The organism is Cellulophaga tyrosinoxydans, assembly GCF_900176415.1.
GTDB classification, from domain to species: domain Bacteria; phylum Bacteroidota; class Bacteroidia; order Flavobacteriales; family Flavobacteriaceae; genus Cellulophaga; species Cellulophaga tyrosinoxydans.
Genome location: NZ_FWXO01000001.1, coordinates 338,771 through 454,113, shown reverse-complemented (window position 1 = coordinate 454,113; position 115,343 = coordinate 338,771). Strand labels below are relative to the sequence as shown.

Below are 115,343 nucleotides of genomic sequence, written 5' to 3'. Positions count from 1 at the left end.
TAAAACCCAGATACAAGAACTACAATGAATATGTGGAATGTAAAGATTCACAATTTGCATGGCACCATCATTAAATTCTGTTAGTTTTTCAACTATAGATTCAGATGCCAAAAAATCATATTTACCTTCTACTATTTTTGGAGTAGCACCAGCAGCAGATTGTATATCATAATAATACGATAAGTTATTCGTGGAAAAAATTTCATATACTGTTTTGCAGCCATTACAACAAAAGCTTTTGTCATCAAAATCTATTGGTGTATTGGCACAATCTTCACCACAATGATAGCAGTTAGTTGTACTCATAAACATTTGCTTTATACCTGATGCAAAGTTGTAAATACAGTAATTCTTAAAATATGATTTTTGTCATGTTTAAAAATTTTTGCAACTCCTAGTTTTGTATAGTCTTAAATTAAATACCAATGGATGATTATCAAGAAACAAGATGTGAACAATGTGTGATTCGTCAATTTAATTCTTTGCGTGCCATGAGTAAGGAAGAATTAAAAAAGGTTTCTGATACTAAAACAACTCAGTATTTTAAAAAAGGAGATGCAATTTTTACTGAAGGCGAAAAGCTTAATGGTGTTTTTTGTGTTCGCGATGGTATTTCTAAACTTTCTAAATTGAGTTCAAATGGTAAAGACCAAATTGTAAAATTAGCCACCAAAGGTCATTTACTAGGGCAGCGTTCTGTAATTTCAAATGAACCTGCTAATTTGAGTGCTATTGCCGTTAATGATATGCAGGTGTGTTTTATACCTAAAGAAGGTATTTTAAATACATTAAATTCAAATTCCAACTTTGCCGTTGAGGTTTTAAGGCATATGGCGCATGATTTAAAGGAGGCAGATGATGTAATAGTAAATATGTCGCAACAAACTGTAAAACAGCGGGTAGCAGAAGCATTTTTATATATGAAAAATAATTTTGGGGAGGATGATAAAGGATTTTTAAACTTAACCCTATCCCGTGAAGAAATTTCAAATGTGGTTGGTACAGCAACAGAGTCTTGTATTCGAATAATTTCAGAATTTAAAAAGGAAAATTGGATAAAAGCTTCAGGAAAAAAGCTCGCAATAATAAATGAAAAGGCACTAATAGATTTAGTGAATAGTTAAAGAAATAGTCAAATAATTCATTAATAAGCAGAATTCAAAACCTGACATTTATCATAGTAATTATAAAACGTTTCTTCTAGTTTTACTTTAAGTTTTAATACAAACCAATGAAAAATATTTTACTACCTACTGATTTTTCAAAAAATGCATGGAATGCTATAACCTACGCCATAGAGTTATATAAAAATGAACCATGCACGTTTTATTTGTTGAACACGTATACACCAAATATTGCTGCCAGTAGGTTCATGGCTACAGCAGTAACCTCAGAGAGCTTGGCGGTAGAAAGTTATTCTAAAGAAGGATTAAATGCAGTTTTAAATAACATTCAGAGCAAGTACAATAATAAATTACATAGTTTTAAAACAATTTCTTCCTTTAGCTTACTAGCCGATGAAGTGCGCGAATTGGTAAACGAATATAACATAGACATGGTTATAATGGGTACTAAAGGAGCATCAGGGGTGTCAGAAGTTTTTATGGGCAGCAATGCGGTACGCGTTATCAAGGCCGTTAAGAATTGTCCTGTTTTAGCTATTCCAGAAGATTTTACATTTGAAACACCAACGGAAATAGCTTTTGCAACCGATTTTAATAGATTCTATACGCAGTCCGAATTGCAGCCAATTATTAATTTAGTGAAAACATTCAATTCTGTTTTGCGAATAGTACATGTGCAGGATAAAATTAAGGCACTGACTGAATTGCAGCAGTTTAATCTAAACATGCTACGAAAGTATTTCTCCACTATTGAGCATTATATTCATACCGTTTCAGAGTTAAACTCAGTTTCTAAAACCTTGGAAGTTTTTGCAGATGAATTAGATATTCATTTGTTGGCCATGCTGAACTACCAACATAGCTATATGGAAAAAGTTACGCGTGAGCCAATTGTAAAACGACTCGTTTTTCACACACAAATACCACTACTCGTAATTCCGGAATTAGGGATGAGTAAATCATCAAAATCTAAAAAAGGTAATGTGGTAAATGATGCGTGTTTAGGATAAGCTTACTGTACCCAAAAACGGTCCGATACGGGCATATTTTTATTCTTTCCTATGGTAAATGGATTAAAATTTTGTTTTGCAAATAAATACCACACCGTAGATGATATTGCCGGTGTTACATCCGCATGATCCCAAAGCATTCCAGAACCAAAACTAGTCGCGTAGTTTGATGCATATGGTACGCCATTACTATTGCCATGTAAACTGCTGTTAATAAATGTTTTCTCAATTTGTGTAATGAGTTTTTGTGCTTGTGTAGCGCTTCCTGCAGATTTATAGGCCATTGCCATTTGAGCAGTACCTTCAAGCCAAACCACATCTTTATCCTCATCAAAACAATATCCTGTAATTTCTTCTGTGGTAACGGTTGCAATTTGTGTGTTTAAATAGCGAGAGGTATTGTCTAATATATCCTCGTCATAAGCTTCCAAAATTCCGTAGGCGAGGGAATGTAAATCTAAAGCATAAGTATACGTAGGGTTTTCGGGCCAAGCAACTAAAACATTTTCAGTTGCTTCCCAACGTTCGTTTTTTAAATATCTAAGTATGTTTTTATGAAAATCATCATAACCCTCAACGGCGTTAAATGCAGTAAGTATGCCTTCGGTAACTTTATGAATTGGTGTTCCATCTGCGTTTTTTCCACCCCATAAACCGCCATCGATGTCTTGTAATGAACGAATCCAATTGGTTAAATGATTTGCCATGGCTTGATACTTGTTGTTTTTTGCATAAAAATGATAATTATTTATAGCAATTAACAACCATGCATTATCTCCCAACCAGGTTCTATTGCCGTTTTCTCCTTCTTTATTTCTAAACTGATAATATCCTCCAGAACCGTTCAAAAGTTCAGTTTCCATTTTAGCATTAAAATAATCCAATGTCTTCTCAGCCTTGGTAAATTCACCCTCCGATGTAAAAAATAAAATGGATAACGCATTGTCATATAATGAAACAAAGTTAGATCGTTCTGTACTTTCTAATAACCCATTCTCTAATTGCATGGCGCCAATCCAATTTTGAGCGCCAAGGTTAATGTCGTTGTTTGTATCTGTTTCTGTTTCTGAGCTTGAATTAGAGTTCTGCTCAGTTTCAGGATCTAGAATGCTATTTGGATGGTTTATTTCGGCAATGGTTTCTATGGTATCAGTTTCACAACTGTACGTTAATATGGAAAGGATTAAGAAGCTACTTAGTTTTCTTAATTGCATAAAAATTTGGTTAGTTTGATGTTGCGAAAATAGGTTTTTATAATTTTTGAGTCTACTATAACTAGTTTAGGCGATGCTTTATATCGTTGAAGTAGGTGTGTTAGGTATTTTAACCTTTTTATTCGCCATTAATCTTAAAGCTGAAATTTATGAAATTACGCTACATAAGTATTTTAGTCATTGCAAAAGACTAAAAAAGCAAACATTTTCTATTTTATAGAAAAGCTTTTCTATATTTGCAATGTTGTGTTGTACTTCGAAAGAAGTGCAAGTTGTGGTGAAACATTTTTTATAAAAAATGTATAAACCGATGAAAGGCTTTCCTATTTTGGGAGGCTTTTTTTGTTTTCAGGCCTCATGAAAACTACAGGTTACTATACCATTAAGTTTATATTTTATCTATAATGTTCTTGTTCGCTAATAGGATGATCTTCGTAGAAATCTTTAAACGTTTTTGTGGTGGTATATTTGTCTTTTAGCACTTTATAAACCATAAATACCACTAAACCTTGACCTATAATTGTGACATAAAATACCCAGTTAAATGGAAAATTCATAGTAGCCATTATAGTAACAGATATAAGTACTAAGGTGGTTAAACCAACATAGAAATAAACAACATCTTTCATAATCTTTTTATTTAAAAGATAAGAAATATTCAGAATAATTCAAAACCACTAGCATAAGTGCTTTTGCAGCAAATCATTTTATAGTTCTATTGCAGGTTAAATGCACCTTTTTTGTTATAAAATAATTGTAATTTTATAGAGATTAATTATAGCAATTTTACCATGCCACTTTATCATAAATTAGGAAAAATACCTCAAAAACGTCATACTATATTTAAAAAGGAAGATGGAACATTACATTATGAGCAGCTTTTCGGAACTATAGGTTTTGATGGTATGTCTTCTTTAATGTATCATCTACATAGGCCTACACAAATTAAAAAAGTAGGGGAGTCTCTAGATTTGACGCCTAAAGCTGCCGTAGAACATAATATAAAATCCCGATTATTGAAAGGTTTTCAAGTAAAACCAGTTGATGATTTTTTGGAGAGTAGAGTTACAGTACTTTTTAATAATGATGTTCATATGGGTTTGGCAGCACCTAAAAAATCAATGACATCTTATTTTTATAAAAATACCGATGCTGATGAATTGTTGTTTATTCACAAAGGCACAGGAACCTTAAAAACCATGTTGGGAGAGATTCCGTTTGAGTATGGAGATTATTTGGTGATTCCGCGTGGAATGATTTATCAAATACATTTTGATACCGAAGTAAACCGACTTTTAATTACCGAAAGCTATCATCCAATATACACCCCAAAAAGATACCGCAATTGGTTTGGGCAACATTTAGAGCACTCACCATTTTGTGAGCGCGATTTTAAACTGCCAGAAAACTTACAAACTCATGATGAAAAAGGGGAGTTTTTAATGAAGCTTAAAAAGCAAGGACAATTACATCATTTAACTTATGCTACACACCCATTTGATATTGTAGGTTGGGATGGATATAATTTCCCTTACGGATTTTCTATTCATAATTTCGAGCCCATAACAGGGAGAGTGCATCAACCGCCACCAGTACACCAAACTTTTGAAACTAGTGCTTTTGTAGTATGTTCTTTTGTGCCGCGATTATATGATTACCATCCGCAATCCATTCCTGCACCTTATAACCATTCGAATATAGATTCTGATGAGGTGTTGTATTACGTAGATGGCGATTTTATGAGTAGAAAAAATGTAGAAGAAGGTTTTATTTCTTTACATCCAGCAGGTATTCCGCATGGGCCACACCCAGGAACTTATGAAGCAAGTATCGGAAAATCTAAAACCGAAGAATTAGCGGTTATGATTGATACGTTTAAACCACTAAAACTAACACAAGCAGCGTTAGATATTGACGATGGTAAATATTATAAATCTTGGTTAGAGTAGAGTTAAACCATATGCATTACAAAATGCACTAATGATGCAGCTAATTTAGCAGTTTGCCCATCAATATCATAGGTTGGATTCATTTCAGCAAGGTCTAGGCTAATTAGTTTTTTACTGTCGATGATCACTTTTAAACACTCTAAAACAATGTTGGGCGAAAAACCCATAGGTGATGGCGCGCTTACACCTGGGGCGTAGGCAGATGAAAATCCATCTAAATCTATAGTAGTATAAATGTAATCTACATCTTCAATAAACTGCATTAGTATTAGCTGAACATGTTCAAGGTAATGCATATTAAAATGCTCCGTTTCTAGGTATTTTACATTTAACGAATCTGCTGTTTCAAAAAGTACCTTGTCGTTGGCATCGTTCCGAATGCCTAAACATAAATAATTAAACGCTGCGTTTTCGGTTTCGCAATCTTGTGCTATTTGGTTGAAAGGAGTTCCAGAGTTATTACCCGAAGTATTCTGTCGTAAATCAAAATGAGCATCAAAATTAATAATGCCTATTTTCTTATTACCAAGATGCTTTTTAATGCCCTTAAAATGTCCGTAGGCAATATCATGACCACCTCCAATTACAATCGGAAAGGTATTTTGAGAGAGTAATAATTCAATGGTATTGGTTAGGTTTGTTTGCGTGGATTCTAAATCTGCATTGAGACATGTGATCGTTCCGCAGTCTAAAAATTGGGTGTCATTGGCTAAATGATTTGGGAATTTACCCAACGATTTTCGTATTGCATCTGGGCCATGTTCTGCGCCAATTCTACCTTGATTTCTTTTAACACCTTCGTCGCAAGCATACCCTAAAAGGGCAATAATTTTTAAATCTTTATTAAATTCGAATTCAACCAAAGAAACACACTGTACTTTTTCATGTAAATAAAGTTCCTGATCAGATTTTCTGCCTGTCCATAGGTCTTTTGCAGTAATTTTATAGTCCAACATCATCACTAAATAAGTTCACTAACATTTTATCATCAACTAAGTTAGGCAAAGTTATTTTTAATTCAGGATTTCTATCCATTTCTCGTTGAATAGCAAAAATCGCTTCTTTATTTCTAGCCCAACTTCTTCTTGATATGCCATTATTTACATCGTAAAAAAGCATGCTTTTGAGTCGTTTTGAAGCTTCTTTTGTACCGTCTAAGACCATTCCAAAACCGCCATTAATTACTTCTCCCCAACCTACACCACCACCATTATGGATAGAAACCCAAGTGGCGCCTCTAAAACTGTCTCCAATGACATTGTGGATGGCCATATCAGCAGTGAATTTACTACCATCATAGATGTTACTAGTTTCTCTAAACGGAGAATCAGTACCACTTACATCATGGTGATCTCTACCTAAAACCACTGGAGCAGAAATTTCTCCATTGGAAATTGCGGTATTAAATGCATCCGCAATTTTGGCTCTCCCTTCAGCATCGGCATATAAAATTCGAGCTTGAGACCCAACTACCAATTTGTTTTTCTCAGCCTCTTTTATCCAAGTAATGTTGTCTTGCATCTGCTGCTGAATTTCAGCCGGTGCGGTGCTCTTTATTTCTTCTAAAACACGTTGTGCTATGGCATCTGTTTTGTGTAAATCGGAGGGGTTGCCAGAAGTACAAACCCATCTAAACGGACCAAAACCATAATCAAAACACATAGGGCCAAGAATATCTTGAACATATGATGGATACCTAAAGTCGATACCATTTTTAGCCATTACCGCAGCTCCAGCTCTTGAAGCTTCCAATAAAAAAGCATTTCCATAGTCAAAAAAGTAAGTGCCTTTTTGGGTATGTTTGTTAATTGCAGCGATTTGTCTTCGTAAAGAAATCTGGACTTTCTCCTTAAATAATTCAGGATTAGCAACCATTAGTTCATTTGCCTCTTCAAACGATAAATCAACAGGATAATAACCGCCTGCCCAAGGGTTGTGTAATGATGTTTGGTCAGAACCCAGATGAATAAATAGGTCTTCATCGTAAAAACGCTCCCAAACATCAACAATATTACCAATAAAAGCGATGGATACGACTTCTTTTTCCGCTTGTGCTTTTTTAGTTCTAGTAACTAAATCATTTAAATTAGTTACCAATACATCTACCCAACCTTGTTCATGTCTTTTTATTGCAGCAGCAGCATTTACTTCGGCGCAAATGGTAATACAACCTGCAATATTTCCAGCTTTTGGTTGTGCACCACTCATACCACCTAATCCGGCAGTTAAGAATATTTTTCCTGATGGATTTTCGTCAGGTTTTAATACTTTTCTAAAGGCATTCTTTACCGTAATCGTGGTGCCATGAACAATGCCTTGTGGTCCAATATACATATAAGAGCCGGCAGTCATTTGTCCGTATTGTGTTACGCCTAAAGCGTTGTATTTTTCCCAATCATCAGGTTTGGAGTAATTCGGAATCATCATTCCGTTCGTCACTACAACTCGAGGCGCTTCAATGGATGACGGAAATAAGCCCATAGGATGACCAGAATACACATGAAGCGTTTGTTCATTATTCATGGTTGCCAAATACTGCATGGTTAAAAGATACTGTGCCCAATTCTGGAAAACAGCGCCATTACCACCATAGGTAATTAATTCCTCTGGATGTTGCGCAACTGCGGGATCTAAATTGTTCTGAATCATTAGCATGATACCTGCGGCCTGGATTGTTTGGTATGGATACTCATGTATGGGTCGCGCATACATTTGGTAATCAGGCTTAAATCGGTGCATGTATATTCTACCATAGGTAGTTAGTTCAAAAGCAAATTCTTGCGATAACTCAGCATGCCAATCTTTAGGGAAATAACGCAAAGCATTTTTAATGGCTAGTTTTTTTTCTTTTAAAGACAGAAGGTTTTTTCGTTTAGGAGCATGACTAATCGTGGTGGAATATTCTTTTTGAGAAGGCAATTTAGTTGGAATGCCTTGAAGTATTTGTTCTTTGAATGTCATGCTAATTTGTTTGATGTTTGTCGTATACTAGTGCGCCATTTTTAAAAACCATACAAGGTTTAAAAGCACCTTGATGGTATAGAATTTCGTTATAATTGTCGGTATGAAATAAGGCAAAATCAGCTAAAAGTCCTTCTTTTAATTGGCCTCTATCATTTAAATTTAAAGCGGCTGCAGCACGAAAGGTTATACCTGCCAGAACTTCGGCATTGGATAGCTTTTCAAAAGTTTGCAAAATAGCAGCCTGAGTAAGTAAATCGCCCATTGGCGCGGAACCCGGATTATGATCGCTAGCAATGGCTAAGGCACAACCTGCATCCAATAATTTACGAGCTGGAGTAAAATTGCAGCCCAACCCTAAGGATGCCCCGGGAAGCGCAGTTGCAATGACATTACTTTTAGCTAGTAATTCAATTTCATTTTTGGTTGATGCTTCCAAATGATCAGCACTTATAGCTTCAAATTCTACAGCTATAGCACTACCATCTGTTGAAAACTGATCTGCATGAACGGTAATATCAAAACCTATTTCTTTGGCTTTCTTAAAATAAGGTCTGATATCTTCTTTCGAAAAAGCACTTTCTTCAATAAAAGCATCCATGCGGTTAGTAAGTTTTTCTTCTTTTAAAATGGGAAAAAGAGTAGTGCTAATTTCGTTCAGATATTCAGCATTACTACCTGAAAAATCCTTAGGTTTCATATGCGCGGCTAAACAAGTCGGAATTAAATCTAAAGGAGTTTGAGAATTTGCATTTTTAATAGCACGAAGCATTTTTAATTCCTCTTCTACAGATAGCCCATAACCACTTTTTACTTCAATTGTGGTGACACCATTTTTAAGATGTTGCTTTGTTCTTTTAAGCGTTTTTTTTATTAATTCTTCCGAAGCAGCTTTTCGTGTTTGTGTTACGGTATCCCAAATACCACCACCAGCTTTTGCAATTTCTAAATAAGTTTTTCCAGCATTGCGCATGGCATAATCTTTAGCTCTTGTGCCACCAAAACATATATGTGTGTGCGAATCTATAAAGCCAGGTAAACAAACATGATTGCCTTGAAGTGCTATGACTTCAATTTCAGTTTGTTTAGCTTCAGAGAGCATCACAGTAAATAAGCCAATTTCTTTTATTTGTTCATTTTCTATAAGTATGCCTGCGTCTTCGATAATGGTTAATTGGTCGTCAGTAAGTGCGCCTTTTAATGGCAAATTTGCCATGGTAACTAATTGTTTAAACGGACCTATAAGTTTTAATGCTTTCATGTTCTTAATATACTTCAAATTCATCAGAAAATTTTGTCTTTAAGGAAACGCCTTCAGTTTGACTCACTTTTTCAATTACCTTAATGATGGTCTGATCTTTTATCATTTCAATGCCTTTTTCAATATCGTCGGCAAATACCCGGTCTTTAGCTGCAAAAGCAACTTTTTCACGAATAGCTTTATGAATCTCTTCTAAAAATATTCCAGATTTCATGGGCTTTCTAAACTCAAAGGCTTGTGCAGCAGTTAATAATTCTATGGCTAGAATTTTCTCTACATTTTCTATTACTTGCAATGCTTTTCTTCCACCAATAGAACCCATACTCACATGATCTTCTTGTCCTAATGATGTAGGTATACTATCTGCGCTCGATGGGAAACAAAGTCCCTTATTTTCACTAGCCAAAGCTGCTGTTGTATATTGAAGAATCATGTAGCCTGAGTTAATTCCTGTTTCTTTCATTAATAATTTAGGTACGCCAGGGCTATTACCTTCTAAGGCAAGGTAAATTCTCCGGTCCGAAATATTTCCAATTTCCGATGCCGCTAAACAGGCATAATCCAATGCCATAGCTAAAGGTTGTCCGTGAAAATTACCACCACTTATAGTTAATTCTTCATCGATTATTATGGGGTTATCGGTAACAGAATTCAATTCAATTTCTACCAACTCTTTTAAATGCAACCATGCGTTCCGAGATGCACCATGAACTTGTGGCATACAACGCAGTGAGTACGGATCTTGAACTCGATCACAATCTATATGATCTTCCATAATTTCTGAACCTTTTAGCAGTCTTTTAATGCGTTTGGCCACATGAATATTCCCTTTAAAGGGTCTAAGCGCATGGAGTTCATTAAAAAATGGCTTTACAGAACCTTGTAATCCTTCTACCATCATAGCGCCAATAATATCAGCTTGTGATAAACAACTATGAAGTTTCTCTATTACTTTTACGGCATGTGCAGCAATAAATTGTGTGCCATTAATCAATGCTAAACCCTCTTTTGGCCCAAGTTCAACACTTGTGAGTCCTGTTTGTCTAAAAAGTTCCTTGGTTTCAATATCATTGCTTTTGTAATGCACTTTTCCTAATCCGATTAAAGGAAGAAATAAATGTGAAAGAGGTGCTAAATCTCCAGAAGCACCAACCGAGCCTTGTGAGGGTACAACAGGAATTGCATCATTTTCTATATGCCACAAAATACGGTTTAAGGTAGATTCAGATATACCAGAATAGCCTTTTGCTAAGGATTGCAATTTTAAAATCAACATCAATTTAGCAATTTCGGTATCAATTGGTTTTCCTACGCCAACACTATGACTTTTAAGAATATTGGTTTGTAAAATTTTAGTTTCTTCTTTCGATATTTTAGTAGTACAAAGTGGCCCAAAACCGGTATTAATTCCATAGACCGCTTTACCTTTTTCAACAATGTTGGCGACAATTTTAGCACTGTCATTTACCTTTTTTCTTGTCGCAATAGATAATTCTGCTTTTGTTTTTCCTTTTGCTATAGAAAGCGTAATGCTAGCAGTAAGCCAATCTTCACCGAATTTGAAAGATTTTAAAGTTGAACCCATTTCTGTTTTTTTAGAATACTAAAGTTATTCATTAACTTTGATAATTACCAATATCAATTTTATCAATATATAATAACTGTGAGTTATCAACTGGAATTGCGACATTTTCATTATTTCTTGGCTGTGGCCGATGAACTTCATTACCGAAAAGCCGCTGAAAAGCTATTTATTTCTCAGCCTGGTTTAAGCAGACAAATAAAACAAATGGAGGAAATTTTAGAAACACCTTTGTTTATTAGAAATAAGAAAAAGGTAGCATTAACCCCTGCTGGGGCATTTTTAAAGTCAGAAGTAGAATTTATTATCAATCATTTAGAGGTAACCAAAAAACAGCTGAAACTGGTCGCAGATGGTGATTTTGGTGAAATACGGATTGGTTTTTTAGGTTCCGCCATGCAAACCGTTGTTCCTAATTTATTGTTGAAATTACGAGATAAATATCCGCAAATAAAAACATCGTTAGACGAACTTTCTAATAATGCCCAAGTAAATGCAATTCTTAAAGATAAGTTAGATATTGGCTTTGTTCGTTTAGCAAGGGTTCCAGAAGAGTTAGGAATTAAAACCGTTTTCAAGGATACATTTTCATTAGTCTTGCCAAAAGACCATACCATTACCAATGATAATTTTGAAAATATAAGTCAATTAGCTGGAGAAGATTTTATTTTATTCTCTCAAGATTATAGTCCCTTGTATTTTGATACTGTTATGAGTATTTGCGAAGATGCGGGATTTACACCTAAAGTTTCCCATAAATCGGTTCATGCACAGACCATTTTTAAACTGGTAGAAAATAAATTAGGTATTGCTATTGTTCCAACGTCACTTCAATATGGATTTAAAATGGGCGTAAAATTTATTAAGCTACAGAATATTAAACAACGCGCGGAGTTGTCTGTTATATGGAAAAAAGACAATAGAAATCCAACAATAAAACATTGTCTAAATTTAGTGTTAACAAGTGCAAGCGTTTAATTTAAGACACTTAACTTTACCTTTCTATAAAAATACTACGTATGATTTTTGATGTAATAAGAAATAGACGTTCGGTTTTTCCAGTGCAATATAATGGTAAATCAATTGCAAAAACGGATATTGAAAAAGTGTTGGAAGCGGCAAATTGGGCGCCAACACATAAAAAAACCGAGCCTTGGCGGTTTAGAGTGATGCAAGGCGAAATTCAGGAAAAATTAGGGTTATTCTTATCTTTAAAGTACTTAGAAACCGATCCTAGCCCTAAGGAGTTTAAAGCAAAAAAGCTTATTGAAAATCCGAAGTTAGCAGGTGCTGTTATTGCAATTTGCATGCAACGAGACCCTATGAAAAGTGTTCCTGAATGGGAAGAAATTGCTGCCGTAGCCATGGCTGTACAGAATATGTGGCTTGCTTGTACAGAATTAGGAATTGGAGCGTATTGGAGTTCCCCAGGTTTAATAAAACACATGGGCGAATTTTTCGACATGAACGAAAACGAAGCTTGTTTAGGATTTTTCTATATGGGACATTATGATGGTGAAATTCCAGATTCAGCAAGAACGCCAATTGAAAATAAAACGGTTTGGTTGTAGACTTTTAAAAACTAAAAAGTGCAGATTTATATTCCCAAGTTTTGGCTATAAACAGGCCTAAATAAATAATGGTGACCATAAATTTTAAAAAGGTGCCAGTTAAAAAACCAAGGAAAGAACCAAAAGCCGCTTTTAAAGCGGTTTTTTTATCTGCCTTATTTAATATTTCGCCAATAAAAGCACCAACAAAAGGCCAGATTATAATACCAAATATTCCTAGTATTGGAAAAATTAGCGCTACTAGAAGTCCAAGCGTAGTACCTATCATTCCAGCTTTGCTACCACCAAATTTTTTAGTTCCCATGGCAGGAATAATGTAGTCCATAGCTAAAACTATTAGCGCAATGACTAGTGTAGTGCCTAGAAACCACCAATCCATTGGAATTACACTTGTTATAAAAAGCAATAATAGTCCAATCCAGCTAATAGGAGGCCCTGGCAATACGGGCAAAAAACTACCAAGTATACCAATAAGCATAAATATAAAGCCTAAAATTACTAACGCTATATCCATTTAAAAATGTTTTGTAATAGGACGAAGATAGTATGATTTTGTTACAACTATTTTAAATGTTTTTGTCAGGATAAGAATTTATTCAACTAAAAAATTAGTTTAAACTAAATATTTAGTTATATTTGAACTAAAGAGTTAGTTGAAAGTTGTTGAAATATGAATCATTTAGATTTTCTACAACAAGGAAATGAAATGAAAATATAATTATTTATGAAGCAGTTGACAAAAGCAGAAGAAGAGGTCATGCAAGTGTTATGGCAATTAGAGAAATGTAATGTTGCGTCGATAATTGAGGAATTACCTGAGCCAAAACCAGCATACAATACAGTTTCTACAATTGTTCGCATATTAGAAAGCAAAGGTTTTGTGGATCACGAACAAGAAGGGAAAGGCTACTTGTACTTTCCAATACTTAAAAAAGCAGATTACAGCAATCAGTCCATAAATAAACTGGTAGATGGTTATTTTCAAGGCTCGTTTAAAAGTATGGTATCGTTTTTTATGAAAAAGAACGATATGAATCTTTCGGAGTTAGAAGCTATTTTAAAAGAAATTAAAAAAGAAGAAAAATGATACAATATGCCTTAGAATGTATTGGGTTTCAGTTACTGTTTTTAATCATTTATGATTTTTTCTTAAAACGAGAAACCTTTTTTCAGTGGAATCGCGTGTATTTAATTGGCACTTATATTTTATCGATGGTATTGCCGTGGATTAAGATTGAAGCGTTGAAAACAAATGTTCCCAAAGCGGTTGTTGTTTATCCGGAATATTTGTGGAATACCAATGCTACTGAGGTTGTGCTTACAGCCCCAGTGGCGGAAAGTTTTGAGTTGCCATGGAAATCAGTTGTGCTATTCGGAGGTATGGCATTGGCTTTAATGATTTTTTTATATAAACTCTATCAAATTCAACAATTAAAACAGAAAGGAGAAGTGCGTTATTTACCGCATTTCACTAGGGTAATCATTCAAAATAGTGAAGTAGCATTTTCATTTTTTAAATCTATTTTCTTAGGCGATAAAGTTATTTCAAAAGAGCATGAAAGCATCATTCAGCATGAGTTGGTACATATTAAACAAGGTCATTCTTATGATTTAGTATTTTTTGAATTGCTCCGAATTGCAAACTGGTTTAATCCGTTGGTTTACATTTATCAAAACCGAATTTCTGAATTGCACGAGTTTATAGCAGATGCCCAAGTGGCAAAAACGCATAAAAAAGAGCAATACCAATTATTGCTATCGCAAGTATTTCAAACACAACACATCTCCTTCATCAATCCATTTTTTAAAACTTCATTAATCAAAAAACGAATCGTCATGTTACAAAAATCAAAATCAAAAAAAATATTTCAATTAAAGTATTTGGTCTTAGTGCCATTAGTGCTTGGAATGTTAATTTACACCTCTGCGGCGCCCGAGAGTTCTCTTGATGCCATCGATATCGTACAAGATGAAGATGATGCAGCCTTGATTAAGAAAATACAAGCAGAAATAGATCAAGAGGTTTTTGAATTTGGGTCTGTAATTACAGCCTATACGAATTATTATATGATGACTAAAAAAAGTGAGTTAGACTCCATAATGACTAAGGAGCACTTTTTTAAGTCGGAATTATACTCAAAAATATATTACGATTCATTGATAGAAAAAATGAAAGAAGCAGGTGAGAAAGTTGAAAATTTGATTGTAAAAACCATTGCCCCATCTACTCAAAGATATAATGAGTATATAAAATATAGACAAGCTTTCTTAATTCTCGATGACAATTTAAAAATCTCTATTTCAGCGTATAGTCACGATGTTATTTTAATGGAATCAGAAAACGATTATCCTGAAAAGTATACCCTTGTAAAAGTAAAAGATGTAAAAGACCTTACAGGTGATGAAATTCGCGAATTTAATGGCATCATAGATGATATTTCAAAAAATCATAAGCTTGAAAGTATAGTACTTACAGATGGAGTTTATTCTTTCAATATTTATCAAAAAAAGTTTGTTAGGGTTGAAGAATACGAAGTTAAAGAAGTACAAGAAACCATTACTAGAAATGGAAATACTATTACTTATCGTGTGGTAGATGTACAAAATATGACAACTGAAGAAAAATCTAAACAGCAGGAGTTGCTAGATGAAATACTAAATTCTGACACCTATGATACTCTAGTTATAACCGATGGTAAAATGAAAACTATTATTGGTGGTAAAACGGTGCCCAATGATGAAGTAGTGGTTTCCGAAATTGAGGGAATGATAGATGTTCCATTTTCCGTAATTGATGAAGTTCCAGTATTTCCGGGTTGTGAAAATGCTAGTGATAAGCGAGCCTGTTTTCAAGAAAGTATTTACAAACACATTAGTAAAAACTTTAGATATCCGCAAGAGGCTCAAGATAAGGGTATTCAAGGGAAAGTAAATTTAATGTTTGTAATAGATGAAAGGGGTAACATTGGAAATTTAAAAATGCGAGGTCCTAGTGAAATATTAGAAAAAGAGGCGGCCAGAATTATTTCTCTGTTACCAAAAATGACAGCAGGAAAACAACGAGGCAAAAATGTTCGTGTGCCATTTTCAATTCCCATTACTTTTAAAATGGAGAGCAAATTGCAGGTAATTGATGAAAAAATAGTGTTGGATGATAAATTGGGGATTCCTTTTTCCACAGTAGAAGAAGCACCCATTTACCCTGGCTGCGAAAATGCAAGTGACAAACGAGCCTGCTTCCAAGAAAGTATATATAAGCACATTAGTAAAAACTTTAGGTATCCGCAAGAAGCCCAAGATTTGGGTATACAGGGGAAAGTAAATACCATGTTTGTTATTGGTAAGGATGGCGTTATAAATGATATTAGATTAAGAGGGCCAAGTAAATTGTTAGAGGAAGAAACGAAACGTATTCTTTTGTTATTGCCAAACATGAAACCGGGAATACAAAGGGGAAAAGAAGTAAATGTGCCTTTTTCAGTGCCTGTAACGTTTAAATTACAAAGTGAAAAGGAACTTGATTTGATCCCTGAAAGTTTAATAAGCAACTACCCAAATGAAAGCATAGCCATCGATAAATTAAATACTTTATTGAAAGAACGAGGGCGTTTGTTGAAAACATCAAAACCTTCAAACTCAATAATTCAGAACTTGGATAACGAGATTAATGCACTAAGAACAGTAATAGGAAACAGCATAGCTGAATCTAAAAATTAGTAGGTCTTTGAAAAATCTAATGCTATTATTTTTTTATTTAGTCGTGCTAAAAGCCGAAGCTCAGACTTCGGCTTTGGCTATGGCTGACAGCCTTTATACCGTTGGAGACTATACCAAAGCAATTAATGAGTATGCTAAAGTAAATACACCAAATGCTAAATTGCAGATTGCCAGAACTTATAATGCTATACGTAATTATGATAAAGCAATTTTACAATATGAGGCCCTTATAAAGCAAGATCCTAAAGGTCAAATTCCCAAATTTGAATTGGGGAAATTATATGATAAAACAAAGAAGGCGGAAAAATCTAAACGTATTTTTGAAGATCTGAGTGCGGAAAACCCCAGCAACCCTGAATACTTTTATTATTTGGGTAATGCATTCAATGATTTAGATTCCATTTCTAAAAGTATTACATGGTTTAAAAAAGCCATTGCGGTAGATAGTACGCATCTGCGCAGTATTTATCAAGTAGCAAAATATTATGTTGCTGAACAAGAACGAGATTCTGTGGTGAAATATGCAGATTTAGGTTTAAGCTTTTATGAGAATGATGTGTCCATTATTAATTTAAAAGCATTGGCATTGTATAACAACGATGAATTTAAAGCAGCAATTCCTTTATTTGAAAAGATGGTTGCATTAGGAGAAACTACTAAATTTTACATTTTTGAACGCTTAGGTAATGCGTATTTTAGTACAAATCAATATGCAAAAGGAATAGAAAACTACAATAGATCACTTGTTATTGATGAAGAAAATCCACGTGTTTTATTCAGTATAGGCAAGGTTTTTTGGGAAGATAAACAACTAGATAGTGCCAAAGTTTATATTAATAAATCTATTGACGTACAACAAGTAGTTCTTGATAAAGAATACCAAGCTTTAGGGCGGATTGCTAGTGAGCAAAAGGACTTTAGAACAGCTATAAAGTATTATAAATTAGCACATGAAGAAGACACTTCTAATGTAATTTATTATTACCAAATTTGTTTTATTGCGGATCAGTATTACGAAGATCCTAAGGTAAAACTAAGTTACTACGAGCAGCTTGTAGATAATTATGGAGGTAAAAGAGATTACTTTACGGATTATGCTAAACGTAGAATATCAGAACTCAAAGAGGAAATACACTTTGCGAGTAATTAAATACCTCAAAAAATCGTAATTTTCCGCAAAGATTTAAACGCACATGCGTACACTATTCCTTTTTTGCGGATTTTTTTTAGTGGTTTCCTGCGATTTGTTTACTTCAAAAGAAGTGAAAACGCAAGAATTGGTCACACGCGAAATGCAGCATATTAATTTTAACGATGTGGATCAGTTTCCACTTTTTGAAAATTGTGACGAAACCAATTCTAAGGAAGAAAATAGGAAGTGTTTCGAAGATACCTTACTGAGTCATTTTTCAGAATCATTACAGGGCTTCGAATTTATTTTAAAAGAAGAATTTGTAGATACCCTTTACGTAGATTTTTTAATGGATAAGAAAGGGAAAATATCGGTTTTAGATATTGAAAATAACGCTATTGTAGATGAACAAATACCGGAGTTTGATGCTATAATAACTAGATGTTTAACCACCTTACCACGCGCAACACCTGCATTAAAACGCGGAATTCCTGTAAAAGCAAAGTTTAGAATTCCTATAGTATTGAACACCAAATAAAAAACCTTTGGCAAACGAAAAGATAATTTTAGGTATTGATCCTGGAACCACTATTATGGGCTTCGGCTTAATAAAGGTGGTGAATAAAAAAATGGAGTTTATTCAAATGAACGAATTGCTTTTGAGCAAGTATACTGATCCATATGTAAAGCTTAAACTAATTTTTGAGCGTACTATTGAGTTGATAGACACCTATCATCCAGACGAAATTGCCATTGAAGCGCCTTTTTTTGGCAAGAATGTACAATCTATGTTAAAACTAGGTCGCGCACAAGGGGTAGCCATGGCTGCGGGATTATCACGACAAATACCAATTACAGAGTACTTGCCGAAAAAAATTAAGATGGCTATTACAGGTAACGGAAATGCTAGTAAAGAGCAAGTGGCTAAAATGCTACAGGGTATGTTAGGCTTAAAAACATTACCTAAAAACTTGGACAGCACAGACGGACTAGCAGCTGCGGTATGTCATTTTTATAATGAGGGCAGAATAGAAGTTGGTAAAAGTTATACAGGTTGGGATGCCTTTGTAAAACAGAATGAAAAAAGAGTAAAAAAGTAGCCAGTTACAGTTGGCACAAAATATCAGTTATGAAATTCCAAGAACTATTGGCTTATAAGAAATCATTTGCTTTAGCAATGAAGATATTTGCAATTACCAAATCCTATCCCAAGGAAGAAATGTACTCATTAACAGATCAAATTAGGAGATCTTCTAGAAGTGTGAGTTCAAATATAGCTGAGGCTTATCGTAAACGAATCTACCCTAAAAACTTTATTAGTAAATTAACGGATAGTGATGCGGAGAATTCTGAAACTCAAACATGGTTAGAATTTTCTCTAGCGTGTCAATATATTGATCAAGAAACTTATAGTGAACTAGCTGAAAATTGTGAAGAAATAGGAAGGTTGATAAATTATATGATCAATAATCCAAGTAAATTTGGTTCGGTATAACTGCCGACTGATACTAATTACTGAACACTAAATTATGGCCGGCATCTACATCCATATTCCTTTTTGCAAACAAGCATGTCATTATTGCGATTTTCATTTTTCTACCAGTATGGAAAAAAAAGAAGCGATGGTTAGTGCCTTAAAAAAAGAACTTGTTCTACGCAAATCAGAATTTAGAGATGAAATAGTAGCAACAATTTACTTTGGTGGCGGAACGCCTTCTGTATTATCTTCTCATGAAATAAATGAAATTATAGCTGCGGTTTATCAAAATTATAAAGTTGTTGAGAATCCAGAAATAACACTGGAAGCAAATCCTGACGATTTATCTGACCAAAAAATTGAAGAACTATCCAATAGTAAAATAAACAGATTAAGTATAGGTATTCAGTCTTTTTTTGAAGAAGATTTAAAACTAATGAATCGTGCTCATTCGGCAAAAGAGGCAGATAATTCAATTGCGAAAGCAATTCAGTTTTTTGATAATATATCAATAGATTTAATCTACGGAATGCCAGATATGAGTAATGAACGGTGGGAGCAAAATATTGATAAAGCACTATCTTTTGGAGTACCACATATTTCTAGTTATGCACTTACGGTGGAGCCAAAAACTGCATTGGCAAGTTTTATAAAAAAAGGATTAATTAAACCTGTAGACGATCAAGTTGCTCAAGATCATTTTAATATTCTGGTGCAGAAAATGGAAGAAAATGGATTTGTGAATTACGAGATTTCTAATTTCGGGAAACCTAATTATTTTTCTAAAAATAATACGGCTTATTGGTTGGGTAAAAAATACATTGGCATTGGTCCGTCTGCGCATTCTTATGATGGTAACAACAGAGCTTGGAATATTAATAATAACGCTAAGTATTTAAAAGCAATTGAAAAAAATGAATTGCCTTTAGAAAAAGAAATGCTTTCTCAAACCGATAAATATAACGAGTATGTAATGACGGGTTTACGCACTATTTGGGGCGTTTCTTTAACTAGAATTGAAGAGGAATTCGGAACTAGATATTTAAACTATCTATTGCAAAATGCTCAAAAGTATGTAAAAGAGGAGCTTTTGCTTATGGAGAAAAATACACTTTACACCTCAAAAAAAGGTAAATTTTTAGCGGATGGAATTGCCTCTAATTTATTTATGATTAACTTGTCATAACTAAACATTACCATTTTGAAAGCTACTATAAAACATAAAAAAGAAATCTATTCGGTAGATTTATCAGCGCCTTTAGATATTTCTATTCCTTTAACTGGCGACGTTTCAAATGTAAATGCTTGGTATATTGAGCAACCCAGAATAGAAGCGCATAGAGAAGGCGATTTTGTAGGTAAAGTAACCGAAGGCGCATCAACAAATTTTAATGATATTTGGTTTAATCCGCATGCGCATGGTACGCATACAGAGTGTGTTGGGCATATTACCGAAGAATTCCATTCTGTAAATCAAAATTTAAAAAAATACTTTTTTTTAGCTGAGGTAATTACCATCGCTCCAGAAAAACAAAAGGGAGATTTTGTCATTTCTAAAAAGCAATTGCAATACGCCATACGTAATAGTAAGGCTGAGGCAATTGTGATACGTACCATGCCTAATTTAAGGGAAAAGCTTAACAAACAATATTCCAATTCCAATCCGCCCTATATTTTAGAAGAAGCGGCTAGATACCTTGTAGAATTAGGTATTATACATTTGCTAATAGATTTGCCTTCTGTAGATAAAGAACACGATAATGGAGAATTATTGGCTCACAATGCATTCTGGAATACTAATGGTTCTATTAGAAAACACGCTACCATTACCGAATTTATATTTGTAGACAATGCCATAAAAGATGGATCGTATCTTTTAAATTTGCAGGTAGCTCCATTCGAGAATGATGCAAGCCCCAGTAGACCGGTTTTATATAAAATAATAGAAGAATGAATGTTGTTTTAAAGTTAGAAGAGCTATTCTTATTACTTTTAGGAATATATCTATTTAGTTTGCTCAACTATGATTGGTGGTGGTTTGTGGCCTTGTTGTTAACTCCCGATATTGGAATGTTTGGTTATTTATTTAATGCTAAAATAGGGGCAATTACTTACAACCTATTTCATCATAGAGCAATAGCGATACTAATATACTTATTAGGTGTTTATCTTTCAATACCTTTGTGTCAATTAATTGGGGTAATCGTATTTTCTCATGCAGCTTTTGATCGGTTTTTAGGGTATGGGTTAAAGTATGAGAAAGGATTTAAATTCACTCATTTAGGTGAAATTGGCAAATAAGAATGGATAATATTTTTGATACTTTACTAGGGTTAATTTTAGGAGCAATTGCTACCTATTGGGTATATAATTTTTTTAGAAAAAAGAGGAGTAAAGAACTTACTGAGGTGCAATCGCACGTATTGTTAGAAAAAATAAAGAGTGTTTGTAAGCTTATTGCCGTTGAGGGAGATTTTGCCGAAATTTATAGGTATGAAAATACCAAAGAACGTTTTTTAAGTTTGGTGACCAGTAAAAAAAAGGCATTGATTGTGATCAACGCAAAAGCACAAATAGGTTACGATTTAAAAAAGCTAATTCTTAATGCTGATACTGAAAATAAGAGAATTATACTGTCCAGTTTTCCAGAACCTGAAATATTATCTATAGAACCTGAATTGGATTTTTACGATATAAAAAACGGAATGTTTAATGCATTTACTCCAGATGATTTAACAGTATTAAACCAAGAAGCAAAACAACATATTCGTGATAAAATTCCAGAAAGTGGTTTAATGGAAACAGCGAAAAACGAAGCTTTAGAAGCAATTTTATTAATTGAAACCATTGTAGAGACAATAGGCTGGAGGCTGGATTATTCGGCTTTACGAATAGAAGCAAAAGACCAATTAATACAACGAAAAAATAAATTAACCCGATTTTTAGAAAAATAAAATGAAAAACTCCATTGCAATTTTTATATTTTTAGCATGTACTTCCGTTTTCTACGGACAAGATGAAAAAAGCATGAATAATTTTGATTCTAATTTTGCGCATACCGTTTATTTCTGGTTGAAAAACCCAGATAGCAAAGAAGATTGTAAAGCTTTTGAAGTATCGCTTCGCAAATTTCTTGATCATTCTGCGTATGCAAAAACTAAGTTTATCGGTAAGGCGCCAAAAGCAAGTCGTGATGTTGTAGATGGTTCATTTACCTATTCCTTAATTGTTTCTTTTGAATCTTCAGAAGCACAAGAGGCTTACCAAAAAGAAGCGCCGCATTTATTATTTATTGAAGAGTCCAGTAAATTATGGACTAAAGTTATTGTTTACGATTCTAAAGGCATTGAGCACTTATAATGTTGCAGTATAGAGCGGCAAATAAAGAAGATTATAAAGCTATTGCTGAGCTGCATGCCAAGAGCTGGCAAGAGAATTATAGAACAGATTTTAGCGCCCATTTTTTAGATCATTTGGCATTAGAAGATCGCCTAAAAGTTTGGAAAAATAGGCTAGAAACTCCTGCAGAAAATCAATATATAATTTTAGCAGAACAAGACACAATATTAGTTGGTTTTGGTTGTGCTTTTTTAGACCAATCTTCTGAATATGGTACCCTGTTGGATAATCTACACGTTGCTAATGAAGCAAAGGGGCTAGGTGTTGGCAAACAAATAATGAAACGTATTGCAGAAGCATGCCAACAACATGCTACTAGTAAAAGTATGTATTTGTGGGTTTTAGAGAATAATGTAAGTGCCTTTAATTTTTATATGCATTTAAATGGAAAGCATATCGAAACCATTACAGGTAACGATATTGGAGATAAAGAAGTGCATAAACAAAGAATTGTTTGGACTGATTTATCAGCATTGACATAGATAATTATGGATATAGAAACTTTAAGATCGTATTTTATTTCAAAAAAAGGAGTTACTGAAGATTTTCCTTTTGACGATGTAACCTTGGTTTTTAAAGTTATGGGAAAAATGTTTGCCCTTGTTTCATTAGAACGCTTACCGCTTCAAGTAAATTTAAAATGTAATCCAGAAAAAGCAATAGAACTTCGTGAGGAGCATGATGGGGCTATACTCCCAGGCTATCATATGAGTAAAGTACATTGGAATACACTAATTGTAGAAAAGATTTCACCTAAATTAATATTAGAATTAATAGATCATTCTTATGACTTGGTGGTTTCTAAACTGACAAAAAAATTAAAAGACGAGTTGGCCAGTCTAGATTAAGCTTCTATTCAATTCCATTTAACTACACTTTTCTACCATTGACCGAACCTTATAGGAGAATTGGTCTCTTTGGTACGTTTTACCATTTTCTTCCGTAGTACTTTTACCAAAAGAATTAGAAAACCCGATTAAAATTTATAAAGTTCCCCAAATCTTACTTGTAGCTAGTTCCCCCCGAACACTATAGGTGATTAGACCAGCGAAAGCTGGTCTTTTTTTTAAAAGAAAACCTATCTTTACGTTTCATTTCATAATTTTTTAAATGCAAAAGTTACATACTTTTTATTCCCATAAAATACAGACGTATAAAGAGGCTCTCGTAAAGATAAAATCGCAATTATTTATTTCGAGTATGTTGCGTTTAGTGTTGTTTGTTGCCGCTGTTTTTGGAGTATATATGCTTCACGAAAGCATGAACGCCACTATAGGTGTTATTGTGTTGAGTTTGGCAGTTTTTCTTTTTTTAGTTTCTCGCCATACCGATATAAATTACAAGAAAGAAAAACTACTGGCTTTAATTAAAATAAACGAAACTGAACTTCAGGTATTGGATAGAAATTTTCATAAACTACCTGATGGTGGTGAGTTCAAAAACCCACTACATCATTTTAGTCAAGATATTGATTTATTCGGGAAGGGTTCATTTTATCAATATTTAAATAGAACAGTATTGCATCAAGGCAGTAAAAAATTGGCAGATATTTTTACAGAAAATTCTATTGACTATATCCTTGAAAAACAGAATGCCATAAAGGAACTAGCAGAATTACCAGAATGGAGACAAGAATTTTCCGCTATAGCATCACTGGTAAAAACAGAGACTCCTTATGACGCTATTTTAAAATGGTTGGAAAATTATAAGCCATTTTTATCAAAAACCATGAAAATACTTCCTTATATATTTGGATCAATTTCACTGCTAGGGATAATTGGGTATTTCGTCATTCCGCTATCCATTTTTGTATTGTTAGCCCTATTTATTGTTGGATTGGTTATTACTGGTTTTTATGTAAAAAACATTAACAAGCTCGCCAATGATACAGGTAAAATTCAGACCACATTTCATCAGTATCAAAAATTAATACTCGAAATAGAAAATATAGAATTCCAGTCTAGTTTATTAAAAGAGAAACGAGAAACCATCTTAAATGATGCTGTAAAAACTTCAAAAATAGTACATGAATTTTCACGAATTCTAGGCGCTTTAGATCAGCGGAATAACATGCTTTTTGGTCTTTTTGCTAATGGATTTTTACTTTGGGATATCTATCAATCTTATAAAATAGAAACCTGGATTTTGGCGCATGGTCAAAAAGTGCAGCATTGGTTCGAAACTATTGCTTTTTTTGATGCTTATAATAGTCTTGCAAATTTTACTTACAATCACCCAAATTATGTATTTCCTAAGCTTGCAGCAAACCAAACAGTTTTAAACGCGAAAGGAGCCGGACATCCATTGTTAAACCCTGATAAGAGTGTCTTGAATGATATTCAGATTGAAAATGAACAGTTTTTTATCATTACAGGGGCTAATATGGCAGGGAAAAGTACTTTTTTAAGAACGGTATCTTTGCAAATTGTAATGGCGAATATTGGATTGCCCTTATGCGCTAAGGAGGTGGAATATTCCCCAATAAAATTAATCACCAGTATGCGCACAACAGATTCCCTTACGGATGATGAATCGTATTTTTTCTCTGAATTAAAAAGACTCCGTTTTGTGGTCGACGAAATTAAAAGCGACCGCTATTTTATTGTTTTAGATGAAATATTAAAAGGTACCAATAGTACCGATAAAGCTATTGGTTCCAGAAAGTTTGTGGAAAAATTAATCTCTTCCAAAGCAACGGGAATTATAGCTACACATGATTTAAGTTTGTGCGAGGCAGCTAATGATTTGCCGCAAGTTAGAAACCATTATTTTGATGCCGAAATAATTAATAACGAATTACATTTTGATTATAAATTCAAAGACGGTATATGTCAAAACATGAACGCTTCGTTTTTACTTAAAAAGATGGAAATTGTTGATTAAAAAATTACCATGTATTTAGAAAGTTAGAAATGCCAGGTAAACATAAATCAGTCTTAATTATGAACTTTTTTAACCCAAAACGGGACACTTAATAACCTATAGATGGATTCATTAACCCAAATTGTGCTTGGTGCAGCGGTAGGCGAAGCTGTGTTGGGTAAAAAAGTAGGCAATAAAGCAATGCTTTTTGGTGCCATAGCCGGGACGATACCTGATTTAGATGTGCTTACTCGTTTTTTAACTAACGATGCTATTACTGCCATAGAGTGGCATAGAGGTTTTAGTCACTCCATAGTATTTTCTATTATTTTTGCACCCATATTTGGGTGGTTAACATATAAAATTCTACCTAAAAAAGAGGCGACTTGGAAAGAGTGGTCATGGTTAATGTTTTGGGGACTATTCACGCACCCAATTTTAGATTCTTTTACTACTTGGGGAACACAACTTTTTTGGCCATTTGAAACACGTTTAGCCTTCCAAAATATTTTTGTAATAGATCCACTTTATACCCTTCCTTTCTTGTTTTTTCTTATTCTGGCTATAAACCAAAAAAGAACCTCTTCAAAGAGAAGAATTTATAACACATGGGGATTAATTATAAGTACGGCCTATATGGCAATAACTTTAGTTTTAAAAGGTGTTGCTTATCAAAATTTCACTACTTCACTGGCAGATCAACAAATTGCTTATAAGGATATCGATACACGCCCAAGCCCTTTTAATACTATTTTATGGACTGCAAATATTGAAACAGCCGATGCCTATTTAATAGCCAATTATTCTTTCTTTGATTCTAAGTCAATTACTTTTGAAAGCTACCCAAAAAATTACGAAGCATTAGGTCTTCTAGCTGAAAATGATAAAGTAAAACGACTTATTGCTATTTGTGAAGGGTGGTACACTATTTCTGTAAATAAAGGATCGTTATATTTTAACGACCTTAGGTTTGGCCTTATTAGTATGGACCCAAAAGAAAAACAATTTGCATTTAGTTATCAATTAAAACAAGAGAACGGAACCCTTGAGATTATTGAAAACCAAAGAGTTGGTGCAGATGCTAAAAAATTGTTGTCAGAACTTTGGAAACGTGTTTGGGGTAATTAACCCGCACTACAAATTCTTTACTTGTAGTTTATGAAAAGAATCTGCTTGCAATTTTAAAAGCTCTTCTGCTTTTTGTTTTTTATAAGCATATACGGCCTCTTCTTCAGCGATTTCAGCATATATTTTAGTATTAAGAGCTTCATCGGTGTCCACAACCATTTCACGTTGTTTTACCTTTTGAGTCACCCAAGATTTTACAACGCTTTCCTCTTCTTCTAATTTATAATCGTATGATCCTTTGGGAGAAAGTAGTTTGGCTATGATAGGCGATGTTTCAATAGCTAAGAATAATAAGAATATAAAAAATGACGGTAACCATGGTAATTTGTTTAAAGCGGTAATACGTGCCATTAAACCATCAAAACCGTCTATAATAGGTTGTGAATCTGTTACTGATTTTGTGTACTCGGTATTTAATCCTGTAATCTGATTTTCTATAGCAGTTATCTTCTGTGCATTGGTTTCTTTTAAAGCTTTTAATTCTGCTAGAGCAGCATCATGTTTGTCGCGTTTTTCTTTGTAAACAGGTCCTTTGCCTAAAAGTTTGGTGCCAGCAGTACCTTCAGCTTCCGAAATGTAGGTATCGTAAAGCGCATTAGTTTCCGCTTCTTTCGTTACAATTTCAGATTTTAAAGCTTCAATATCTTTATTTAAATTCTCAATTGTTGGATTGTACTGTAAAGCAATTTGATCTTTGTTGGCAAGCGTTAATTCATTCTTTTGTTCTAATAACACTTGATTAATTTCCTTTTCAAAAATTTTCATTTCTAAGGGCTTAGAAATTACTATAGCAATGATAATAGCCAGAATTATTCGTGGTGTAGCCTGTAGTAATTCGCTACTGAATTTTTCTCTCTTTTTTATAGTGGAAACAATAAAACGATCTAGATTAAAAATAAGTAAGCCCCAAACCAATCCAAAGAAAATGGCGGTGTACAAATTGTCAAAAACAGTATAAAGGGCATAGCTACTAGCAATAAAAGCCATAACTGCAGTAAAGAATACCGTGGCACCAATTCCTGCATATTTATTGCGTTCTCCCTGAGAACATTCTTTTAAGATATCAGAATCTGCTCCGGAGCAAAGGATAAAAAAACGTTGTAACATAATGATTTGATTTATTGATTGATGAAAGTCTAAAATACTAATTCTATTTGAAAAAGATTGTTAAACCTTTAAAAACAGTGTTTATAGAACGCATTAGTACTCCAAATGTTACAAAAAAAGCCTTCAAAATTGAAGGCTTTAAGAATGATTTATGATATAAAACTAATTTTCTATAACAATCGGTGCTTTTGATATTCTAACAACTGGCTTATTACTATTAGAGCTTCGGGTATCAATATTTAAATTTTTATTATTTTTTAGAAGTTTGATGGCTTCATCAGAGCTAATTTTTTCCCCTTCGCTATAAAAAGTGGCTCCTTTTTTAGCCATTTCAACAACATGGTCTAAAGCAGACATTGGAGTTGGAGGGACTGGTGGCATTGGTGGTTCCGGCATTGGAGGTAATTCTGGAAAATTCGCTACTTCTCTTTTTTGTTTTTCGGTCATGAGGCTATAGAGATATGTCATTCGATCTACTTCTGATTTTTTAATACTTGTTTTAGCATTCAAATCACTGTATTTACTGGCAATGGCGTTGTATTCAGAAATTTGCTCTTTAGTAGCACCATCTTGGTTTGCGGCTGGTGGTGGTGGACATTCAGGGAAAGGCTGCGCCTGTTGTTTTTGCTCACTAGTCATTACGCTATAAATAGATTCTAGTTTTTCTAGCTCTATTTTTTTAATAATTCGTTTATTTATAGGTTGCGCATTATACTTTTTAGCTAGTGCATTATATTCCGAAAGTTGTGTTTTCGATGCACCCTTTTGGTCGGTATTTGTGCCAACAATATTTATAGTTGCACATCCATATTCTGTTAAAATAGTATTCACTTTTAATGCAGTTTCCATTACACTTTTGGGTGCTTTAATGATAGCGCTTATTTTTTCAGAACGTTCTTTTTGAGTTAAATCCGTATTTAGTTTAGATAGGTAATCTTTTAAATTATTTACCTTCATCAATTTACTATTGATATATAAAAATTCTTTTTTATAGACTTGAATAATTATTTCCCTTTCATTTATTGTAAACTGTTTGTCAAATTCTTTTTGGGTGTACAAACTAACTTGATATGGTTGTGGAAATCGTTCACTTCTGGCATTATTATAAACAAAACTCGAAGAATAGTGTACAAAATCTGCTGCTTTATAATTTTCTAAAGCTTTATTATTAACAGGTTTTCCATTAATCCATAGAGCAAATTCAGCTGCGTTTTTCCATTTTTCAAAATCATTGGGAGTAGGCACATTTGCTTTTGTAAAATAACGTATGGAATCTGATTTTTGATGACTTCTCTCTTGCGAATATGCCTTTAAAAGCATTTTATTTTCTAATTTTTCGTCTGATGTTTGAGTAACTTCCAAAACTTTAGTTTCACTAAAACTATAAAGGGCGAGTGCTACAAGGGGTAACACTAATAAACTACGGAGCCAAACGGCTTTTTTTGAGGTGTTTTTTTTCATGACTGTAAATCGTTTTTTGATTGATGAATAATTGATGGCATTTGATAATGCTATTTCTTGGGTTTGGGCATTTGATGAGAATGCCAATAATATTTTTTGATATTTTTTTAGTTCAATGCCTTTTTGCATTACCGCATAATCTGCTAAAAATTCGTGATTTAGTTTTATTGCTTTTTTATAGGCATACACCAAAGGATTAAACCAGAAGATTACTTGTAAAAACTCAATAAAAAGCACATCTATACTGTGTTTTTGTGCAGCATGGGTCTGTTCGTGGAGCAATACTTCAGCCGGAATTTCATGTGCATCATACTTTTGTTTGTTCAGAAATATAAAGTTGAAAAAGGTGTGTGGCGCTAAATTTTCTTGTAGTAATACATTGATAATATGATGCTTCTTAATTTTTGGGTTTTTGAAAATTCTATTTCTTATTTGAAACAAATTTTGAAAATATTTAAAGCCAAATAAGAATACTCCTAGTCCATAAACTGACCAAAGTAGGGTGTTCAGGTAATTAGTTTTTTCTGGGATAGTCGTTGTTTGTAATTCAGTTAAGGCAAAGTTTTGCGTAAAACTTTGTAGCACAGGTGCTGGATCTACGTATACATATTCTGTAAAAACTATAGCAGGAATGATGAAAGCGCAAAATATTGAAGCAATTAAATAAAAACGCTTAAATACATGCATATTTTCTTTTTCCAGTAGCAACTTGTAGAAGCCTAAGAACAGTATAAAACAAATGCTTGTTTTTAAGATATAGAGTATCATAGTTTCTTTTTTTCAAGTTCACTATCTATTAAGGCTTTTAAATCTTCCAATTCTTCTTTGGTAAGTTCAGTTTCTTGTGTAAAAAAAGAGGCAAACTGACTGGCGCTATCATTAAAAAAGTTTTTTATTAATCCGTTTACGTGTTTAGAAAAATAATCTTTCTTTTTTACCAATGGATAATATTCTCGTGATCTTCCAAAGCTTTTATAAGCTACAAAACCCTTGTCTGCCATTCTTTTTAAAAGCGTAGCAATAGTTGTTGTTGCTGGTTTTGGGTCGTCATAAGCCTCTAGTAAATCTTTCATAAAAGCAGTTTTCTGTTTCCACAAAATATTCATTAGTTCTTCTTCGGATTTTGAAAGTTGCATGTTCTACGTTTTTAGAATTAACTCTACAAACATAGAACAAATATTTCAATTCTACAAGTGTAGAGGAAAAATAGTCAGAATTGTTTAAATCTTAATCGTTTTTTGATAGATTATCTTAATTTTACAGCACTAAAAAATAGTAATGACGGTAATAGACGAGCTTAAAGAACGTAGTGGAAATAAATGTGAGCTATGCGCTGCAGAAAACAATTTAAAAGTGTACGAAGTGCCACCAGTATCGGTTGGTGGTATAGATGGTAGTTTATTGACTTGCGACGTATGTATACATCAAATTGAAAATCCAGATGCTACAGATCCTAACCATTGGAGATGCTTAAACGATAGTATGTGGAGTGAGTATGACAGTGTAAAAGTAATAGCTTGGCGCATGTTATCTCGACTAAAGGCAGAAGGTTGGCCAAAAGATTTGCTAGATATGATGTATTTAGAAGATGATGCATTAAACTGGGCTAAAGCAACAGGAGAAGGACTTTCTGAAAGTGAAAAAATTATTCATAGAGATATAAACGGTGTAATTTTAGAAAATGGTGATAGTGTTGTTTTAGTAAAAGATTTAAAAGTAAAAGGTTCTAGTATGGTTGCCAAACAAGGAACAGCCGTTCGTAGAATTTCATTAGACCATGAAAATGCAGAATATATTGAGGGCAAGGTTGATGGGCAACAAATTGTTATTATCACTAAATATGTAAAAAAAGTTTAGCTTAAACTCAACTTCCATAGACATAAAAAAAATCCGCTTAGTTTTAAGCGGATTTTTTTGTCGTAATTTTTTATGAATTCATTTCCGTGAAATATTTATAGAAATATGGAATGGTCTCAATACCTTTTAAATAATTCCATACCCCAAAATGCTCATTAGGAGAATGGATAGCATCACTATCTAAACCAAAGCCCATTAAAATTGTCTTACTATTCAGTTCTTTTTCAAATAAAGCAACGATAGGAATACTACCGCCACTACGTTGAGGAATTGGTTTTTTGCCGAAAGTAGTTTCATAAGCTTTTGATGCAGCTTGATACCCAATAGTATTAATTGGAGTTACATAGCCTTGCCCTCCATGATGCGGCTTTACAACTACAGTAACACCTTTGGGAGCTATACTTTCAAAGTGTGTTTTAAATAATTCGGTAATTTCTTTCCAATCTTGATTGGGTACTAAACGCATAGAGATTTTTGCAAAGGCTTTGCTCGCAATAACCGTTTTAGCACCTTCTCCAATGTATCCACCCCAAATACCATTCACATCAAGTGTAGGCCTTATGGAATTACGTTCATTGGTGGTATACCCTTTTTCACCATAAATATCTTCTATAGCTAAAGCGTTTTTATAATTTTCAAGACTAAATGGTGCTTTTGCCATTTCAGCACGCTCTTCTTTTGATAATTCTTCTACTTTATCATAAAAACCAGGAATGGTTATACGATTGTTTTCATCATGAAGGCTAGCAATCATTTTAGTCAGTACATTAATAGGGTTGGCCACTGCGCCACCATATAAGCCAGAATGTAAATCACGGTTTGGGCCTGTTACTTCTACCTCTACATAGCTCAAACCACGAAGGCCTGTGGTAATAGATGGTACATCATTGGCAATCATTCCAGTATCAGAAATTAAGATAATATCGTTAGCCAGTTTTTCTTTATTGTTCGCTACAAAAACAGCAAGATTACTGCTGCCAACCTCTTCTTCACCTTCAATCATGAATTTTACATTACAAGGCAATTGATTGGTTTTTACCATAAATTCCAAAGCTTTTACATGCATGTACATTTGACCTTTGTCATCACAAGCACCTCTCGCATAAATTGCTCCGTCAGGATGTTTTTCAGTTTTTTTAATAACAGGTTCAAACGGAGGAGAGGTCCATAAATTAATAGGATCTGCCGGTTGAACATCATAATGTCCGTAAACTAATATAGTTGGAAGTGCAGCATTTATAATTTTTTCGCCATAAACTATCGGATATCCATCAGTTTCACAAATTTCTACAACATCGCACCCTGCGTTTAAAAGTGATGCTTTTACAGCTTCCGCTGTGTCTAAAACATCTTGAGTAAATGCAGTATCGGCGCTTACTGAAGGCATTTTAAGTAATTCTATTAGTTCATTTAAGAAACGTTCTTTATGCTCGGAAATGTAATTTTTTATTGACTCCATGTGTTGTTTTTTGTCCACTATAAAACTACAAAAAAGAACTTTTTTCAAGTAAGTATTTCTAAATTGATTTTTTGCTTTATATTTGCACTCCTTTAACAGAATAAAAATTCGTTTTTTAGGCCGGAAAAAGGAAAAATGCAGGCGTGGTGGAATTGGTAGACACGCTAGACTTAGGATCTAGTGCCGCGAGGTGTGAGAGTTCGAGTCTCTCCGCCTGTACTTTTAAAAGCCTTTCGAGAAATCGAGAGGCTTTTTTTGTATTTTCTAGTTATGAAATTTAAGCGCAGCTTATTTACGGATTAATTAAGAAAATAATGCCAAATGGTGTAGTTTATAACCCATAACTACCCCCTTTAAGCGATATGATGGGCTTGATTCTAAATGAATATTATATCGTAACATAGGTTTGCTGATATGATTATTGATGTGGGTAATTCAGCATAGAAATATGAGAATATACTTGCGTTTTAATCGGTTTATGTTTCTGAATTTTGCACTTAATTATTATAAATATCTAGTACAATGAAGAAAACAACATTTTATCCGACTATATGGCAAACGATTCCATATTCTTTTGATATAATTGAGCAATTAGAAAAGGATGGAAGTACTTCTAACTTTGGAGTTATCCTGCAAAAAATACGGATTTTTTTTAAGACTATTTTTTAATAATCTCTATAGCTAAAGTTCAATAAATAAATGTAAAACCTAGTGCTTCATGTAATTTTATGATAGCGCTATAAAATTTGGAATAGAAAAAGCCTCTCTAAATGAAAGGCTTTTTTATTTTCTAATACTAAGGTTTACCCTATTATTTGTTTTTCTAGGTTAAAAGGTTGGTGGTAATGTCTTTGGCCTGTAGCTTTATATAAAGCATTTGCTAAGGCTCCAATAGCAGGAGGTAAACCAGGTTCACCCAATCCTGTGGGATCAATATCATTATCAACAAAGAAAACTTCGATCTCTTTTGGTACTTGCGAGTTTCGAATTAATTGATAAGTGTCAAAATTCATTTGTTTAGGCGCACCATTTTCAAAAGTTAATTGGCTATAGGTTCCATGACCAATCCCATCAATAATACCACCTTCGAGCATGTTTTTGGCACCATCTTTATTTACCACTATTCCGCAATCAGCAGCACACCAAACTTTAGCTATCACTGGTTTGTCATTTTTCATGACTATGTCAAAAATTTCAGCCACGTAGGTAGAATGACAAAAATAAGCCGCTACACCTCGGTGTACACCTTGTTTAGCTTCTCCCCAATTTGCTTTTTCCTTTACTAATTTTAAAACACCCGCGTAACGTTCCGCTTCGTATTCATTTTTTTCGCCAACAGGATTTTTAATAGCACGTTCAAATAATTCTAATCTAAAATCTATTGGATCTTTTCCAGCTAATTCCGCCACTTCATCTAAAAATGCTTGTTCTGCTCCAGCAGTAAAATTGGATCTTGGAGCTCTCCATGCGCCAGTAGTAATATTGGTAGCTACTTTTATTCGCTGGGCTAAGTAATTATCAACAGTTCCTGCAGGAAACCTATTAACAAATACTGGTCCTTCTGTTAAACCTGCTCCTTTTACACTAAATGCAATAAGAGTATTGTTCTCATCTAATCCAGCCTTGTAGACTGATCGATATGTTGGGCGATAAGTACCTTGAGTCATATCATCTTCTCTGGAATAAATAAGTTTAACTGGACCTCCAATTTTCTTGGAAATTGCTGCAGCTTCTAATCCAAAATGAACATAAAGTCTTCTGCCAAACCCACCACCAATTCGGGTCATATTTACTGTTATATTTTCTAGCGGTAGGTTTAATAATTTTGCAACAGAACCTTCTAATGCTTCTGGTGTTTGTGTTGGTCCAATAAGTTCTGCTGCAGTGTCCGTTACGTTAGCAAAGAAATTCATTGGTTCCAATGTGTTATGTGCAATAAATGGCGCACTGTAGGTGCGTTCAATTACTTTGGCAGCTTTTTTAAAGGCAGCTTCTGGATCGCCATCTGTTCTTGTTTCTTCAACTTCTCCAGATACTAATGCTTCTTCCAAGCGTTGTATGTGTAATTCAGAATTCTCCAGTTCGCTTGTAGTTTCCCAATTTACTTTTAAGGCTTTCTTGGCTTGCATTAATTGCCATGTAGAGTCACCAACAATAGCTACGAGTTTTTTAAAGCCCACTTCATCAAACATACCTGGTTCTGCAATAGTAGTATCAATAATAAATGCATCAGAAATACCGGGCATATTTTTTATTTCATCTTCATTAAAATCAACCAACTGCATACCAAAAGCAGGCGGATGTTGAATCATTGCCAATTTCATGCCCTCTCTTTGAAAATCTAAACCAAAGAGTGGTTGGCCTGTAACTATTTTTTTTCCATCTACATTTTTTACATCAGTACCAATAAGTTTAAAGTCGTTAACATTTTTAAGTGTTACTTCTTCTGGAATTTCTATTCCTACTGCTTTAGCAGCTATTTCTCCGTAGCCAACAGATCGTGTTCCATTATTTTCTTTTATTACTCCTTCACTAGCAGTAACTTCATCTACTTGTAAACCCCATTCTTTAGCAGCGGCTTCCATCAACATTCTTTTTCCGGTGGCACCAGCCATTCGTAAGGCGTTCCAACTTAAACGTATGGAAAGACTACCGCCTGCAAACTGATTCTGGTAAAAACCTGTATTTAGGGGAGCTTGTTCTACAACAACATTTTCCCAAGGGACTTCCAATTCCTCAGCCACAATCATCGGCATAGATGTTCTTACATTTTGACCAATTTCAGGATTCGGTGAAAAGATGGTTACCAAACCAGTGTCACCAATTTTTATATATCCGTTAATATCAAACCATTCTTTAGGTACTGGTAAACCAGCTGCTATTTCTTTTGAATTTGGTTTACACCCATTGAGCCAACTAAATCCAATTAGCATTCCTCCACCAGCGGCAGCAGAAACCTTAATAAATGATCGACGATTGTATTGTGTTTTTATCTGTGTCATGATGTTTTATTTTGGATTGGCGCTAGGCGTTTTCTGAATTGGCAGCAGTTTTTATAGCTTTCTTAATTCTCGTATAAGTGCCACAACGACAAATATTGCCATTCATAGCAGTTTCAATTTCTTCATCTGTAGGGTTTGGCGTTCTTTTAAGTAGCGCACTTGCAGACATAATTTGGCCTGCTTGGCAGTATCCGCATTGCGGAACATCTATTTCTAGCCATGCTTGTTGCACTGGGTGATCACCATTCTCTGAAAGTCCTTCAATAGTAGTTATTTTTTGATCTCCAACAGCCGAAATAGGCAATTGACAAGAGCGTACTGCGTTATCACCTAAATGAATGGTGCAAGCGCCACATTGTGCTATTCCGCAACCAAATTTAGTACCAACTAATTTAATATGATCACGTAATACCCAAAGCATGGGTGTAGTTGGATCGACATCAATTTGTTGTTTTTTTCCGTTGATATTGAGCGTGTAATTTGCCATGATTTAGATGTAAATGGATGAATTCTATGAAAATACAAAATATATGAATACAAATAATTACAAATTCAGCAATTATTTTTTTTAAAGTTGATTAATAGGGTATGGTATTTTAAGTTTCAATTGTTCTATGGCTATACCCTGAATTTTAATCATTTTAAAACAAAAACTTATGGATCGTAAAGAATTTTTAAAATCGCTAGGTGCAGGTGCTGCCTTGGCGGTTACTATTAGTTGTTTAGGTAGTTGTTTGCGAGAAGAAGTAGATACAGTTGCTATACAGGATACTAATGCAACGAATACTGAAAATACTGGAGCATCGTCAACAATACTTTTTTCAATAGATTTAAACGCTAGTGAAGCTGCTAAGCTTGCCGTGGATGGTGGTTATGTTGTTAAAAATAATGTGGTAGTCGCTAAAAATTTAAATGGTGAATTTGTGGCTGCTACTGTAATTTGTAGTCATGATCTAATTAAGAAAGTAACTTTTAAAAATAATGAATATTATTGTACAGAACATGGAGCAAGATTTGACCAAACGGGTAAAGGTTTAAATAATGATGGCAAAAAGGGATTGAAAATTTATAAAACAAGTTTAAATGGTTCAATTCTTGATATTCTTTCTTAATTTTAACTTGTCAATTTAATTGGAATATGAAAAAATATTTGATACTAATCTGTTTTCTTTTTGCAACCATAGTTTCTGCGCAAAAATGGGAGCATAAAATAGAGGACGCCATGGCTTTGGCAAAAAAATCTAATCAGAACATACTTTTAGTTTTTTCAGGATCAGATTGGTGCGCGCCTTGTATAAAATTAGATAAGTCTATCTGGCAATCCGAAGATTTTAAATCGTACGCTAAAACTCATTGGGTGTTATTAAAGGCAGATTTTCCAAGAAAAAAAGCAAATCAATTACCAGAAGAACAGGCCAAAGAAAATAGGTTACTTGCAGAAAAGTATAATAAAAAAGGCTATTTTCCACTTGTATTACTCATAAATTCCGAGGGGAAAGTGCTTGGTGAAACGGGTTATAAAAATATAACACCAAAGCAATATATAGATTTATTAAAGGCATTTGAAAATTGAAATACATACTTAGCATTTTGATGGTGGCTTGTTTATTTGGAACATTACAGGCCCAAGATGTTGCGGAAAGACGTACAGTGAAATTAATGGGTAGCCGTTTTGATATTACTATGGTTGCCAGCGACTCTATAACTGCTAATACGTATATTGATGATGCTGTAGCCGAAATTAAGAGAATTGAGAATTTAATCTCATCTTGGAATCCAGATTCACAAACTTCGCTCATAAATAAAAATGCAGGTATTAAGCCCGTAGTTGTTGATCAAGAATTAATTGATTTGGTTTTAAGAGCTATTCAGATCTCAAAAATTACCAATGGGGCATTTGATATTAGCTATGCTTCGGTAGATAAAGTATGGCGATATGATGGCACCATGACACATAAACCTACAGCAGAAGAAATTAGCAATTCTATCGCTAAGATTGGTTACCAAAACATACTAGTAGATAAGGACGCAAAAACTGTTTATCTAAAGCTGGAAGGTATGAAAATTGGTTTTGGGGCGATAGGAAAGGGCTATGCGGCTGATAAAACGCGTAAATTGCTAATTGATAAAGGAGTAAAATCTGGAATAATTAATGCTTCTGGCGATTTAACTACCTGGGGGAAACAACCAGATGGTAAAGATTGGATGGTAGGGATTACAAATCCACTAAATAAAGATCATGTTTTTTCTTGGTTTCCAATTATTGATGCAGCTGTTGCTACATCAGGTAATTATGAAAAATTTGTTGAGTTTGATGGTGTTAAGTATAGTCATATTATAGACCCAAGAACTGGATATCCATCAACCGGTTTAACTAGTGTGACTATATTTGCTAAAAGTGCAGAACTTTGTGATGCGCTGGCTACATCGGTTTTTATTACAGGTGTGGAGGTAGGTTTAGATATGATAAATCAACTAAAAGGTGTAGAATGCATTATTGTTGATGCTCAAAATAAAATTCATTTTTCAGAAAATATATCTTTTAACCAAACAAAATAATTATGAAGAAATTAATAGTAGTGTTTGCGGTTCTTATAAGCCTTAGCTCATGCGTTGCGGTTAAAGAATATGACAAAGTATATTTAAACGATGAAGAAATGGTGCTGAGTGCCAAGAATTTAGAACGATTTGAAACTAATTTTCAAATTTATCGCGAAGGTGCAGCTGGCGCTAATGGGGGTAAAACAGGTGGAGGTTGTGGTTGTAATTAACAAATTATGAAAAGACTTCTAATTAAACTAATTGTATTTTGTTTACCTTTTTTAGGATTTTCTCAAGGGAACGCGCAAGAATACGTAAAAAAAGTTCTAGAAACTCCCGAGGTGGAGCTCTTGTATAGTTATTATAACCAAGATGGGGATAATGCTGCGGTTACTGGGGGAGAAGGGACTGAAAAGCTTTCGGATATGACGCCAACTATAATTGTGAGCATTCCTTTTGGCGAAAATGATGTGCTGACTGTTGATGCAGGATTATCTGCTTATACTTCTGCATCTTCAAGTAACATAAACCCTTTTGATGGTAGTGCAACAGCAAGTCCTTGGGTGGAATCTTCAGGGCCATCTAGAAGTGATGTGCTTAGCTATTTTCATCCAACCTATTCGCATAGTTCTGTAGATAGAAATGAAATAGTTAGCGGTAATGTTTCTGTTTCTAACGAATATGATTATTCTTCATTTGGTTTTGGAGGCGGATATACGCGACTTTTTAATGAAAAAAACTCTGAAATTGGTATAAGTGCACAAGTGTTTTTAGATAACTACAGGCCTCAATACCCCATAGAACTTAGAGAAGGATTTTTTGATAATAGAATTTCTGGCAACGGGACTTATACACCAATTTCTGACCCATTTTCGGAGTTAAAAAGAAATACGTATTCCTTTTCCTTTAATTTTTCTCAGATTATTACTAAAAAACTACAATTATCTTTATCGTTAGATGGTATTTTTCAAGAAGGCTTATTGTCAACCCCACACCAAAGAGTGTATTTTGTAGATCGATCCGATTTTTTTATTGAAGATTTTCAATTAGCCGATGATGTAGAACGCTTGCCTTTTTACCGCTTTAAGCTCCCAATTGGTGGTCGATTATCCTACTACATCAATGAAATTTTTGCGCTAAGAGCTTATGCCCGCTATTATTATGATAATTGGGGTATTACTTCTTATACCGGTAATATTGAAGTGCCTATAAAAATTTCTGAAAAGTTTACCGTTTTTCCTATGTATAGGTATTATACGCAAACAGCATCGGATTATTTTTACCCAAAAGAAGTAGCATTATCTACCAATCGATACTATACATCAGATTATGATTTGTCTTCTTTTAATGCCAATCAATATGGTTTCGGTATCAGTTACAAAGATATTTTTGCACAGTCTAAAATTTGGAAATTGGGTTTAAAATCAATCAATTTTAGATTTAATCATTACCAACGTAGTACTGGTCTAAAAGCAAATATTGCTGCCTTAGGATTTAAATTTATAGTGGAATAAATAATTTCAAAAAAAACCCTTTAAAAGAGCATTTTAAAGGGTTTGAAATGATGTGATTATGTTTATTTTCCTGGTGCTGGTTTTCTGCGCTTCATCACCAAACTATCTGCTGGATAGGTATTTTTCAGGTAAGTCATTTGTTCTTTAGCCCAATCCATGATTAAATCTCTTTGAGCATCGGTTAAATTAGCTTCTGCATGCAAACCAAAGTTGGTGTATGATTCTAAAGGCATTTCTTTATTCTCAACCATTTCTATGGTTTCCTCGAACTTATGATTTTGTACTGCAATAGGAAGTTTAGTAAAGGTGGAAAAATTTAAATGTCTTTTGCCATCTACAACATGATCATTAAGCCACCAAGCTACTGGTTGCACGTTTGCATACCATGGATATTCTGTTTTGTTAGAATGACAATCATTACAGGAGACTTTTAAAAGATGATTTACATCATCTGGTACTTGATATTTTGTAGAAATATCATACGTTAAATCATTTGTGTCATTTTTTTCTGGACGGATGAATTGAATAATGATGAAAACAATTGCTAATCCGAGTAAAATCTTTTTTATCATTAGGTATGTAATTGGTTACTGCTAAAAGTATTAAAATTTAGACTTTTAAAAAAGAAAAAGGTTTAACAGATTTTTATTCTTTTATTATAGAGATTAAGTTTTTCTTATGCTAGTATAGGTGAAATTACGTTTAATGCTTTTGTGTCGATATGAATAGTCAAAGTTTCGTTTTTTATTTTTAAAAATTCTCCATCGGCCTGCGTATCAAAATAATCCTGTTTTTTATTTTGTACTTTAATTTGTTTTGTTTGGTAATACTGAGCTTCTTTTAATAGCAAAGGTTTTTTTATTAAAACTAAAAAACCAAACCAGATCATTTTAAGTTTATTTATTTTAGTAATAATTAGCACATCTAAAAGACCATCTTGTAAAGAGGCTTTTGGTGTAAGACTAAATTTATAACCTAGTTCATTAGAATTAGAAATAAAAACAAGAAAAGGATCAATTTCAAACTGCGTATCGTTTATGTGGATTTTTAACTTTTTAGGATGTTTTAATTCGTTTATAGAAGTAAAGCATGCCAGAATATATCCTATTAATGTACGCTTATTATTACTTTCATAATTTTTTATAACTGTGGCATCAAAACCAACTCCAGTATTGCTAAAGAAATATTTTTGATTAACGCGTCCTACATCAATTTTAATAACTTCTTGTTTTCTAATTATCTCTAAAGAGTTTAGAATTTTTCTCGGAATGTTTAGGTTAGAGGCCAAACCATTACCTGATCCCATTGGAACAATACCTAGTTTTACACTTGAATTTATTAAACAAGAAGCCACTTCGTTTATGGTGCCATCTCCGCCGCAGGCAACAATAATATGAGCATCTTCAGTTATAGAATTCTGAGTAAGTTCAGTTGCGTGCCTTTTGTATTTAGAATACTTAATAACAATAGTAAATTCCTCAACATTAAAAATAGATTTTAATAAATCCATTGATAAATATCGTATACCTTTTCCCGCTATTGGGTTTATTATGAAATGTATATTTGTCAAGATATTTACTCTTTTAGCTTAAGCCCTTTGTGGGTGTAAAGGTAATCGGCAACTTGATAAAACGAAATAGTTTTTTCTAAAAACGTAGTGTCCAATGGAATGGACTCTAAGCTATTGTCTTGTATTTGCCATTTATAAAAATTTGCCTTTTTTTGATCTCCAAGAATCATTACTTTGTTACCTACTAATAGCCCTAGCTTTCTGTAATTGCCTATAAAAGCTCGCTCGTCTTCTAGGCTCATTTTTGTAATATCAACACCAAATAAGTTGGAATTATATTCCCAGCCTAGTTTTGCAAATAAAGTTGGGAAAACATCAATTTGAGAACATAAATTATCAATTTTTTCATTTGGGGTGTTTGGTAAATTTACGATCATAGCAGGTATATGATAGTTCTGCACATCTAATTCCCATTTACCTGCACTACTCGCGCAATGATCACTCATAATAACAAAGATTGTATTTTGGTACCAAGGTTTAGTTTTGGCCACTTTTAAAAAGCTGTTGATGGCATAATCAGTATATTTTATGGCACCATTTCTTCCCGTGCCCGAAGGAATATCTATTTTACCTTCTGGGTAGGTAAAAGGTTTATGGTTTGATGTGGTCATTACAAAATCGAAAAACGGCTCACCAGTTTCATACGCTTTATCTGCTTCTTTGATTACTTTGTTGTAAATATCTTCATCACAAACACCCCATGCATTCTCAAAAGTTACTTCATCATCTTCTATATTGGTTCTAGTGGTTGTAATGCTTTCGTCTAATAAAAATCCTCTTCCACGGTCAACAATATTAAATCCATTTCCGCCAAAATAAGTGTTCATATTATCAAAATAACCATCGCCACCATAAAAGAAATTACGATTATACCCTTGATCTTTAAATACTTCGCCAATGGTAAATAGTCCTGTGTTGTTAATTCTTTTTACAATACTTCTGCCTGGAGTTGGGGGTATGGATAAAGTTATGGCTTCCATTCCTCTTACCGTTCGTGTTCCCGTAGCAAATAAATTAGTGAAATAAAGGCTTGTATTCGCTAAAGAATCTAGCGTTGGGGTAATATTATAATCACCTCCAAGGGAGTTTAAGTATTTGCCACTTAAACTTTCAATACAAATAAATATAACATTCGGTTTTTGTATTGTTTTTAAAGAGTCTATTAAAGTTGAATCTTTAGTAACGGGATTAATGGTGTTTATATTTCTATAGATAGATTCTTCTTGTGCTTCTATAAAAGTGTCGCCATTATCAGCGAAAGTTTCTTTTACAAGTTCAAAAGCTTTCTGTGTCGGAATGGTGTTGTAAAAATCGGTATAGGCAAGCTCGTTATTTCTGAAGGCGGAAAAAAAGGAATATATACCAGCTTTTGAAAGTTCATTATTAAATCTGTTCGTGGACCACTCTGCTTTATTATTAGGGATAAATACCTTGAAAACCATTGCAATAATTAACCAAGGTGAAGTAGCTAATATTCTTTGTTTAAAATGAATTTTTGAGGTAAATATTGAATTAAAAATACCTAATTTTTTAGTAATAAAAATTGTAATTAATATCAATGTCAATAAAATCGATATTAATAAAGGTAAAGGATACGATTCATTAATATTCTTTACCACTTCGTAAGTATAGACTAAATAGTCTACGGCTATAAAATTATAACGACGATGAAATTCTTCCCAAAATGTAAATTCGCCTAAAAATGAAAAGTAAATAATTAATAATCCTATAAAAAAGGCGGTATAGGTTAGTATTCTATCCAGCAGAGAACCGTGCCATTTGGAGGGTAGTAGTATCAAGTAAATGCAGAACGGAAGCATAAAAAACGATAAAGTACCTATATCAAAGAAAGTACCTGTTATAAAAGTTAGTAATACATCTAGAATGTCTTTATCTACATCGCTAGAGTCCCAAATAAATAAACTCAGTCGAACAATAAAAGAAACAGATAAAAAAATAATAGCGAATGTTTGTAATAGGGAAAACCGATCAGGAAATAGTTTAGACCACATGATAAAAGAAATTGAAAGACTATGTAAAAGTAGAATTAAAATATTGAAATATAAGGTCTATTTATTTTAATGAATTTCAATAAGGTTTTATTAAAAACAAAAAGCCCTAAAAGGGCTTATGTTATCATTTTAGATAGATTGTAAGTAGGTGTCAAATTCATTTTTATTAGCACAGTAGTATTTATAATATTCCAAAAGCTGCCAGAATTAAACAGATAACAACTCCTGTTAAAATACATACTAAAACACCAACCATAAGAGTAAGGAATCCGTTAAGTACACGAGTACTAATTGTAACTTCTCTCATAATGTTTATTGATTTACTTAAATGTACATAATAATTGTATAATTATCAATAAGTTAGGGGTTTAATTCGTTGAATAGCATTCAGCCTTATCAAAAAATCTTAATTCCTTAAGCTAAACATTGAATTCTCCGGTATTATTTTATGGACTTAATCGCTTGCTTAATTCCTCTAATGAAACACCTTTGGTTTCTGGCATCATAAAACGAACAAAAAGCAATTGTAAAACCATCATAAATGCAAAAAATGCGAAAACTGGTCCAGGACCTACCCAAGCAAATAAGAATGGGATTGATGATGGAATAATCCAAGCTAAAACCCAGTGTACTGAAGATCCAAAAGATTGCCCTGAACCTCTTAAATGATTCGGAAAAATTTCAGATATAAAAACCCAGATGATGGCACCTTGTCCTATGGCATGGGATGCTATGAATAAGAAAAGAAATATAGGTACTGCAAGTCCCTGCCAATTAAAAATAAAGGCACATGCAACGAGTGATAAGGATATAATATAGCCTATGGAGCCAAAATACATTAGTTGTTTTCTGCCTAATTTGTCGATTAAAAAAATACCAATTAATGTGAATATCAAATTAGTAACTCCTATACCAATACTGCTTAATAGTGCCGTGCTTTCACCCAATCCAGCGGCTTCAAATATTCTAGGGGCGTAATATAAAAAAGCATTAATGCCAGAAAATTGATTAAAAAATGCGATTAAAAAAGCAAGAGTTAAGGGTACTCTATATTTTTTTATAAATATATTTTCAGATTTATTTAAAGTACTTTCTGAGTTTTCAACTTCAGCTTTTAAATCTGCAATAGATACTTCCGGACTAATTTCTGAAAGCACTTTTGTTGCTTCTTCAACTCTGTCTTTTGTTAATAACCATCTAGGGCTTTTTGGAACCGTTAATACAAAAAGTGTATATATAATAGCAGGAATTGCTTCAACACCAACCATCCAGCGCCAATCATTATCACCAATGCCACTAAATGCGTAATTAGATAAAAAAGCTACTAAAATTCCAAAAACTAGCATAAATTGATAAAGACCTACTAATTTACCTCTGTTTTTAGCTGGTGCTATTTCAGAAATATAAGCAGGTGCCGCCACTGTTGACGCTCCAACTCCAAGACCTCCTATAAAACGGAATATTCCGAAGGTAATAGGGTCATTTGCAAATGCAGATCCAATAGCAGATACGGAATATAATACGCCAATCCATATTAATGTATTTTTTCTACCTATTTTATTGGTGGGAAATCCGCCAAGCATGGCGCCTATAACCGTTCCAAATAATGCCATGCCAATTACAACGGTTCCATGAAAGGCATCTGATGATTGCCAAAGCAATTGTAGCTTCTTTTCTGCTCCCGAAATTACTACAGTATCAAAACCAAATAGGAATCCGGCTAAAGCAGCAATTAGTGAAATTTTTAATATTTTATTGTTCATTTGTTAGGTTGGTTTTAGTAAAACTAGCAAAAAAACAATTAATCATAATGATTTTTATGAAGTATGCAAAATCGATAACGATTTCGGTTTAAATTTTAAGAAAATAGGAAGTGCTTTTTATGGAGTTAATAAGGAGTCTATATATTGTAAAATCTGCTTGGTTGCTCCAATATTGTTAGCGATATACGCACGATTAATTGCGCTTGTTTTTTCGTAATAGTCTTTAGAATTTATAAATTCTTCGAGGGTATTTTTAAATGCTACTGCATCTGATATTGAAATAATCCCATTCTGAGCAACTAACTCTTCAGCTTCTTTAAAGCCACTATATTTAGGACCAATGATTACCGGAATTCCAAAAACCGCAGGTTCTAAGGTGTTGTGTAGCCCCGTGGCAAAGCCTCCGCCAACATAAGCTAAATCAGCATAACTGTATATTTTTGTAAGTATACCAATGGTATCAACTATAAAAACATCAAAATCAGATAAATTTTGGTCTTTTAATTCAGAATATAAAATGGTTCTCTTTTGTATAGCTGCAACTATTTTTTTTATGCTTTCAGGTTTAATAGTATGTGGAGCTAAGATGTATTTTATTTTAGTTTTGGAAGTGTTTATATACTCAATAAGAATGGCTTCGTCTTCTGGCCATGTGCTACCAGCAACTACACAAAATGTATTGTCCTTAAATTTTTCTATGAAATCTAGTTGATTGTCTCGCTCCAATATTTCTTGTACACGATCAAAACGAGTATCGCCATTTATACTGGAGTTCGTATAGTTTATAGTAGCAAGTAATTTTTTAGAGTTTTCATTTTGGACAAAAATATGCGTAAATGCACCTAAACTTTTACGCATAAAAGTACCGTAACCTTTAAAATATATCTGATGTTCATTGAACAGGGCAGAGATAAGAAGAGTAGGTATTTTTTCTTCTTTTAAAATTGATAAATAGTTAGGCCATATTTCATATTTAACAAAAATCGCTAGTTCAGGATTAACCATTGCTATAAATTTTTTCGCGTTCTTTTTAGTGTCTAGCGGGAAATAGGTAATGAAATCTGCACTTTTAGAATTTTTTTTCACTTCATAACCTGAAGGAGAAAAAAAGGTAACTAAAATTTTATAATCGTTGTAGGCTGTTTTAAGTTTTTCAATAACTGGAAGTCCCTGTTCAAACTCACCTAAAGAGGCGGTATGGATCCAAATAATTTTTTGATTACTCGGTATTACGTTTGTTAAATAGGGAAACACATTTTTTCTTCCATTAACAAACAGCTTTAATTTTGGGCTGAAAATGGCCGCTATTTTCAAGAAAAAGCTTGCTAAATAAACCGCGCAATTATAGATAAAACTCACTTAATTTTTGTTTGGTGCTAAAATACACTTCTTTGTATAAATACATTGGGTGCTTAGTCTACTTTTTGTAATTTTACAGTTCTAATTTCATAAGATGCGAAAAATTCAAATGGTTGACTTAAACGGTCAATTCGAAGCTATTAAAGAACAAGTGAATAGCAAGTTTGCTACAATATTAGAAACTTCAGCTTTTATAAACGGACCCGAAGTCCACGGATTTCAAAAAGATTTAGAGACCTATTTAGATGTTAAACACGTGATACCATGTGCCAACGGAACAGATGCGCTTCAAATAGCGATGATGGGACTAGATTTAAAACCTGGCGATGAGGTTATAACTGCAGATTTCACATTTGCCGCCACGGTAGAAGTAATTGCGCTGTTGCAATTAACACCTGTTTTAGTTGATGTAGATGCTGAAACCTTTAATATAGATCCAGTAGCAATTGAAAAAGCAATAACATCAAAAACAAAAGCCATTGTACCGGTGCATTTATTTGGGCAGTGTGCAAATATGGATCAAATATTGGCAATTGCTGAAAAGCATAATTTGTACGTTATCGAAGATAATGCACAAGCGATAGGAGCAAATTATAGATTTAAAAATGGAAAAAAACAAAAAGCAGGTACCATTGGTCATGTTGCTGCAACTTCATTTTTTCCTTCAAAGAATTTAGGAGCATACGGTGATGGTGGAGCTATTTTTACTAATGATGATGCTTTAGCTCACACACTGAGAGGCATAGTAAATCACGGAATGTATGAACGCTACCATCATGATGTTGTTGGGGTAAATTCTAGACTAGATAGTTTACAGGCTGCAGTGCTTAGAGCAAAACTACCATTATTAAATAACTATAACGCTAAAAGAAGAGAAGCTGCACGGAAATATTCCAAAGCATTTAAAGGTATTGCGAATATTGAAGTTCCTGTAACGGTAAACGGGTGTGGTGAAATTTGTGATACATGTGATTGTCATGTGTTTCATCAATATACTTTAAAAATTACGAATGGGAAAAGAGATTCGTTGGTGCAGCATTTAAATGAAAAAGGTATTCCATGTGGAGTTTATTACCCAATACCATTGCATAAGCAAAAGGCATATATAGATCCGCGGTATAATGATGCGGATTTTCCCATAACCAATCAATTAATTAAAGAAGTCATTTCATTGCCAATGCACACAGATCTTGATGATGAGCAGATTGCCTATATTACAGATACAGTTATCGGTTTTGTTAATCGATAACCTTTAAAATACTATAGATTTGACTTGTAGCTTTATTAATCAACAAAAGAATTGAATGAAAGTACTTGTAACAGGAGGATTAGGTTTTATTGGTTCTCACACCGTAGTTGAGCTACAGAATAAAGGGTTTAATGTTGTAATTATTGATGATTTATCTAATTCTTCAGAGAAAGTGTTGGATGGAATTGTAGCTATTACTGGTGTAAAACCAGCATTTGAAAAAATAGATTTAAAAGAAAAATCTAAGGTTGAAGATTTTTTCGCTAGACATACTGATGTGCAAGGTGTTATACATTTTGCAGCATCAAAGGCCGTTGGAGAGAGTGTGGAAAAGCCGCTGTTATACTACGAGAACAATATTGGTACATTAGTGTATCTTCTAAAGGAGTTATCAAAAAAAGATAAAGCAAGCTTTATTTTTAGTTCTTCTTGTACCGTATATGGGCAAGCAGATAAAATGCCTATTACAGAAGATGCGCCAGTGAAAACAGCGGAGTCTCCCTACGGAAACACCAAACAAATGGGAGAAGAAATTATTGCAGATACTTGCAAAGTGGTTCCTTCATTAAACGCTATAGCTTTACGTTATTTTAATCCAATGGGCGCGCACCCAAGTACTGAAATAGGGGAGTTGCCAATAGGAGTTCCACAGAATTTAGTACCATTTATAACCCAGACTGGAATTGGCATGCGAGAGCAACTGTCAGTCTTTGGAGGGGATTACCCAACATCAGACGGTACGTGTGTCAGAGATTATATTCATGTTGTGGATTTGGCTAAAGCTCACGTAATTGCATTAGAAAGATTACTTGAACATAAAAACGATGCTAATTATGAAGTGTTTAATTTGGGTACAGGTACAGGAAGTACGGTATTAGAAGCAATACAAAGTTTTGAAAGAGTATCTGGTAAGAAACTTAATTATGAAATTGTAGACAGAAGACCAGGAGATATTACATCGGCTTATGCGAGTACAGAAAAAGCCAATAAAATTTTAGGATGGAAGGCAGAGTCTACCTTAGATGAAGCCATGAAATCGGCTTGGGAATGGGAACAAAAAATTAGAAATTAGTTTTTAACGAGATTAGAAATTTTTTAATTGCAATAAACAGCACAGAAATATGTATATTTCTGTGCTGTTTATTTTTAAATCGTTTCTTATGAAAAATCTACTCTTTATTTTACTTTCTGTAATTGCGCTAAATGTGAGTGCTCAAGATACCTATTTACAATGTGGAAAAATAATTGATGTGGAATCTGGTAAAGTATGGGCGGAGAAAACAATTGTGGTTTCAGATAATAAAATAAAATCAATTCAAAATGGTTTTATTACCGGTTCCAGTACAGATGTTACTATAGATTTAAAAAATAAAACCATCCTACCTGGCTTTATTGATTTACATGTACATATTGAAAGTGAGTCTAACCCAAACACATATATTGACAGATTTACGGATAACGAAGCAGATATAGCATTCAAATCTACCGTATTTGCTAAGAAAACTTTGTTAGCAGGCTTTACAACGGTTAGGGATCTTGGTGGCTCTGGTGTAAATATTGCTATCAGAAATGCAATTAATAAGGGTATTGTAGATGGGCCAAGAGTTTTTACTTCAGGGAAATCTATTGCAACAACAGGAGGACATGCGGATCCAACTAATGGAAGAAGTCATGAGTTTACTGGTGACCCAGGACCCAAAGAAGGGGTGGTAAACTCTCCTGATGAAGGTAGAAAAGCGGTAAGGCAAAGATATAAAGATGGTGCTGATGTTATAAAAATTACAGCTACTGGTGGTGTTTTAAGTGTGGCAAAAAATGGTAAAAATCCACAATTTACAGTCGAAGAAATAAAAGCAATAACAGAAACTGCAAACGATTATGGTATGTTAACTGCAGCTCATGCTCATGGTGATGAAGGCATGAAAAGAGCCATTTTAGGAGGTATCAAAACAATAGAGCATGGTAGTTATATGAGCGATGAAACAATGGAATTAATGAAAAAGCACGATGCCTACTTGGTTCCAACCATAACAGCTGGTAAGCAGGTAGCGGAAAAAGCGGAAGTAAAAGGTTATTTTCCTGAAGTAGTCGCAGTAAAAGCTCGAGAAATCGGCCCATTAATTCAAGGGACTTTTGGAAGAGCATACAAGAAAGGTGTTAAAATTGCCTTTGGAACCGATGCAGGTGTTTTTCCACATGGTTTAAATGCTAAAGAGTTTGGATATATGGTAGAAGCTGGTATGCCTGCCATCGAAGCTATACAATCAGCAACCATCACAAATGCTAATCTATTGGGTGTTGGAGACGAAATAGGCTTAATTAAAAACGGGTATTTGGCAGATATTGTAGCAGTTTCTGGAGATCCCTTGAAAAATATAACGGTGTTAGAAACGGTGTCTTTTGTAATGAAAAACGGAATTGTTTATAAAAACAATTAAATTCAATCTCAAACTTACAACCAAAATAGGTCTAAGAATCGTAAATTATATATGATTCCTAATTATTTAAATAGCGCTTCGCTCTTAGCGGATTCAGTAGAGAATAACTTATATGTTCAGATTGTAGCTCAATTAGAAAAGGATTTTGGATTGGCTAATGTTTCTTTAGAGTTACCCTATAAAGTAAGTCCAAAAAACTTAAAAACCATTCTTCATCAAAAAGTATATCATTTAATGATGGAACGCTTTACGGAGTATCTTAATCTGCTTTATATAATTGATGTTCCAGAAAAAACAATAAAAGATATTCAAGCAACTGATGTGGTTGATATTTCTAATGAGGTTACTTTTTTGATACTAAAAAGAGAATTTCAGAAAGTTTGGTACAAACAAAAATACGCCTAATTAACTTAGAAGTAAACTCTAACAAAAGGGATTAATGCGTCAGTGTAGATGCTTTGTTCATCATGTAAAACGTTATATTTTATTCCTATCGTAAAATTTCTGTTTACATATCCTGCACCTAAATATAAAGCAGGACTCCAATAATTATCTTCAAGATTGGCGCCGTCTAATGCTAGTTTTTTATTAATTCGTAGTTGTTCTAATTCTGCTGAAAGTTGAATTGCTGGTATTAAGTTATATAGGTTTATAATACTTGCGCCATACGCAGTTAATGAGAAATCATTTTGCTTGGCGTAACTAAAATTCAACTGTAATCCAGTTGCGAATTTATCATTTACTTGGTAGATGGCGCTGGGTGAAATAGAGCCATTAAAAAAGTCTTTTCCAAAGCCTAAACCAATGCCGCCGCCATAACGAACATTATTCCAAAAATCAGAAGAACTCCTGTTTTGCGCTAAAACAAGCGATGATGAAAATGTGAAAAACAAAATGAAACTCCATTTTTTCAAACTTAAATTCGCCAAATTATTCATAATTGTTATTTTTCATTAATAATGTAATCTAATATAGGACTAGAATTTTGAAATGTTGTATTTTTGCATAAATTTTATTCACAGGGAAGAGAAAATTATTTATGGATAAATATTCCTTTTTAAACGCTGCACATACTTCATTTTTTGCAGATTTATATGACAAGTATTTGATTAATCCTGATAGTGTTGAGCCTAGTTGGCGTGCATTTTTTCAAGGATTTGATTTTGGTCAAGAAAGTTTAATTGATGAACTTGATTTGCCAGAACAAAAAGTAGCTTCGGTAGCTACGGCAAATGTGGAAGTTCCACAATCTTTGCAAAAAGAGTTTCAGGTAATCAGACTTATTGATGGCTATAGATCTCGCGGGCATTTGTTTACTAAAACAAACCCAGTTAGAGAAAGAAGAAAATATGAGCCAACATTAAGCATTGAAAATTTCGGTTTAACATCCGATGATTTAAACACTGTTTTTAAAGCTGGTGATATTTTAGGAATTGGTCCAAGTACCTTAAGTGAAATTATCTCGCATTTAACCAATATTTATTGCGATGCCATAGGTGTTGAGTATATGTATATTAGGAGTCCAGAGCGTATAGAGTGGATTCAGAATTGGTTAAACGTAAATGATAATCATCCTAAATTTAATAACGAACAGAAAAAGAACATCTTAAGAAAACTTAATCAAGCAGTTTCTTTTGAGAGTTTTTTGCATACAAAGTATGTTGGTCAAAAACGCTTTTCGTTAGAAGGTAACGAATCATTAATTCCATCATTAGACGCCATTGTTGAGCGCGCTGCAGAAATGGGAGTGGAGCAGTTTGTAATGGGTATGGCACACAGAGGTAGATTAAACGTGTTGACCAATATTTTCGGAAAAGCTGCGAAAGATATCTTTAGTGAATTTGATGGAAAAGATTATGAGCAAGTAATATTTGATGGAGATGTAAAATACCATTTAGGTTGGACATCAGAAAGAATGTCTGATAATGGCAATAAAATAAAAATGAGCATCGCGCCAAACCCTTCACATTTAGAGACGGTTGGTGCAGTTGTAGAAGGTATTACTAGAGCTAAGCAAGATGCTCAATATAAAGATGATTTCTCTAAAGTTTTGCCAATTGTTGTGCACGGAGATGCTGCAATTGCAGGGCAAGGCTTGGTTTATGAGGTCATTCAAATGGCTAATTTAGACGGTTATAAAACTGGAGGTACAATACATATTGTGGTAAACAACCAAATTGGTTTTACTACAAATTACCTTGATGCTCGTAGTTCTACCTATTGTACAGATATAGGCAAGGTTACATTAAGTCCAGTCCTTCATGTAAATGCTGATGATGCTGAAGCCGTAGTACATGCTTCTTTATTTGCACTGGAATATAGAATGCGTTACAAACGTGATGTGTTTTTAGATTTATTGGGCTATCGTAAATATGGGCATAACGAAGGTGATGAACCTAGATTTACACAGCCTAAGTTATATAAAGCGATTGCAAAGCATCAAAACCCAAGAGATATTTATGCTGCAAAACTAATTGCTGAGGGTATTATTGATGAAAATTTTATAGGTAAATTAGAGCAAGAATATAAAGATTCACTTGAAACTGAATTAGAAGATTCGCGTAAAATAGACAAAACAGTCATCACTCCTTTTATGGCTGATGAATGGAAAGGTTTTGATAGTGTGCAGGAAGATGAAATGGCAAAGACTATTGATACAACCTACCCTAAATCAAAATTAACAGAAATAGCAGATTCCTTAACTAGCCTTCCTAAAGGAAAAAAGTTTTTAAGAAAGGTAGATAAACTAATCGAAGATCGTAGAAAAATGTTCTTCGAAAGCGATAGTTTAGACTGGGCTATGGGTGAACTTTTGGCATATGGATCGCTATTACAAGAAGGTTATGGAGTGAGAATGTCTGGCCAAGATGTTGAAAGAGGGACTTTTTCACACCGTCATGCGGTAGTAAAAGTAGAGGACAGCGAGGAAGAGGTAATTCCATTAAACTTAGTAAAAAATAAAAAAGGAGATTTCCACATATTTAATTCGCATTTGTCAGAATATGGTGTAGTGGGCTTTGATTATGGGTACGCTATGGCTAGTCCAAATACACTAACCATTTGGGAGGCGCAATTTGGAGATTTTAGCAATGGAGCTCAAATTATGATTGACCAGTATATTTCTGCTGCAGAAGATAAGTGGAAACTGCAAAATGGATTGGTAATGTTATTGCCACATGGTTATGAAGGTCAAGGTGCGGAGCATTCATCTGCACGTATGGAGCGCTATTTACAGCTGTGTGCAAGTGATAATATGTATGTTGCGGATGTAACAACACCTGCAAATATGTTTCATTTGCTACGTAGACAAATGAAAGCTAATTTTAGAAAACCTTTAATTGTATTTACGCCAAAGAGTTTGCTTCGTCATCCAAAAGCCGTTTCATCAGTTGAAGAATTTGCAAAAGGTAGCTTCCAAGAATTAATAGATGATGTAAGTGCCGATGTGAAAAAAGTTACTACGCTTGTGTTTTGTTACGGTAAGTTTTACTATGATTTATTAGCTGCTCGCGAAGAACATTCAAGAGAAGATGTAGCTTTAGTTCGTGTAGAACAATTATTTCCATTGCCAGTTGATAAAATGAAGGCAATAATGAAAAAGTACAAAAATGCTACTGATATGGTTTGGGCTCAAGAAGAACCAAGAAATATGGGAGCTTGGAGTCACATCATGATGCATTTTAGCGAGGCTCACAAATTGCGCGTTGCGTCTAGACGTTTCTATGCGTCACCAGCTGCGGGTAGTGCGGTGCGTTCTAAGAGACGTCATCAAGAAGTGATAACTTATGTTTTTGACAAATCTAAAGACAACATGATTCGTCAATAATCATATATAATAAATAAGATACAGGTTACAAATTAAAATTATACGATAATGATTTTAGAAATGAAAGTCCCTTCGCCAGGGGAATCTATTACAGAGGTTGAAATTGCTACATGGTTAGTAAAAGATGGAGACTATGTAGAAAAAGATCAAGCAATTGCTGAAGTAGATTCGGATAAAGCAACATTAGAATTACCAGCTGAAGAAAGTGGTATTATTACACTAAAAGCAGAAGAAGGTGATGCTGTTGCTGTTGGTGAAGTTGTGTGTTTAATTGACACAAGTGCTGAAAAGCCTTCAGGTGCTTCAAAGACGGAAGCTGCACCAAAAGTAGAGGTTAAAGAAACTCCAAAAGAGGAGAAAAAAGCGCCTCAACCTGTACAAGCTAAAGAGACATACGCATCTGGTGTAGCATCTCCAGCAGCCAAAAAAATACTTGCCGAAAAAGGTATGGATGCTAGTGCGGTTAAAGGTTCTGGTAAAGATGGTAGAATTACTAAAGAAGATGCTGTTCAAGCGGTGCCTTCAATGGGTTCTCCAACTGGTGGAAAAAGAGGAGAAACTAGATCTAAACTATCAATGTTACGCAGAAAAGTGGCTGAACGTCTGGTGTCAGTTAAAAATGAAACTGCAATGTTGACTACCTTCAACGAAGTAGATATGTCTCCAATTTTCGACTTAAGAAATCAGTATAAAGATGAATTTAAAAATAAGCATGGTGTAGGATTGGGCTTCATGTCATTCTTTACATTAGCTGTAGTAAGAGCATTGGAACTTTACCCAGCAGTAAATTCCATGATCGATGGTAAAGAAATGATATCCTACGATTTTTGTGATATTAGTATTGCTGTGTCTGGTCCAAAAGGATTGATGGTTCCTGTAATAAGAAACGCGGAAAATTTAACTTTTAGAGGTGTTGAGGCTGAGGTAAAAAGATTAGCTATTCGCGCAAGAGAAGGAGAGATTACAGTGGATGAAATGACTGGAGGAACTTTTACCATAACTAATGGTGGTGTTTTCGGTTCTATGTTATCTACTCCAATCATAAATCCTCCACAAAGTGCTATTTTAGGAATGCATAATATTGTAGAACGACCAATAGTTAAAAATGGTGAAATCGTTGCAGCGCCAATTATGTATGTTGCTTTATCGTATGACCACAGAATAATTGATGGTAAAGAGTCAGTTGGATTTTTAGTTGCGGTTAAAGAAGCATTAGAAAACCCAGTAGAATTATTAATGAATGGTAATGTAGCTAAAGGTTTGGAATTATAAATTCAAATATTTTTTAAATACATAGAAAACCCTGAAGTATCAACTTCAGGGTTTTTGCTTTATTTTTTAAGAAAGATTTCTAATTGCATCCCATATCTTCTCTCGAAACTGGATCTGCATTTGGAAAGCATAATCCTGTTGGTAATGCTGTTGGATTGTATCTTTTTAAATCATTATCATAAAGGCTTTTTTCAATAAAAATTGTAAGCAAATCAATCTCTTCATCGTTCAAGCCTAAAGGTTTAAATTTATCTGATAATGCATCTGTTGTAACTATAGAATTTTGCTTTACACCATTATTTTTATAAGTAATAACATCCTTAACTGTTGTGAAATTACCACCATGACCTAGAAAATTAACATCGGCTAAATTATATAGTTGTGGTACTTTGTACTTATAATTGTCTTCAGTCTTATTTGTAAATCCGCCTCTTCCTTTTTTAGTAGCTTCATCAATTACCCCATGAACATTTGCTCCAGCTAAGTCGTTCATTCCTAAAGCATAAAATGCCTCTGAATTTAGAGCAGGTCCATTATGGCATTCGTAACATTTAGCTTTGCCAAAAAATAACAAAGCCCCTTTTTTTTCGTCTTCAGTCATTGCATTTAGATCTCCCTTAAGCCAGTTTTGAAAGTTGGTGTTGGTAGCTAATAATGTTCTTTCGTAAGCTGCAATAGCTAAGCCAGCATTCTTTAGCGAATATCTTTCTGATTTGTCAACTTCAGGAAAAGCATTATCAAAAAGCACATCGTAATTAAAGTCTTCGCAGAATTTTTTATCAATATTCATTCTATGAACTCCTAAACCTGCAATAGCCTGCGTTTCAATACCTTCAAACCCAAGATTGTTGGTTTCTTTTGGGGTGCCAGGAGTCCAGTTTGTTTCTGTGCCAATATTATCAGATGTAGCTCCAAATTGCCCATTCCATAGCATAAGTTTTTGGTATGCCGAATTTAAAACAGTAGGTGATCTAATAGGTTGTACATCTATTAAATCTGCCGTGTATTCTGGATCCATAATTCGCAGCTCTCCTTGCATTCCAAAGCCCATGCCGCCTTCACCAATTCCCTGAATATTACCACTTTGAAATCCTGCGGCACTGTGGTGGCATGAGGCACATGAATAAGTTGCTTTGTGAGATTCTTTTTTAGCACTAACTCCAATACCTGTTTCGTGGAATAAAAGTTTTCCTAACAGCACCTTTTCATGTGTTATTGGGTTTTTTGGATCCGCAGGAATGTTTGCGTAGTCTGTGCTTTCCGGTAAGGTAAAATAATTTAAATCTCCCGATATGGCTAGAAGACTTTGTTGTAATTCAAGATCTTCAGAGGTTGATGAAATATCGATAAACTCGGTGTCTTGTGAGCAACTAACTAAACTAATGACACTAAGCGTTAGAAATAATGTTTTACAATTAAACATGTGTATTTTATTAAAATAAAGTGCAAAGGTTATAATATTAATCAAAAACAAAACTTAATTCGATATGCTGCTTAAAAGTTGGTTGTGTGGGATTATATGGTCTTAGGATATTTTAGAACAGTAAATTATATGGTCTTTTCCTTGATTTAGATGAAAGCTCTAATTAAACCGATGAAAACTATGATAAAAAAACCGTAATTCTATTTAATGTAATACTTTTGAGATGGATTTTATGTTTACATCTTTATGAGAAAAATCTTTCACTTGACTATGGTCATCTTGTTGACCTTCATCGTAGCGTGTAGTGATAATGACACTATGTTTTTTCAAGATTCGGAAAGTGCTTCTGCTGAATCTTACGAAGGTAAATTTCTTCAAGATTACTTTTATTTAACTTGTAGAATTGTTCAAACTACCAATGGCTTTTTTCCAACACAAGCCTCACGTGCCTATGGATATATTGGATTAGCTTCTTATGAAGCCGTTGTGAATGGAATAGATGCTTCTAAAACCATGGCCGGTCAAATAAGCGGATTAAAATATGGAGATTTGCCTTTTCCGGATACGGATTTAGAATATAATTGGGCTATAAGTTGTAATGCGGCTACTGCAGAAATGATGCGGAAAATGTTCGGTGTAAATATCACAACCGAAAACCTGCAGCGCATTAATTCTATGGAAGTTGATAATTTGAACAAACTTGAAACCAACGTTTCTGAGGATATAAAAGAAAGGTCAATTTCCTTTGGTTTGTCAATTGCACAAGCTTTGTATCAACTAAGTACCACTGATGGCGGTCATGAAGCATATTTAGATCCTTTTAGTCAAGGCAAATATCAAATGCCTACGGATGATTTTTGCTGGACTCCCACTGGGGCTACTGCATATCCTTTGAGTCCATTTTGGTCAAAAAATAGAAGCTTTGTTGATGGAATCGTAGCTACTAGCCAGCCAGCTGCTCATGTTACATTTTCTACCAATGTAGATTCAGAATTTTATAATCAGGCAATGGGTACCTATGAACAAGTTATGAATAACACCCCAGAGCAAGAGGAGATAGCAAGATATTGGGCAGATGATCCTTTTGCAACTTGTACACCAGCTGGACATACATTTAACATTCTCACACAATTGTTACAAGAATCAAATGCTACTTTGGCAAAAAGTGCAGTTGGTTTTGGTATGATGGCGATTGCCGAAAATGATGCTTTCATAAGCTGTTGGAAAACTAAATATGATTTTGTGCTTATAAGACCAGTAAGTTATATTCAAAAATATATTGATCCTAATTTTCAAACAGTAATTGGTACACCACCATTTCCAGCATATACATCTGGGCATTCTGCAGAAATAGGATCTGGTATAAAAGTGCTTATGTCATTATTTTCCGATAGTAGTGGAGATTATAAATTTACAGATTTAAGTCAAATACAATTTGGGTATGAAGCTCGAACCTATGATAATTTTTATGAAATGGCCGATGAATGTGCAAAGTCAAGATTTTACGGTGGTATACACTACGAAATGGATAACACAAAAGGGTTAGAAATTGGTTATGCGGTTGGAGATGCGGTTGTTAATGATTTGAATTGGCCAAAAAATAGCAGGTAATGATGATTAAGAGGTTGATGTTTTTATCTATATTGTCTGTTTTAGTTTTTGTTTCTTGCGCTGAACGAGAAAATAATATTGATGTAAAAAATATAGCCAAACTTAGCTGCACTGCAACTTCACTTAAACAGCAGCGTTTTGCATTAGCGGATTCTATTAGATTTTACGAAGATTCGGTTCTTAATTTTTCTAAATCAGATCAATTTAAAAAAAATAGATGGCAGAAAATATTGGAATCAATGTCGGAGCGAAAATTAAAATTAATGAAAGAAAGTAGAACTCTTGCCGATGCCTTAAATGATCAAATTTATGCGGCCACGCGCACTATGACATTGGATGAAAAGAGAGATTTTAATAAGATTTTAGAGAAATCTAAAGAGGAGATTATTTGTGAATAACGGTTTTTACTCTATTGTCATCCGTTTTATCTATAAATGGTTACTTTAAATAAATGTGCTGTTTATGGTAATCAATAATAGCTTTACCTTTTTTAAGCACATCTGCACCAATAATACCATCAACAGGTTGGGCATTGTGGTTTGTTAATGCAGTATTTACATGCGTTAAATCAAACAAGACAATTTTTACTTTATTGAACTCACGTGATCCAATTTTGATGCGATTTTTAGTAGATATTAGTGTTGCCATATCCGTTGCTCCTGCGCTGGCAGCCTTAACTTTGGATTCTTTAGATGTGAGCTTGAAAAAATCAATTTTATCAAATCCTACACAAGTATTAGATGCTCCGGTATCTACTATAAATCTACCTACAACGCCATTTATTTTTGCTTCAATTTCAAAATGATTTGTGGCGGTTAAAACCAATGCAGTTTTATTATAATTCTTATTCGTTAGAAATTTTTTGAGACTCTTCACTAATTTTTTTTTGATAAAGATAAAGCTATTTTTGCATCATGATAATTACTGATACTCATACACACTTATACAGCGAAGCTTTTGATGAAGATAGAGATGTGGTAGTGAAAAATGCGATTAGCAAAGGTGTTAAAAGATTTTTTATTCCGGCAATTGATTCTTCTTATACGCAAGCAATGCTAAATTTAGAAAAATCCTATCCAGATAATATGTTTTTAATGGCAGGATTGCATCCTACTCATGTTAAAGATAATTATAAGGAAGAATTGTCGCATGTAGAAGAAATGCTTACCAAGCATAAATATTATGCAATTGGAGAAATAGGTGTAGATTTATATTGGGACAAAAGTTACATTAAGCAGCAAAAGGATGCTTTCCAATTTCAGATTAAACTTGCTAAAACATATAAACTTCCTATAGTTATACATTGTAGAGATGCTTTTGATGAAGTCTTTGAAGTTTTAGAATTAGAAAAATCTAATGAACTGTTCGGTATTTTCCATTGTTTTACAGGGACAAAAGAACAGGCTTTAAAAGCAATATCATATAATATGAAGCTTGGAATAGGAGGAGTGGTTACTTTTAAAAATGGAAAAATAGACACTTTTCTTAACGAAATTGATTTAAAACATATAGTTTTAGAAACAGATGCGCCTTATCTGGCTCCTGTGCCTTATCGAGGTAAAAGAAATGAAAGTACCTATGTATTAAATGTTTTAAGTAAGTTGTCTTTAATATATAATAGGTCTGAGGCTGAAATTGCTGAAATCACAACCAACAATTCCAAAGAAATTTTTGGGATATAAAGAAGTAAACCATGTCGAAAAAGACGAAAATTCTACTAATATATACTGGAGGAACAATTGGAATGATGAAAGATTATAAATCAGGAGCGCTTAAGGCTTTTGATTTTAAAAAACTTTTAAAAAATATTCCAGAGCTTAATCAATTAGATTGTTCAATTCATAGTTATTCTTTTGAAACACCAATAGATTCTTCAAACATAAATACATCGCATTGGGTGCTAATAGCAAGTACCATTGAGAAAAATTACGATGAATTTGATGGTTTTGTTGTACTTCATGGCAGTGATACCATGAGTTATTCCGCGTCAGCATTAAGTTATATGCTAGAAAACTTATCCAAACCAGTAATTTTTACAGGTTCGCAGCTGCCTATTGGTGATTTAAGAACAGATGCCAAAGAAAACTTAATTACTTCCATACAAATAGCTGCTTTACGAGATAAAAACAAAGCGGTGATACAGGAGGTAGGGCTTTATTTTGAGTATAAGTTATATAGAGGTAATAGGACTACAAAGTTTAATGCCGAACATTTTGAAGCATTTGGATCGTTAAATTACCCTCCTTTAGCTGAATCTGGAGTGCATTTAAAGGTGTATCCAGAATATTTATTCCGTCCAAAAAAGCAAAAAAGTCTAATTGTTCATAAAAAATTAGATAATAATGTAGCTATTTTAAAATTATTTCCTGGCTTTAATGAGCATTTGCTTCAGTCAGTATTGAACACACCCAATATAAAAGCGGTAATCATTGAAACGTATGGTTCTGGTAATGCACCTACTGAAGATTGGTTAATTCAAAATTTAGAAACAGCAATAAAAAAAGGTATACATATTATTAATGTAACGCAGTGTTCTGGAGGCAGTGTTATCATGGGTCAATATGAAACCAGCGAACACCTTAAGCGATTACAAGTAATTAATGGTAAGGATATTACGACCGAAGCTGCGATTACTAAGCTAATGTATCTAATAGGTGCTGGTGTATCGGAAAAGCTTTTTAAAACCGTTTTTGAGACTTCACTACGTGGAGAAATGAATTAAAATTTATTAAAATATATTTTATTTAGCGCTTTTTTTTTCGTTAATTCGACGCCTTGAAAAATTAATAAAAAGAGAGGTGGCCGAGTGGTCGAAGGCGCACGCCTGGAAAGTGTGTATACCTCAAAAGGGTATCGAGGGTTCGAATCCCTTCCTCTCTGCTAATTAATTTTTAATTTTTTAATTGCAAAAATTTTTTATCTTTAACCCATTAACTAATCTAAATTAAGTTTGAAAGAAATGAAAAGATTATTCTCTATCCTAGCAGTAGCTGGGTTATTTGTTATTAACACAAATACTGTTAACGCTAAAGTAACTGCTAACGCAATTACTACTAATCTATCCGCAACAATTGCTACAACTGCAACTATGATTCAAGAGGCAGCTGCAACTACAGAAGCGGAAAGAGGATTTGTACAAGTTTTAAAAGAAAAATTTATTGAAGGTGGAGCTGGCTTCATGGGTATCGTACTATTATGTTTGATACTGGGTTTAGCTGTAGCTATTGAAAGAATTATTTACTTAAACTTAGCAAGTACAAACACAACAAAATTAAAGCAAAGAGTGGAAGATGCATTAGCTTCAGGTGGTGTTGAGGCTGCAAAAGAGGTTTGTAGAAATACAAAAGGACCTGTAGCATCTATTTTTTACCAAGGTCTAGACAGAGCTGGTGAAAGCATCGAATCTGCAGAAAAAGCAGTTGTTGCTTATGGTGGAGTTCAAATGGGGCAACTTGAGAAAAACGTTTCTTGGTTATCTTTATTTATCGCTGTAGCGCCAATGCTTGGTTTCATGGGTACTGTAATTGGTATGATTCAGGCATTCGAGAAAATTGCAGCAGTTGGTAACTTAAGTGCTTCACTTATTGCAGGTGATATCCAAGTAGCATTATTAACAACAGTATTTGGTCTTATTGTGGCTATTATTCTTCAAGTTTTTTACAACTACATTATCGCTAAAATTGATAGTATTGTAAATGATATGGAAGATTCATCAATCTCATTGATTGATATGTTGGTAGATCACAAAAAATAAGTCACACTTAATACTTAAGTAAAATGCATAAAATAATAAAAATAATATTAATAGCTCTTAGTGTACTAGGCTTAATCCTTTGGGTTATGCTAGCCAAAGAAGCTGAAGTTACTGTAGGTAATGGAGCGATGAACTTTATGTTTATCATCACATTCATTTTGTTAGCTATATCAGTTTTTGCTAGTTTGTTCTTTGGTTTGAAAAATGTTTTCGCTACACCAGAAGGGCTTAAGAGAACTTTAATTGGTGTTGGAGGTTTATTGCTTATTGCAATAATATCTTATGTTGCTGCTTCTGGTACGGATGTTGATTTGGTGGCCATGAACAAAAAAGGATTAGAGGCTACTGAAGGTACTGTTAAAATGATTGGTGCATCGTTAAATATGTTTTTCATACTAACGATAGTTGCAATTGGAGCAATGGTAGTGCCAGGAATCAAAAAAATGTTTAACAAATAAAAATATAAAACTATGCCAAGAAGAGGAGCACCCCCAGAGGTAAATGCCGGTTCTATGGCGGACATAGCATTCTTGCTACTTATCTTTTTCTTAGTTACTACAACTATAGAAACAGATGCTGGTTTGGATCGTATGTTGCCACCTATGGAGCCGCCTACGGAAACACCGCCAATTATAAAGCAAAAGAATATTTTTACTGTTAACATCAATAAAAATGGACAACTTTTAGTGGAGGATGAACTTGCTGATATTAAATCGTTAAAAGAAAAAGCTATTGCTTTTTTGGATAATGGTGGAGCAGCAAAGGGCACTGAAGAGTATTGTTCTTATTGCAAAGGGAAAAGATTGGAGAATTCTTCAGACAACCCAGATAAGGCAATTATTTCACTAAAGAATGATAGGGAAACCCAATACGGAATTTACATAACTGTACAGAACGAAATTGTAGCTGCGTATAATGAATTGCGTAATAGGGAAGCTCAACGTCTTTATAAAACTAACTTTACTGATATGGAAGCTGAATATCTGAATCCAGAAACATCAGATTCTAGAAAAGAGGTTTTAAAGGAAAGAGTAAAAAAGATTCAAGAATTATATCCTCAGAAGTTCTCAGAAGCTGAAACGTCAACTGGTAATTAATCGTAAAAGTTAAAAAGATATGTCAAAATTTAGCAAGAAAAAAGATGGTGAAGTACCTGCAGTATCTACTGCATCGTTACCAGATATTGTTTTTATGCTACTGTTTTTCTTTATGACCGTAACGGTAATGAAAGATACGTCAGTAAAAGTGGAGAATGATTTGCCAAAGGCGAGTGAAATTAAGAAATTAGAGAAGAAAGACCGTGTAATAACAATTTATGTTGGTGCTCCTACTCAGGAATATCAAAAGTTATTTGGTTCTGAACCTAAAATTCAATTGAATGATAAGTTCTCTAGTCCTTCTGAAGTTGGACCTTATATTCTTCAAGAAAGAGCAAAGAAATCTGAAGATTTACAGAATGTATTAACCACTTCGCTTAAAGTGGATAGAAAAGCGAATATGGGTATTATATCTGATATTAAAGAAGAATTGCGTAAAGTAAATGCACTTAAGATTAACTATACTACATACGAAGGTATAGCGTTTGATAATCTTAAGAGGTAGTAATAATTTCTTTCAAAATTAGTATATAGCGTCTCAAATTTTTTTGAGACGCTTTTTTTATGCAAATCTGTTTTTTACTACCTTTAAATTATGTGTAAATATATTGTACTGACTTTAATGCTTATGCCTTTATTTTTGTGTGGGCAAAGCAATAATTCTAATGAAATAGATAGTAATTATCTCGAAGATCAAATTTACTTAGGTATAAATTATAATTTTATGCTTGATTATCCAGAGGATGTTTTAAAAAGAAACTTTTCTTATGGTTTACAAGGTGGTATTATAAAAGATATTCCAATTAACATTAGCAGAACCCTTGCTGTGGGATTAGGTATTGGCTACGCGGTAAATTCTTATTACTCCAATCTTATTAGTGATGAGCAAAGTGGTGAAATAGTATATTCTGTGGCCACCGATGACTCTTTTTATAGCAGAAGTAAGTTTGAAACCCATAGTATAGAATTGCCGCTAGAATTAAGATGGAGAAATTCTACTCCTACTAAATACAAATTTTTCCGAATTTATAGTGGTGTTAAAATTGCTTATAATTTTAGTGCACGATCAAAATTGGTTGCCGATAGCGGAAATATCGGATTCAAGAATTCGGATATCGAAAAATTGCAATACGGATTACAATGTAATCTTGGGTATAATACATTTAATCTACACGTGTATTATTCTCTTAATAATTTTTTAAAAGATGGCGCTAAGGTTGAGGCAACTGGAAATAATATTAATATTAAACCTCTTAGAGTGGGAGTGATATTCTATTTGCTATAACCAATATGGAATGGTTAGGAATTGTGTAACAATACCAATAACTAAACCAACTGCGAGTTCTAATTTAGTATGCGCTTTAAAATACAATCTAGAGGAAGCTATTAATCCGGCAAATAAGATTAATATGCTTAAAGATAGCGCTAGATTAATTTCGAAATGAATACTTAAATTTATTAAATACATTACTAAACTTCCAATACCAAGCATATGTATGCTTGTTTTGTATTTTACAAATAGGAGTACAGCAGAAGTGCTTAGAGCCAATATAAGACCTATAAAGTAATAATATAGCTCTGGAGTATACTGAGAAGGAATAACCTTGTATACGATCATAAAAAGCAGCATTATGCTTATGTATAAAGGATATTTGCGTTCTTTGGTGGTTGGCATGAACACAGAGCTAATCATACCGATATTCCGCATAATTAAAAAACATATTATGGGTATAACTACAGTTAGTATGAAAATAGGAAATAGATTTCCCACTTTCATTTCCATTGAGGTATATTTTTTTGTGACTACAAAATAGATTAGGCAGCCATAAATAGGGATAAAAATGGGATGGAATAAATAAGCAATTATCTTAAAAAATGCTTTCATTAAATTTCTTTACGCATTCTTGCGACTGGAATTCCTAGTTGTTCTCTGTATTTAGCCACAGTTCGTCGAGCAATAGGATACCCTTTTTCTTTTAGGATATCGGCTAATTTATCATCAGTAAGTGGTTTTCTTTTCTTTTCTTCACCAATTACAGTTTCTAAAATCTTCTTTATTTCTTTAGTAGATACATCTTCTCCTTGATCGTTTTTCATTGATTCGGAAAAGAATTCTTTAATTAATTTGGTACCATAGGGTGTATCTACATATTTGCTATTTGCCACTCTCGAAACTGTTGAAACATCCATTTGGATAGTATCGGCAATATCTTTTAGAATCATAGGTCTTAACTTGCGTTCATCGCCAGTTAAGAAGTACTCTTTTTGATAATGCATAATGGTATTCATCGTTACAAATAATGTTTGTTGTCGCTGTTTAATTGCATCAATAAACCATTTTGCTGCATCAAGCTTTTGTTTAATAAATGAAACAGTATCTTTTTGAGATTGCGATTTTTCTTTGGAATTTTTATAACCCTCCAACATGTTATTATAATCTTTAGAAACATGAAGTTCAGGTGCGTTTCTTCCGTTAAGCGTTAGTTCTAGTTCTCCATCAACAATTTTTATAGAAAAATCAGGAACTATATGCTCAATCATCCGTGTATTTCCTGAATATGAGCCACCTGGTTTAGGATTTAATTTTTCTATTTCAGAAATCGCCTTTTTTAATTCTTCTTCTGTAATGTTGTGCTTCTGTATTAACTTTTGATAATGTTTTTTTGTAAACTGCTCAAAAGATTTTTCAAGAATTGCGATTGCAAGCTCAATATTAGGAGTAATTTCTTTGCGCTTTAATTGTATGATAAGGCATTCTTCAAGTGAAGTGGCTCCTACGCCTGGAGGATCCAATTCTTGAACAATTTTCAGCACTTTTTCAATGGTAGCTTTTTCAGTATATATATTTTGTGTAAAAGCTAAATCATCTAATATGTCATTTATTGGTCTTCTAATATAGCCACTTTCATCTACACTGCCGACTAAAAATTCAGCAATAGACCATTCTTCATCATTTAAATAAACTGTATTTAACTGATTTAGTAAATATTGGTTAAAAGAGGTGCCTGCTGCATAGGGAATAGTCTTTTCCTCATCATCAGAACTGTAATTATTGGCTTGTGTTCTATAGTCAGGAATTTCATCATCGCTCAAGTATTCATCGATATTGATATCCTCAGCACCAATGCTTTCATTATCGGAGCCATCATCATAGGTATCTTCAAAATCATCATCAAAATTATCTAGTTCTTCCTTTCCTGTTTCTAATGCAGGATTTTCTTCTAGCTCTTGCTTTAAGCGTTGCTCAAAGGCTTGAGTAGGCAACTGAATCAGTTTCATTAGCTGAATCTGTTGCGGTGAAAGCTTTTGCGATAATTTAAATGATAAATGTTGCTTTAGCATATAAAATGATATTCTTTCCTATAAAGTTAAGTTTTCAAATTTAAAACTCAGCATTTTGCGGAGTTCTAGGAAACGGAATTACATCTCTAATGTTACCCATACCTGTTGCGAATAGAACTAAACGTTCAAAACCTAATCCAAAACCACTATGCACTGCAGTTCCAAATTTTCTAAGATCTAGATACCACCAAAGTTCTTTTTCATCGATGTCTAAGGCCTTGATTTTTTCTTTCAATACGTCTAAACGTTCTTCACGTTGTGAGCCTCCAACAATTTCGCCAATACCAGGAAATAATATGTCCATGGCTCTTACTGTTTTTCCATCATCATTCAAACGCATATAAAATGCTTTTATTTTTGCTGGATAGTCGAATAAAATCACAGGGCATTTAAAGTGTTTTTCAACAAGAAAACGCTCGTGCTCACTTTGTAAATCTGCACCCCATTCTTCTATAATATATTGAAACTTTTTCTTTTTATTAGGAGTGCTGTTCTTTAAAATATCAATTGCTTCGGTGTAAGAAACTCTTTTGAAATTATTTTCCGCTACAAATTTTAATTTTTCAATTAGTGCCATGTCACTGCGCTCAGCTTGCGGTTTAGATTTTTCTTCATCTAATAAACGTTGCTCTAAAAATTCTAAATCTTCTTTGCAATTAGTCAAAACGTAATTGATAACATCTTTAATGAAATCTTCAGCTAAGTCCATGTTTGCATCTAAATCGTTAAATGCAACTTCTGGTTCTATCATCCAAAATTCGGCTAAATGTCTAGAGGTATTAGAGTTTTCTGCTCTAAAAGTTGGTCCAAAAGTATATACCTTACCTAATGCCATGGCATAGGTTTCTGCCTCTAACTGACCCGATACTGTTAAGTTCGTTTCTTTACCGAAAAAATCTTGTTTAAAATCTATTTGGCCATCTTCTGTTAATGGCGGTTTTTTTTGATCTAATGTGGATACTCTAAACATTTCCCCAGCACCTTCCGCATCAGAACCGGTAATTATTGGTGTATGCACATTGTAAAAGCCATTTTTTTGAAAATAACTATGAATAGCGAAAGACAATGCAGAACGCACACGCATTACTGCCGCGAACGTATTAGTACGAACTCTTAAGTGCGCTTTTTCTCTTAAAAACTCTAATGAATGTTTTTTGGGTTGAATAGGATAAGTGTCCGGATCTGAAGTACCTAAAACAATCAGCTCTTTTACCTGTATTTCAACAGACTGTCCTCTTCCTTGACTTTCAACTAGAGTACCCGTAACTTTTAATGCTGCTCCAGTAGAAACTTTTTTCAGTAATGCTTCATCAAAATTTTCGAAATCTACAACACACTGTATATTGTTTAATGTAGAGCCGTCATTCAGTGCAATAAACCTATTGCTTCTAAAAGTTTTTACCCAACCATTTACGGTTACTTCTTGCAATGAAAGATTTTGAGAAAGGAGTTCTTTTATGCTATACGATTTCATTCTTATTTTTCTGTTTTTAAAAAACAAAGATAGCCTTTTTACAAAAAAAAAGATTCTCTTAGTTCAAGTATACAATTTGATTTATTCTAATTCTTTATCTGAAATTTCATCTTTTGGTAAGATGTCAATTTGAGGTTTTTTAAGTACTTCTTTGTTTGCAATGTTGCGCTCCAAAGATAATAATAGTGATGGAAGTAAAATTAAATTTGCCAACATTGCAAATAATAGGGTTGCTGAAACTAAAGTTCCTAAAGCAACTGTTCCTCCAAAGCTAGATATAGCAAATACTGAAAATCCAAAAAACAATACAATGGAGGTATAAAACATACTCACACCTGTTTCTCTTAAAGCAGCATAAACCGATTTTTTTATGCGCCAGTTGTTTGCAGTTAGCTCCTGCCTGTATTTAGCGAGAAAATGAATGGTATCATCTACCGATATCCCAAAAGCTATACTAAACACTAAAATTGTAGATGGCTTTATGGGGACACCAACAAATCCCATTAATCCTGCAGTTACAACTAATGGAAGTAAATTTGGAATCAAAGAAATTACAATCATTCTAAAAGAACGGAACAAATAGGCCATGAAAATTGCAATAAGGCCTATAGCTAAGGCTAATGAAAGGATAAGATTATTTACTAAGTACTTGGTTCCTTTAAGAAATATTAATGCACTACCGGTCATGTAAACATCAAATTGCTCCTCGGGAAAAGTTTTTGTGATGTTTTCTTGTAGTTTATGTTCTATTTCCTCCATTCTAGTGGTCTTTACATCTTTCATGTAGGTAGTTATTCTAGCCACTTGACCGGTAGAATCCACAAAGCTTTTCAATAAATTGCTGTTATTTGAAGATTTTCTGGCAATGTCCATGATAAAAGTATTTTCTTGCGTTGTAGGCAATTGATAATACTTTGGTATGCCATTGTAGAAGGCTTGTTTAGAATACTTCACCAAATCTACCACTGAAACTGGTCTGGATAGCTCAGGAATTTCATGAACTACTTGACTTAAATCTTCAATTCTTTTTAAGGTTGCAGGTTTTAAAACACCTTTTTTTCTTTTGGTATCTACAACTATCTCCACAGGCATAATGCCATCAAACTCTTCTTCGAAAAAACGAATATCTTTGAAAAATCCTGCGTTTTTAGGCATGTCTTCTATTGGACTTCCAGATATTTTAATCTGATAAATGCCAATAATACTTATTACCAAAAGACTAATTGATACTACGTAAACAGAAATTCTTTTTTCTCGTACAATAGTTTCCATCCAATTTACAAATGCTTCAATCCATCTAGTATTTAGATGCTTTAAATGCTTACCTTTTGGTAAAGGCATGAAACTATAAATTATTGGGATGATTAAAAGTGAAAGAATAAAAATTCCTATAATATTTATAGATGCGACAATACCAAACTCTTTTAATAACTGACTGTCTGTGACAATAAATGTAGCAAAACCAGATGCTGTTGTAATATTGGTCATCAAGGTTGCATTCCCTATCTTAGAAATTACTCTTTGTAGCGAAAGTGCTTGATTACCGTGTTTTTTAACCTCTTGTTGGTATTTGTTGATTAGGAAAATGCAGTTGGGAATACCGATTACAATAATTAAAGGAGGAATTAATGCGGTTAAAACTGTGATTTCGTACTGCAATAACCCTAAAACTCCAAATGACCACATTACGCCAATAATAACTACACACATAGATATGATGGTAGCTCTAAAGCTTCGGAAAAAGAAGAAGAAAATTAATGAAGTAACCAATAAAGCAGCTAAAATGAATTTAGATATTTCATTTATAATGCTTTGTGAATTCATGGTTCGGATATACGGCATACCTGAAACGTGAACATCTAAACCGGTTTCTTCCTCAAACTTTTCAACCAATCCTGTAAGATCTTCCAGAATAAAATCCTTCCTCGCAGGGGTATTAACAATATCTTTATCTAAATAGGCAATTGTTCTAATGGTTTTAGACTGCTTATTGTAAATTAAGTCTTCGTAAAACGGCATTTCATTAAAAAGATGCGATGCTAAAGAATCAATTTCCGATTTAGTAGTTGGATTCTTTTTAAGAAAGGGCTGTAAAACAAACTCTTGCTTTGTAGTATCTTTTACTAACTCTTTTAAATTATCTGTAGATAAAACAAACTCCACCTCGGGGAAAGCAGCTAATTGTTTGCTGAGTTTATTCCAGCGATTAAATTTTTCTGGGGTAAATAATGAGCTGTCTTTTACGGCTAATACTAAAACATTACCCTCTTCGCCAAAAGTCTTTAAAAAAGATTGGTATCTAACATTTACTGGATGATGATCTGGTAATAAATTTGCCTGGGAGCTAGAAAATTGCATTTTATCCCATTGCATGGCTAAAAAAATGGTGGTGCTTAAAATCAGAAGAAGAATTAATATTCTATTTCTTAGAATAATATTTGCGGTTTTTGCCCAAAAACCTTTCGTTAGTTTTTTAACCATGTTGATTTTTACAATTCCGACAAAGGTAGAAAATCATTGTATTTATTCACAGCATCAAGCATGCTAATAGCAATAATATTTATGGTTTATGTATTTTAAGTGCTATTTATAAAACAAAGAGCGGCAATTTGCCGCTCTTTGTTTTAAAATTATCGAATTGAAAATTACACTTTCATTATTTCAGCTTCTTTAACAACCAATATATCTTCAATTTTTTTAGTGTATTTATTAGTAAGTTCTTGAACATCTGCTTCAGCATTTTTCTTTACATCTTCCGATGCATCATCAAGATTACGTATGTCTTTATTGGCTTCTTGTCGCGCCGTACGAATTCCGATTTTAGCATCTTCTGCTTCTGCTTTCGCCTGTTTTGCTAAATCTCTTCTACGCTCTTCTGTTAATGGTGGTACGCTTATAATTACAAAATCTCCATTGTTCATAGGGTTAAAACCTAAGTTGGCAATCTGTATAGCTTTTTCAATTTCTTGAAGCATATTTTTTTCCCAAGGCTGCACAGTAATTGTTCTTGCATCGGGAATATTAATATTAGCTACTTGAGCTAATGGGGTTGAAGAGCCGTAATAATCTACCATAACACTTGAAAGCATTATCGGACTTGCTTTTCCTGCTCTAATCTTTGCAAATGATTTTAATAAATGGTCTATAGAACCATCCATGCTTTCTTTTGTACTATCTAATATAAAAGTAATTTCTTCGTTCATTTTTGTAAAATTTAAAAAACTTGCTGCATAAAATGTGCCAAATACTAATGATCTACAACGGTACCTATGTTTTCTCCAGAAACTAATTTAAGTAAGTTTCCCTTTTTATTCATATCAAACACTACAATTGGTAAATGATTTTCTTGACTTAAGGTAAAAGCTGTTGTATCCATAACTTTTAATCCTTTGGTAAGAACATCCTTAAAAGTGATCGTGTCAAATTTTGTAGCATCTTTAAATTTTTCTGGATCTGCAGTATAAATCCCATCTACTCTGGTTCCTTTTAAAATTACGTCAGCTTCAATCTCAATTGCTCTTAAAACAGCTGCGGAATCAGTAGTGAAATAAGGATTTCCTGTACCTCCACCGAAAATTACTACACGTCCTTTTTCTAAATGGCGCATTGCACGTCTACGAATAAATGGTTCTGCAACTTCGTTAATCTTTATGGCAGACTGCAATCGGGTCTGTAGCCCAGCTTCTTCAAGTGCGCTTTGTAGCGCTAAACCATTTATAACGGTGGCTAACATTCCCATGTGGTCACCTTGTACGCGGTCCATCCCGTTACTTGCTCCAGCAACCCCTCTGAAAATATTTCCTCCGCCTATTACTATGGCAATTTCTACACCTTTATTAACAACTTCTTTTATTTCTTCAGCATACTCAGCTAGTCTCTTTGGGTCAATACCATATTGTCTATCACCCATTAATGCTTCGCCGCTAAGTTTTAAAAGAATTCTTTTGTATTGCATGGTTTGTATTTTGTTAAACTGGAACAAAAATAATCAAAAATATTTATGAGTATTACTCTTATAAAATTAATATACTGCTAATATTTTCTGAAATGTAACTGGCATCTAAATTTTATTTTATAATCTTGCCCCAAAAAATAACTAAAGTCAGAATAGACTTGAAACTCAGAAAACTACAGTGATGAAAAAAATTGGATTATTAGCACTTTCAGTATTAGTGTTAACCTCATGCGGTGCCGGAAAAAATTTGGTTGCTGCAGATAAGGCAACAATAAAAGTTGGGATAGATTTAATTAATGTTAAGGAAGATAAAGTTCTGGTGACTTTGGATCCTGGTGCATTTACTTCAGAAAATGTAACATTTTACATTCCAAAAACTGTTCCAGGTACTTATAGCACAGACAACTACGGTAAGTATATTGAAAATTTCAAAGCCTTTGATTATAAGGGTGTAGAAATGAGCGTTTCTAAAAGTGATGAAAATACTTGGAATATAGCTAATGGAAAAAATTTAGATCGTGTTTCTTATTATGTAAATGATACTTATGATTCAGAAAGTGAACAAGAGCATGCTGTTTTTTCTCCTGCTGGAACGAATATTTTAAAAGGGGAAAATTTCATGTTGAACCTTCATGGTTTTGTTGGTTATTTTAAAGATTTAATAGAGGTGCCTTATGAGTTAGTAATCATGCATCCTTCAAATTTAAAGGCTACAACTTCCTTAAAACTTAAAGCTGCTAAAGATGTTAAGGCTACTGAAGATGTATTCTATGCTAAACGCTATTTCGAAGTAACAGACAATCCAATTTTATATGCAAAATCTGATATTGTTTCATTTGAAGTAAACGGCATCACTGTAAATTTAAGTGTTTACTCGCCAAATGGAGTCTATAATGCAAATGATCTTAAGGATAGAATGTTAAAGATGATGACTGCTCAAAAAGCATTTTTAGGTGATGTTAATAGTACCAAGGAATACAATATATTATTGTATTTGTCCAAAGGAGTGGAGGATGCAAACGGTTATGGGGCTTTAGAGCATCATACATCTACAACAGTGGTCTTGCCAGAGCAAATGGATAAGGAACGTCTAGAACAAGCTATGGTTGATGTGGTTTCGCACGAGTTTTTCCATATTGTAACGCCTTTAAGTGTGCATTCTGAAGAGATTCAGTATTTTGATTACAACAATCCAAAAATGTCTAAGCACCTTTGGATGTACGAAGGAACTACGGAATATTTCGCTAATCTATTCCAGATTCAGCAAAACCTAATTGACGAGGATGAATTTTTTCAACGCATGATGGATAAAATTAATAACTCTAAGAGATATGATGACGCTATGTCATTTACTATCATGAGTGAAAATATTTTAAAAGATCCATATAAAGATAATTACGCCAATGTGTATGAAAAAGGAACCTTAATAAACATGTGCTTGGATATAATATTACGTGATTTAAGTAATGGTGAGAAAAGTGTTTTATGGTTACTAAAGGAGTTATCAAAGAAGTATGGAGATGCTATCCCTTTTAAAGATGATGTTTTGATTGATGAAATTGTGGGGATGACATATCCTGAAGTAGGAGAATTTTTTAGAACACATGTAATGGGAGATTTACCAATTGATTATACGGAATACCTCGGTAGAGTTGGATTAGAAATAGGGGAGAAAGAGGAGGAAAGTGGTTATTTTCTAATGGGACAGATCCCTTATATAGATGTTGATGTAGTGAATAATAATGCGATATTCGTTAGAGAAGGGATAGAACTGAATAGCTTTTTTATTGATTTAGGAGCGCAAGGTGGAGATGTTATAAAATCTATAGACGGAACAACTATCAATTTAGAAACTATACGACCAATAATTGGACAAAGTTTTAGTTGGACCCCAGAGAAAGAAATAACAATGGTTGTTGAACGTGATGGTGAGGAAGTTACTTTAAAAGGTAAAGTTGGTGCGCCAACTGTTAAGAATAAAACCATTGTACCAAGTACTAATACAACGCCTAATCAGTTGGAGTTAAGAAAAGTTTGGATGAAAGGCTAAGTTTATCATTCTAATGAAAAAAGCGATATCAAAAGATATCGCTTTTTTTTGTTTTAGGTTAATGATTGATGTTTGGTCATAAAAATTGTACTTAAGCTGTTATTGTATTTATTAAAGTGGTTTTCTTATTTAAAATATACCACCAATAAAAAAGTCGCAATCTTTTGAATTGCGACTTTTCATATAAGTTTAAAAAGATAAATTATCCTAAAGAAACTCTTTTAAAGCTTGTAACAGCTAAATCTTTACCAGCTGAAGCAACATAAGTCGCAACATTGATTTTATCATCTTTAATGAAGTTTTGATCTAATAAACACTGTTCTTGATCAAGAGTGGTGTTGTCAGACTTAAAACGATCCATTTTACCAGGAAGAATTTTATCCCAAATTTGCTCTGGCTTACCTTCTGCTTTAAGTTCAGCTTTAGCAACTTCTTCTGCTTTAGCCATAACTTCAGGAGTTAATTGTGCCATTGAAATGTACTGAGGTACATTTTTAAGAGTTTTACCTAATCTGCCTAACTCTTCATTTTCTTTTTCGATTACAGCAATTCTTGCTTCTGTTTCAGCAGCAATAAAAGCAGGATCAAAATCTTTATAAGATAAAGTAGTAGCACCCATTGATGCAATTTGCATAGCAACATCTTTACCTACTTCTTCATTTTTAGCAGTTAAACCAACTAAAGCAGCAATTTTGTTAATATGTACATAACTACCAACGTAAGGAGCTTCTAGTTTTTCAAAAGCTGTGATGTCTAATTTTTCACCAATAACACCAGTTTGTTCAACTAATTTATCAGCAACAGTCATTCCGCCAAAATCAGAGGCTAAGAAATCTTCCTTAGAATCAAAATTTAAAGCCTTTTCAGCAAGTTCGTTAGCTAAAGCCACGAAGTTATCGTTTTTACCAACAAAATCCGTTTCACAGCCTAAAACAATAGCAACACCAACCGTATTGTCAGCATTAACTTTTGCAATAGCAGCACCTTCTGTATTTTCTCTATCTGCTCTTTTAGCAGCAACTTTCTGTCCTTTTTTACGAAGCACTTCAATTGCTTTGTCAAAATCTCCTTCAGCTTCTACTAGCGCATTTTTACAGTCCATCATTCCGGCACCTGTAGCTTGTCTTAACTTATTTACTTCTGCGGCGGTAATTTTTACCATTTTATATTAGATTTTAAAAACTAAGCTAAAAGTATACCTTTTGTATGTTATACTTTTAGCTAGAGTGTTAATTAAAAATTTAGTTTATAATATATTATCGTTAAGGGGCTTATTCTATACCACCTTTAACGTTATCTTGCCATTCTTTTAATTCATCCCATTTACCATCAGCAGCCATTTTTGCTTGTTTTGGCCATGAAGCAGGATTTTTAGAAGCGAATTTAGAACCAGCAGCAGCTAATATTACATTTAATTCATCCTCAGATTTATCAGCTAAATCTTCGAAAGAATTAATACCTGAATTTTGGAAGATTTCAGAAATTTTTGGTCCAATTCCTTCAACTTTAGTTAAATCATCTGATTCATCAGAATCTTCAACTTTAGCCTTAGCTTCTACTTTTTTCTTTTTTGGTGCTTTCTCAGCATCATCTCCTTCTTTTCCTGATTGTTTTTCTGATTTACGCTCAGATAAACCTTCAGCAATTGCTTCAGTTACATGTGATAATATAGCTTCGATAGATTTAGAAGCATCATCGTTAGAAGGAATAATATAATCCAATAATCTTGGGTCAGAATTTGTATCCGCCATTGCGAAAATTGGAATATTTAATTTTATAGCTTCTTTTACAGCAATGTGCTCACGCATTGTATCAACAATGAATAATGCACCTGGTAAACGTGTCATTTCAGAAATAGAACCTAAGTTCTTTTCTAACTTAGCACGTAAACGGTCTACTTGTAAACGTTCTTTTTTAGAAAGAGTTAAGAAAGTACCATCTTTTTTCATTCTATCAATAGAAGCCATTTTCTTAACAGCTTTACGAATAGTTACGAAATTGGTTAACATACCACCTGGCCATCTTTCAGTGATGTAAGGCATGTTTACTTTAGATACTTTTTCTGAAACGATATCTTTTGCTTGCTTTTTAGTTGCAACGAAAAGAATTTTTCTTCCTGATGCTGCAATTTTTTTAAGAGCTTCATTAGCTTCTTCTAATTTCGCAGCTGTTTTGTAAAGGTTAATTACGTGAATACCATTACGCTCCATGTAGATGTAAGGAGCCATGTTTGGATTCCATTTTCTAGTTAGGTGACCAAAGTGTACACCTGCTTCTAATAATTCTTTTACTTCGATTTTTCTTGCCATTTTTTGTACTTAGTTTACGTTCTGTTGAATTAGCAATATTAAAGTGGCACTTAAAAGTGGCCTCCAATATTTAGATGCTAAACTAGTTTCCAAAAGCTGTATGCCTTTGGACAACAACAACTTGATTTTAAAATTTAACCCTGAAAAATATTTTCAGGGCTTTCAATGAACTTATGTATAAACTGAATAAATTCAGTTTAAAAAACAATTCGCTAATATTAACGTTTAGAGAATTGGAATTTCTTACGAGCTTTCTTCTGACCAAATTTCTTACGTTCAACCATTCTTGGGTCTCTTGTAAGTAAACCTTCTGGTTTAAGAATAGATCTATTTTCAGCATCTACTTCGCAAAGTGCTCTTGATAATGCTAAACGTATAGCTTCTGCTTGTCCGGTAATTCCACCACCAAATACATTTACATTTACATTGTAAACATCTTCAGTATTTGTTAATGAAAATGCTTGTTTTACTTTGTATTGTAAAGTAGCAGTTGGGAAATATACTTCTAACTCTTTTTTGTTAACAGTAATTTTACCGTCTCCTTCTGAAAGATAAACACGTGCAACAGCCGTTTTTCTTCTTCCTATTTTGTGAATTACCTCCATTTATTTAAGGTCCTTTAAATTAATTACGGTTGGTTTTTGAGCTTCTTGACCATGTTGAGCACCTTCGTAAACTTTTAGATTACGGAAGATTGCAGCACCTAATCTATTTTTAGGTAACATTCCTTTTACAGAACGCTCTACGATGCTAACTGGGTTTTTAACTAAAGCTTCTTTAGCTGTTTGAAATCTTTGACCTCCTGGGTATCCAGTGTGGCGTACGTAGGTTTTGCTTTCCCACTTGTTACCTGTCAAGTTAATTTTCTCAGCATTAATAACAACAACGTTGTCTCCACAATCTACGTGTGGTGTAAAGCTTGGCTTATATTTTCCTCTTAGTAATTTTGCAACTTTTGAAGCAAAACGACCTAATGTCTCTCCTTCTGCATCAACCAAAACCCATTGCTTATCAACAGTTGCTTTGTTAGCGGAAATTGTCTTGTAACTTAATGTGTCCACAGTACTTTTTTATTTATTAAACACTTAAATCCCGTTTAATGGGGTGCAAATGTACAATTATAAACTTGAATTACAAATGCTTGTTTCTAAATTATTTAAATATTTTTTTAAAGATTATGCTTTTTTACTGTTTTTAACGCTGAAATAACCAAATTATTAGGTTGTATGCACAGCTAAATATAAGGTTATTAAAGGTATGCTGAAATTGAGGTTTATACTAGAAATAAACTTTTTTCGTTTGCTATTGCATAACTTAACCTTTATCAAAATATAATGAAAAAAATAATTTTAATGCTGTTTGTAACTGCTATCGGTGTTTTATCTTGTTCGGAAGACAAAGAAGATGATAGTAATTTTGACTCAAATTCCCTTATAGGGGTTTGGACATTTTCTAATATCGATGCTGATGGTGCCACAGGTAATATAAAATTGTCCAATGATATTTTAACGGTGTTGGTGAATGGCGGTTGTGATATTCTGACCTATGATTTTAAAGCAGACCAAACCGTGAATGTATCTTTTAGAGATTTTACTGAAACCGGTAATAGTGTAAATTCATCTGGAACAGGTTTATTAATAGAATGTCCAATAAATGTTAGAAACTCTACGAGTGTCTGGGAGTTAGAAGGAAATCAATTATCGTTCATTAACGGTAATGGAGCTATAGAAACCATTACTATAAATATTGATGGTGATACCTTAACTGTACCTGGAGAAGTAATAAATGAAGATAATTTAGCCGGTACCAAGGCCATTTTTGTTCGAGAATAGTGTAAATTTAAAGTTATAAAAAAATCCCCTTGAATTTTCAAGGGGATTTTATTTTTTAATGCGCTTCCAGCCAATTCTCTCCAACACCAACTTCTACATCTAGTGGTACTGCAATTTTATAAGCATTTTCCATTTCGGATTTAATCATGGTTTTCATTATCTCTAACTCTGGCTTGTAAACGTCAAAAACTAATTCATCATGTACTTGTAAAAGCATTTTGGTTTTGTAATTACCTTCTTCAAGCTTTTTATGAATATTAATCATGGCTATTTTTATAATATCTGCAGCACTACCTTGTATAGGCGCGTTTACGGCGTTGCGTTCTGCGGCACCACGAACAATAGCATTACTTCCGTTAATGTCTTTTAAATATCGACGTCTGCCTAATACGGTTTGTACATAGCCATTTTCTCGAGCAAAATCTACTTGCTCACTCATGTAGTTACGCAATTTAGGATAGGTTTTATAATAGGTGTCAATCAAATCCTTAGCTTCTCCTCTTGATAAATCTGTTTGGTTGCTTAATCCAAATGCAGATACACCATAGATAATTCCGAAATTAACTGTTTTAGCGTTACTTCGTTGCTCTCTTGTAACTTCGTTTAAAGGAACATTGAATACTTTTGATGCTGTTGATGCGTGAATGTCTTCTCCATTTTTAAAAGCTTCAATCATGGTAGTTTCTTCACTCAAAGCGGCAATTATTCTAAGTTCTATTTGAGAATAATCCGCAGCAAGTAAAATGTAATTTTCATTTCTTGGAACAAATGCTTTACGTACTTGTCTTCCTCTTTCGGTTCTGATAGGAATATTTTGAAGATTAGGGTTGTTGCTACTTAAACGCCCTGTTGCTGCCACAGTTTGCATATAGTCTGTATGGACTCTTCCTGTGCTTTCTTCAATTTGTGTGGGTAATGCATCAACATAAGTGCTCTTAAGTTTTGCGAGACCACGATATTCTAATACATTTTTTATGATTTCATGATCTTTTGCTAAATATGAAAGTACATCTTCGGCTGTAGAATATTGACCAGTTTTGGTTTTTTTAGGTTTGTCCACCAATTTAAGTTTGTCAAACAGAATATCTCCTAATTGTTTTGGAGATGCAATATTAAATTCTTCACCTGCTGCCTCGTAGATTTTAGCTTCTAATGTATTAATGTCATTATCTAAATCTTTCGAAAGGGAGTTTAGAAATTCTTTGTCTAAATTAATACCTTCTAATTCCATATCTGCAAGCACATGGAGCAAGGGTATTTCTATAGCATTAAATAATTCTTCGGTGTTAGCTTCAGATAATTCAGGTTTAAAATGTTGTGCTAATTGGAACGTTACGTCTGCATCTTCAACAGCATATTCGGTTTGTTCTTCTAATGGAACATCGCGCATATTTAATTGATTTTTTCCTTTTTTACCAATCAATTCGGTGATAGAAACAGGAGTATAATTTAAGTAAGTTTCTGCAAGCACATCCATATTATGACGCATATCTGGATTGATCAGATAGTGTGCGAGCATAGTGTCAAAACACTTTCCTTTTACTTTGATATTATATTTGTCTAGTACCTTAATATCGTATTTTAAATTCTGCCCTATCTTTTCAATATTTTCATTTTCAAAAAATGGGTGAAGTTCCTCGATTAGAGCTTGGGCTTCTTCTTTTTGCTGTGGAAATGGTATATAGAATCCTTTAGTTGATTCCCAAGAAAATGCAATACCAACAAGTTCTGCGGTAAGAGGATTCAGGCCAGTGGTCTCTGTGTCAAAACAAACTGCTTTTTGCTGCATTAGGTTTTTCAGGAATAGCTTCATTGCCATGCCTGGCGCGATACTCTGGTAAATATGGGCAATATCTTTAATGGTTTTTCGGCTAGAATAATCCTGAACAGTTTCTGCAATGGTAGATGGGTCTGCTCCAAACAATGAAAATTGTCCGCTACCAGCTTCTTTTGGTTGCGTCTTTGTGGTTGTGTTAGATGAGCTAGATGTTTCTGAAATTTCAGTAGTGTCTTCCTCAGAGAATAGTTTTAAAAATTGATCTTTTAATCGTCTAAACTCTAGTTCTTCAAAAAGCACTTGTACTTTCTCTGCATCAGGGACAGATAATTCGTAATCTTTTGCATTGAATTTTACATCACAATCGGTGCAAATGGTGGCTAACTTTTTTGATAATAATCCTAACTCGGCATTTTCTTTTACTTTTTCTTTCATTTTGCCTTTTAGCTTATCTGTATTTGCTAAAAGATTTTCCATGGTTCCAAATTCTTCCAGAAATTTCTTTGCTGTTTTATCACCAACTCCAGGCAGCCCTGGAATATTGTCACTAGCATCACCCATCATTCCCAGATAGTCTATTACTTGTTCTGGGCGTTGTACGCCAAAACGTTCTTGAACTTCTGGAATTCCCCATATTTCTATACCATTGCCCATTCGTGCAGGTCTATACATAAAAATGTTTTCAGAAACTAGTTGACCAAAATCTTTATCGGGGGTTACCATAAATACTTTGTAATCTTCTTTTTCAGCTTGTTTGGCTAAAGTTCCAATAATATCATCGGCTTCCCATCCTTCTAAGACAACAACCGGAATATGCATGGCTTTTAATATTTCTTGTATGTAGGGTACTGCAATACGAATCGCATCGGGAGTTTCATCGCGATTAGCTTTGTATTCAGGGAAAAGTTCCGTGCGTTCAGCGCTACCGCCTTTGTCGAAACAAACGGCTAAATGATCTGGTTTTTCACGACGAATTACATCAAGAAGTGAATTCATAAACCCCATAATTGCCGAAGTATCCATTCCTTTAGAATTGATTCTTGGGTTTTTTATTAAGGCGTAATAGCCACGAAATATTAATGCATATGCATCGAGTAGAAAAAGTCTTTTTTGATCTGCCATTTTAATTTTTATTGTAGAATTCCAAAACTACGAAGATTATCTAATTCCATTTATTAATTTATTCTTTAATATAGGATTCAGGGATATTATTTACATGTCCGGCTTCGGAATAGGTTCTATAGCTAAATCCTGGTTGAATGCAATATCCTCCAGTTTCTCCTTTTTTATTTATGGCTATAAATCCTATTTGAAAATTTAACTTGTTTTTATTCTTTTTTATAATTCTCCGAACACCTTCTTCGCAGGCTTCTTGAGGCGATTTGCCTTGTCGCATTAATTCTACAATTAAAAAACTTCCCACGGTTCGTACAACTTCCTCACCAACTCCTGTAGCAGTTGCACCGCCAACCTCGTTATCAACAAAAAGTCCTGCGCCTATTATGGGGGAATCACCTACGCGACCTGCTATCTTATAAGCCATGCCACTAGTAGTGCAAGCTCCCGATATGTTGCCGTTATTATCTATGGCAAGCATTCCAATGGTATCGTGATTTTCAATATTCACAATAGGTTTGTACTGAGCGGTTTTTTTCCATTCTAACCATTCCTGTTTGGATTTTTCTGTTAGTAAATTCTCCTTTTTAAATCCTTTTTCATAGGCGAATTGCTCTGCTCCTTTTCCGGCGAGCATTACATGTGGAGTATCTTCCATAACTTTTCGGGCAACGGAAATTGGGTGTACTATATTTTCTATGCAAAGTACTGCTCCGCAATTACCTTCGGAATCCATAATGCAAGCATCAAGAGTGACATTCCCATCGCGATCGGGTCTGCCTCCTTTCCCTACCGACTGATTTTTTACATCAGCCTCTTCGATCATTACACCTTGTTCTACTGCGTCTAAAGAACTACCGCCGCTTTTTAAAACCTCCCATGCTTTAGAAGTGGCATTTTCAACATTCCATGTAGCAATTACTATAGGTTGTTCTCTGTTGTTTTCTGAGATAATTGATTTATTTTCTTCTTTACAAGATGCGAGAATTGGCGAGGAAATTAATCCAGCTGTGGCAATAGTCGAACTTTTTAGAAATTTTCTTCTTTGCATTCTATTGATGTGTTGATTACATTAGGGTTTTAAATATAAGAATATGCAAGTAGAAGTTTGCGCTAATTCTTTAGAATCTGCGTTAAATGCTCAAAAAGCTGGAGCAGACAGAATTGAGCTTTGTTCTGAATTAGGTCTTGGTGGTGTTACTCCATCTTTTGGTTTGCTAAAAGCCGTTAAAGAGCATATACATATTCCCGTTCATGTGCTTATTCGGCCAAGGGGAGGAGATTTTGTATATTCTGATTTTGATTTTAAAGTGATGTTAAACGATATTGATCACTGTATTGGTCTTGGTTTTGAAGGAATAGTTTCAGGCGTTTTAATGTCGGATTTTAATATTGATTTGAAAAGAACGGAGCAATTAATAAGAGCTTCCAAAGGATCAAAGTTTACTTTTCATAGAGCATTTGATTGGGTGCAAGATCCATTTATGGCTTTGCAACAATTAGAGCAGCTGGGAGTAAATTATGTTTTAACAAGTGGGCAGCAAAAAAAAGCAGAAGATGGAATAGAATTGCTTAGTACACTTAATGAAAATACAAAACATTGTCAGATTATACCGGCAAGTGGTATTAACTACGATAATGTGTTGTTGTTTAAAGAGAAAAAATTTAAGAATGTTCATTTTTCGGCGGCTTCTTTGCTTGAGAAAAATGTAAATAGGAAAAATTTGCCCATGAGTTTTTTACCTTTTTTAGATGAAGATAAAGTTGCAATTTCTAATTTGCGAACAATACAAGATATTGTAACAAGGGTTAAATAATGTTTAAATGGGCTACTGCTTTTCGTAATTAGAAATACCTTTGTAAAAAAAATAGTGCATGCTACGTTGGATTATATTTATCATTGTTTACCTAGTTTTAGGATTCTATACCTTACAGGCTATAAAAGCTGGCACAAGATATCCATGGGTGCATTACGCCTTTATTGCAATATCGTTATTGGTTTTAGGTAATTTTATTTATCAATTTACTTTTGGAGCTACAGATGGTCGAGTGTTGAGTAGACCAAAAAGCTATGCTTTAGGGTTTTTGCTTACTGTTGTAACATTTAAAATTATCACTGTTGTCTTCTTGTTATCTGAAGATTTATTTAGATTATTATCTGGGTTTTACCAAAAAGTTTTTGGAATAGATAAAACATTTACTTTTCCTGAGCGCAGGCGATTTCTTAGTTTAATTGCTATGGGAATTGCTGCAGTACCTTTTGGAGGTTTGCTTTATGGAATGTACAAAGGCAAGTATAACTTTAAGGTATTAAAATATAATTTGGAGTTTGATGATTTGCCAGATGCTTTTGATGGGTATCAAATAACTCAAATTTCTGATGTGCATAGTGGTAGTTTTGATAATAGAGAAAAGATTGTTTATGCTATTGATTTAATAAATAAGCAAAAGAGCGATGTTTTGCTTTTTACTGGGGATTTGGTAAATAATAAAGCAGAAGAAATGCACCCTTGGAAAGAATTATTTTCTACTCTTGAAGCTAAGGATGGTAAGTTCTCTATACTCGGAAATCATGATTATGGTGATTATGTAGATTGGAATACAGAAGAAGAAAAAGCAGAAAATTTAGAAGATTTAAAGAAGTTGCAAAAAGAAATAGGGTTCGATTTACTTTTGAATGATAGTCGTTATTTAACAAAAGGCAATGACAAAATTGCACTTATTGGTGTGGAAAATTGGGGAAGAGGGGGTTTTAAAAAAGCTGGAGATTTAAAAAAAGCTACAAAAAATATACAAAAGAACGATTTTAAAATATTATTAAGTCACGACCCTAGTCATTGGGAAGATAAAGTGTTGCATGATGATGATCATTACCATTTAACGTTGAGTGGGCATACGCATGGTATGCAGTTTGGGATTGAAATTCCAGGATGGATTAAATGGAGTCCAGTAAAATGGAGGTATAAATATTGGGCCGGGATTTATCAGGAGTTAGGGCAATATATAAATGTAAATCGTGGCTTTGGGTTTTTAGGTTATCCTGGTCGTGTGGGAATATGGCCAGAAATAACTGTTATAACATTGAAAAAAAGAATTTAGCCTAACTTATTTGAATTAAAAATGACAAAAAGGACTAGGAAATTATTTTTTTAACATTTTTTCTTACATTTGACTAATGAATCCAAACATTCAAGTATGTCTAAATTTGGTGAACTAATAGAATCAAAGACTCCAGTGCTTCTGGATTTTTATGCAGAGTGGAATGAACAATCCACTGCAATGCACCCTGTGCTACGTGATGTAGCGGCAGCCTTAGGTGATAAGGGTAAGGTAATTAAGATTGATGTTGATAAAAATAAAGAGTTATCACAAGCTTTGAGAGTTAAAGGCTTGCCAACCCTTATGATTTATAAAAATGGCGAAATGGTTTGGCGCCAGAGTGGAGAACAAGATGCAAATACCTTAATAGGTATTCTAAACGAGTATATTTAAATATTTAGAATAAAAGCATAAAAAAACCGAGATGAATATCTCGGTTTTTTTATGCTTTTATTCCTGTATAATAGGAATGGTATCTAAGGTTTCAGGAATAGCAGTGCCATCAATTTGGCTGGAGTCTATTAAATCTGGATTGTCCTTCGATGTGTGTTCTTTTAATAATGGGTCTTGACCGCCATCTACAAATCTGCTAAACTTGTCAATATATTCATTGAAGATGATCGTTTCTTTTTCAGCTAATTCCCGATCTCCATTTCTAATAACAATATCTATATTTCTGTTATAAGCTTCCATATCAGTAATTATTTCATTTAGCTTTTCATATTGTTCATCTAATGGCATGGCAGCATAATAATCTAGCTTTTCCTGATATTTTTTCTTTAATTGTTCAAAAATCTTACGAGCCTTAGCTGTTTCACCAACTTTATAATAGCCATCTACAAAAGGTTCCACAAAAGCATAATACTCAAAATGTTCAACCGGCATATTAGTCATTGCAATGTTGATCATTTCTTTGGCTTTATCAATTTTGTTTTCATTTATGAGTTGCTCAACTAGACGGGCTATGTTGCCTCTAAAAGAAAGACCTTGAATTCTTGTTTGGGGATCATGGTAAATATCAGAACTTCCTGAATTTCCCCATTCCCATTTTTTTACAATATCATACATTAAATCACTATCTATTCTTCCCATTTCGTAAGAACTCGCATTAGTAGTTTTAATAGGTACCAGTTTGTAAACTAGCCCATCTAATTGTAAATAATCTTTCATCCATAAATACTCTCCATCGTCAAAACTACCACCTGAAAAGTAAATTGGCCTTTTCCAATCGTTATTGGCAAGTAAATCTAACATTAACAACCTATTTTTAGGTAATGCACTCTTTGGTAATTCTATATCAATGTAGTCTACTATTAACGCAGAATCTTTTTCTTTTACCAAACCACTTTCTAATACATTCTTTTTATTTACTGGAACACGAATATGGTTTGTTGGATAAAAAACAATATCTAATGTATTTTCAGGATAGTCGCTCGGGTTTTGTTCTTGTGATGCTTCTATAACACTTCTAAGTTTAGTTCTAGGCTCATCACTAGCAACCCATTCCATAAAAGCTTTAATATCCCATCTAGATTCAGATATGTTTTTATTGTATAATCTGTCAACATTCTGGTAATAAACCACATCTCTAGATCCTACTCTATATTGTTCATGGGTTAATTGTGAAGGTATTGGATCGCTTTCATAGGCTTTCTTCTTCATTTGGTCTATATACCAATCTGTAGCAAATAAGCTAGTATTGATAACGCGAACATCTGTTCTTATTTTTTCAATCTCTTGAGCATACCACAATGGAAATGTATCATTATCTCCAATGGTAAAAAGTATTGCCCCTGCATTTTTTTGCGTAGACTCCAAATAATCAATTGCGGTTGATTTTGCTGTAAATCTGTTAGATCTATCATGATCATCCCAGTTTTGATATCCCATTAGAAAAGGAACGGCAAGTAAGCATATAGCAACGGTAACCGGAGCTGAAATTTTAGGGGTAATCAGTTTTTTAAACGAATCAAAGATTCCATATACGCCAATCCCAATCCAAATAGCGAAAATATAAAAAGACCCCACTAAAGAATAGTCTCTTTCTCTTGGTTGAAATATAGAAGGATTGGTATAAAACTGAATTGCAATACCAGTAAATATAAAAAACACGAAAAGGACCCAAAATTGTTTAGGATTTTTTCCTAGCTGATAGAGTATGCCTATGATGCCTAGAATAAGTGGTAAGAAATAATAGAGGTTTCTTCCTTTATTATTTAAAATATCACTAGGTAAATTAGTTTGACTGCCAATCGATGGTCTAAGGGAGTCTATAAATGAGATTCCACTAAGCCAATTTCCATTTTCATCATAACGACCCTGTTTGTCATTTTGTTTTCCTGTAAAATTCCACATAAAATAACGCCAATACATATATCCAAATTGAAAATCAATCATGTATTTTACGTTGTCCCAAACAGATGGTGGTTGTACCTCAATATAATCCCCAAATCTATTCAGAAACTGAACGTATTGACTTTCGCTAATATCACCTTTGGCAAAGCCAGATTTAAGTTGCGCAATGGCTTCGCGCAACTCTGCGCTATTAGTTTTGGGTTTAAATTCTAGAGTGCCAAAATAACGCATGTAATTTTCAACATTTTGTTCACTCCACATTCTTGGTAGAAAACCTACATGTTTTTCGTTGGGACCTTGTGTAGCGTTTTTATATTTATTTACAATAATATACTTACCGGCTTTTTCATCTTTTTCATACTTGGGCTTTTCATCTTTTTCTGGTCCTGCTGGTGCAAAAGCATTGGAGTAATAGGCGCCATAAAAAGGACTATCAACACCAGGGTATTGCTCTCTGTTGTAATATGCTAACAAAGAACGAGCGTCTGACGGATCATTTTCATTAATTACTACATTAGCATTTGCTCTTATAGGAAGCATTAACCATGAAGAAAAACCGAAAAACAAAAACATTAAGCATAAAACAATAGTATTCGCTGTATGGTAATTATTTTTTCTAGTATATCGAAGTCCAAAATAAAAGGCAGAAATAAATACTAAGCCCATAATAATAGAACCTGAGTTAAAAGGTAGTCCTATAGTATTAATAAAGAACACTTCGCTCCAACCAAAAGCAACTAATACATAGGTGAGAGAGAACTTATAGACTAACATTAATATGGCGACCACTATAATGTTTGCTAATAAAAAGCTTTTAACTGTTGTAGTTTTATATTTTTTAAAATAATAAAGTAATCCAATAGAAGGAATGGCTAAAAAGCCCATGAATTGAATACCAAAGGTCAAACCAACAATGAACGACATTAAAACAATCCATTTATCTCCTCTTGGATTATCTAAATTGTCAACCCATTTTAAGCCCATCCATAATAATACAGCCATAATTAAACTTGCCATGGCATATACTTCTGTTTCAACGGCATTAAACCAGAAACTATCGGAGAATGTAAAAGCTAAGGAACCAACAAGTCCGCTGCCTAATATGGCAATTGCTTTGCTGTTTGAAATAGCTTCGTCTTGTACAATTAATTTTTTTGTGAGATTGGTTATCGTCCAAAACATAAATAATATGGTGAACGCACTAGATACGCCAGAAACGTAATTTACCATAATGGCAATATAGGTTTCGTCAATAGCAAACATTGAGAAAAAAGCACCTATCATTTGAAGTAATGGTGCTCCAGGTGGGTGGCCTACTTGTAGTTTAGCCGAAGTGGCTATATACTCACCGGCATCCCAAAAGCTACCGGTTGGCTCAACAGTAATCCAATAAGTTATTAATGCAATAAAAAAAACAAACCATCCTAAAATGGAGTCCCATCTCTCAAAATTTTTTGAAAACATCTATGTTGAATTTTATCAATAACGGCGAATTTACTAATTAAAATAGATATCATTCTCATTTTTTGATAAACCTTTAACATCAACTCTTTTCTTTTTTTAAATTATTTTTTTTAAAATATTTGTGGATGTAAAACTTTGTATTAAATTTGCACCTCTTTTAGAGGTAATGGTCCATGGTGTAATTGGCAACACTCCGGTTTTTGGTACCGTCATTCAAGGTTCGAGTCCTTGTGGACCAACAGAATTTAAGTTAATCCCTGCTTTTGAAAGAGCGGGGATTTTATTTTAAATCTAAAGTAAGTTTCACTTGATTAAATCTTGTAGCTGTAATTTATATTGTATGTTGAAAAAAAATGTATATTTGCACTGCTGTAAGGAAGAATAGTATATACGAGGGGACAATTTGTCCCCTCTTTTATTACTTAGTTTTATGTTTAAAGAAAAAGTTTTAGCGTTATTAGAAGGGGCTTTAGAGGAGAATAAATCTATATTTTTAATAGATTTTACCATAGCTGCTGGTAATAAAATAAACATAGTATTGGATGGTGATACTGGTGTTACTTTAAAAGATTGTATGGCTGTAAGTAGAGCTATAGAACATAATTTAGACAGAGAAGAAGAAGATTTTTCTTTAGAAGTTGCTTCAGCTGGAGCGACTTCTCCTATGATTATGCCAAGACAGTACAAAAAGAATATAGGTAGAGAATTGGAAGTGAAGTCTCAAGGTAGTAAATTTGAAGGTGTTTTAACTGATGTTAATGATCAGGGTATTACTTTAGAGTGGAAAGCTAGAGAACCTAAACCAGTTGGTAAGGGTAAAGTTACAGTTCAGAAAAAGCAAGAATTTGATTTTTCTGATATTCAAGAAGCAAAAGTTATAATAAAATTTTAATTGTAGTATAAAATGGAAAATATTGCGCTGATCGAATCTTTTTCGGAATTTAAGGACGATAAGTTCATAGACAGGGTAACGCTAATGGCGATTTTGGAAGATGTTTTTAGAAACGCACTTAAGAAAAAGTTTGGTTCTGATGATAACTTTGATATTATTATTAATCCTGATAAAGGGGATTTGGAAATATGGAGAAATCGTGTAGTTGTTGAAGATGGACAAGTGGAGGAGCCAAATGAAGAGATTTCATTAAGTGAAGCGCGCAAGATTGAGCCAGATTTTGAAGTAGGTGAAGATGTTTCTGAAGAAGTAAAGTTAATACAATTAGGTAGAAGAGCTATTTTGGCATTACGTCAAAACTTAATATCTAAAATTCATGAACATGATAATACTACAATATATAAGCAATTTAAAGATTTAGAAGGCGAAATATATACTGCAGAAGTGCATCATATTAGACATAAAGTTGTGATTTTGTTGGATGATGAAGGCAATGAAATTATCATGCCTAAAGAAAAACAAATACCATCAGACTTTTTTAGAAAAGGAGATAATGTTCGTGGTGTAATTGAAAGTGTAGAATTAAAAGGAAACAAACCTGTAATTATAATGTCTAGAACGGCACCTGCATTTTTAGAGCAATTGTTTTTTCAAGAAATACCGGAAGTATTCGATGGTTTAATTACAGTTAAAAAAGTTGTAAGAATACCAGGAGAAAAGGCGAAAGTTGCAGTAGATTCTTATGATGATCGTATTGATCCAGTAGGAGCTTGTGTAGGTATGAAAGGTTCTCGTATTCATGGTATCGTTAGGGAGTTGGGTAATGAAAATATAGACGTAATAAATTGGACAAGTAATCCTCAGTTATTAGTAACAAGAGCATTGAGTCCAGCGCGTGTGTCTTCCGTAAAGCTTAATGATGAGAAAATGACTGCTCAGGTATATTTAAAACCAGAAGAGGTTTCTAAGGCTATCGGTAGAGGCGGTCATAATATTAGATTGGCTGGTCAATTAACTGGTTATGAAATAGATGTATTCCGTGAAGGTGTAGAGGAAGATGTTGAATTAACAGAATTCTCAGATGAAATCGAAGCATGGATTATCGATGAGTTTAAGAAGATAGGGATGGATACTGCTCGTAGTGTTTTAGAGCAGGATGTTGATGATTTAGTAAAGCGTACAGATTTGGAAGAGGAAACAATTTTAGAAGTTGTGCGTATCTTAAAAGAAGAATTAGCAGATTAAGCTATATATTAGCAAGAAATTTCAAGTATAGTAACAAGTATTTATGGCAGATAATGCAACAATAAGGCTTAATAAAGTCCTACGGGAACTAAACATTTCACTCGACAGGGCGGTAGATTTTTTGGGTTCCAAAGGTCATGATGTGGACGCCAGGCCTACCACTAAAATTTCTAATGAGGTGTATCAAGTTCTTTTGGATGAGTTCCAAACGGATATGAGCAAAAAGGTTGCATCTAAGGAAGTTGGGGAAGAAAAGCGTAAAGAAAAAGAAGCTATTAGGCAACAACTTGAACAGGAGCAAGAAGACCGTAAGGTCGAAAGAGAGCGTAAAGCAGCTTCTGAACAAGTTATTAGAGGTAAAGCGGAGCTCACCGGACCTAAAACTGTTGGTAAAATAGATTTAGATAAAAAGGAGCAACCTAAAGAGGAAAAGGCTCAAGAAGTTCCAAAACCAATAGAGCCAGAACCAGTTAAAGAAGTTAAATCGGAGCCGGTTGTTGTTAAGGCAGCTGCTGATAGACCTAAATTTAAAGTGGTTGATAAAATAGATTTATCACCTAAGGAGAAGGTTAAACCAGAAGTGGTAAAAGAAAAGGAGCAAGAAGTTGCGCCTGTGGCTAAAGTGGAAGAGGTAAAGGAAAGTAAAGCTCCTGTAGAAGAGGTTGAAGAAAAATCTCAAGAATCTGAAACTCTGACTACGCAGTATAAGAAATTAAGTGGCCCAAAAATCACTGGAGCCAAAATAGACCTTTCTAAGTTCGAAAAGCCTAAAAAGAAAAAAGAGGTTGCTAAACCTGGAGACGCTAGCGATAAAAAGAAGCGTAGAAGAAGAATAGTAAGCAATAATACAACTCCTGGTCAAACAAGTACTGGAAATCAAGGTGGCGGTAACCGTCCAGCAAGAGCGGGTGGCAACACTGGAGGTCCAAGAAGAGGTCCTGTTCAAAGATTTAATCCTGTGGCTAAAGTAGAGCCTACGGAAGAAGATGTGCAAAAGCAGGTTAGAGAAACTTTGGAAAAACTTCAAGGTAAATCTAAAAAAGGAAAAGGAGCTAAATATAGAAGAGATAAAAGAGATCAACACCGTCAACAAACGGAAAAAGATCTTGAACAACAAGAATTAGAAAGTAAAATTCTTAAAGTAACTGAGTTCGTAACGGCTAATGAAGTAGCTACTATGATGGATGTGCCTACAACCAAAATTATATCGGCTTGTATGTCTCTTGGAATAATGGTTACAATGAATCAGCGTTTAGATGCAGAAACACTTTCTATTGTTGCTGAAGAGTTTGGATACGAAGTGGAATTTGTCTCAGCGGAAATCGAAGAGGCAATTGAAGAAAAAGCAGATAATCCAAAAGATTTAAAAGAAAGAGCTCCTATTGTTACTGTAATGGGTCACGTAGATCACGGTAAAACTTCTTTATTGGATTATATCCGTAAAGAAAATGTTATTGCTGGTGAAAGTGGAGGAATTACGCAGCATATAGGTGCATATGGGGTTACTTTAGATAGTGGTCAAAAAATTGCTTTCTTAGATACTCCTGGTCACGAAGCCTTTACGGCGATGCGTGCACGTGGTGCTCAAGTAACTGATATTGCAATTATTGTTGTTGCGGCAGATGATGATATCATGCCTCAAACCAAAGAAGCAATTAGTCATGCTCAAGCAGCAGGTGTTCCAATTGTATTTGCTATCAATAAAATAGATAAGCCAAATGCGAATGTGGAAAAAATTAAAGACGGACTGGCACAAATGAACCTTTTGGTTGAAGATTGGGGTGGAAAAATTCAGTCTCATGATATTTCAGCTAAAACAGGTCAAGGTGTAAAGGAGTTACTGGAAAAAGTATTGTTAGAAGCAGAGCTTCTTGAGCTTAAAGCTAATCCAGATAAATTGGCAAGTGGGACTGTAGTAGAAGCTTTCTTAGATAAAGGAAGAGGTTATGTGTCTACAGTTTTGGTTCAAGCAGGATCTTTGAAAATTGGAGATTATGTGCTTGCTGGTACATGTAGTGGTAAAATTAAAGCCATGCATGATGAAAGAGGTAATAGCATTAAAGTAGCAGGACCTTCAACGCCAATATCTATATTGGGTTTAGACGGTGCACCTCAAGCTGGGGATAAATTTAATGTACTAGAAGATGAACGCGAAGCGAAACAAATTGCAGCGAAGCGTGGTCAGTTATTACGCGAGCAATCAGTAAGAACGCAACGTCATATTACATTAGATGAAATTGGAAGACGTATTGCTTTAGGTGATTTCAAAGAATTAAATATTATCCTTAAAGGTGATGTTGATGGATCTGTTGAAGCATTAACGGATTCGTTCCAAAAATTATCAACAGCAGAAATTCAAGTGAATATTATTCATAAAGCAGTTGGTCCAATTACAGAGTCTGATGTATTGTTGGCTTCAGCTTCAGATGCGGTTATTATTGGATTTAATGTAAGGCCAATGGGTAACGCACGTGCAATAGCAGATAATGAAGAAATTGATATTAGAATGTATTCTATTATCTATGATGCTATTAATGATCTTAAAGATGCAATGGAAGGTATGCTTTCTCCTGAAATGAAAGAGGAAATTACTGGTACTGCAGAAATTAGAGAGACATTCAAAATATCTAAAATAGGAACCATTGCTGGTTGTATGGTAACTAGTGGTAAAATCTTTAGAAATTCTGGAATACGCTTAATACGTGATGGTGTGGTAGTATTTACGGGTGAATTGACATCATTAAAACGATTTAAAGATGATGTTAAGGAAGTTGCTAAAGGATATGATTGTGGTCTTCAGATTAAGAATTACAATGATATTAGAGAATTGGATATTGTTGAAGCATTTCAAGAAATTGCAGTTAAAAAGAAACTTAAATAAGTATCTTTTGAATAGAAATACAAATAAAAAAAGGACTCAATTGAGCAGTCATGGTCGGAAGAAATTCCGGCCATTTTTTTTAGGTTTCAAAATGGTTTAAATTTCCTTCACAGACTACCACAATCATGGCGATGGCCAAATTTCTGAGTTCCATTTTAAATCTTCTTTTTGCGGTTTTGTAACCTATTTTGTTTGCTTTTTTATAGATTAAGACTAACATAGCAACAATAAAAGTCATGTATAGCATAACTTCTATTCCATTTTTATTTAATGACACAAAGTGACTTACATTGAGTTCTTGTTTTATAAAGCGAAAAAACACCTCAATATCCCATCGTCTTCTATAGGCCTGGGCTACTTCTTTGGCAGATAAGTCAAAATCATTGGTAATAAACCAAAACTCTTTTAAATCTTCTGTTTTTGTTTTTGCAACAATTAGACGAAAAGGTGTTTCTACTAATTCTTCCCTGTGATGAATATTGCCTTTTTTGTTATGGATCGTTTTTCCTGTGTATAGTTGCACTTTACTATCTTTAATAAGAATCAATTCCCCTAAATCTAAGTCTTGACCTTGTTTAACTAAAGATTTTAGTTCTACATGTTTTCGGTTTTCTTTTGCTCTGACAATAAAAGTAATAGCATCATTAGTAAATGACTTCATAGTTTTTGTAGACTGAAGCCCTCTATCAATGACATAGATATTTTGATGATGTGTTTCTTGCTTTACATGATTCAGTATAGCTTCTGGTAAAGCCATATCTTCACTAGAATACTTTGCCTTAGTAAACACTTCAGAGTGACAAGGCAACAAGCCGTCAAAAGCCATACTATATTTAACAGATTTCTTTCCATTTTTATGGTCAATACCTTTTAATAATTTAGCAGAAGCCTCACTAACCATAGAGCTATCTACACGAATTAAATGGTGTTTTTCCTTATCCTTGTTAGGATAGGCATCGTGAAATTGCTGATAAACACACTGGTATATTTGACGGAAATAATCGGAATCGATTTTAGATAATCTTTCAGAAATAGAACTTCGTCTTATAGTTTCAGAGGTATCTAAATCAAAAAGAGTCTTGAATAGATAATCATTGAAAGTATCCTCTAAAGTACGTTGACTTAATTTTTCGTTCTCTACAATACTATAAAGTAGTAAATAGAACATTTTTTTGCCATGAAGAACTTTGGCGTAATAATCAACTTTGGTAGTTAATGATAATTTGGATAAAAGTACTTCAGGAATAACACCTAATAGTTGACTTACTGTAATTTTATGATCTTTAAATACCGGCATAATACATTGATTACCAATGTATTAATATACGAAAATTACATCACAAAAACAAAATAATCAATTGATATTCAGTTAATTAAAATCAAATCCTTAAGTTCCTCAAAACAAAAAAAGTCGGAAGAAAAATCTTCCGACCATGACTGCCCTTAGGGGTGCTTTTTTTATTTGTACAATATTTTGATTTAGTTTGGAGTAATAATAATTGCTGCAGGATATTTTTTTCGCACTTCTAAATATTTTCGTTCTGCCTCAAGGGCTGTTTTTATTTTTTTAATTCTCACCCTGTAATCGGTATCTACATGATCAATTTTCGTTTCCCAAGTTGGGAAATCTACATCTAAATTTGCTTTTTGTGTATTTGCTCCTGTTAAGGTGCCGTTATAAACTTGTATTTGATAGTATTCTGAGTTTTCTTCAGCGGACTTGTATATCTCTAATAATTTAGGAATTCTCTCGTCTTGTTTAATGTTAATTTCACCTTGTTGTGCATTACAATAAAAACCAAAAAGGGTAATTATCAATGTATTAATTATAATTTTCATAGTTCTTTTTAATTATGCTTTTTATCGTTTTACAAAAGTAATTTTTTAATGATTAAACAAAACAATAGATTTTTATTTAGAATTATTATAAATTAGAAATTATAAATACCTTAACATTTCGCAAATAAAGTCTATGTCGTATTTTTGCCTTCGATTTGGAGGATAACATTCTTTAATTTTTTAATGTATAGTAAGAATCGTGCCAAAGGGTCAATAGAAATTATTTTAATATGAAAAAGGTTACGTACCGCAATCAATTTTCTAAAGTTTTAGGTGTCAGTCTATTAGTTTGTCTGTTCTTTTCAGCAAACCTTTTCTCGCAAGACGAAACTACGTCTGCTGGTGATGCCGTTAAGGGTAAATCTTTGTTTAATCAAAATTGTGCTGCATGTCACTCTTTAGCTAAAAAGATGACTGGTCCTGCCCTTGCTAATGTTGAAACTCGTCTAGCGGAAGAAGGCTTGGATAAAGAGTGGATCTATGCATGGATTAAAAACAGTTCTGGTGTCATTGCTTCTGGTGATGCTTATGCAAACAAGATTTACAATGAATATAATAAAGCAGCTATGACTGCTTTTCCAACCCTGTCTAATGCTGATATAGATGATATTTTAGCATATACTGCTGCTCCGCCTCCAGCTCCTGTGACTCCTGCAGTTGCAACCGCTGTAACTACCGGTGATGCCCAAGCAAATGGTTTGTCGAATGAAATAATTCTGGGAGCCTTAGTGCTAGTGTTTGGTTTATTGGTGATGATGTTGTTCATGGTGAACAAAACGTTAACAAGAATTGCAGAAGCTAATGGTATTGCTGTTGAAAAAGAAGCGTCGCAAAAAAGAACGCCAATTTGGAAGGCTTTTGTAAAAAATCAATTTTTAGTTTTGGTATCTGTTATTTTCTTATTGCTAAGCGGTGCATATTTTGCTTACGGATGGATGATGCAGGTAGGTGTTGATCAGGGTTATGCTCCAATTCAACCAATACATTATTCGCACAAAGTGCATGCTGGAGATAATAAAATAGAATGTAAATATTGTCATTCTTCTGCACGTGTTTCAAAGCATTCAGGTATACCATCATTAAACGTTTGTATGAACTGTCATAAATCTATTGCTGAATATTCAGGAAATCCTGAAGGGCCATCAGCGGAAGATTTGGCTAATGGATATACTAATGAATTCTATACTGGCGAAATCAAGAAGCTTTATGCGGCTGTAGGTTGGGATGAAGAGAATCAAAAATACACAGGTGAAAGTAAGCCTGTGGAATGGGTGAGAATACATAATTTACCAGACTTCGCGTATTTCAATCACTCACAACACGTTTCTGTTGCTGGGATAGAATGTCAAACATGTCATGGTCCTGTTGAGGAGATGGAAATAATGCAGCAATTTTCTCCATTAACTATGGGTTGGTGTATTAATTGTCACAGAGAGACAAATGTTAAGGTGGAAGGAAATGAGTATTATGATAAAATCCACGCCGAACTTTCGAAAAAATATGGTGTAGAGTCCTTAACAGCTGCTCAAATGGGTGGTTTGGAATGTGGAAAATGTCACTATTAATAGGTTTAATAAAGAAGAGATAATTTCAGAGATATACGTATGGCATCAAACAAAAAATATTGGAAAAGCGAAGCGGAGTTAAATCCTAACGATTCCATTGTTGAGACGCTAAGACATAATGAGTTTGTTCAAGATATTCCTGTTGATGAATTTTTGGGAGATAAAGAAAATTTAGCTTCCTCATCAACGAATAGAAGAGATTTCTTGAAATATGTTGGTTTTAGTACTGCAGCCGCAACTTTAGCAGCTTGTGAAGGACCAGTAGTTAAATCTATTCCTTATGTTGTTCAACCAGAAAGTATTATTCCTGGTGTGGCAAATCATTATGCAACTACAATAGCAAACGGATTCGATTTTGCTAGTGTTTTGGTAAGAACTAGAGAAGGTCGTCCTATCTCTATTCACAATAATACCGATGCTAAGATTAATGCAAGTGCAAATGCACGTGTTAATGCATCTGTTTTAAATTTATACGACAGTACTCGTTTACAAGGGCCGACCTTTAATGGTGAGTCTATTGAATGGAGTGGTCTAGATGCGGCTGTTAAAAAAGGATTAGAAGCTGCTAAAAATTCTGGTAAACAAATTGCTGTTTTAACACAAACCTATGCTAGTCCATCAACTGCAAGGTTGGTAAATGAGTTTAAAGAAGTTTATGGCAATGTAAATCATGTGGTTTATGATGCTATCTCTGAAGATGCTGCTTTAAATGCATTTCAAGCAAAATACGGAGAAAGAGCTTTAGCTGATTATGATTTTTCAAAAGCTGAAGTTATAGTTTCTTTTGGTGCTGACTTTTTAGGAGATTGGCAAGGTGGTGGTTATGATAGTGGTTGTTCTAAAGGTAGAGTGCCGCAGAATGGAAAAATGTCCAAGCATTTTCAGTTTGAAGCTAATATGTCTTTAACTGGAGCTAATGCGGATAAAAGGGTGCCATTAAAACCTAGTCAACAAAAAGTAGCTTTAGCGAACTTATATGCTAAATTAAACAATTCGTCAGTAGGTGGTGAATTGAGTGATGCTGTTGCAAAAGCGTTGGAAAGTGCTGTTGCAAGTATTAAAAAAGCAGGTGCAAATGCAGTGGTAGTCACTGGTTTGGATGATGAAAACGCACAAGCTGTAGTATTAGCAATTAATGAATTTTTAGGAAGCAAAGCATTTGATGCTACTGCTCCAAAATATACACGTCAAGGAAATGTAAAGGCGGTAAATGCTTTAATTTCCGAGATGAAGGCAGGTAGAGTAGGAGCTATCCTTATGGATGGAGTAAATCCGATGTACTCTTTGCCAAATGCAGCTGATTTTGCTGAAGGTTTAAAGAATGTAGGTTTATCTGTATCATTTTCTTCAAATGTAAATGAAACAAGTGTTGTTACTCAATATGTAGGTGCAGCTCCTCATTATTTAGAATCTTGGGGTGATGTTCAAATGAAGAAAGGTAATTTTGCTCTTATTCAGCCTGCTATAAAAGAATTATTTGATACGCGTCAGTTTCAGACATCATTATTAAAATGGATTGGTTCTGATAAGACTTATTATGATTACATAAAAGAAACGTGGACAGCTAATGTTTTAGGTTCTAGTGACTGGAATGAAGCATTGCATGACGGGTTTTATGCGGTAAGTGATGCTGTTGTTATGGAGTCAGTACCTGTTGTGGCTGCTGCTTCTGTAATAGAAACAGAGGAAGTTGTTGCTACAACTGAGATTCCTCTTGCTTCTGCATTGCGCAGTTTGGCAAGTGCAGATACATCTGGTATGGAATTGGTATTGTATTCTAAAACTGGAATGGGAGATGGCCAAATGGCGAATAATCCTTGGTTACAAGAATTTCCAGATCCTATTACTCGTGTATCTTGGGATAACTACCTAACTGTTTCTAAAGCAGATGCTGAAAAATTAGGATTTGTAAATGAAAATGTTGCCAACGGTGGTTTAGATGGTAGTTATGCTAAGGTTACTGTAAACGGTGTTTCTGTTAGCAATGTGCCTGTAATTATCCAGCCAGGTCAAGCAGTAGGTTCTATCGGTCTTTCATTCGGATATGGTAAGAAAGAAGGATTGAAATCTGAAATGCAAACTGGAGTTAATGCATATCCTTTATATCAAGATTTTTCTGCTACTCAGAATGTGAGTATAGAAAAAGTTGCAGGTAACCACGAATTTGCATGTGTTCAATTGCATAAAACTTTAATGGGTAGAGGTGATATTATTAAAGAAACCACCCTTGAAATATTTAATACTAAAGACGCGGCAGAATGGAATATTCAGCCAATGGTGTCTTTAGATCATCAAGAAGTATTAGCGACCTCAGTAGATTTATGGGATAGTTTTGATCGTTCTATAGGACATCATTTTAATTTATCTATAGATTTAAATGCTTGTACTGGTTGTGGGGCTTGTGTTATAGCTTGTCATGCTGAAAATAACGTTCCTGTTGTAGGTAAAGAAGAGGTGAGAAAATCAAGAGATATGCACTGGTTGCGTATTGATAGATATTATTCTTCGGAAGATACTTTTGAGCAAGATAATATTAAGAAAGATGAATTTGATGGTTTAACGGGTGATAAAGGTTCGCTAAGTGGATTTGGTGAATTAGAAGATCCAGCAGTAAATCCTCAAGTGGCATTCCAACCTGTAATGTGTCAACATTGTAATCATGCTCCTTGTGAGACTGTTTGTCCTGTTGCTGCAACATCACATGGTAGACAAGGTCAAAATCATATGGCATATAATAGATGTGTAGGTACAAGATATTGTGCAAACAACTGTCCATATAAAGTACGTAGATTTAACTGGTTCTTGTATAATAACAATGATGAGTTCGATTATCATATGAATAACGACTTAGGTAAAATGGTTATTAATCCTGATGTAACTGTTAGATCAAGAGGTGTTATGGAAAAATGTTCTATGTGTATTCAAAAAACACAAAAAACTATTCTTGATGCTAAAAGAGATGGTCGTGTTGTTAAGGATGGAGAATTCCAAACCGCTTGTTCTGCTGCTTGTAGTAGTGGTGCTATGGTCTTTGGAGATGTTAATGATGGTGATAGCAAAATTGCAGAATTAAAAGAGAGTAGCCGTATGTATCACTTGTTAGAGCATGTAGGCACCAAGCCAAATGTATTCTATCATGTTAAGGTGAGAAATACAGAAGAAGTTTAGAAAATTTTTAAAAGATCAACGTAACTATAATTTAAAATATGGCGTCGCATTACGAAGCACCTATAAGAAAACCACTAGTACTTGGAGATAAAAGCTACCATGACATTTCTGTGGATATTGCTCGTCCAGTTGAAGGAAGAGCAAATAAACAATGGTGGATTGTTTTTTCAATAGCATTAGTAGCATTCCTTTGGGGTATTGGTTGTATAATTTACACGATATCTACTGGTATTGGAACTTGGGGATTAAATAAAACAGTTGGATGGGCATGGGATATTACTAACTTTGTTTGGTGGGTAGGTATCGGGCATGCTGGAACATTAATTTCAGCGGTATTGCTATTATTCCGTCAAAAATGGAGAATGGCTATTAACCGTTCTGCGGAGGCAATGACAATTTTCTCTGTTGTTCAAGCAGGATTATTTCCAATTATTCACATGGGTCGTCCTTGGTTGGCTTATTGGGTATTACCAATTCCTAACCAATTTGGTTCCCTTTGGGTAAACTTTAACTCCCCTTTACTTTGGGACGTTTTTGCGATATCAACCTATTTATCGGTATCATTAGTTTTCTGGTGGACTGGTCTTTTGCCAGATTTTGCTATGATTCGTGATAGAGCTGTTAAGCCTTTTCAGAAGAAAATATATAGTTTGTTAAGTTTTGGTTGGACAGGTCGTGCTAAAGATTGGCAACGTTTCGAAGAAGTATCATTAGTATTAGCAGGATTGGCAACACCACTTGTACTTTCTGTGCACACTATTGTATCTTTCGATTTCGCAACATCGGTAATTCCAGGTTGGCATACTACAATTTTCCCACCATACTTCGTTGCAGGAGCTATTTTCTCTGGTTTCGCAATGGTTAATACTTTACTTATTATTATGCGTAAAGTTTGTAATCTAGAAGATTATATTACCGTACAACATATTGAGCTTATGAACATAGTAATTATGTTAACAGGTTCCATTGTAGGTTGTGCTTATATTACAGAATTATTCATGGCATGGTATTCTGGAGTAGAATATGAACAATATGCTTTCTTGAATAGAGCAACAGGACCATATGCTTGGGCTTATTGGTCAATGATGACTTGCAACGTGTTTTCTCCACAATTTATGTGGTCTAAAAAATTACGTACTAGTATTATGTTCTCTTTCTTTATTTCTATTGTCGTAAATATTGGAATGTGGTTTGAGCGTTTCGTAATTATCGTAACATCATTACACCGTGATTATTTGCCATCTTCTTGGACAATGTTTTCACCAACATTTGTTGATATTGGAATATTTATCGGAACTATAGGATTTTTCTTTGTGTTATTCTTATTATATTCTAGAACATTCCCGGTAATTGCTCAAGCGGAGGTTAAAACCATCATGAAAGCATCTGGAGAGAAATATAAAAAATTGCGTGAAGCAGGTAAACCTGGTTATGAAATAATCCCAACTCCTGCAAGTGCAATTAATAGAGGTGTAAAGAAAGCTTCGGATAATACATCTGTAAATGATAATACGAAGCCTGAAAAAGTTGCTGAAGATAGTTCTGCTAAGGTTTCTTCATTATTAGGCACTTTAGGTGTCTTTAATGCCGCTACTGATACTGCAGATGATTTAAAACAAGTAAAAGGTATCGGCCCACAAATGGAAAAAACTTTAAACCAAATTGGAATTTATAAGTTTTCTCAAGTGAGTAAAATGACTGAAAAAGAATATGATTTGTTGGATTCTATTACTGGTTCATTCCCTGGAAGAGCATTAAGAGACGATTGGGCAGGTCAAGCTAAGATTTTAAATAACAATAAGTAGATATGGCATCTAAAGTTATACATGCACTTTATACAGATGATGATGTTTTAATGCACGCTGTAAAAAAAGTAAGACAGGCTAAACATCATATAGAGGAAGTCTATTGTCCTTTTCCAGTTCACGGACTAGACAAAGCAATGGGTATCGCTCCAACAAGAATCGCAATTACATCATTTATGTATGGTTGCGTTGGTTTAACCGTTGCAATTGTCATGATGAATTTTATTATGATTGAGGATTGGCCGCAAGATATTGGAGGTAAACCAAGCTTTAGCTACCTAGAAAATATGCCTGCATTTGTTCCTATTATGTTTGAGTTGACGGTGTTTTTTGCTGCTCACTTAATGGTTATTACTTTTTATATGAGAAGTCGATTATGGCCATTCAAGGAAGCTGAGAATCCTGATAAAAGAACAACTGATGATCATTTTCTAATGGAAATTGAAATTCATGATAATGAGGATGAACTAATTAAGTTATTATCAGAAACAGGGGCAGTTGAAATAAATATTGCAGAAAAGTAGTCAAAAAAAGATATGAAGAGTTTTATAAAAATTTTAGTTATCGTTTTGGTTATGGTGTCTTTTACTTCTTGTGCAGACAAGAATGGTAAAAATTATCAGTACATGCCAAATATGTATGAATCAGTGGGTTACGAGACCTATCAAAAAGTAGATTTTTTGCCAAGCGGGATGGAAGCTGGTATACCAGTTGAAAATACCATTGCAAGAGGCAAAATGCCTTACAAATTTGCAAATGGACCTGAGGGTAAAGAACTTGCAAGGTTGCAGTTAAGCCCATTAGATTCGTTAAACACTGAAGCAAATTTGGCTGTAGGTGCGGAATTGTACACTATTTATTGTGGAATTTGTCATGGCTCTAAGGGTGATGGTAATGGTAACTTAGTAAGTCGTGAGAAAATATTAGGGGTGCCAAACTACTCTGATGTTGGTAGAAATATCACTGTGGGTAGCACATACCATACAATTTATTACGGACTGAACTCTATGGGATCTTACGCAAATCAATTAAACGAAGAAGAGCGTTGGCAAGTATCAGAATACGTGATGAAATTAAAACAAGATTTAACTAAATAATACATAGATTTTAGATATGTACACTATTTCAAATAGATTAAAAATTGCTTCAATTGTATTAATGGTTCTTGGTGTCATTGGTATCGGTATAGGATTTGTTTCAATGCCTGGTACCGTTGAAGAAGCTAAAGCAATTGTTGCTAGTCATGAAGATGGTCACGGTGGAGGTCATGCGGCTGAAACAAGTCATCATGAAACTACTGCTAATGCTCATGGAGTTTCAGAGGCACATGGCGAATCTCACGATGCTTCACATGACGAACATTTATTACATCAATTACAGAATAAGCCGTGGGCGGCGTTATACGTTGCTGCGTTCTTTTTCTTTATGATTTCCTTAGGTGTTCTAGCGTTTTATGCAATTCAAAGAGCTGCTCAAGCGGGTTGGTCTCCTTTATTGTTTAGAGTAATGGAGGGCATTACAGCTTATCTTGTGCCAGGCGGAATTATTGTTTTCGTAATTCTTGCATTGTCTGTAGCGCATATGAATCATCTTTTTGTTTGGATGGATCCTGAAGTTGTTGCTCATGACAAATTGTTGCAAGGAAAGGCTGGATTTTTAAATGGTACGTTCTTTTTAATTAGAGCAGCTATATTTTTAGCTGGATGGATTTTTTATAGAGAATATTCAAGAAAACTATCACTAGCTCAAGATGAAGCAACAGATGATTCTAACTTTAAAAAGAATTTTAGATGGTCTGCTGGATTTTTAGTATTCTACTTAGTAACAGAATCTATGATGTCTTGGGACTGGATTATGAGTGTTGACCCACACTGGTTTAGTACTTTATTTGGCTGGTATATTTTTGCAAGTATGTTTGTGTCAGGAATTACTGTAATTGCTATGGTAACTATTTACTTGAAATCAAAAGGCTTATTGCAAGATGTTAATAATAGCCACATACATGATTTGGCTAAATTTATGTTCGGTATTAGTATATTCTGGACATATTTATGGTTCTCTCAGTTTATGTTAATTTGGTATTCTGATATTCCTGAAGAAGTAACCTATTATGTAACCAGAATTGCAGATTTTAAATTGCCTTTCTTTGGGATGATAGCTATGAACTTTTTGTTTCCAGTATTATTATTAATGAACAGTGATTTCAAAAGAGTAAATTGGTTTGTAATAATGGCTGGGATTGTAATTTTAGCAGGGCATTATTTAGACATATTTAATGCAATTATGCCATCAACTGTTGGTGATCAATGGTACATTGGTATACCAGAAATAGGATCAATATTATTTTTCGCTGGGTTATTTATATTCTGGGTATTTAGAGCGCTTTCAAAAGCACCTTTACAGCCTAAGCGAAATCCGTTTATTGAAGAGAGTAAGAATTTTCATTACTAGTATAAAATATAACATTAAATCATAAAATGACTGCATTTTTAATTATAGCTGTTTTAGTATTAGTGGCAATTGCTATTTGGCAAATGACCAAAATTTTTGAATTGTCGCAGATAAAATCAGATAATTCAGAAGTAGCTACCGATAAGGATAATAAGTATAATGGATATTTACTATTTGCTTTTTTAATATTTATTTACGGGATTACTATTTTTAGTTTCTGGAAATATTCAAAAATGTTACTACCTGAAGCTGCGTCAGAACACGGGGCAGAATATGATAGTTTAATGCTTTGGTCGTTTGTGATTATTTTTATTGTTCAAACCCTAACGCAAGCATTATTACACTATTTTGGTTATAAGTACAGAGGTGAAAAAGGTAAAAAAGCATTATTCTATGCAGACAATGATCGTTTAGAGTTCATTTGGACCATTATTCCTGTTGTTGTATTAGCTGGATTAATATTATGGGGTCTTTATACTTGGACGAACATCATGGATGTAAATGATGAAGACGATCCATTAATTGTTGAATTATATGCACAACAATTTAATTGGACTGCTAGATATGGTGGTGAGGACAATGTTTTAGGCGATGCTAATGTGAGAATGATCGATATCGATAGAGCAAACGTATTAGGTTTAGATGAAGCTGATCCTAATGCTACAGATGATATTATAGTTAAAGAATTGCATTTGCCAGTAGGTAGAAAAGTTAATTTTAAGATGCGTTCACAAGATGTTTTGCATTCCGCTTATATGCCACATTTTAGAGCACAAATGAATTGCGTTCCAGGTATGATAACTGAGTTTTCTTATACACCAATATATACTACAGAAGAGATGCGTCAAAATCCTGATGTAATGGAGAAAGTTAAGAGAACTAATGCAATTAGAGCAGAAAGAGCTGCAAAGGGTGAGGATAATTCGGATCCATGGCAGTTTGATTACATTCTACTATGTAACAAAATTTGTGGTAAATCTCACTACAATATGCAGATGAAAATTATAGTAGAAACCGAAGAGGAATACAACAAATGGATTGCTGAACAACAGACTTTTGGTAAAACTATGTTGGCTTCGGCACAGTAAATTAGGCTATTAAAGAAAATTAATATAAAAAAATAAGATTTCGATTATGTCAGCAACAGCACATGCACACGTAGATGATCATTCAAATGACGATCATGGACATCATCATCACAAAGAGACTTTTGTAACTAAATATATTTTTAGTCAAGATCATAAAATGATTTCAAAGCAGTATTTAATTACTGGTTTGATTATGGGAGCTATTGGTATTGCCATGTCTATTTTATTTAGAATGCAATTAGCTTGGCCAGGAGAGTCTTTTCCAGTATTCGAAGCATTGCTTGGAAAATGGGCTCCTGATGGAGTTATGGATGCTGATATTTATTTAGCATTGGTTACCATACATGGTACCATAATGGTATTCTTTGTATTAACCGCAGGATTAAGTGGTACGTTTAGTAACCTCTTAATTCCATTACAGATTGGTGCACGTGATATGGCATCCGGTTTCCTAAACATGGTTTCCTATTGGTTGTTTTTCTTATCTTCTATAATAATGCTATTTTCATTATTTGTTGAAGCGGGACCAGCTGCTGCAGGTTGGACAGTATATCCTCCATTAAGTGCATTGCCAATGGCACAACCTGGATCTGGAATGGGTATGACATTGTGGTTAGTTTCTATGGCTATATTTATTGCATCTTCTTTATTAGGTTCATTAAATTACATTGTAACTGTTATCAACCTTAGAACAAAGGGTATGTCTATGACAAGATTGCCTTTAACTATTTGGGCATTTTTTGTAACTGCAGTTATCGGGGTAATTTCCTTCCCGGTATTATTGTCAGCTGCATTGTTGCTGATAATGGATAGAAGTTTTGGAACCTCATTTTTCCTTTCAGATATTTTTATTCAAGGTGAAGTTTTACATTACCAAGGTGGATCGCCAGTATTATACGAACATTTATTCTGGTTTTTAGGCCACCCTGAAGTATACATTGTATTATTACCTGCGTTGGGTATTACTTCTGAAGTAATGTCTACTAATGCTCGTAAACCTATTTTCGGTTATAGAGCAATGATTGCGTCGATAATAGCAATTGCGTTTTTATCTACCATAGTTTGGGGTCACCATATGTTTATTTCTGGTATGAATCCATTTTTAGGATCTGTATTTACATTTACAACCCTATTAATTGCAATACCATCTGCAGTAAAGGCATTTAACTATATAACTACCTTGTGGAAGGGTAACTTGCAATTAAATCCGGGGATGTTATTTTCTATTGGATTGGTATCTACTTTTATTAGTGGTGGTTTAACTGGAATTATATTAGGAGATAGTACTTTAGATATTAACGTTCATGATACGTATTTCGTAGTAGCACACTTCCATTTAGTAATGGGTATTTCTGCACTTTACGGTTTATTTGCTGGTGTTTATCATTGGTTTCCTAAAATGTTTTACGGTAGAATGATGAATAAGAATTTAGGTTATGTTCACTTTTGGATAACAGCGGTTTGTGCTTATGGGGTATTTTTCCCAATGCATTTTGTGGGTATGGCAGGTGTTCCTAGAAGATATTATCAGAATACTGCGTTTCCAATGTTCGATGAATTGACAGATGTTCAAATATTAATTACTATGTTCGCAATTATTGCTGCTTTTGCACAATTAATATTCGTTTATAATTTTATTAGTAGTATTTTCTATGGTAAGAAAGGACCTCAAAACCCATGGAAATCTAATACTTTAGAGTGGACTACACCTATCGAGCATATACATGGTAACTGGCCTGGTGAAATACCTCATGTACATCGTTGGGCTTATGATTATAGCAAAACAAGAGAAGATGGTGAGTATGTAATTCCAGGGCAAGATTTCGTTCCACAAACTGTACCTATGCAGGAGAACGAAGAAGAAATGCATCATTAATCAAGTGATATAAATTATATAAAAAACCCTTTGTTTTATTTGACAAAGGGTTTTTTATTCAGTATAATTAAACTTTGATCTCCATTTAGTAATTTTATAATATATTTAGTACAAGTATAATTAGCAATTGTATTTTGGTACGAATATTGCAAATTTCATATTATGAATGTAAAATATAAGGTTTTAATATTTCTATTATTTGTTGGTTTTATGGTTAATGCACAGCGCAAGCCTAAAATTAAGGGTAGTAGGGTTGTAGTAGAAGTTAAAGAGGATTTAGAGCCTTTTACGGCCATAGAGCTTAACGATGATTTGGATATTAAGTTAAAAAAGTCCTCCGATTTCGGATATAGTTTAACTATTGATGATAATTTAGTAGATATACTAAAATTTAGAGTGGTAGATCAAACCTTAACCATAAGTTCGTTTTATACGGTAAGTTCAAAAAAGAAAATGGAAATTACCATATTTTATAATGATCTTAATGCTATTACCATGCGCGACGGAAAAATTGAATCTGAAGATTTAATATCAACTAGTGAACTTACAATAAACACATTTGGTTCTTCAAAATTAAAGCTGAATGCGAATGCCGAGTTTATGAATATTTTGATGGTTGATAATAGTTTTGCCGATTTAAATGTTGGAGCCGATACACTTAATATTTCTTTAAAAGATAGAGTTGATGCTAAAATTTATGCAGTGAGTAAACTTAATACAACAGAAATGTATAAAAATGCTCAGGTTAAGATGGAAGGCACAACAGATGTTTTTAATATTAATCTTTATGAAAGCTCAGATTTAAAGGCGGATAAATTAGATGCTTCTGATATAAACTTAACTTTAGGTGGTTCTACAAGCGCCTATGTAAATTCCTTCAATACAATTAATTTAAGTTCCAAAGAGTCCGCTAAAACATATCTTTACGGAGGAGGTAAAATCACTATAATAGACTTTTTAGACACCTCACAACTGATAAAAAAATAGTTTAGTTAGCTATTGGAGCTGTTATTAAATGCTCGGGTATGCCGAAGCCATCAACTAATACATCTATATGTGGTCTTAGTTCAGTAGAAATACGCTCAATACGTTGTCTAATAGCTTTAGATTTAACTCCAGAAATGTAACCTTGCTCTAAATACCAACTGGCATCTGTTCTTATTTCATGCAAGGCATAAAGAGTTCCGAGTTTTTTAAAAAGCGCTTTGTTTTTTTCGTCAGTTATATCTTCGGTAAACGATACAAAAGTTTTATACGCATATTCGCAACTATATGCTTTACCTAGTGCTAATAAATGGGTTTGAACTTTTAAAAATGCCTGATACGACGGGATTCCACTTTTAATATAATTTCTAATTCGCATTGCAATCGAATAGGTAAGTCTGCGTGTACGATAATCAAAAGCATGTAAATGAAATTTCGGGTTGTACAAATGTTTCGCATCAACTTTACTTGAATATAATGGATTTATGGTGGTTATTTTATCATTTATTTGATTGCCTAATAATTTTAAAACCGCAGAAAATCCAGCACTATTAAATTCTGAATTAAAATCAGACAGCACACCTTTTGCGGCCAATTGAAGCAATACCGTATTGTCTCCTTCAAAAGTTGTAAAGATGTCCACATCGCCTTTTAAATCAGCTATGCGATTTTCAATTAAATACCCTTTACCACCACATGCCTCTCTACATTCTTGAATGGTTTCATTGGCAAACCAAGTTATGACCGATTTAAGACCCGCAACTTGTGTTTCAATCTCACGCTTATCTGTTTTAGAATCATCGCTATAAATTTTCATAGCGTGTTGCAAGGTTATATCATAAACATATGCTTTTGCTATCGCCGGGGTCAATCGTAATTGATGCGTTGGGTAGTCCATCAATAAATCTTCCTGAATTTTTATGCTATCATTAAATTGTCTTCGCTTTAAAGCATGTTTAACGGCAATGGTAAGAGCCATTTTTGCACCACCAAGACCTGCTCTAGCAACACAAATTCTTCCTCCTACAAGTGTGCCGAGCATAGTAAAAAACCGTTTATTCGGATTTTTTATATGAGAATGATAATGGCCTTCATCGGAAATGGAGCCATATTTATTTAATAGATTTTTACGCGGTACTTTTACCTGATTAAACCAAATTTTACCGTTGTCTACACCATTCAATCCCAATTTATAACCGTTATCTTCTATTTTCACTCCTGGTAATAAATTATGGTTTTCATCGCGTAGTGGAACTAAAATTGCGTGTACGCCTTCATTTTTACCATTTACAATAAGCTGAGCAAAAACAGATGCCATTTTAGAATCTAGGGCATTACCAATGTATTCCTTATTGTCATTTGTGCCTGGCGTATGAATTATTAAAGAGTCTGAACTATTTTCATATGTTGCGGTGGTTTTTATGCCTCTAACATTAGAGCCATGTCCAGTTTCGGTCATGGCAAAGCAACCTAAAAGTTCAGTTTTACCTGCTTTTCCTAAATACAAATCGTGATGCTCTTTCGAGCCTAATTTTTGAATACTACCTCCAAAAAGCCCAAATTGCACGCCAAATTTAATTGCTAAACTGCCATCTACATACATCATGTTTTCAAAAACAAAGGCGTAACCAGGCATATTGTTGGTTCCGCCATATGCACTCGGGTAGGCCATTGCTCCGTATTTTTCCTTTGCAAGAAACTTGACTTGATCTAATACTTTTTTTCTAAAATCTTCCTTTTTACGTTCAATAGTCCAATTAAAAATAGGATCTTTTACTACTTGGTGAAAATCATTAACAATGGTCTTGTGTTCCCCTTTTAATATGGTATCAATAGAACCGGAATTATAATAGTTTGATGTAGGTTCGTGAATAACTTCAACATCGAACAAATGATTGTAGTGGTTAGGCTGAATTCCCAGATTTATTTCAATATGCTGTAATTGTTTGTTTTCAATTGACTCATTAAAATAATACTCCAATAATCTCTTCGAAAAATTTGATAATGGATGAATATCGCTTTCAATTAGTTTTATAGATGTGCTTGATATAGTTTGTTTCCAAGATTTTATCTCTTTATTTGATGGTTTCTTAGCGGTATTCAGCCACTGAAGTAATAAGCTACTATCCTCTTTCGATAACGAAGCATCATTATCAATGGCGTTCTTAACTATATTTATTTCTGAAGCGGATAATAAGTCGTCAGACCATATCACATAGAAAAATGGAATGTATTGAATAATTCCAGAAGTGTATTTATTCTTTATCATACTATGAAAATACAATTTTCTAATTACAAATAATAAGAATTTCTTGGTTTAGCAATATCTTTATTTTGCGCTATCTTTGTTGTATATGAACGAGAATTTAGACCCAACTAATAGTAATTTTTCGCCAGAGGAAATTGATATTGATAAGGCATTAAGGCCCATTAGTTTCTCGGATTTTACTGGTCAAGAGCAGATATTAGAAAATTTAAAGATTTTTGTAGAGGCTGCAAATCTTCGTGGTGAAGCATTAGATCACACACTTTTTCATGGTCCTCCAGGATTGGGGAAAACCACGCTTGCGCATATTTTAGCTAATGAATTAGGAGTAGGAATTAAAATTACTTCAGGTCCAGTTCTTGATAAACCAGGGGATTTAGCTGGTTTACTTACCAATTTAGACGAGCGCGATGTGCTTTTTATTGATGAAATTCATAGGTTGAGCCCGATTGTGGAAGAATATTTATATTCGGCAATGGAGGATTATAAAATAGATATCATGATTGAAACAGGACCAAATGCACGTTCGGTTCAGATAAATCTTAATCCGTTTACCCTAATAGGAGCTACAACCAGATCTGGTTTGTTAACCTCGCCAATGCGAGCACGTTTTGGAATACAAAGTAGGCTACAGTATTATTCTACAGAATTATTATCTACTATCGTTACCAGAAGCTCCGAAATATTGAAAATGCCAATCACCAACGATGCGGCTATAGAAATTGCAGGTAGGAGTAGAGGTACACCTAGAATATGTAATGCTTTATTAAGGAGAGTTCGTGATTTTGCTCAAATAAAAGGAAATGGTAAAATCGATTTAGAAATTTCTCGTTTCGCCTTAAAAGCATTAAATGTTGATGCCCATGGCTTAGATGAAATGGATAACAAAATTTTAGTAACGCTTATCGATAAATTTAAAGGTGGACCAGTGGGTATCACAACCTTGGCAACTGCGGTATCTGAAAGTGCAGAAACTATCGAAGAGGTTTACGAGCCTTTTTTAATACAAGAAGGTTTTATTATGCGTACTCCTCGTGGTAGAGAGGTAACAGAGTTAGCCTACAAGCATTTGGGAAGAATTAAAGGAAACATTCAAGGAGGTTTGTTTTAATGCATAAAACACCAATAGTTTCGCAATTTGAGGTGCTTAGGAATAGTGCGCGTATTCTAAAAAATCCCTTGCCTTTTCATCATGAAAATTTCACTAAGCATGGCGATATTTTTAGAGTGAAAATTGGGCCTAATAAAGAGATCGCTTTTACCAGAAATGCAAGGTTAATAAAGCATTTATTACAAACTCAGCATAAAAAATATCATAAATCTACCTTACAGACCCAAGATTTGGCCAAATATATTGGTCATGGTATTTTAACATCCAATGGGGAGCATTGGCGTGTACATAGAAGAATGGTGCAACCTGCTTTTCATAAAAAAAAGTTGTCGAATTTAATGGGCACGATACTGGCTGCCGTTAAAACCGAAATAAATCATATAGAACCTAATAAGACTCTTGATGTACATTCTTTAATGAGCAACTTAGCTTTTCAAGTAGTTGCTAAATCATTATTCAGTAATGAAGACATTCAAGAGGAAATGGGTAGGCTCCAGAGTATTACGGAATCCAATCAAAGAATGTTGATTAAAGAAATGCGTCAGCCTTATTTAAAATGGTGGTTTCAGTGGAATGGAAGTTTAAAGAATCATCATCAATTAGCTGATGAAGGAAGAGACATATTACATCGGTTAATTGAAGAAAGGCGTATTTCTCCAGTAGAAAAAGACGATTTACTAGATATGCTTCTTCAGGCAAAATATGAAGATGGCACTTCCATGTCGAAAGATCAATTGATAGATGAAGTATTAATTTTATTTACAGCCGGACATGAAACAACGGCAAATGCATTAAGTTTTTTACTCTTTCTACTAGCTAAAAACCCTGAAATACAGGAAAAAGCATTTGAAGAAATTAGTGGTATTTCTTTAGATGGTGAAGACATTTTAATAAAAATAACAAGTTTAACATACATTCAGCAATGCATTGAAGAGGCTTTGAGAATGTATCCACCAGCTTATATTATAGACCGAGTTGCTATTGAGGATGATGAATTTGAAGGAATGGCCATACCTAAAGACACTACTATTCTAATGAGTATTTACGAATTGCATAGAAGTGCTGACTTTTGGATGGCACCAAACACATTTAATCCTGATAGATTTGATGCTTCTAAAAAGAAGGAATATCAAGAGTATTATTATCCTTTTGGAGCGGGGCCAAGAATGTGCGTGGGTAACAATTTTGCAATGTATGAGATGATGCTAACAGTAGCGGTAGTATTGTCTACATATAAAATTAGCACTGAAATGTTGCAGGTAACGATTAATCCTCTGATATCATTAAAACCTGCAGAAGTAAAACTGAAATTTTCACCTAGAGAATAAAAAAATGCCGCATTTTTCATGCGGCATTTTTTTATTGAAAAGAAACCATTATTTCAATATTGCATTTTCGTCTGAGAATTTTTTATAGCTAAAATATACAGCACCTATTGCAAAGGCAATAAGCGATACCAAAATTACCGCATACTGCACCATATCTATAGTGCCAGCCATTATTTCTTTAACACCTAATCCAATATTCAAAACTGGAACTAAAACAGTACTCCATGTTAATTCTATACCTGGCATTAATGCCAATACTAAAGGTATAATGATCAGCATAATAATTGGAGATGCCTTACTTTGTGCCTCTTTAAATGATGTTGCTCCAGCAACCAAAGCAATTATTAAACCTGACAAGAAAAGTGAAAACGGAATTAATAATAATAGTATTAATGTGATAGACTGAAAGCTTAACATTTCATTAATGGCCAAGTTTAACGATTCTGGAATACCTGGAATAAATTTTAAGCCAAGAATTAAACCTACTAAATTCAATAAGGCAGGAATAAAACCTAATAACGATGCAACAATTGTTTTACCTAGTAATACTTTAAATTTTGAAATAGGTAAAGAAAGTGTAGTTTCAATTGTTTTACGTTCTTTCTCTCCAGTAACTAAATCAACAGCCGCCAATAAGCAACCACCCCACATGGTTAAAATAAATAAATAGGGGATAAAACCTCCAATACGTTTTCCAAATAGTTCTTTTTGCTCCCCAACTTCAATATAATTTTCAACTATAGGGGTAAGTTTGTCAGTAGGAATTTGAAGCTTTGCAATGCGTTGTTCCTTTAACTGGGCACTGTAAATTTCGATTAAACTAGAAACACGACTATTGACATTATCTTTAGTGCCATTTCTAAAAATTTGTACTTCACTTGCAGTAAGACTATCCATCTTTGTGTTCCAGTCTTGAGGAAAAACAATTGCAGATTGTATAGTTTCGTCAGCTATTAGTGCTTTAAAATCTTCAACTTTGTTGTATGTTGTTATTTGGTTTAAAGTATCTTTAGATACCATATCTAAAAATTCTTTAGGAGCATTAACTAAGCCAATTTTAATAGTTTTTTCTTGCTGACTTTTTTGAATCATTTCCGTTACCTTAATACTACCAAAAATCAGGATAGGTACTAAAAGTGTTGGTAAAACTATAGAGTTAATAATGGTTTTCTTATCTCTTAGAAGCTCTGTTAGCTCTTTTTTTACTATGATAAATAAATCGTTCATTTTAAGCTTCTTTTACACGGTTAATAAATTCTTGAGTCAGATTTTTGGCTTTCATTTCAGCTTTAAAATTTTCGAAAGTACTATTGTAAATAATAGCACCTTTGTTAATTATTGCCAGATCATCACATAATAAATCTACTTCACTCATAATATGTGAAGAAAAAATTACTGTTTTATTATTTTCTTTAGACTCTCTAATTAAATCTATAATACTCTCCGCTGTAATAACATCTAATCCAGAGGTTGGTTCGTCAAAAATCAACACTTCAGGGTCATGAATTAAGGTACGTGCAATGGATACTTTTTGTTTCATACCAGTGCTCATTTGCCCAACTCGCTTTTTTCTGAACTCGTTTATTCCTAGTTTTTCAAACAAATATTCCTTTCTGTCATTTAGTTTTTCGGCAGGGATTTTATATAATTTTCCAAAAAACTCAATAGTTTCATCCGGGTTTAATCGCTCGTATAATCCTGTGGAGCCAGTTAAAAAGCCAATTCTCTTTTTTACTTCATCATTACCTTTAGATATGTCAATTCCGTCAACAATTGCAGTGCCCGATGTAGGGTTAATAATTCCCGCTATCATTCTAAGTGTTGTGGTTTTTCCAGCTCCGTTTGGTCCTAGTAATGAAAAAATTCTTCCAGGTTTACAATCAAAAGAAATTTCATTTACAGCATTTACCGTGATGGTTTCTTTTTTAAACCCTTTTTTGGTTGTGGATGTAAAAGATTTGGTTAGATTTTCTATATGTATCATATTAGCATTTAATTTGGCATCTACTGTTAGTAGATAAAAATACTAATTGTTACAGAATAATAGTTTTTTTTCTAATATTCTTCAATAGCTTTTCGAATAGATTAGATTATTTACAGTTTTATATCAATAAAAACAATAGTATAATTTTAAAGAGAATTATGACTTTAAAGGAGAAAAATACTTTTCTAATTAAAAATGAAGCAAAAAGACTAGGTTTTATGTCTTGTGGAATTTCTAAAGCTGATTTTTTAGAAAAGGAAGCTCCGAGATTAGAAAGATGGTTAAATAATAACATGAATGGCGAAATGCATTACATGGAAAATCATTTTGACAAAAGGCTAGATCCAAGACTTTTAGTGCCAGGCGCCAAATCGGTTATTTCCTTATTACTTAATTATTATCCCGAAGAAAAGCAAATTGATACTACATACAAGATATCTAAATACGCATACGGACAAGATTATCATCATGTGATTAAGGGAAAACTTAAAATGCTGCAAGAGTTTATTTCTCAAGAAATTGGGGAAGTAGATGGTAGAGCATTTGTAGATTCTGCTCCGGTTTTAGATAAAGCTTGGGCAGCTAAAAGTGGTTTGGGTTGGATAGGTAAGCACAGTAATTTGCTAACACAACAAGCAGGATCATTTTATTTTATAGCAGAGTTGATTGTAGATTTAGATTTGGAATACGATAATCCGGTTACTGACCATTGTGGAACATGTACGGCTTGTATAGACTCTTGCCCAACACAAGCAATAACAGAGCCTTATGTTGTGGATGGTAGTAAGTGTATCTCCTATTTTACGATTGAGTTGAAAAAAGAAATTCCGACAGAGTTTCAGGGTAAATTTGATGATTGGGCTTTTGGCTGTGATGTTTGTCAAGATGTTTGCCCATGGAATAGATTTTCAAAATCACATAATGAACCTCTTTTTAATCCACATCCGGAGTTACTTTCTATGACTAAAAAAGACTGGGAGGAAATTACAGATGAAGTATTTAAAAAAGTGTTTCAAAAGTCTGCAGTTAAACGAACAAAGTTTGAAGGATTGAAAAGAAATATTAATTTCTTAAAATAAATTATTTATCTAAAACGATTTCGTAGGTTAAAATATGTAATTCTAAAAAAGAATTTCATAAGTAATCTTTTAAAATGTTATCTTCAAAGGCTTTAATTTGCTAAATATTTATATTTCAACTACGAATAATGTGAATATCTAAAATTAAAGCAAGTTTATACTAAGCAACCAAAGAATGATGAAAATAAAAAAACCAAATTTAACTTTCTGGCAAATATTTAATATGAATGTTGGATTTTTAGGAATCCAATATAGTTTTGGTTTGCAACAAAGTGCTATAAATCCAATATTTCTTTTTTTAGGAGC

103 protein-coding genes and 3 tRNA genes (2 of these 106 running past the window's edge) are annotated in these 115,343 nt (G+C 33.8%); 65 read left to right on the top strand and 41 right to left on the bottom strand.

From position 1 onward, the window contains the following. A protein-coding gene (locus B8963_RS02080) for a heavy metal translocating P-type ATPase (protein ID WP_084059747.1) crosses the window boundary here: on the bottom strand, positions 1-306 show its start. Its footprint begins 2,091 nt before the window's first position; only the first 306 of its 2,397 coding nucleotides appear in the window; the start codon lies at positions 304-306; its stop codon lies off the left edge, out of view. A gap of 119 nt (positions 307-425) precedes the next feature. Between B8963_RS02080 and B8963_RS02075 the strand changes: the two genes are divergently transcribed. Further along, positions 426-1,124: a Crp/Fnr family transcriptional regulator gene (locus B8963_RS02075; protein ID WP_200810812.1), complete on the top strand. Its 699-nt coding sequence runs from the start codon at positions 426-428 to the stop codon at positions 1,122-1,124. Between the two features lie 107 nt (positions 1,125-1,231). Continuing rightward, positions 1,232-2,134, top strand: a complete 903-nt coding sequence (locus B8963_RS02070) for a universal stress protein (protein ID WP_084059746.1) — start codon at positions 1,232-1,234, stop codon at positions 2,132-2,134. Between the two features lie 2 nt (positions 2,135-2,136). On the opposite strand, the gene B8963_RS02065 is transcribed toward B8963_RS02070, so the two are convergent. Further along, a complete protein-coding gene (locus B8963_RS02065) occupies positions 2,137-3,348 on the bottom strand; it encodes a hypothetical protein (RefSeq protein ID WP_084059745.1) in 1,212 nt (403 codons plus the stop codon). 395 nt (positions 3,349-3,743) lie between these two features. Next, positions 3,744-3,977, bottom strand: a complete 234-nt coding sequence (locus tag B8963_RS02060) for a hypothetical protein (RefSeq protein ID WP_084059744.1) — start codon at positions 3,975-3,977, stop codon at positions 3,744-3,746. 162 nt (positions 3,978-4,139) lie between these two features. On the opposite strand from B8963_RS02060, the gene B8963_RS02055 reads away from it, so the two are divergent. Beyond that, positions 4,140-5,297 (top strand): homogentisate 1,2-dioxygenase, encoded by a 1,158-nt coding sequence (locus B8963_RS02055; protein WP_084059743.1) that lies wholly within the window; start codon positions 4,140-4,142, stop codon positions 5,295-5,297. A 2-nt stretch (positions 5,298-5,299) separates the two neighbouring features. Here the strand turns inward: B8963_RS02055 and hutG are convergent, their stop codons facing one another. From hutG to hutH, 4 genes are read right to left on the bottom strand one after another with little or no spacing between them, the layout of a single operon-like run. After that, on the bottom strand, positions 5,300-6,256 hold the full coding sequence (gene hutG, locus B8963_RS02050) for a formimidoylglutamase (RefSeq protein WP_317043673.1): 957 nt from the start codon (positions 6,254-6,256) through the stop codon (positions 5,300-5,302). Beyond that, entirely contained in the window at positions 6,240-8,258 is a 2,019-nt protein-coding gene (locus tag B8963_RS02045; RefSeq protein ID WP_084059742.1) for a urocanate hydratase, read from the bottom strand. Before B8963_RS02045 ends, hutG begins: the two co-directional genes overlap by 17 nt. 1 nt (position 8,259) lies before the next feature. Then, a complete protein-coding gene (gene hutI / locus B8963_RS02040) occupies positions 8,260-9,519 on the bottom strand; it encodes an imidazolonepropionase (protein ID WP_084060689.1) in 1,260 nt (419 codons plus the stop codon). A gap of 4 nt (positions 9,520-9,523) precedes the next feature. Then, positions 9,524-11,104 carry a histidine ammonia-lyase gene (hutH, locus tag B8963_RS02035; protein ID WP_084059741.1) on the bottom strand — a complete coding sequence of 527 codons (1,581 nt, stop codon included), beginning with the start codon at positions 11,102-11,104 and terminating at the stop codon, positions 9,524-9,526. 78 nt (positions 11,105-11,182) lie between these two features. On the opposite strand from hutH, the gene B8963_RS02030 reads away from it, so the two are divergent. Both B8963_RS02030 and B8963_RS02025 read left to right on the top strand, forming a co-directional pair. Next, positions 11,183-12,079 (top strand): LysR family transcriptional regulator, encoded by an 897-nt coding sequence (locus tag B8963_RS02030; protein ID WP_084059740.1) that lies wholly within the window; start codon positions 11,183-11,185, stop codon positions 12,077-12,079. A 41-nt stretch (positions 12,080-12,120) separates the two neighbouring features. Continuing rightward, the gene (locus B8963_RS02025; protein WP_084059739.1) at positions 12,121-12,672 is read left to right on the top strand and encodes a nitroreductase family protein; all 552 of its coding nucleotides are present in this window, start codon (positions 12,121-12,123) and stop codon (positions 12,670-12,672) included. Between the two features lie 4 nt (positions 12,673-12,676). Here B8963_RS02025 and B8963_RS02020 read toward each other — a convergent pair whose 3' ends face one another. Continuing rightward, positions 12,677-13,186, bottom strand: coding sequence for a DUF456 domain-containing protein (locus tag B8963_RS02020; RefSeq protein WP_084059738.1), 510 nt, complete (start codon positions 13,184-13,186; stop codon positions 12,677-12,679). A gap of 210 nt (positions 13,187-13,396) precedes the next feature. On the opposite strand from B8963_RS02020, the gene B8963_RS02015 reads away from it, so the two are divergent. From B8963_RS02015 to B8963_RS01945, 15 genes are all read left to right on the top strand, one after another. Further along, positions 13,397-13,759, top strand: coding sequence for a BlaI/MecI/CopY family transcriptional regulator (locus B8963_RS02015; RefSeq protein ID WP_084059737.1), 363 nt, complete (start codon positions 13,397-13,399; stop codon positions 13,757-13,759). Continuing rightward, a complete protein-coding gene (locus B8963_RS02010; protein WP_084059736.1) occupies positions 13,756-16,389 on the top strand; it encodes a M56 family metallopeptidase in 2,634 nt (877 codons plus the stop codon). Before B8963_RS02015 ends, B8963_RS02010 begins: the two co-directional genes overlap by 4 nt. Positions 16,390-16,408: 19 nt before the next feature. Further along, complete coding sequence (locus B8963_RS02005; RefSeq protein WP_084059735.1) at positions 16,409-17,539, top strand: tetratricopeptide repeat protein; 1,131 nt, start codon at positions 16,409-16,411, stop codon at positions 17,537-17,539. A gap of 43 nt (positions 17,540-17,582) precedes the next feature. Then, positions 17,583-18,059, top strand: coding sequence for a hypothetical protein (locus B8963_RS02000; RefSeq protein WP_084059734.1), 477 nt, complete (start codon positions 17,583-17,585; stop codon positions 18,057-18,059). Between the two features lie 7 nt (positions 18,060-18,066). After that, positions 18,067-18,621: a crossover junction endodeoxyribonuclease RuvC gene (gene ruvC / locus B8963_RS01995; protein WP_084059733.1), complete on the top strand. Its 555-nt coding sequence runs from the start codon at positions 18,067-18,069 to the stop codon at positions 18,619-18,621. A 29-nt stretch (positions 18,622-18,650) separates the two neighbouring features. Then, on the top strand, positions 18,651-19,016 hold the full coding sequence (locus B8963_RS01990) for a four helix bundle protein (protein WP_084059732.1): 366 nt from the start codon (positions 18,651-18,653) through the stop codon (positions 19,014-19,016). Positions 19,017-19,050: 34 nt separating this feature from the next. Beyond that, positions 19,051-20,184, top strand: a complete 1,134-nt coding sequence (gene hemW / locus B8963_RS01985) for a radical SAM family heme chaperone HemW (protein WP_084059731.1) — start codon at positions 19,051-19,053, stop codon at positions 20,182-20,184. A gap of 15 nt (positions 20,185-20,199) precedes the next feature. Beyond that, on the top strand, positions 20,200-20,952 hold the full coding sequence (locus tag B8963_RS01980; RefSeq protein ID WP_084059730.1) for a cyclase family protein: 753 nt from the start codon (positions 20,200-20,202) through the stop codon (positions 20,950-20,952). Beyond that, positions 20,949-21,299, top strand: coding sequence for a DUF4260 domain-containing protein (locus B8963_RS01975; protein WP_084059729.1), 351 nt, complete (start codon positions 20,949-20,951; stop codon positions 21,297-21,299). The genes B8963_RS01980 and B8963_RS01975 overlap by 4 nt, the downstream gene beginning before the upstream one ends. A 2-nt stretch (positions 21,300-21,301) precedes the next feature. Further along, positions 21,302-21,952, top strand: coding sequence for a DUF4230 domain-containing protein (locus B8963_RS01970; RefSeq protein WP_084059728.1), 651 nt, complete (start codon positions 21,302-21,304; stop codon positions 21,950-21,952). Position 21,953: 1 nt separating this feature from the next. Next, positions 21,954-22,358, top strand: coding sequence for a Dabb family protein (locus tag B8963_RS01965; RefSeq protein WP_084059727.1), 405 nt, complete (start codon positions 21,954-21,956; stop codon positions 22,356-22,358). Next, positions 22,358-22,879: a GNAT family N-acetyltransferase gene (locus B8963_RS01960; RefSeq protein ID WP_084059726.1), complete on the top strand. Its 522-nt coding sequence runs from the start codon at positions 22,358-22,360 to the stop codon at positions 22,877-22,879. The genes B8963_RS01965 and B8963_RS01960 overlap by 1 nt, the downstream gene beginning before the upstream one ends. Positions 22,880-22,885: 6 nt before the next feature. Continuing rightward, a complete protein-coding gene (locus B8963_RS01955; protein ID WP_084059725.1) occupies positions 22,886-23,245 on the top strand; it encodes an MmcQ/YjbR family DNA-binding protein in 360 nt (119 codons plus the stop codon). A gap of 262 nt (positions 23,246-23,507) precedes the next feature. Then, a complete protein-coding gene (locus B8963_RS01950) occupies positions 23,508-25,280 on the top strand; it encodes a MutS-related protein (RefSeq protein WP_084059724.1) in 1,773 nt (590 codons plus the stop codon). A 102-nt stretch (positions 25,281-25,382) separates the two neighbouring features. Next, entirely contained in the window at positions 25,383-26,387 is a 1,005-nt protein-coding gene (locus tag B8963_RS01945) for a metal-dependent hydrolase (protein WP_084059723.1), read from the top strand. 6 nt (positions 26,388-26,393) lie between these two features. On the opposite strand, the gene B8963_RS01940 is transcribed toward B8963_RS01945, so the two are convergent. From B8963_RS01940 to B8963_RS01930, 3 genes are all read right to left on the bottom strand, one after another. Further along, on the bottom strand, positions 26,394-27,494 hold the full coding sequence (locus B8963_RS01940; RefSeq protein ID WP_084059722.1) for a DUF4407 domain-containing protein: 1,101 nt from the start codon (positions 27,492-27,494) through the stop codon (positions 26,394-26,396). 162 nt (positions 27,495-27,656) lie between these two features. Next, positions 27,657-29,642, bottom strand: a complete 1,986-nt coding sequence (locus tag B8963_RS01935) for a M56 family metallopeptidase (RefSeq protein WP_159447265.1) — start codon at positions 29,640-29,642, stop codon at positions 27,657-27,659. Between the two features lie 77 nt (positions 29,643-29,719). Further along, positions 29,720-30,091 carry a BlaI/MecI/CopY family transcriptional regulator gene (locus tag B8963_RS01930; RefSeq protein WP_084059720.1) on the bottom strand — a complete coding sequence of 124 codons (372 nt, stop codon included), beginning with the start codon at positions 30,089-30,091 and terminating at the stop codon, positions 29,720-29,722. Positions 30,092-30,233: 142 nt separating this feature from the next. On the opposite strand from B8963_RS01930, the gene B8963_RS01925 reads away from it, so the two are divergent. Next, on the top strand, positions 30,234-30,812 hold the full coding sequence (locus B8963_RS01925; RefSeq protein WP_084059719.1) for a PhnA domain-containing protein: 579 nt from the start codon (positions 30,234-30,236) through the stop codon (positions 30,810-30,812). A 70-nt stretch (positions 30,813-30,882) separates the two neighbouring features. Here B8963_RS01925 and B8963_RS01920 read toward each other — a convergent pair whose 3' ends face one another. Then, a complete protein-coding gene (locus B8963_RS01920) occupies positions 30,883-32,271 on the bottom strand; it encodes a dipeptidase (RefSeq protein ID WP_084059718.1) in 1,389 nt (462 codons plus the stop codon). 137 nt (positions 32,272-32,408) lie between these two features. Between B8963_RS01920 and B8963_RS01915 the strand changes: the two genes are divergently transcribed. After that, positions 32,409-32,490 (top strand) — tRNA-Leu (locus tag B8963_RS01915). Positions 32,491-33,074: 584 nt separating this feature from the next. Here B8963_RS01915 and B8963_RS01910 read toward each other — a convergent pair. Continuing rightward, on the bottom strand, positions 33,075-35,273 hold the full coding sequence (locus B8963_RS01910; protein WP_084059717.1) for a xanthine dehydrogenase family protein molybdopterin-binding subunit: 2,199 nt from the start codon (positions 35,271-35,273) through the stop codon (positions 33,075-33,077). Positions 35,274-35,295: 22 nt separating this feature from the next. Then, positions 35,296-35,760: a (2Fe-2S)-binding protein gene (locus tag B8963_RS01905; protein WP_084059716.1), complete on the bottom strand. Its 465-nt coding sequence runs from the start codon at positions 35,758-35,760 to the stop codon at positions 35,296-35,298. Positions 35,761-35,929: 169 nt separating this feature from the next. Here B8963_RS01905 and B8963_RS01900 point away from each other — a divergent pair, with 169 nt between their 5' ends. The 5 genes from B8963_RS01900 to B8963_RS01880 are packed head-to-tail and all read left to right on the top strand — an operon-like array spanning position 35,930 to position 39,328. Continuing rightward, complete coding sequence (locus B8963_RS01900) at positions 35,930-36,385, top strand: Rieske 2Fe-2S domain-containing protein (RefSeq protein ID WP_084059715.1); 456 nt, start codon at positions 35,930-35,932, stop codon at positions 36,383-36,385. 26 nt (positions 36,386-36,411) lie between these two features. Beyond that, positions 36,412-36,846, top strand: coding sequence for a thioredoxin family protein (locus B8963_RS01895; protein WP_084059714.1), 435 nt, complete (start codon positions 36,412-36,414; stop codon positions 36,844-36,846). Continuing rightward, positions 36,843-37,832: an FAD:protein FMN transferase gene (locus tag B8963_RS01890; RefSeq protein WP_394334728.1), complete on the top strand. Its 990-nt coding sequence runs from the start codon at positions 36,843-36,845 to the stop codon at positions 37,830-37,832. The genes B8963_RS01895 and B8963_RS01890 overlap by 4 nt, the downstream gene beginning before the upstream one ends. A gap of 2 nt (positions 37,833-37,834) precedes the next feature. Then, on the top strand, positions 37,835-38,044 hold the full coding sequence (locus B8963_RS01885) for a DUF4266 domain-containing protein (protein WP_084059713.1): 210 nt from the start codon (positions 37,835-37,837) through the stop codon (positions 38,042-38,044). Positions 38,045-38,050: 6 nt separating this feature from the next. Further along, positions 38,051-39,328, top strand: coding sequence for a DUF3570 domain-containing protein (locus tag B8963_RS01880; protein ID WP_084059712.1), 1,278 nt, complete (start codon positions 38,051-38,053; stop codon positions 39,326-39,328). Between the two features lie 62 nt (positions 39,329-39,390). On the opposite strand, the gene B8963_RS01875 is transcribed toward B8963_RS01880, so the two are convergent. From B8963_RS01875 to B8963_RS01855, 6 genes are all read right to left on the bottom strand, one after another. After that, positions 39,391-39,900: a heme-binding domain-containing protein gene (locus B8963_RS01875; protein WP_084059711.1), complete on the bottom strand. Its 510-nt coding sequence runs from the start codon at positions 39,898-39,900 to the stop codon at positions 39,391-39,393. A 104-nt stretch (positions 39,901-40,004) separates the two neighbouring features. Next, positions 40,005-40,898, bottom strand: coding sequence for a diacylglycerol/lipid kinase family protein (locus B8963_RS01870; protein ID WP_084059710.1), 894 nt, complete (start codon positions 40,896-40,898; stop codon positions 40,005-40,007). A 5-nt stretch (positions 40,899-40,903) separates the two neighbouring features. Then, a complete protein-coding gene (locus B8963_RS01865; RefSeq protein WP_084059709.1) occupies positions 40,904-42,910 on the bottom strand; it encodes an LTA synthase family protein in 2,007 nt (668 codons plus the stop codon). A 181-nt stretch (positions 42,911-43,091) separates the two neighbouring features. Next, positions 43,092-43,217: a hypothetical protein gene (locus B8963_RS16140; RefSeq protein WP_262487886.1), complete on the bottom strand. Its 126-nt coding sequence runs from the start codon at positions 43,215-43,217 to the stop codon at positions 43,092-43,094. Between the two features lie 139 nt (positions 43,218-43,356). Further along, the gene (locus tag B8963_RS01860; RefSeq protein WP_084059708.1) at positions 43,357-44,673 is read right to left on the bottom strand and encodes a sugar porter family MFS transporter; all 1,317 of its coding nucleotides are present in this window, start codon (positions 44,671-44,673) and stop codon (positions 43,357-43,359) included. A 117-nt stretch (positions 44,674-44,790) separates the two neighbouring features. Continuing rightward, on the bottom strand, positions 44,791-46,032 hold the full coding sequence (locus tag B8963_RS01855; RefSeq protein WP_084059707.1) for a 3-deoxy-D-manno-octulosonic acid transferase: 1,242 nt from the start codon (positions 46,030-46,032) through the stop codon (positions 44,791-44,793). A 94-nt stretch (positions 46,033-46,126) separates the two neighbouring features. On the opposite strand from B8963_RS01855, the gene B8963_RS01850 reads away from it, so the two are divergent. From B8963_RS01850 to B8963_RS01835, 4 genes are all read left to right on the top strand, one after another. Next, positions 46,127-47,281: a DegT/DnrJ/EryC1/StrS family aminotransferase gene (locus tag B8963_RS01850; RefSeq protein ID WP_084059706.1), complete on the top strand. Its 1,155-nt coding sequence runs from the start codon at positions 46,127-46,129 to the stop codon at positions 47,279-47,281. Positions 47,282-47,336: 55 nt separating this feature from the next. Then, complete coding sequence (gene galE / locus B8963_RS01845; RefSeq protein WP_084059705.1) at positions 47,337-48,353, top strand: UDP-glucose 4-epimerase GalE; 1,017 nt, start codon at positions 47,337-47,339, stop codon at positions 48,351-48,353. 88 nt (positions 48,354-48,441) lie between these two features. After that, a complete protein-coding gene (locus B8963_RS01840) occupies positions 48,442-49,719 on the top strand; it encodes a metal-dependent hydrolase family protein (RefSeq protein WP_084059704.1) in 1,278 nt (425 codons plus the stop codon). A gap of 51 nt (positions 49,720-49,770) precedes the next feature. Next, positions 49,771-50,124 (top strand): hypothetical protein, encoded by a 354-nt coding sequence (locus B8963_RS01835; protein ID WP_200810811.1) that lies wholly within the window; start codon positions 49,771-49,773, stop codon positions 50,122-50,124. Positions 50,125-50,129: 5 nt separating this feature from the next. Here the strand turns inward: B8963_RS01835 and B8963_RS01830 are convergent, their stop codons facing one another. Further along, a complete protein-coding gene (locus B8963_RS01830; protein ID WP_084059703.1) occupies positions 50,130-50,657 on the bottom strand; it encodes an alpha-ketoglutarate decarboxylase in 528 nt (175 codons plus the stop codon). A 101-nt stretch (positions 50,658-50,758) separates the two neighbouring features. Here B8963_RS01830 and B8963_RS01825 point away from each other — a divergent pair, with 101 nt between their 5' ends. Both B8963_RS01825 and odhB read left to right on the top strand, forming a co-directional pair. After that, on the top strand, positions 50,759-53,545 hold the full coding sequence (locus tag B8963_RS01825; protein WP_084059702.1) for a 2-oxoglutarate dehydrogenase E1 component: 2,787 nt from the start codon (positions 50,759-50,761) through the stop codon (positions 53,543-53,545). Positions 53,546-53,593: 48 nt separating this feature from the next. After that, complete coding sequence (odhB, locus tag B8963_RS01820; RefSeq protein ID WP_084059701.1) at positions 53,594-54,817, top strand: 2-oxoglutarate dehydrogenase complex dihydrolipoyllysine-residue succinyltransferase; 1,224 nt, start codon at positions 53,594-53,596, stop codon at positions 54,815-54,817. A 79-nt stretch (positions 54,818-54,896) separates the two neighbouring features. Here odhB and B8963_RS01815 read toward each other — a convergent pair whose 3' ends face one another. Beyond that, entirely contained in the window at positions 54,897-56,240 is a 1,344-nt protein-coding gene (locus B8963_RS01815; RefSeq protein ID WP_084059700.1) for a cytochrome-c peroxidase, read from the bottom strand. Positions 56,241-56,486: 246 nt separating this feature from the next. On the opposite strand from B8963_RS01815, the gene B8963_RS01810 reads away from it, so the two are divergent. Together B8963_RS01810 and B8963_RS01805 are read left to right on the top strand one after the other, a co-directional pair. Beyond that, positions 56,487-57,851 carry a vanadium-dependent haloperoxidase gene (locus tag B8963_RS01810; RefSeq protein ID WP_143312439.1) on the top strand — a complete coding sequence of 455 codons (1,365 nt, stop codon included), beginning with the start codon at positions 56,487-56,489 and terminating at the stop codon, positions 57,849-57,851. Beyond that, entirely contained in the window at positions 57,851-58,249 is a 399-nt protein-coding gene (locus tag B8963_RS01805; RefSeq protein WP_143312437.1) for a hypothetical protein, read from the top strand. Before B8963_RS01810 ends, B8963_RS01805 begins: the two co-directional genes overlap by 1 nt. 40 nt (positions 58,250-58,289) lie before the next feature. Here B8963_RS01805 and B8963_RS01800 read toward each other — a convergent pair whose 3' ends face one another. Further along, positions 58,290-58,727: a retropepsin-like aspartic protease gene (locus B8963_RS01800; protein WP_084059697.1), complete on the bottom strand. Its 438-nt coding sequence runs from the start codon at positions 58,725-58,727 to the stop codon at positions 58,290-58,292. A 38-nt stretch (positions 58,728-58,765) separates the two neighbouring features. Here B8963_RS01800 and B8963_RS01795 point away from each other — a divergent pair, with 38 nt between their 5' ends. From B8963_RS01795 to B8963_RS01760, 8 genes are all read left to right on the top strand, one after another. Beyond that, a complete protein-coding gene (locus tag B8963_RS01795) occupies positions 58,766-59,533 on the top strand; it encodes a TatD family hydrolase (protein WP_084059696.1) in 768 nt (255 codons plus the stop codon). Between the two features lie 11 nt (positions 59,534-59,544). Next, positions 59,545-60,573 carry an asparaginase gene (locus B8963_RS01790; protein ID WP_084059695.1) on the top strand — a complete coding sequence of 343 codons (1,029 nt, stop codon included), beginning with the start codon at positions 59,545-59,547 and terminating at the stop codon, positions 60,571-60,573. 70 nt (positions 60,574-60,643) lie between these two features. After that, positions 60,644-60,731, top strand: a tRNA-Ser gene (locus B8963_RS01785). 79 nt (positions 60,732-60,810) lie between these two features. Then, positions 60,811-61,605 (top strand): MotA/TolQ/ExbB proton channel family protein, encoded by a 795-nt coding sequence (locus tag B8963_RS01780; RefSeq protein ID WP_084059694.1) that lies wholly within the window; start codon positions 60,811-60,813, stop codon positions 61,603-61,605. A gap of 23 nt (positions 61,606-61,628) precedes the next feature. Next, the gene (locus tag B8963_RS01775) at positions 61,629-62,063 is read left to right on the top strand and encodes a hypothetical protein (RefSeq protein ID WP_084059693.1); all 435 of its coding nucleotides are present in this window, start codon (positions 61,629-61,631) and stop codon (positions 62,061-62,063) included. Between the two features lie 12 nt (positions 62,064-62,075). Next, the gene (locus tag B8963_RS01770) at positions 62,076-62,702 is read left to right on the top strand and encodes an ExbD/TolR family protein (protein WP_084059692.1); all 627 of its coding nucleotides are present in this window, start codon (positions 62,076-62,078) and stop codon (positions 62,700-62,702) included. A gap of 19 nt (positions 62,703-62,721) precedes the next feature. Then, positions 62,722-63,207, top strand: a complete 486-nt coding sequence (locus tag B8963_RS01765; protein ID WP_084059691.1) for an ExbD/TolR family protein — start codon at positions 62,722-62,724, stop codon at positions 63,205-63,207. A 90-nt stretch (positions 63,208-63,297) separates the two neighbouring features. Then, positions 63,298-63,987: a porin family protein gene (locus B8963_RS01760; RefSeq protein ID WP_084059690.1), complete on the top strand. Its 690-nt coding sequence runs from the start codon at positions 63,298-63,300 to the stop codon at positions 63,985-63,987. On the opposite strand, the gene B8963_RS01755 is transcribed toward B8963_RS01760, so the two are convergent. The 6 genes from B8963_RS01755 to pyrH all read right to left on the bottom strand — a co-directional run bounded on the left by B8963_RS01755 (position 63,982) and on the right by pyrH (position 71,473). Then, positions 63,982-64,377: a hypothetical protein gene (locus B8963_RS01755; RefSeq protein ID WP_234989594.1), complete on the bottom strand. Its 396-nt coding sequence runs from the start codon at positions 64,375-64,377 to the stop codon at positions 63,982-63,984. The two genes, B8963_RS01760 and B8963_RS01755, sit on opposite strands and share 6 nt — an antisense overlap. 209 nt (positions 64,378-64,586) lie before the next feature. Then, positions 64,587-66,044 (bottom strand): RNA polymerase factor sigma-54, encoded by a 1,458-nt coding sequence (gene rpoN / locus B8963_RS01750; protein ID WP_084059688.1) that lies wholly within the window; start codon positions 66,042-66,044, stop codon positions 64,587-64,589. Positions 66,045-66,084: 40 nt separating this feature from the next. Further along, the gene (asnS, locus tag B8963_RS01745) at positions 66,085-67,518 is read right to left on the bottom strand and encodes an asparagine--tRNA ligase (RefSeq protein ID WP_084059687.1); all 1,434 of its coding nucleotides are present in this window, start codon (positions 67,516-67,518) and stop codon (positions 66,085-66,087) included. An 81-nt stretch (positions 67,519-67,599) separates the two neighbouring features. Beyond that, positions 67,600-69,999 carry an efflux RND transporter permease subunit gene (locus tag B8963_RS01740; RefSeq protein WP_084059686.1) on the bottom strand — a complete coding sequence of 800 codons (2,400 nt, stop codon included), beginning with the start codon at positions 69,997-69,999 and terminating at the stop codon, positions 67,600-67,602. A 164-nt stretch (positions 70,000-70,163) separates the two neighbouring features. Continuing rightward, complete coding sequence (gene frr, locus B8963_RS01735) at positions 70,164-70,721, bottom strand: ribosome recycling factor (protein WP_084059685.1); 558 nt, start codon at positions 70,719-70,721, stop codon at positions 70,164-70,166. Positions 70,722-70,765: 44 nt separating this feature from the next. Then, positions 70,766-71,473, bottom strand: coding sequence for a UMP kinase (gene pyrH / locus B8963_RS01730; protein ID WP_084059684.1), 708 nt, complete (start codon positions 71,471-71,473; stop codon positions 70,766-70,768). Between the two features lie 181 nt (positions 71,474-71,654). On the opposite strand from pyrH, the gene B8963_RS01725 reads away from it, so the two are divergent. Next, positions 71,655-73,523 (top strand): M61 family metallopeptidase, encoded by a 1,869-nt coding sequence (locus B8963_RS01725; protein WP_084059683.1) that lies wholly within the window; start codon positions 71,655-71,657, stop codon positions 73,521-73,523. Between the two features lie 202 nt (positions 73,524-73,725). On the opposite strand, the gene tsf is transcribed toward B8963_RS01725, so the two are convergent. From tsf to rplM, 4 genes are all read right to left on the bottom strand, one after another. Then, positions 73,726-74,685, bottom strand: coding sequence for a translation elongation factor Ts (gene tsf, locus B8963_RS01720; RefSeq protein ID WP_084059682.1), 960 nt, complete (start codon positions 74,683-74,685; stop codon positions 73,726-73,728). Between the two features lie 109 nt (positions 74,686-74,794). After that, a complete protein-coding gene (rpsB, locus tag B8963_RS01715) occupies positions 74,795-75,832 on the bottom strand; it encodes a 30S ribosomal protein S2 (RefSeq protein WP_084059681.1) in 1,038 nt (345 codons plus the stop codon). Between the two features lie 218 nt (positions 75,833-76,050). Next, a complete protein-coding gene (rpsI, locus tag B8963_RS01710; RefSeq protein WP_084059680.1) occupies positions 76,051-76,437 on the bottom strand; it encodes a 30S ribosomal protein S9 in 387 nt (128 codons plus the stop codon). After that, on the bottom strand, positions 76,438-76,893 hold the full coding sequence (rplM, locus tag B8963_RS01705; protein ID WP_084059679.1) for a 50S ribosomal protein L13: 456 nt from the start codon (positions 76,891-76,893) through the stop codon (positions 76,438-76,440). 273 nt (positions 76,894-77,166) lie between these two features. Here rplM and B8963_RS01700 point away from each other — a divergent pair, with 273 nt between their 5' ends. Further along, positions 77,167-77,664 carry a lipocalin family protein gene (locus B8963_RS01700; RefSeq protein WP_084059678.1) on the top strand — a complete coding sequence of 166 codons (498 nt, stop codon included), beginning with the start codon at positions 77,167-77,169 and terminating at the stop codon, positions 77,662-77,664. 55 nt (positions 77,665-77,719) lie between these two features. On the opposite strand, the gene polA is transcribed toward B8963_RS01700, so the two are convergent. Further along, a complete protein-coding gene (polA, locus tag B8963_RS01695; RefSeq protein ID WP_084059677.1) occupies positions 77,720-80,563 on the bottom strand; it encodes a DNA polymerase I in 2,844 nt (947 codons plus the stop codon). Between the two features lie 58 nt (positions 80,564-80,621). After that, a complete protein-coding gene (locus B8963_RS01690) occupies positions 80,622-81,608 on the bottom strand; it encodes an isoaspartyl peptidase/L-asparaginase family protein (protein ID WP_084059676.1) in 987 nt (328 codons plus the stop codon). A 43-nt stretch (positions 81,609-81,651) separates the two neighbouring features. On the opposite strand from B8963_RS01690, the gene B8963_RS01685 reads away from it, so the two are divergent. The 3 genes from B8963_RS01685 (at position 81,652) to B8963_RS01675 (ending at position 84,049) form a co-directional block, all read left to right on the top strand. Further along, a complete protein-coding gene (locus B8963_RS01685) occupies positions 81,652-82,374 on the top strand; it encodes a copper homeostasis protein CutC (RefSeq protein ID WP_084059675.1) in 723 nt (240 codons plus the stop codon). A 58-nt stretch (positions 82,375-82,432) separates the two neighbouring features. Continuing rightward, a complete protein-coding gene (locus B8963_RS01680; RefSeq protein ID WP_084059674.1) occupies positions 82,433-83,656 on the top strand; it encodes a metallophosphoesterase in 1,224 nt (407 codons plus the stop codon). 96 nt (positions 83,657-83,752) lie between these two features. Further along, a complete protein-coding gene (locus tag B8963_RS01675) occupies positions 83,753-84,049 on the top strand; it encodes a thioredoxin family protein (RefSeq protein ID WP_084059673.1) in 297 nt (98 codons plus the stop codon). Between the two features lie 57 nt (positions 84,050-84,106). Here B8963_RS01675 and B8963_RS01670 read toward each other — a convergent pair whose 3' ends face one another. Continuing rightward, the gene (locus B8963_RS01670; protein ID WP_084059670.1) at positions 84,107-87,475 is read right to left on the bottom strand and encodes a glycosyltransferase family 117 protein; all 3,369 of its coding nucleotides are present in this window, start codon (positions 87,473-87,475) and stop codon (positions 84,107-84,109) included. A gap of 167 nt (positions 87,476-87,642) precedes the next feature. Here B8963_RS01670 and B8963_RS01665 point away from each other — a divergent pair. From B8963_RS01665 to infB, 4 genes are all read left to right on the top strand, one after another. Further along, positions 87,643-87,714, top strand: a tRNA-Gln gene (locus B8963_RS01665). Positions 87,715-87,905: 191 nt separating this feature from the next. Next, a complete protein-coding gene (gene rimP, locus B8963_RS01660; RefSeq protein ID WP_084059651.1) occupies positions 87,906-88,367 on the top strand; it encodes a ribosome assembly cofactor RimP in 462 nt (153 codons plus the stop codon). A 12-nt stretch (positions 88,368-88,379) separates the two neighbouring features. After that, a complete protein-coding gene (gene nusA, locus B8963_RS01655; RefSeq protein ID WP_084059649.1) occupies positions 88,380-89,612 on the top strand; it encodes a transcription termination factor NusA in 1,233 nt (410 codons plus the stop codon). Positions 89,613-89,655: 43 nt separating this feature from the next. Then, positions 89,656-92,493, top strand: coding sequence for a translation initiation factor IF-2 (infB, locus tag B8963_RS01650; protein ID WP_084059646.1), 2,838 nt, complete (start codon positions 89,656-89,658; stop codon positions 92,491-92,493). A gap of 79 nt (positions 92,494-92,572) precedes the next feature. On the opposite strand, the gene B8963_RS01645 is transcribed toward infB, so the two are convergent. Next, positions 92,573-93,790: an IS4 family transposase gene (locus B8963_RS01645; RefSeq protein ID WP_084059645.1), complete on the bottom strand. Its 1,218-nt coding sequence runs from the start codon at positions 93,788-93,790 to the stop codon at positions 92,573-92,575. Between the two features lie 182 nt (positions 93,791-93,972). Next, positions 93,973-94,332 carry a hypothetical protein gene (locus B8963_RS01640; protein ID WP_084059644.1) on the bottom strand — a complete coding sequence of 120 codons (360 nt, stop codon included), beginning with the start codon at positions 94,330-94,332 and terminating at the stop codon, positions 93,973-93,975. A gap of 230 nt (positions 94,333-94,562) precedes the next feature. On the opposite strand from B8963_RS01640, the gene B8963_RS01635 reads away from it, so the two are divergent. The 9 genes from B8963_RS01635 to B8963_RS01595 all read left to right on the top strand — a co-directional run bounded on the left by B8963_RS01635 (position 94,563) and on the right by B8963_RS01595 (position 107,272). Further along, complete coding sequence (locus B8963_RS01635; RefSeq protein ID WP_084059643.1) at positions 94,563-95,897, top strand: c-type cytochrome; 1,335 nt, start codon at positions 94,563-94,565, stop codon at positions 95,895-95,897. A 39-nt stretch (positions 95,898-95,936) separates the two neighbouring features. Continuing rightward, entirely contained in the window at positions 95,937-99,065 is a 3,129-nt protein-coding gene (locus B8963_RS01630; RefSeq protein WP_084059642.1) for a TAT-variant-translocated molybdopterin oxidoreductase, read from the top strand. A gap of 38 nt (positions 99,066-99,103) precedes the next feature. Continuing rightward, positions 99,104-100,870, top strand: a complete 1,767-nt coding sequence (nrfD, locus tag B8963_RS01625) for an NrfD/PsrC family molybdoenzyme membrane anchor subunit (protein WP_084059641.1) — start codon at positions 99,104-99,106, stop codon at positions 100,868-100,870. A gap of 2 nt (positions 100,871-100,872) precedes the next feature. After that, a complete protein-coding gene (locus B8963_RS01620; RefSeq protein WP_084059632.1) occupies positions 100,873-101,394 on the top strand; it encodes a DUF3341 domain-containing protein in 522 nt (173 codons plus the stop codon). Positions 101,395-101,406: 12 nt separating this feature from the next. Next, positions 101,407-101,967, top strand: coding sequence for a c-type cytochrome (locus B8963_RS01615; RefSeq protein ID WP_084059631.1), 561 nt, complete (start codon positions 101,407-101,409; stop codon positions 101,965-101,967). Between the two features lie 16 nt (positions 101,968-101,983). Beyond that, a complete protein-coding gene (locus B8963_RS01610) occupies positions 101,984-103,321 on the top strand; it encodes a quinol:cytochrome C oxidoreductase (RefSeq protein WP_084059630.1) in 1,338 nt (445 codons plus the stop codon). Between the two features lie 26 nt (positions 103,322-103,347). Then, entirely contained in the window at positions 103,348-104,409 is a 1,062-nt protein-coding gene (locus B8963_RS01605) for a cytochrome c oxidase subunit II transmembrane domain-containing protein (protein WP_084059629.1), read from the top strand. Positions 104,410-104,455: 46 nt separating this feature from the next. Further along, positions 104,456-106,285 carry a cytochrome c oxidase subunit I gene (locus B8963_RS01600; RefSeq protein WP_084059627.1) on the top strand — a complete coding sequence of 610 codons (1,830 nt, stop codon included), beginning with the start codon at positions 104,456-104,458 and terminating at the stop codon, positions 106,283-106,285. A gap of 162 nt (positions 106,286-106,447) precedes the next feature. Continuing rightward, positions 106,448-107,272, top strand: a complete 825-nt coding sequence (locus tag B8963_RS01595) for a GIN domain-containing protein (RefSeq protein ID WP_084059625.1) — start codon at positions 106,448-106,450, stop codon at positions 107,270-107,272. A 1-nt stretch (position 107,273) separates the two neighbouring features. Here the strand turns inward: B8963_RS01595 and B8963_RS01590 are convergent, their stop codons facing one another. Further along, positions 107,274-109,538, bottom strand: coding sequence for an acyl-CoA dehydrogenase family protein (locus B8963_RS01590; protein WP_084059624.1), 2,265 nt, complete (start codon positions 109,536-109,538; stop codon positions 107,274-107,276). 85 nt (positions 109,539-109,623) lie between these two features. On the opposite strand from B8963_RS01590, the gene ruvB reads away from it, so the two are divergent. After that, on the top strand, positions 109,624-110,646 hold the full coding sequence (ruvB, locus tag B8963_RS01585) for a Holliday junction branch migration DNA helicase RuvB (RefSeq protein ID WP_084059623.1): 1,023 nt from the start codon (positions 109,624-109,626) through the stop codon (positions 110,644-110,646). Next, positions 110,646-111,974: a cytochrome P450 gene (locus B8963_RS01580; protein WP_084059622.1), complete on the top strand. Its 1,329-nt coding sequence runs from the start codon at positions 110,646-110,648 to the stop codon at positions 111,972-111,974. The genes ruvB and B8963_RS01580 overlap by 1 nt, the downstream gene beginning before the upstream one ends. Before the next feature lie 48 nt (positions 111,975-112,022). On the opposite strand, the gene B8963_RS01575 is transcribed toward B8963_RS01580, so the two are convergent. Beyond that, on the bottom strand, positions 112,023-113,201 hold the full coding sequence (locus tag B8963_RS01575; RefSeq protein ID WP_084059621.1) for an ABC transporter permease: 1,179 nt from the start codon (positions 113,199-113,201) through the stop codon (positions 112,023-112,025). A gap of 1 nt (position 113,202) precedes the next feature. Continuing rightward, entirely contained in the window at positions 113,203-113,958 is a 756-nt protein-coding gene (locus tag B8963_RS01570) for an ABC transporter ATP-binding protein (protein WP_084059620.1), read from the bottom strand. Between the two features lie 158 nt (positions 113,959-114,116). Here B8963_RS01570 and queG point away from each other — a divergent pair, with 158 nt between their 5' ends. Both queG and B8963_RS01560 read left to right on the top strand, forming a co-directional pair. After that, positions 114,117-115,037: a tRNA epoxyqueuosine(34) reductase QueG gene (gene queG, locus B8963_RS01565; RefSeq protein WP_084059619.1), complete on the top strand. Its 921-nt coding sequence runs from the start codon at positions 114,117-114,119 to the stop codon at positions 115,035-115,037. 178 nt (positions 115,038-115,215) lie between these two features. Beyond that, positions 115,216-115,343, top strand: partial view of an MFS transporter gene (locus B8963_RS01560; RefSeq protein WP_084059618.1) — the 5' portion only. Its footprint extends 1,180 nt past the window's final position; 128 of the gene's 1,308 nt are visible here — the first part of the coding sequence; its start codon is at positions 115,216-115,218; the stop codon falls past the right edge of the window.

Coding starts and splice junctions, on each gene's coding strand:
- B8963_RS02075 (WP_200810812.1), top strand. CDS start 426: ATGGATGATTATCAAGAAACAAGATGTGAACAATGTGTGATTCGTCAA.
- B8963_RS02070 (WP_084059746.1), top strand. CDS start 1,232: ATGAAAAATATTTTACTACCTACTGATTTTTCAAAAAATGCATGGAAT.
- B8963_RS02065 (WP_084059745.1), bottom strand. CDS start 3,348: ATGCAATTAAGAAAACTAAGTAGCTTCTTAATCCTTTCCATATTAACG.
- B8963_RS02060 (WP_084059744.1), bottom strand. CDS start 3,977: ATGAAAGATGTTGTTTATTTCTATGTTGGTTTAACCACCTTAGTACTT.
- B8963_RS02055 (WP_084059743.1), top strand. CDS start 4,140: ATGCCACTTTATCATAAATTAGGAAAAATACCTCAAAAACGTCATACT.
- hutG (WP_317043673.1), bottom strand. CDS start 6,256: ATGATGTTGGACTATAAAATTACTGCAAAAGACCTATGGACAGGCAGA.
- B8963_RS02045 (WP_084059742.1), bottom strand. CDS start 8,258: ATGACATTCAAAGAACAAATACTTCAAGGCATTCCAACTAAATTGCCT.
- hutI (WP_084060689.1), bottom strand. CDS start 9,519: ATGAAAGCATTAAAACTTATAGGTCCGTTTAAACAATTAGTTACCATG.
- hutH (WP_084059741.1), bottom strand. CDS start 11,104: ATGGGTTCAACTTTAAAATCTTTCAAATTCGGTGAAGATTGGCTTACT.
- B8963_RS02025 (WP_084059739.1), top strand. CDS start 12,121: ATGATTTTTGATGTAATAAGAAATAGACGTTCGGTTTTTCCAGTGCAA.
- B8963_RS02020 (WP_084059738.1), bottom strand. CDS start 13,186: ATGGATATAGCGTTAGTAATTTTAGGCTTTATATTTATGCTTATTGGT.
- B8963_RS02015 (WP_084059737.1), top strand. CDS start 13,397: ATGAAGCAGTTGACAAAAGCAGAAGAAGAGGTCATGCAAGTGTTATGG.
- B8963_RS02010 (WP_084059736.1), top strand. CDS start 13,756: ATGATACAATATGCCTTAGAATGTATTGGGTTTCAGTTACTGTTTTTA.
- B8963_RS02005 (WP_084059735.1), top strand. CDS start 16,409: ATGCTATTATTTTTTTATTTAGTCGTGCTAAAAGCCGAAGCTCAGACT.
- B8963_RS02000 (WP_084059734.1), top strand. CDS start 17,583: ATGCGTACACTATTCCTTTTTTGCGGATTTTTTTTAGTGGTTTCCTGC.
- B8963_RS01990 (WP_084059732.1), top strand. CDS start 18,651: ATGAAATTCCAAGAACTATTGGCTTATAAGAAATCATTTGCTTTAGCA.
- hemW (WP_084059731.1), top strand. CDS start 19,051: ATGGCCGGCATCTACATCCATATTCCTTTTTGCAAACAAGCATGTCAT.
- B8963_RS01975 (WP_084059729.1), top strand. CDS start 20,949: ATGAATGTTGTTTTAAAGTTAGAAGAGCTATTCTTATTACTTTTAGGA.
- B8963_RS01970 (WP_084059728.1), top strand. CDS start 21,302: ATGGATAATATTTTTGATACTTTACTAGGGTTAATTTTAGGAGCAATT.
- B8963_RS01965 (WP_084059727.1), top strand. CDS start 21,954: ATGAAAAACTCCATTGCAATTTTTATATTTTTAGCATGTACTTCCGTT.
- B8963_RS01960 (WP_084059726.1), top strand. CDS start 22,358: ATGTTGCAGTATAGAGCGGCAAATAAAGAAGATTATAAAGCTATTGCT.
- B8963_RS01955 (WP_084059725.1), top strand. CDS start 22,886: ATGGATATAGAAACTTTAAGATCGTATTTTATTTCAAAAAAAGGAGTT.
- B8963_RS01950 (WP_084059724.1), top strand. CDS start 23,508: ATGCAAAAGTTACATACTTTTTATTCCCATAAAATACAGACGTATAAA.
- B8963_RS01945 (WP_084059723.1), top strand. CDS start 25,383: ATGGATTCATTAACCCAAATTGTGCTTGGTGCAGCGGTAGGCGAAGCT.
- B8963_RS01940 (WP_084059722.1), bottom strand. CDS start 27,494: ATGTTACAACGTTTTTTTATCCTTTGCTCCGGAGCAGATTCTGATATC.
- B8963_RS01935 (WP_159447265.1), bottom strand. CDS start 29,642: ATGCATGTATTTAAGCGTTTTTATTTAATTGCTTCAATATTTTGCGCT.
- B8963_RS01930 (WP_084059720.1), bottom strand. CDS start 30,091: ATGCAACTTTCAAAATCCGAAGAAGAACTAATGAATATTTTGTGGAAA.
- B8963_RS01925 (WP_084059719.1), top strand. CDS start 30,234: ATGACGGTAATAGACGAGCTTAAAGAACGTAGTGGAAATAAATGTGAG.
- B8963_RS01920 (WP_084059718.1), bottom strand. CDS start 32,271: ATGGAGTCAATAAAAAATTACATTTCCGAGCATAAAGAACGTTTCTTA.
- B8963_RS01910 (WP_084059717.1), bottom strand. CDS start 35,273: ATGACACAGATAAAAACACAATACAATCGTCGATCATTTATTAAGGTT.
- B8963_RS01905 (WP_084059716.1), bottom strand. CDS start 35,760: ATGGCAAATTACACGCTCAATATCAACGGAAAAAAACAACAAATTGAT.
- B8963_RS01900 (WP_084059715.1), top strand. CDS start 35,930: ATGGATCGTAAAGAATTTTTAAAATCGCTAGGTGCAGGTGCTGCCTTG.
- B8963_RS01895 (WP_084059714.1), top strand. CDS start 36,412: ATGAAAAAATATTTGATACTAATCTGTTTTCTTTTTGCAACCATAGTT.
- B8963_RS01885 (WP_084059713.1), top strand. CDS start 37,835: ATGAAGAAATTAATAGTAGTGTTTGCGGTTCTTATAAGCCTTAGCTCA.
- B8963_RS01880 (WP_084059712.1), top strand. CDS start 38,051: ATGAAAAGACTTCTAATTAAACTAATTGTATTTTGTTTACCTTTTTTA.
- B8963_RS01875 (WP_084059711.1), bottom strand. CDS start 39,900: ATGATAAAAAAGATTTTACTCGGATTAGCAATTGTTTTCATCATTATT.
- B8963_RS01865 (WP_084059709.1), bottom strand. CDS start 42,910: ATGTGGTCTAAACTATTTCCTGATCGGTTTTCCCTATTACAAACATTC.
- B8963_RS16140 (WP_262487886.1), bottom strand. CDS start 43,217: ATGAGAGAAGTTACAATTAGTACTCGTGTACTTAACGGATTCCTTACT.
- B8963_RS01860 (WP_084059708.1), bottom strand. CDS start 44,673: ATGAACAATAAAATATTAAAAATTTCACTAATTGCTGCTTTAGCCGGA.
- B8963_RS01850 (WP_084059706.1), top strand. CDS start 46,127: ATGCGAAAAATTCAAATGGTTGACTTAAACGGTCAATTCGAAGCTATT.
- galE (WP_084059705.1), top strand. CDS start 47,337: ATGAAAGTACTTGTAACAGGAGGATTAGGTTTTATTGGTTCTCACACC.
- B8963_RS01840 (WP_084059704.1), top strand. CDS start 48,442: ATGAAAAATCTACTCTTTATTTTACTTTCTGTAATTGCGCTAAATGTG.
- B8963_RS01835 (WP_200810811.1), top strand. CDS start 49,771: ATGATTCCTAATTATTTAAATAGCGCTTCGCTCTTAGCGGATTCAGTA.
- B8963_RS01830 (WP_084059703.1), bottom strand. CDS start 50,657: ATGAATAATTTGGCGAATTTAAGTTTGAAAAAATGGAGTTTCATTTTG.
- B8963_RS01825 (WP_084059702.1), top strand. CDS start 50,759: ATGGATAAATATTCCTTTTTAAACGCTGCACATACTTCATTTTTTGCA.
- odhB (WP_084059701.1), top strand. CDS start 53,594: ATGATTTTAGAAATGAAAGTCCCTTCGCCAGGGGAATCTATTACAGAG.
- B8963_RS01815 (WP_084059700.1), bottom strand. CDS start 56,240: ATGTTTAATTGTAAAACATTATTTCTAACGCTTAGTGTCATTAGTTTA.
- B8963_RS01810 (WP_143312439.1), top strand. CDS start 56,487: ATGAGAAAAATCTTTCACTTGACTATGGTCATCTTGTTGACCTTCATC.
- B8963_RS01805 (WP_143312437.1), top strand. CDS start 57,851: ATGATGATTAAGAGGTTGATGTTTTTATCTATATTGTCTGTTTTAGTT.
- B8963_RS01795 (WP_084059696.1), top strand. CDS start 58,766: ATGATAATTACTGATACTCATACACACTTATACAGCGAAGCTTTTGAT.
- B8963_RS01790 (WP_084059695.1), top strand. CDS start 59,545: ATGTCGAAAAAGACGAAAATTCTACTAATATATACTGGAGGAACAATT.
- B8963_RS01780 (WP_084059694.1), top strand. CDS start 60,811: ATGAAAAGATTATTCTCTATCCTAGCAGTAGCTGGGTTATTTGTTATT.
- B8963_RS01775 (WP_084059693.1), top strand. CDS start 61,629: ATGCATAAAATAATAAAAATAATATTAATAGCTCTTAGTGTACTAGGC.
- B8963_RS01770 (WP_084059692.1), top strand. CDS start 62,076: ATGCCAAGAAGAGGAGCACCCCCAGAGGTAAATGCCGGTTCTATGGCG.
- B8963_RS01765 (WP_084059691.1), top strand. CDS start 62,722: ATGTCAAAATTTAGCAAGAAAAAAGATGGTGAAGTACCTGCAGTATCT.
- B8963_RS01760 (WP_084059690.1), top strand. CDS start 63,298: ATGTGTAAATATATTGTACTGACTTTAATGCTTATGCCTTTATTTTTG.
- B8963_RS01755 (WP_234989594.1), bottom strand. CDS start 64,377: ATGCCAACCACCAAAGAACGCAAATATCCTTTATACATAAGCATAATG.
- rpoN (WP_084059688.1), bottom strand. CDS start 66,044: ATGCTAAAGCAACATTTATCATTTAAATTATCGCAAAAGCTTTCACCG.
- asnS (WP_084059687.1), bottom strand. CDS start 67,518: ATGAAATCGTATAGCATAAAAGAACTCCTTTCTCAAAATCTTTCATTG.
- B8963_RS01740 (WP_084059686.1), bottom strand. CDS start 69,999: ATGGTTAAAAAACTAACGAAAGGTTTTTGGGCAAAAACCGCAAATATT.
- frr (WP_084059685.1), bottom strand. CDS start 70,721: ATGAACGAAGAAATTACTTTTATATTAGATAGTACAAAAGAAAGCATG.
- pyrH (WP_084059684.1), bottom strand. CDS start 71,473: ATGCAATACAAAAGAATTCTTTTAAAACTTAGCGGCGAAGCATTAATG.
- B8963_RS01725 (WP_084059683.1), top strand. CDS start 71,655: ATGAAAAAAATTGGATTATTAGCACTTTCAGTATTAGTGTTAACCTCA.
- tsf (WP_084059682.1), bottom strand. CDS start 74,685: ATGGTAAAAATTACCGCCGCAGAAGTAAATAAGTTAAGACAAGCTACA.
- rpsB (WP_084059681.1), bottom strand. CDS start 75,832: ATGGCAAGAAAAATCGAAGTAAAAGAATTATTAGAAGCAGGTGTACAC.
- rpsI (WP_084059680.1), bottom strand. CDS start 76,437: ATGGAGGTAATTCACAAAATAGGAAGAAGAAAAACGGCTGTTGCACGT.
- B8963_RS01700 (WP_084059678.1), top strand. CDS start 77,167: ATGAAAAAAATAATTTTAATGCTGTTTGTAACTGCTATCGGTGTTTTA.
- polA (WP_084059677.1), bottom strand. CDS start 80,563: ATGGCAGATCAAAAAAGACTTTTTCTACTCGATGCATATGCATTAATA.
- B8963_RS01690 (WP_084059676.1), bottom strand. CDS start 81,608: ATGCAAAGAAGAAAATTTCTAAAAAGTTCGACTATTGCCACAGCTGGA.
- B8963_RS01685 (WP_084059675.1), top strand. CDS start 81,652: ATGCAAGTAGAAGTTTGCGCTAATTCTTTAGAATCTGCGTTAAATGCT.
- B8963_RS01680 (WP_084059674.1), top strand. CDS start 82,433: ATGCTACGTTGGATTATATTTATCATTGTTTACCTAGTTTTAGGATTC.
- B8963_RS01675 (WP_084059673.1), top strand. CDS start 83,753: ATGTCTAAATTTGGTGAACTAATAGAATCAAAGACTCCAGTGCTTCTG.
- B8963_RS01670 (WP_084059670.1), bottom strand. CDS start 87,475: ATGTTTTCAAAAAATTTTGAGAGATGGGACTCCATTTTAGGATGGTTT.
- rimP (WP_084059651.1), top strand. CDS start 87,906: ATGTTTAAAGAAAAAGTTTTAGCGTTATTAGAAGGGGCTTTAGAGGAG.
- nusA (WP_084059649.1), top strand. CDS start 88,380: ATGGAAAATATTGCGCTGATCGAATCTTTTTCGGAATTTAAGGACGAT.
- infB (WP_084059646.1), top strand. CDS start 89,656: ATGGCAGATAATGCAACAATAAGGCTTAATAAAGTCCTACGGGAACTA.
- B8963_RS01645 (WP_084059645.1), bottom strand. CDS start 93,790: ATGCCGGTATTTAAAGATCATAAAATTACAGTAAGTCAACTATTAGGT.
- B8963_RS01640 (WP_084059644.1), bottom strand. CDS start 94,332: ATGAAAATTATAATTAATACATTGATAATTACCCTTTTTGGTTTTTAT.
- B8963_RS01635 (WP_084059643.1), top strand. CDS start 94,563: ATGAAAAAGGTTACGTACCGCAATCAATTTTCTAAAGTTTTAGGTGTC.
- B8963_RS01630 (WP_084059642.1), top strand. CDS start 95,937: ATGGCATCAAACAAAAAATATTGGAAAAGCGAAGCGGAGTTAAATCCT.
- nrfD (WP_084059641.1), top strand. CDS start 99,104: ATGGCGTCGCATTACGAAGCACCTATAAGAAAACCACTAGTACTTGGA.
- B8963_RS01620 (WP_084059632.1), top strand. CDS start 100,873: ATGGCATCTAAAGTTATACATGCACTTTATACAGATGATGATGTTTTA.
- B8963_RS01615 (WP_084059631.1), top strand. CDS start 101,407: ATGAAGAGTTTTATAAAAATTTTAGTTATCGTTTTGGTTATGGTGTCT.
- B8963_RS01610 (WP_084059630.1), top strand. CDS start 101,984: ATGTACACTATTTCAAATAGATTAAAAATTGCTTCAATTGTATTAATG.
- B8963_RS01605 (WP_084059629.1), top strand. CDS start 103,348: ATGACTGCATTTTTAATTATAGCTGTTTTAGTATTAGTGGCAATTGCT.
- B8963_RS01600 (WP_084059627.1), top strand. CDS start 104,456: ATGTCAGCAACAGCACATGCACACGTAGATGATCATTCAAATGACGAT.
- B8963_RS01595 (WP_084059625.1), top strand. CDS start 106,448: ATGAATGTAAAATATAAGGTTTTAATATTTCTATTATTTGTTGGTTTT.
- B8963_RS01590 (WP_084059624.1), bottom strand. CDS start 109,538: ATGATAAAGAATAAATACACTTCTGGAATTATTCAATACATTCCATTT.
- ruvB (WP_084059623.1), top strand. CDS start 109,624: ATGAACGAGAATTTAGACCCAACTAATAGTAATTTTTCGCCAGAGGAA.
- B8963_RS01580 (WP_084059622.1), top strand. CDS start 110,646: ATGCATAAAACACCAATAGTTTCGCAATTTGAGGTGCTTAGGAATAGT.
- B8963_RS01575 (WP_084059621.1), bottom strand. CDS start 113,201: ATGAACGATTTATTTATCATAGTAAAAAAAGAGCTAACAGAGCTTCTA.
- B8963_RS01570 (WP_084059620.1), bottom strand. CDS start 113,958: ATGATACATATAGAAAATCTAACCAAATCTTTTACATCCACAACCAAA.
- queG (WP_084059619.1), top strand. CDS start 114,117: ATGACTTTAAAGGAGAAAAATACTTTTCTAATTAAAAATGAAGCAAAA.